Genomic DNA, 105,454 nt, shown 5'->3' on the forward strand with positions numbered 1-105,454 from the left:
CGAAAATGCTGTAAAGATACAATTGTATAGTGCAATCATTGCATATTGCTTGGTTGCGATTGTTGAACGAAAAATGAAATTGAATATGGAAATGTATGATTTGTTAAGAATTTTATCTGTCTCATTGTTGGACAGAACCCCTCTCGTAGATTTGCTCGGCAAAAGCGAACCTGCCGAGAAGTTACAAACTGTAAGAGAATTAAGTCTTAAATTTATTTAGTGGACACTAGTGATTACAATTATGAAAAGAACTCATTTTTATTTTATCACAAGTATTCTACTTGCCCTCTTTACCTTTGCCATATCGTCATGTAGTGATGACGACAAGATAGAGGTCGTTAATATGATAGTAGAAATAGACTCAGAACCTGTTATTTTTTACGACATCGTTACAAAAGAGGAACCTGGCATGTGGGTAAGAGAGGAAGGCAAAAAGAATTGGAACAAGTGGCCTCAAGATCGTATTAAAGGTTTTTCGTTTGAGGAAGGTTATTACACTAAATTACAAATAATCAAGAAGATTGACCATAACTACGATGGCTATGACGGTGGATCTTCAACCAGCTATCAGCTGCAAAAGATACTCGAAAAGATACCATCGGAATCGATAAGAAACAAATAGTCACTCATAAAAGAACAGCACCATGGTCTGTGATACACTGGCAACCTTTATCATTTCTGCCTATATGGGAGCCGCTGGCGATTGCGCGGCTCTCTATCAGGGGCAGGTTGAAACTTCGATTTCACATGCGACCTGGACTACCCATCCTTACTGGAATAGTGACTCATTTCAACTAGGAAACATCTGCTATGATGGTAATGTCTATACCTTTGTACCTATGCGCTACAATATCATGGACAACCAACTTGCTGTTGTTGCACCAGACAGCAAACTCTCTATAGTTCCTAATCAGGACAAAATCAAATGGTTTGAACTTGATGGCAACCACTTTGAAAGAGAGCATGAATGGTTCATGCAGGTTGTGTATCAGGGCAGTCATGCTTCGCTATTGCTCAACAAAACCAAGCAAAACTATGGTGATGTAGAAATCGATCGGCGTTCCTATCATCAGATAAAGACCATTGACAGATATTACCTGCGATTGGCAGACGGATCCTTACACGAGGTAAAAGGGTATAAATCGCTGCGCCGGGCAGTACCGGCATACCGCAATGAGTTGCGACAGTATAAGCGCAAACACAATATAGGATTCTGGCAGAGCGTCAGACTGGAAAGTCTGAAGAGCTGTACGGAGTTTTTGGATGGCCTGATGGCAAGCCGTGAACCCAAGGCGCACCCCGAAGATACGACCTATACCGTCTCGGTAAATCCTACAGCGCCATGGGACAGCATGTCCATCAGTATGGCTGATGCAGCAGCGGTGCCAGTCTTTCAGGCATACGCTTCGGGCAGCACCCACCGTTTGAATTACAGCGATGAGAAACAGATAAAGCCGGGAACCGCAGGCATCACACCTCTTAATACCCAGCGAGAATACGAAATGCTCAAAGAGGTAGAGGTGTTAGGCATGCGCAAGAAGCAGTCGCAACAGTATAGCGGTGTAGAGTCGTTCCACCCCTCGCTACTTCGCAATGTCCCATTAGTCATGGGAGAAACTGACGTCTTGAAACTAGCATTGAAGTTGCCGGGAGTTGCCTCAACAGGCGAGGCTGGCAGCGGAATCAATGTGCGCGGCGGTGCTACGGAGCACACCCAGATACTCTACAACGGCAACACCATATTCAACCCGATGCACATGTTCGGACTCTTCTCGGTCATAGATCCCGATTTGGTGGGTGAGACCGATCTGTACAAGGGAGGCATCCCCAGTCAGTATGGCGGTCGTCTGTCGTCGGTCATGAATATAAAAGGGAAGACTCCCGATCGCAACAGCTTCCATGGATCAGCCAGTATCGGTCTTGTGACATCAAGAGCAGCAGTTGAAATACCTATCGTGAAAGACCGCATGTCGCTACTGTTAGGCGGTCGTGCCACCTATTCTGACTGGATGCTCAAACTAATCAACAAGAAGAACCACGATTCAGATTCGTGGAACGAAGGAGGCAACACCTACGGATACCGCGATGGCAAAGCCGGCTATTGGGATGTGGGTGGCACACTGAACACCCTCTTGTCGAGCAACCATACACTACTCATCAATGGTTATTACAGCCGCGATCGCTTCTCGCTCACCAAAGAGAAGAAATATAACTATAGCAACACGAACCTATCGGCAGAGCTGCGCAGTCGCTATGGCGACCGACTCTCTACGACGCTCATCGCAGGTTATGACCATTATGACTATGCCAACAGAGACTCCGAATATCCCACATCTGCCGCAACGCTCTCGTTCAACCTGAACAACTATTTTGTAAAGGGCAACGCCAACTATGCACTCCATAAAGACCACCAGTTGAATATGGGCATACAGGGACAGTACTATCGGATTATGCCCGGCAGTTATCAGCCTTGGGGAGAGAACTCGTACATTGTGGGACGGAAACTCAATACCGACCATGCCGTAGAGAGCGCCTTGTGGATGGAAGACACCTGGACTTTGTCGCCAGCGCTGAATATCGTTGGAGGCGTCCGGCTGAACCTGTTCAAATCTTTCAAAGAAGGATTAGAGACCTTCTATCTGCGTCCCGACATCCGCCTTTCTGCCAACTATAAACTCAACGACAACGCATCTGTCAAAGCAGGATTCAACACCCTGCACCAGTTTATCCATAAGGTTTCCAATACCGTCATCATGTCGCCAACAGACATCTGGATGCTCAGCAACGCTAAGGTAAAGCCACAGTCGGGCTGGCAAGCAACAACCGGCTACTACCTGCAGTTTGGCAAAGGCTGCTATGAATTTTCGGCTGAAGCCTACTACAAAGGGATGAAAGACTATCTGACCTACCGCAATGCTGCCATCCTCGTCATGAATGATCATCTATACGAAGATGTGGTGGGAACAAGCGGACGTGCCTACGGCATCGAACTACAGATTCGCAAGTTCTATGGCAAGCTGAACGGATGGTTGAACTATACCTATTCACGCACTGAACTGAAGCAAAAGAACGCTATGGGGCAAACGCCGATCAACCAAGGCCGATGGTTTGCGGCAGACTATGACAGTCCCCATAATCTGAAGTTGGTCTGCAACTATAAATTCACACGCAGATATAGCACATCGCTCAATGCAGAATACAGCACCGGCAGACCCTATACAGCTCCCATCGGCATCATGCCCTCGGAGACAACGGGCGATTACTCGGTGCCTGTCTATTCCGACCGTAACAAACTGCGCATGCCAGACTATTTCCGACTTGACTGGTCTTTCAATATCGAGCCAAGCCATCACCTGACCGCATCCACACACAGTTGGTTTACCATTGGTGTTTACAACCTGCTTGGACGTCGTAATGCCTACTCCATCTACTTTGAGGGTGACGGGAATAATGTTCGAGGTTACAAGTTGTCCGTATTCGGTGCACCTATTCCATATATTAACTACAACATCAAGTTCTAACCATGCTACATGATATCCATCACATAAAACGCGCCTTCATCTTTTGCATGACACTGCTGACAACCGTGGCATGCACCTACGACTACGAGATACCCGACTCCGAGACAGAACCCATGGTCGTCATCTTTGGGCAGATTGTGAGCGAGAGCGAGTGTGTGTTCTCACTGCATAGCACAGCAAGACCTACTGGCGAACTGGAGGAGATTTATTCCAATATAGACAATGCAACAGTTGTTGTAAAAGGTACAGACGGACAGGTCTTTGAAGGACACGGAGTCGGCAATTTCACTGGACGCTTCATCGTAAATGTCGGTAAGCTGTCGTCAGACCAGAAGTATTACGTTGAGGTATCAACCCCATACGGAAATTTCGCCAGCGAACCCATGCAACCGCTTGACGCTCCTGAGCTCACCGATATCTGTTACGAACAGTCAGAGGTCAATAAGTCGATCAATGTAATGGTCACAACCGAAGATCCCCATGCACTGGTATATCTCTTATGGCAGGTAGATGACTATTATGAGATTTACACACCGCTTACCACACAATGGAAATATTGTATGGGACAGAACGAAGGCGACTCGGATGGTCAAAACGGCACATTTGAGAAGATTTCTCCCGAAGCATATACCAACCACGGTTGGCGTCACGCCATAGCACTTGCCAATTTCGCCACCAATGAGGATTATGGCTGTGGAGCCATCACCAAGCGCAGTATCTACACACGCACTATTAGTGACCATCGGTTGCAAACACGCTGTTGCACACGCATCAAACAGATGGCTATCACCCGTCAGGAATATGAATACCGCCGGTTGATGCTCAATCAAACATACAATATGGGAGGTTTGTTCACTCCCATGCCCTCCGAACTCCCCACCAACATCAAGTCTGTCGGTGAGCGGAAAGCCATCGGATATATCGGAGTAAGAGGCCGCACGAGTATGAAGGAGATGTATATCAACGGTTCGGATGTCGGCTATAAGAGCCAAGTCAATCCTCAGACATTTCCACAGGATGGGCTATCGCCCTCTGCATTGGTGAACAGGGGGTATAGTGTCTATACCCACACTCCCAACACCGGCGACACCATGTGGACCTTTACCTGGTGTGTAGATTATCGTGATAAGTATTGGGGTGGAGACGCCATAGACCGCCCCGATTTCTGGCAAAACAAACAATAGTTTATGATTAGACATTTAGCTCTTATACTATCCTTACTGATAGGATGTTCTGCTTTCGCTCAGTCAAAGGTGGAAGTAGTATCTGCCTATACCGACAAAGACTGTTATCTGGTCGGAGAACGGCTTTGCGTGCGTGTTGATGCCAGCATTGACGGCAAACCCTCTGCCAGTCGTGTGGCTTACGTAGAGATTTCCGATACACTCAGCATGTATGCTCAATGTATGGTTGCCTTAAGAGATGGACATGGTTGGGCAGAGATTCCACTGCCTACCACGATGCACAGCGGTTGCTACCAACTGTCAGCTTACACACGCGTCTCGCAACGACTCGGCTCAGATGCCATCTGCCGTTCCATCATCGGTGTAATCAATGCAGATAGACTCTCACGGCTGGACGACATCACCATCATCCCGTCAGACAGTTGTCAGACTTCCCATGCTCTGTTCCGATACAAAGCAGGCGATACGGTATGTATCCCCTTGCCGGAAACCGATGCATCGGGCTGCTGCGTCTCTATCACGAAAGGAGGAATATCTGCCAACCTCTCTGTCTGCAAGCCATCGGTCCAACCTACGACCGAAGGAGGCATGACAGCGTATTGCCCCGAAGTAGAGGGACATATTGTCAGAGCCAGAGTGGCATCGGGCACTTCTGCCAAGGTCATGACAACCCGTCTGTCGCTGATAGGCAAGACCGCCCTGCTATATGACGGCAAGCGTCAGCCAGACGGTTCTTACCTCTACTTCACATCGGGCATCAGTGGCAACCAACCCGTATTGGTCACTGCCTACGACAGCTTAGGCCGATCCATCCCGATGGAATTGGCATCTCCCTATCAATCGATGCTACCCAAGCGTCTGCCGAAACTCACGGTCTATTGTCAGGAGAAAGCATTGCGAGAGCGTGCCGCTATCGCCCGTCAACAAGCATCAAGCGATGCGAACGCCCCTGACGCCTCGTTGGTTCACTCCATCAAGTTGATGTCTGCCACACCCGACTATTTCTATGATCTGGACGAATACACCCAGATGAAAGATGTGCGAGAAATGCTCCTTGAATTTATAAAAGGAATAAGAAAGGAGAAACAGCATGGTGTCAGTCTTCTATATACGTACAATCCAGAAACGAGAAGCTATGCCAAGATGCCGGCATTGATCTTACTCGACGGAATGCCTATCTACGATGCAGACGACCTGTTAAACTACGACGCACACCTCATCAAGTATGTTCAGATTTACTCCGGAACATTCCATTTCGGCAGCAGCAGCTGTTGCGGTGTCATCTCGTTTATCACCCGCAAAGGGCGATTGGCTAATTATAAGTTGAAAGATGGCGAACAACTCATGTCTTACGCCTTCCCTCAAGACCATCCAAACCCTGCGAACGGATTAGCATCAAAATACCATACGACGACGTGGTATCCTATGGTCAAAGCGAAAACCCTGACAATTACCATGCCATCTGCAGAAGGTCTATACCAGATGACCGTTCAGGGGAAAGACCCAACAGGCCATATCCTTCGCACAGCGTATGCTATCAAGGTGGTGAAATAGCTTCGACCAACGGTTTTGGCAGAAAATGTTTGGTAGTGTGGCAGAAATAAAGTACCTTTGCCCCACACTTCACTACTATGACATACAAGACAAAACAAATCATCGGATGCATTATCACGCTGATGTTTCCTGCACTCAACACCATGTGGCAGACTGCCGCAGCTCAGCAGTCAAAACAGCAAGCCCACATCCAACAGCGCGAAAACTATGAGTTCGATAACGACATACCACGCTATGTAGAACAACTGAAACAAGAACTTACCTACCCCATGGCATGGGGCAACAGTCCCATACGCAATTTCAAAAAGTGGAAGAAGGCAGCCCGACAAACTGTTTTCCAGTGCATGATGACTCCACCGCGCAGGGCAACGGCATGGAACATGGAGGTATTGGGTGAAGAGCAGCGCGATGGCTATCGTGCACAGAAGATTGCTTTCAATATCAACGCCTATTCACGCATCACCGCCTATCTGCTTATCCCAAATGGCAAAGGCCCGTTTCCTGCCATCAATGCACTCCACGACCATGGCGGCCACCTCTTTATCGGCAAGGAGAAGATGATACGTCCCTTCATGGTCACACGAGAGGTTACCGACGATGCCGATACCTGGGCAAAACAGCTCTACGATGGTCAATACATGGGCGACTATCTCGCTCGCCACGGCTATGTGGTATTCTCCATGGATGCACCGATGTGGGGCGAGCGCGGCAGACGAGAAGGTGTGGATCGCAACCGCTACGACATCATTGCCGGCAATATGATGATGCTCGGACGCGACCTGTCAGCCTTTATGACCTACGACGATTTGGCAACCACAGACTTCCTGGCGCAACTGCCCTGTGTCGATGCCGAGCGCATAGGCTGTGTCGGATGCTCCATGGGTGGCTACCGTGCCTGGATGCTCTCTGCCCTGAGCGACCATATCAAAGCGGGCGCCTCCATCTGTTGGATGATCAATACCGATGCCCAACTCACCAAGCGCTACGGCCGCCGCGAATATGGCGGCTTTGCCAACTGCATCCCCGCCCTGCGCCAATATCTCGACTATCCGCATATCGCATCGTTGGCATGTCCCAAAGCCATGCTGTTCATCAACGGCAGAAAGGATCATCTCTTTCCCCTACCGGGTGTAGAGCAGGCATTCGACGAGATGCACCGCGTTTGGAAAAGCCAACATGCTGACAGCAATCTCGTCACCGAGCTATGGGACATACCCCACTCCTGCGGCATACCGGTGCAAGAGCGCACCTTGACATTTTTCGACACCACCCTCAAGAAATAGCCCCGTAACAGGATAACCCAATCAATATACCACACACATATCACGATTATGAAACATAACACACCGCAATGGAATAGCAGCGAGATCTGCTACATCCTAATAGTAGGCATCATAGCCGCATCACTGCTGATAGGCTTCATCTGCGAAGCAACAGGATGGTCGTTGGCATCGATGCAATGGATCACCCGATGGGTATCGTCACCAGTAGCCTTGGCACTCGGCATCGCCTTTGCCCTGCTGTTCGGCAAGGCATTCCCCGAATTCAACAAAACCATGTCGAAGAAGCTTCTGCAGTATTCCGTCATAGGATTAGGTTTCGGCATGAACGTCAACCAAGCCTTAGCCTCAGGAGCAGAAGGCATGGCATTCACCATCGTCAGCGTCTTCGGCACCCTGGCATTGGGTTGGCTCTTTGGCAGACACCTGCTGAAAGTGGATGCACAGACAAGTTATCTGATCAGTTCGGGCACAGCCATTTGTGGCGGTTCAGCCATCGCAGCAGTAGGATCAGTGCTGAAAGCCAAAGCCGAGAGCATGTCGGTGGCGCTCGGCGTAGTATTCGTACTCAACGGCATAGCCCTCTTCATCTTCCCCTACTTCGGCGATGCCTTGGGCATGACGATGAAGCAGTTTGGCATGTGGGCAGCTATTGCCATCCACGACACATCGTCTGTGGTAGGTGCAGGTGCTGCCTACGACCAGATGCACCCCGACTGGCTGGCATCACAGGGCGTCAGCGCCCTCGAAGTGGCAACTACCGTAAAGCTGACCCGCGCCCTGTGGATCGTCATACTGACGCTGGTCACCCCCTTCTTCTTCCGCTCCACCATGGCGTCGGTAACCGCCAGCAAACCCTGGTATCGCAACATTCCCACCTTCATCATCTGGTTCATCGTAGCCATTGTGCTCAATACCTACGTGCTCGCCAACCCGTCGCTCCTGGGCGATGCTGCCTCGACCGTCGGCAGTCGTATAGGCACCACCATCAACCTGCTTGCCAAACATGCGATTACGCTGTCGCTCTTCTTCATCGGTGCCTCGCTCACCAGAGACACACTCCGTGCTGTCGGCCTACGTCCACTTCTGCAGGGTGTACTGCTATGGGTGAGTATCAGCCTCATCAGTCTGGCGTATATCTGCACAGTATAAAATCGGTGTCAGAGCACTCGCTTTGCCACACAGTTCAATACTTATAAAACAAAAATATCCCCAAAGGGAAAAGGCGACTTACATCGTGTCATCGCCCATCCCGTTGGGGATATTTGCTACAGTAGAATGATTATTCGCACACCACCAGACCACCATTACACGGAATGGTAACATCAAGCAGTTGCTTCTTCGACAGCTTCACCGTCTTCACCGCGCCTTCAAGAGCTGCATTGTCGGCATAGACCTTAAGCGCTGATCCTGCGGCAAACATCGGCACGGCAAGTTTGAGTTTCAGCGGTTCACGTTGCGCATTGATGCCAGCCACCATCCATCTGTCTCCACAGCGCCGAGCCACGACGATATATTTTCCAGGGTAGCCCGCTATGTATTTCACATCGTCCCATGTGGTAGGCACATTCTTCATAAACTCCACCGCCCATGCTGGAGCATCGGTCATATTGTTGGGAGCAAGGGCAAAATGTTGCACCGCACTCTGAAAGAGCACCGCTGTAGCAAGGGCAAATACATCAGATGTACGGCGTTTCGTACCATGTTTGTTGTCGGCGCCATAGAACTTATTGAGGGCGCTACCACCAAAATCCATAGAACCTACCGCGTTGCGGAGGAAGGGATGGAGGGTCGCATTGCGAGCCTCATTGTCACACATATACTGCGAGAAGTGGAGATTCTCACTTGCCAACACCGCTTCAGCAGCCACAAAGTTAGGATACATGCGTTCCCAACCACGGGGCAAGGTGCAGCCGTGGAAGATACACTCAATGCCAAAATCGTTGGCATCGGTCAAGATATCTTCATAGAGTTGCATCATCTCCTGCTTATCGCCACCGAAGAAATCGACTTTGATTCCACGAATGCCAATCTTCTGCATCCATGCCATCTCCTTGCGACGAATGGCTGATTTAGCCATTTTTCCATGAGGCCCTTGTGGTGCATCGTTCCAATAACCATTAGAGTTGTACCACAAGAAGAGGTCAACACCCTTTGTTTTGCCGTAGCGCGCCAGATCTTCAATCTTCTCATAACCGATCTGGCTGTCCCAATGGGCGTCTACCAATACCGTCTGCCATCCCATAGCAGCAGAGAAATCGATATATTCTTTCTGCTCATCGTAGTTGCAAGAATTGTCCATACGGATAATCCATGACCATGATCCCTTGCTGCCTTCATAGGTTTTTGATGCGGGATATTTCTCTTCAACAACATCGAAGGGGATAGTTGTCTCGACAATGGGAGCCAGTGTGCTACCCAAAGTGATGGTGCGCCAAGGTGTTTTGCCCGGCAAGGTGATACCAGCAAAGGTAGAGCCGAGACCGTTCATCTCGCCCTCCTGTGGAAATCCTATCTGATAGGAGCCATCGTCATGCCCCATCAAGCGACAAGCACAATAGTCGCCATCGGTGCCAGTCTCTGAGATAAGCAACCATCCGTCATTGCCATTGCGAAACAGACAAGGAAAGGTATATCCCGTTTTGCTCAGTCGAGTGCCTACAGGAACATCAAGATCATAGTTGGTTTCATAGCTGGGAGCAGTACGCGCAAAACCTGTCATTGGAGCCATCTGCGGACAGAGAAACGATGTAGCTCCTTGTGGCATGGCAAACGAAGTAGCTTCTTGTTTAATCACACAGCAACGAGTGTCGCCATGGCTTTGCAACAAGTAGCGAAAAGCTACATCGTTGTTTCCCACATGAAACTCTACATCAAATACGGCCTTTTCGTTTTTTGAGAAGGTAAAAACCTGGCGATGGGCATCAACATCGACTTTGCTTTTTTTGATGCGAGACAGCGAATAACTCTCCTTGATGGTTGTCACTTCAGAAGCATTAGTCATAGTCAGACCATGAGTATAATCACCAACATTGGTATTGAGACCAAGTGCCGATGGTTGTAAAAACGCCTTGCCATCATAGTTAATTTGATAACTGGGACAGCCTTGATTATCGGATACGGTAACAACCAAACGTCCATCAGGACTGGTCAACTGCTTTTCTTCTGCTTGTGCTGAAAGGGCAATGAGCGAAAATGCCATCATGCCCAAAATATACTGTTTCATTGTTGTTAATTAGTTTTAATGATATGAATTGTTATTTATCGAACTTCCACCAGTCAAAGTTAAAGAGATTTTTCTTCTGAATGGATGTGCTCTTAAATACGAAATAGACATCGCGTACACCATTACACTGAGTCACATCAGTGATAAACTCCCGATACTTAAACTTGGTATTGGGAATATCTATGGCTCCTGCCAATGAACCATCTACTGCATCGAGACGAATTTCCATTCTGCCACCATACAACTGCGACGAGCAAGAAGCATGAAACTTGAGGGCACCCTTCTTGCCGAAATCAATACCGCGCACGAGGATATACTCGCCATCATCGATATCGGTAACGAAAAGCGTCTCATTCCATGGTCCTGAAGGATTCTCACGTGTAGTTTTCAATCCATAGCCCCACGCCATGGTTTCAGCCTCAACACGACAATAAGGATTAAAGGTGCCTATCTGTTCCAACTTACAATCTTGGAAATAAGGCAGTTCCTTGATAGTACCGTCGGCATTATAGGTCATCTCGGCTGCCGATACAGAACGGCGCTCAGCATGTCGAGAACTCTCAAGGCGGAATAGGTCATACGTCAGACCAAAACAATACGACTTGCCTTTATAGTCGATAATACCTGGATGATTGCCACGTGTACGTGGAGTATGATCCATAATATGTCCCATATGTTTCCAAGGTCCAGTAGGCGATTTACTCATGGCATAGCCGATACCTTCAGGGCAACAGGTAGAAGCAAAAGCGAGATAATACCACTTCTCTCCCTTATCATTCTTTCTTGCCCAAAGCCACGGTCCTTCCTGGTAATCATCAATACGGTCCATAGTCATAATATCACCATCGATGGAAATCATGTCCTCTTTGAGTTTCACACAATAGGTATAGGGATTGCCCCAATACATATAAGCCTGTCCGTCATCGTCGATATAAACCGACGGATCAATGTCGTACCAATGTTCCTGACGCCAAACCAGAGGATGACCCAATGGATCTTTAAATGGTCCATAGGGTGAATCGGACACAAGTACACCGATACCATGTCCATGAATGGGACAGTACATATACCACTTGCCATTGCGTTCTACCACACATTCGGCCCATGCACCATTGTCCCCCTTATACCAAGGAAAATCTTTCAACGATGCTACAACACCATGATCTTGCCAATTAACCATATCGGTAGAGGTATAGAGCAACCAGTCTTTCATCATAAATCCCTCTGAATAATCTTCATCGTGGGTGGTGTATAGATAAACGGTATCACCATGAACATACGGTGCAGGGTCTGCCGTATATTTGGTCTGGATGATTGGCATATTGATGGATTGTGCCCACAAAGACACTCCAGACATACCAGACAGTAAGGCTGTCAACAAAAGATGTTTCATCATGTTCTTCAATTTATAGTTATTGTCTCGTATTATTTTAACAGTCGGACACCATAAATCTGTCCTATCTGACGGTCTTTATGCGCCACAAAGCGAATACGAATCTCATTCTTTCCTTGCAACATAGCAGAGGGGATGGCATAGTCAACCGTCTTAAACTGGCTAGTACGCCAACGATGGCTGTTGTTTACACTACAGAGAAGTTGGTCATCAACATAGATATCAAACTCGCTGGTACGCCATTCATCCTGTCCCCAGAAGGTGAGTTGCAAACTCAGAGACGACTCACCGCCAGTCTGCATCAGATAACTGAATGAGTGTCCGTTACGAGCATCACGGAAGAACACTCCTTCGGTATTGCCACGTTCACTGCCATCAGTTTCCATGCGATGATCAGTTTCTGGTTGCTGTTCTCCAGGACTCACCTTGTCAACAGTGCGTGTCTCAAGCGCCTGACGGGCTTGTTCCTTATCGGCAAGATCTTGCATATAAGCCTTATATTCGTGTTCTCCAAGCGCCAACCAATACATCATATAGCGTGAATCGTGAATTTCAAAGAATGGTTGTAATTCGCCATCAATGGCATTCTCCATACGGGTGGCCAATTTGAAATGTAGGGGTTTGCCTGCTACTGGACGCAAATCCGCAACAATATCCTCTACTTTTTTAGGCAAAAGGATAGGTGCTTTGTCAAGCGGAAGCTTACGTCCACCAGCATACTGACCGAAACGGCTATCGTCGGCAAGTAGTGAAGCAAGATCTTCTGTGCCAGTCTTCATTCCTAATAGAATAGGACCATACATGATTGCCACATACTGTGGCACATTTGGCATGGCCTTGATACTAGCATGCATGGGCATGGATATCTCAATACGGTCACCTTTTTTCCACTTGCGTTGGATACATACAAAACCATTTTCCTCCTTACTATTAATAGTAAATCCTACTCCTCTCACCTCAAAACGGTCGCACCATTCAGGTTTGCGAATCTTCATAGTGAATACACCTTTGCCTTTCTCTACTACAATTTGCGACGTTTCACTATAAGGGAAAGCGGTTTCCTGTCGGATAACGAAACTACGCTCACGCCAGTTCAACCGCGAATGAAGGAAAAGATTGACATAAAGGGCATCGTCGGCAGGCTTGGCTCCTTTGGTATGAGTCCATGCAAATTGTCCATACTTACCATGATTCTCCATACCTGTTCCCACACAACACCACATGGCCATATTAGCAACAGAATAGTTGCGATAATGACGAGGACGAGCCGATGTAAAATATACATAACCTCCATGTTCAGGATGCTGGGTGGAAAGAATATGATTGTACATGGCCAATTCATAGAAATCACCATAGGCAGCATTGGGGTTAGCACGGTTCAAGAACTCGGTCAACTTCAACATATTATATGTATTGCACGACTCAGGACCATCAATGTCGTTGACATAATCGATGCAAGTTTCTTTGGTGGGGAAATGTTCACGACGGCTATTACCACCCAATGCTAACGAGCGCTGCTTGGTAACAATATCCCAAAAATACTGGCTGGCATCATGATAAGACAAATTGCCATCCAGTTCGGCAATACGCTGAAAACCTACAACCTTTGGTATCTGAGTATTGGCATGCAGATTATCGAGACAGTCGTGATGTTGCGCCATAGGTGTCAACAACTGTTTATGGGCGAAACGACGAGCACAGTTCAAATACTTCTGTTGATGGGTTATTGCAAAAGCATCAGCCAGCACCTCATCCATTCCTCCATGCTCATTGCCCAACATACGCTCCATCTGTTCATCACTTAAACCTGACGTGATATCAACAGCCCAGTCACAAAACTTCAAAAATAGAGTCTTGGCCTGTTCGTTTCCACAATAAAGCCAGGCATCGCGGAGTCCGGCAAACATCTTATGAAGATTATAGAAAGGTGCCCACGAACCGAAATACACACTGAAGTCACCCTTGCGAAAAGTGGACCATAGTTTCGCACTATTGGGAAATCCACCCACATAGTTACGACTCCAATCCTCACCGCGACGATTGTTGGCATCTAAACACAACTGTAACTCGCCAATCATATACTCCATACGTTTCTTACATTCCTCACTACCTGTAGCGGCATTGATAGCAAGAGCAGAGAGATAATGTCCTCCCACATGTCCATCAAGACCATCCCAGTTAGGATAGGTTGGTTTACGAGGTGCCAGTCCTGCTTCTTTACGATAGGGAGCAAGCATTCTGTCACAGTCGTATTTCAGAAGATTCGCAATATTCAAATCACGTGCATGTTTCAGCGGTCCATCAAGCAAGACAATATCGCCTAATGGAAATTCATCTTGGTAGAGTTTGTCTTGCGCCATAGTTTCAAGAGACATGGCTAAACCTACCAAAGTAATAAAAGAAGTTAGTATTTTCATATTTTTCTTTTCAAGTTGTGTTATCAATTGTTTGCCGTTAGTGTTACTATCGCTTTCTTTCCATCATAAACCACCGTTTGCTGATAGCCATCAGGCATTACAAAAGTCAGCTGACGACGCTTTACCATTTTCTTGTAACTACCTTTCCGTGCAGATATTGATAGTTGGTGATGGCTGTCGTCCCAATGTAATGTATAGGTGCCATAGCCTTTGCGCTCACAGTCATAACCGTCACCAGCATCTTCATAGATGGTAAATGTAGCATCCGCACCAGGATACACCTTTATAATATAAGGAGCATCGGGGTGTTCATCGGCATATTGCTGTGGAGCGGAGGTCAGCGACAACGTCCGTTTCCGATGCGCCACACAGACGTCAGTACCATTGCCTGTCAACTGTCCATCGGGCTGATACTGCACACGAACAATATCTGCACGCACAAACTCTACACGCAGGCGTGACGGTCCGTTTGCCACTTCCAATCTGCGGCTGAGAGCAACTGGCAATGCTACCTTTGTCGGTTGAAAGGCTATGACCGTCAGTGGGGCGGCAAGCGCCATAAGCAACACGGCTATTGTTTTCTGAAATTCCATTTAGAATTATCGCTACTGAAATCAAAGGGTGCGAGAGCGGGGGTGCAGTCGCCAAGCGAGACGAGGGCAAGGGGCTCGGAAGTGCCCGGTACTGCTTTCGGCATGATGCGATAGGTGCCGTCGGTCAACTGGTCGATGCGCCAGAGTTGGGCGTCGTCGCCAGTATATGCCATCGTTGCCACTACATCGCCATCGGCGGTTGCCGTGAGGCAGCGAGTGGTACCCGCTATACATATCTTATAATAAGGAGTTCCCAGACTGCCGCCTTTGCCCTCGGCTACGCTGACGGTCCACTGCTGATGAGGACGGAACATATAATCGTTCATACGCACTGGCACTTCTGTTTGGGGCCAACTTGCTTCTACATCAGCAAGTGTCTGTGGTGAAAGTGGCTTCAATGGTTGCTGTGGTTTAATCCAGAAAGGCACTCGCTCGGCATCCATACGTATGAAATCTACAGCCATCTCAAGCGCATAGCCACGGCGTTCAGATTCAATCTCATAGGTTCCATCGAGCAAATCGTCACCTGCAACGGGCCAGCCGTTGCGCCACAATAATGGGCGAATGGCTAATACACTACGACCACCTTGACGGAAGTCGGCCTCGTAGTGGAACGACATTTTTTCTACACCATCGGCTATCACGAAACGACCGAAATGCCCTGGGCCAGTCTTGAGATTATTGGCAGCAATCACCATCTTACCGCCACCCTGCAACATGTCGCGTCCTACGTTGTCAAGATACGGACCGGTCACGCTGCGTGAACGTCCTACCACGATGTTGTAGGTGGAGTTGGGACCGTCGCAACAGGTGCCATGGGTGCCCAACAGGTAATACCATCCGTCGCGATAGATGAGGTCGGTAGCTTCACAGTCGATGGCGATATTGACGGGCTCGTTGCCTGACATGCGCTTGCCAGTCTGCGGATCGAGTTCTACCAAACGGATAAAACCGAAATAGGTGCCGTAGCTGAGCCAGAGGCGTCCCGTGGTGGGATCAAGTAGCAGTCCGGAATCAATGGCATCACAGTCTTCATCGTCGAGCGACGATGCCACGACGACGGGGTCGGTATATTGGAAGTCGGGAGAGGTAAAATCCAGCGTTTTGTTCCACATGGTCAGCACATCGCCACGATGACTGCCGCCAAGACCTCCGCCCGTAGCACTATATGCCACAAGATAGCGATCGCCAATTTTTACAACATCGGGGGCTGCACCGCGTCCAGGACGTATGGCACCGCCTTGCCACACCCAACCATCTGCCGACCACAGGCCGCCTTCGCCTGTTCCGAAAGTGTAATATTTGCCATCACACTCGGCTATGGTCGATGGATCGTGAATAAAAGGTTCGCCCACTTGTGCGCTCGCTTGCAGAGAAGCACATGACAACAGGGCACACAAAGCACCCACAGAAATGGTTTTATTGAATATTCTTGACTTCATCGTCATTTCACATTAAGTTTAATATTACGTATTGGATTGCCTTGCGCATCAAGGAAGCGTACGCAGAAATCGCTCATGCCAGGACCATTGATGACGGCACCTACCAGATAGTTGCGGCCTTTCTTCAGTGTCAGTTTCGGTGAGACGACATCGTCGCGCACCATGCGACGGTCGCCAGAGAGCATGACTGCCTCCTTGCCACCATTGAGCCACCATATGGAAGCGCCATTAGAACCGATGGCCAGGCGCACATCGGTCATCTCTTCAGGACTGTCAATGGCTGTCACTGCCCAAAACACTACACCGTATTTCTGCTTTTCAAAAGAGGTGGCGAAACGGAAGAGTTTTACATTGAAGAGTTTGCTGTCGAGTGCATGCCATCTGAGGGTTTCCTTTCCTACCTGCTGTGTACTGCCATCTTTAGGCAGACGGAGCATGACGGTGGGAAGATAGTCGTTGTAGAACTTCTCGCGTAGATAACTATCCGTAAAGACAGTGTTAGTGCGGACTGGAGCACTGATGGGCTCTAACAACATCCACCGCTGAAGGAATCCGTCTTCGGTAGGTGCTGAAGGTGTTGCCGTGGGTAGCGTGAAGTATGGGGTAGCTGCTTCTGGCAAGACTTTCTTTTTCTGTGCCGTTACAGTACTTACGGTGAGCACGAAAGCGCAAATGCAAATCGCCCACCTACGCATATAGCTTTTCTTCATACAAATCCGTTTTTTAGATATTAACAGTTACATTGACTTTCTTCAAGTCTTTATCTGCAGAGCTATTACCATAATATACTTCATACTTGCCACCCTTAGTCCGAACGGTATTGGTGGCTGCATCAAAAAGTTCGAAGCTCTTGCTGTCAAGTGTGATTACAGCATTGGTGGTTTGGCCAGCCTTCACTGTCACACGCTGATAGGCTTTGAGCGACTTCAACGGACCATCTGCATCTGTTGGATCCTTGATATAGACCTGAATGGTCTCGGTGCCGTCTTTCTTACCCACATTGTTCACAGGAATAGTCAGCGTGACTTTTCCGTCTTTTCCGAATGAGGTAGCAGAAAGTTGCGCACTGCCGATGGTGAAGGTGGTATAGCTCAGTCCGTAGCCGAAGGGGAAGAGGGCGTCGTTCATATAACGATAGGTGCGACCCTTCATAGAATAGTCTTTGAAGTCGGGCAACTGCTTGGTGTCGCGATAGAAGGTGACGGGGAGTTTGCCACCGGGATTGTATTCACCGAAAAGTACGCGTGCAACAGCTTCACCACCTTCTTGTCCCGGATACCATGCCTGTAGGATAGCATCACAACTCTGTGACTCTGGAGTGAGTGCAATAGCCGAACCTGAGCAGTTTACAAATACCACTTTCTTTCCAGCTGCCTTCAATGCTTTCAGAAAATTGCGTTGTACGGCAGGCAGTTCGATATCGGTACGGTCACCGCCCTTGAATCCTGGTACATGGATGGGCATTTCCTCGCCTTCAAGTTGTGAAGAGATACCTCCTACAAAGACTACCGTCTGGCAGTCGTTCAACTGATTGATGGCGTCTTGATAGTCGATAGGTGTCTCATGGCCGATATTGATTTTGAGGTCGGCATTATATGTTGGCATCTCATGATAACGGATTTCTATCTTGTAAGATTTGCCTTTCTCTCCGTCAAATTCAATGCGCGACTCGGTGGTGCGCCATGTAGATTGTTGGGCTTTGAGCTCTCCGTCGAGATATACCTCATAGTGTCCGCAACCATCCACATCGAGCAATACCTTGGCGTGCTGTTGCGGGCGGAATACGGTTTCATAGACTGCAGAAAAACCGGTCAGACTGACATTGGGAGCAAAGGTATGCTGGCCGTGGGTGGTGACCTGTATGGGATTCTTCTCGTAGGTGACAGTAACGGGTTTGCCCTCACGCTCACGATTGTTCCAGAAGGTAGCCTTGAAACCTGTTTTGCCATCCATACTACACTGATTGTAATAGGATTCAAGCGTCTGGTCGTTGACCAAGTCGCAGCCCTTGAATGTTATGATTTGGCTTTTCTTTAATCGGCTCTTGATACCGTCGAGGATGGTTATGGTCTGTCGGGGTGTGCCATTGTAGTTGCCCCACATCATGGGTTCGTTGTTGGCATTAGGACCGATGACGGCTATCTTCTTCTCGTGTCTGCTGAGAGGGAGCACATTGTTGTTGTTTTGCAACAAGGTCATGGTCTGGAGCGACATTTGGAGGGAGAGGTTGCGATGTTCCTTGCTACACAATACTGAAGCAGGAATATTTGACCACGACACGATGCTGTTGTCGTCCATCTCACCCAGGTCGAAGCGACCTTCCAACAGGCGCACAACGTGTTTATCAACTTCTGCTTCGGTCAGTGCGCCATATTTCACTGCTTCTGGCACTGACTTGTACATATACTGGAAGCCACACTCTACATCGGTACCTGCCAATACTCCCTTAGCGGCAGCATTCTTTGGATTGCTCGATACCTTATGGTTATTCCAGAAGTCAGTCACGGCACCACAGTCGGACACAACGAGGTATTTGAATCCCCACTCATCGCGCAGAATGGTTTGAAGCAAACGAGTGCTTCCACAACAGGGTTCGTCGTCCCAACGCTGATAAGCGCACATCACCTCGCGCACCTTAGCATCCTGCACGAGCGACTTAAAGGCAGGCATATATGTTTCCCATAGGTCGCGCGGTGTCACATCGGTGATATTATCGGTGTGGCGAGACCACTCTGGACCGCTATGGATGGCATAGTGCTTGGCACAAGCCCATAACTTTCGGTATTTAGTATCTTCAGGACCTTGCAAGCCACGCACCACGGCGCACCCCATCATACTGGTCAGATAGGGATCTTCACCATAGGTCTCCTGACCGCGCCCCCAACGTGGATCACGGAAGATATTAACATTGGGAGTCCATACCGACAGGGCGTGAAAGCGCGTGACCTCGCCTCCCTGTTGCTGGAGTTGATTCCATTTGGCACGCATCTCGGTAGAGGTGGCATCAAACACCTTATATACCAAACCATCGTTGAACGAAGCTGCCATACCAATAGGTTCTGGGAATACGGTGACATCGCCCATATTGGCAACGCCGTGGAGGGCTTCACTCCACCACTGGAAGCGCTTGATGCCCAAACGGGGTATGGCGGGAGAATCGTCCAGCATCAGTTGGGCTTTCTCTTCCAAAGTAAGGCGACTACACAAATCCACTGCACGCTCATGGGCAGAGAGTGACGGATTCTGATAAGGCAATTGCTGTGCCTGCAATGCTACCGGCATACTCAGTATTGCAAGGCTTAGGAGTAATGTTCTGTGGGTCATAATGTCATTTATTAGTTGTTATCTATTTTGGGGTTCTATAATTCTGTAGTTTCCGCTCAGATGCATAAAGGCGAAGAGGCGGAGCAAGCCATCATAGTAGGCATCGAAGAATCCATCGGAATATGGTTTGTTTTCCAGATTCCACAGCCGTTCTACAAATTCACGGCTTTTATTATGGGTACATACCAGCGACACGGCTGCTGCAGTTGCCACCAATCCTGTGGAATGGCGTAGTGCCTTATACTCGGTGCCTGCCTGAAGGGTGTCTTTCACCGCAGTACCATCGATGTTGTACTGATCGACATAATGGTCTATGCCTTGCGAATAGAGGAAGTTTTGGATACGATTGCCATATTGCTGTTGCCACTGGCGATCCTTGCATGCCCAACTATAATCCAAGGCTATATTCATCGGCACACGCCATGAGTCGAAACGGAAAGCATCGCCGATAATGCCACGACCGCCCATCAGTGTTCCATCGTAGTTACAATAGTCGGGATTCAGTCCGGTCACTGGATGGATGGCTTTATGGAGAAACTCGCGACTCTTCTGTGCACATTCGTTCCAGAACTGCGAACGACCATCGTTAGCCCACTTTGCCCATACCTCATAGAATGCTGGCAGATGATAGGATGGGTCAGTGAAGCGTCCGCCAAACTTATCGGGTGTGAATGTGATGAGTTGGTGTTCGAGGCTGATGAGCGGTGCACTCTGATCCATACCAGCCTTTTGCATCGAACAGTTGAGGATGTACTGAGCCTCCTTCAGATAGTTGATGCCTGTATCATTGCCCCATCTGTTAGAGGCAAAGATCAGTGCAGTGACATAATAGAGTTCGCCATCGGAAGCAGGACCTTGGGCATTGCGCGTACCATCGGTTTTACAGCTCCATGCAAAATATCCCTCCAACGGGCCATGCTGATGTTGCATATATGTCTTTCCCCAACGCCAAAGGCGGTCGAAGATGTCTTTTCTATCAAACTGCACGGCAATCATCAAGCCATACGACATGCCTTCGGTACGCACATCATGATTTTTGATATCGCTGATATATGCCATCGAGTCGCCTACTTCAAAATATACTTTATCGGGCCCTTCAAACACATCATGGAAGATGCTTTTGAGTTTGCGGTCTATCTCGCTCTGCGGATAACCAAGTTCAGCAAAGAGGTTACGATACTGGTGGGTGTCGAATGCGCCTTGGGTCCACGGCAGTGCGTCGAATCCTACCCAGTCAACTTCTACTGTTCCTGCGGTCTGCACAGTGAAGTGCAGGTCGTGGATGCCCAACGGAGGTGTCACTACTGGGGTAGAGACTTGTGTCCATTGATTGCTCTTGGGCAGTTTCATCTTGGCAATGACAGTGCCTTTGGCACCATCAGCCCTAACGGTCATGGTGCCACCTTTGGGTGAACGCACACGGACGGTAAAGCGTTCTACCTTCTCTTGAGCAAAATCCACCTTATTATATATAAGGGCATTCTGCTTTCCAGAGAAGAGTGTCTTCCATCCTTTGAAGCAGTCTGTGGTGTCAAGATAGTCGATGGACACCCCTTTACTGCTGACAGACGAGTAGCGGTCTATGTCTATTCGATTGCGGGCATTGGCGATTCCTACACCACGGAGTGTGGGAACAACCTTTCGGATAGTACCATCGGCATTGAAACAGAGCGAATCGATACGCACCGAGCGGTTTTTATCAAAGCGTGGAGAATAGTCGTTATGGTGATAGAACAGATACCATTGGTTCTGATATTGTACGATAGAATGGTGGTTGGTCCAGCATCCCGTGGGCGATTCATCCATGATAATGCCCTTAAATGTAAATGGTCCCATGGGATGATCAGCCATGGCATAGGCTAAAGTCTCTGTGCCGTTTTTCTTTCTCACCCAAGGGAAGGTGAGGTAATATTTGCCATTGCGTTCAAAGGCAAAGGGTCCTTCCTTGAATCCTTCAGGCAGTCCGTCTATCCGAACAGGGTCAGAAGCCAGTTCGGTCATATTGTCTTTGAGTCGTGCCATCCACAGAGCACCACCTGCATAATAGATGTAAGCCTGTCCGTCGTGGTCAATCAGCACACAGGGGTCTATGCCATGCACATCCTTGATAGGTTTCCACATCGGCATGAAAGGACCTGTGGGATGGTCTGCCACAGCCACACCGATACCGAAACCGCGTTCTTCTCCTTTGGGTGCTGCGGGAAAATAGAAGTAGTAGCGACCGTTTTTCTCTACACAGTCGGGCGCCCACATGGTATAAGAGCCATCCTGCACCCAGGGCACTTTATCTTGCGACACGATCACGCCATGGTCTTCCCAGTCGGTGAGATTAGAGGATGAGAATACGTGATAGTCTGCCATACAGAACCAATCCTTCAGTTTTTCTATTGGACTGGGAATGTCGTGCGAGGGGTAGAGATACACTCTACCATTGAAGACCCTGGCTGTGGGGTCTGCTGTGAATTGTCCTTTGACAACGGGATTTTGTGCACATACCACATAAGCGGTTGCAACAGCCATACCAAGCAGTAGTTTTCTACAGTTCATACAGAATAATTGTTTAGTTATTGCTGTTGCAAAATTAGGCATTTCATCGGACATTATATGTATTCTCGTGTTTCATATTGTTTTCAAATAGTATCAGATTCATGCGATATTGCGTCTTCGCGAGTTTTTCATCCTTATCGGTCAAGAATATCAAAATATTCGACCACACATCGACCAACAGTGCATATCGTGTCACCCCAAACTGCTATACATCATAGGAGAAACGGTGATGACAATCAGATACCGTCAAGCGTAACATTTACTTTACCACGCGTAAACTCCGGAATGTTATAGGATTTCATGGTTCGGAGATAATAGGCAGCATCGGATTGCGGCAAGAGAAACGGTTTGGAAACCTTGCCATCAGCATCTATATGCACGATATATGGTCGGGTATAGAGTCCGTCATCCTGTCGGCTTGCCATCACCATCCATCGTGAATTACTACTCCACGAATGGTATGACGCACGAAAATCGGGCAATATCGATACCATTTCTAATGCGGTAGTGGCATTGGCAGGTATCATCATGAGGCGTGCTTCTTTGTGCCAGATAGAGAAATTGCCATAATCGGAAAGTGTAAACACCAAGTGGCGACCATCGGGAGAGCATCGGGGAAATGATACACTCTTCTGTGTCTGACGGGCATCATAGATGACATGTACGCTATCAGCAAACTGTTTCTTCTCTGCATCAAACCCTATACTACAGAGCGAATAGTGCACCTGGTCGTAGTCATCAGGGATTTTCACGCTGTCAGCACTGCAAAAATACAAGGTTCTACCATCGGCACTCCATGACGGGAAAGTTTCAAACTTGGTTTTCGACATCAACAGCGGTGTAGTGATCAACGTATCGGCTTCAAGGTCATAGACCATGACATCGGAGGAGAAATCAAACACCTCTATTCTGTTTCGGTCAGTAGTATGAAACATCTGCTTGGTATCGTTCTGCGAAAAAGCAATAAAGCGACCGCTTTGATGCCATGAAGGATAGACCAACGACTTCGGCGTGACGAGTTTGCGCAATCGTGCCTTACCGTTTTTCATATAGGTTCCAGCATGGTTAAGGCGCAGATGAAACATGAGTTGTTCAGGATTGTAATTACAGAACGAGTGGCAGTTCATGCAACCTTTATCCGTTTGGCGGTTGGTTATGATAGCTTCCTCGTCATAGTTTTCCACACTACGCTGGTATATGCCCATCTCATTCCATACTTCATAACCGGGTTCGATGAGTCTATAAACCAATGTATTGTCGATGGAATCGGGCGAAATATTCATCTTAAAGGCATCATACTCCACCCATTTTCCATTTTTCTCTCCCTGAATGGTCACTGTTATCACATGTGAGGCTGCCACCAATTTATGCCAATCGGCTTCCGATATGCAGATGCCATCAGTGTCATCGCTGCCCACGATTATCGTTTCTGAACCTGAACTAAATACGGCTTGCACAGACTCCAAGGCATTGGCACTGTCGTTCAAAGCAAAGGTTGGAGCGGAGATATTCACCGGAAGCAGCACATCGGCGTAGTCAGGGAACAGTGGTGCAGACTGACGCAACGGTTCTGCCTCTTGTCTGTGGAGCGTACAAGCAGCCAGAACAAATGCCGACAGCATGACAAACAATATTTTCTTGATCATTTTCGGTTTCCTCCTTTCAGTTTTTTATAGGCATCGGCAAAGTATTTCTGTTGTGTCAACTGATATTCAGGAAATTCATCACAAAGGCTCACAAATTGTTGATTGTAGTGTGCAAGCAGATAGAGCGCACCCAAATACTGGAGCGTGGTGCGACATTGCACCGTTCCACGTGTCTGTCGAGCCACATGCAACAGATCGTCGTCAAGGCCTTTAATACCGGAAAAACGATTATCGGTAATCAGGCATCGGCGCTTCACGCCATATTCCGCATCCTTCGCTACGGCATCATCATGATAGAGGAATCGCCTTTGCGACATAGCCCATGTCTTATAATAAACAGTCTTTTCTAACCATCGGATGTATTTCTCTGCCACAGCATATTGCCCATAGATGATGTTGGTCTGTACCAGTCGCATCAGCAGGCGCGGTGAGAAATCATTCTTTTTCTCATTCAGTTCGAAGGCATAACGCTGCGATTGGGCGATATGTCCCATAGAGTAATAGATGTCGCTGAGCAATACTGCGAAGTCTTCGTTCTGTATGGCATCGATATAAACAGATCGGATATCAATACATGGTTCGTCGTAGAGACACTGACCGAGCAATCCTTTCTCGGCAAGTGCCATATTCAGAAAGTTCTGTGTCAACAGATTGGTCACTCTCCCACCCTCATCACAACGGGCAATGATGCCAGCCCAATCCTGCTTTCGCACCATATTACTCATTTCAAGATATTGGGTTTGCTGCTGGCCTGCTGGGGTAAAACGGGCTGTTAGTGCCGTCAAGCCATTGGGGCTTATCAACGCCAACAAGCCCATGCTCGCAAGCCATGAGGGTACAAGTGACAGGTACAGCCATCCAGTCTTTTTGCAGAATAGGCGGATAATGACCATTGCCAATACAGCCACCAACAATGCTACAATCATTGTCATAAGGATGCCGATGATAGAATGAGCAAAATATTGCAGGAAGAATTGGCGCACCACCTCTCCCACTCCATATTGATAGAGTGCATACGACAGATAGTGACTGTCCCAATAGAACGTAGTCCACCCCTCTGCATAGTTCAGTATCGGAACACACAGAGCAAAGAGCGACACATGAAGTGCCACGGTCAGCACCAATATCAACAGTACGGTTTTCTTCATTTATAGTTTCTAACCCACAAAGTTACATATTTTTCCACACATACCCAAACTATTACGGCAAAATATTCGCATCATCATTCTGACCGTTTCAATCCATATCTTTCGGCAGGACACGGGTGATGGATGTGATAGACAAAAGGCTCATAGCAGTCAGATAGATATTAAAGAAATCGCCACGCCCCATGATGGAGCGTGGCGAGATATGAGAAGAATGTTTTATTTATTCTTTGTCTTCCTTACCAGCGTAAGCAGGATTCTGCTTCAGAGCCGGGTTCTTCATGAGTTCTGTAGCAGGAATTGGCATATCCATCTTGTTGATATCAAAGTCGAATGTACGCTTTGTCCAAGGATAGTTAGCATAGTCTTTACCACCATCATCCTTTGGATAGTTGTAATTGACGTGATCCTCAATATAGCCAGACTTGATCATATCTGGGCAGAGGCTCCACTCTGAGTTGAACTCTTTACGACGCTCCTCATTGACAGCAACCTTCCATACTGGAGAAGTGTGCTTGTAGCCAACGCGGTTAGGCTTAGCCTGAAGTTCTGTATAGTAAGCCTTAGCATCAGGAACGGAAACTCTTGCTGTCAGCACGCCAACAGGATAGCTGGTCATAGTGAAGTTCTTTCCGTTGCCAGCATACACATTGTTATAGTGTCCATAGTATGCACTGTAGTCCTTACCGATAGTTTCGTTACCCCATGCACGGTCACGAATCTTATCGATTGCAGCCCATCCAGCAGGAGAATTTTCACCTTCTGTACGGAAGCAGCACTCTGCATAGTCGAGCAATACGTTAGCATAACGCTTACCATAGATAATCACAGGAGCCCACATCTGAGTACCCCATGAGTTACCATCAGCATAGGCAGAACGCCAGATCTTGGTCGTCCAGATAGCAGGAGCAAACTCACCATTGGTGAAGTGGAACTGACGAGTCTTGGTACCAGACTGTACACCTTCAGCATTAATGAATGGTGCAACGACATGACCACTGGCATCCTTAACACCCAGAGAGTCCTTCAGATAAGGGTTGTAGCCCCATACATTATTAGATTTTTGAATACCATATTCAGCCAATTTGGCTTCTGGAATAGCACCTGTAGCGCATGAAGCGTCACGACGTGTGTCACCTGGTTCATAGCATGCATACCATTCCCATGAGAGGTATTCAGCACCCCATCCACCATTCTCAGGACAAGCGCAGAACCACTTAAACATGTTTGGATTACAGAACGTGATAGTACGGTCACTACCCCAGCTACTCCATTCGTTACCTTCGTCTGAACACATCGCCCAGATACATTCCTTATTCCAGAATCCTGCAGGATCCCAGTTGGTAGCGAAGTTAGAAGACAGTTCGTAAGTATTGCTGTCGATAATATCTTTCAGCTCTTTCTTAGCTTTGGCATAGCAATCAGCAGCCTGATCGGGGCAACGGAATGCTTTCCACATGTATGCATCAGCGAGGTATGCCTTGGCCATACCCTTGGTGCAACGGCCATACTGATTGTTGTATGGAGTCCAATCCAGCAGTTCTGCAGCCTTAGAGAAGTCTTCGATGATGAAGTCCCACATTTCTTCGTAGGTCTCTGCAGCAGCCTTGACAGGAGTATTATTGAAGTCTTCACCGGTGGCGAGCATAGGAACACGACCGAATGTAGTAGCCAACCAAGTGTAGAAATATCCACGGAGTGCGCGAGCCTCACCTTCGCAAAGCTTCTTAGCTTCTGGGGTTACTTTCTCTGCATTCTCAAGTCCAGCCAGATAGAGGTTAGCACGTGCGATGGCAGTATAAGCGTGTGACCATCCTTGACCCAGTTCACCAACGTTGGCATCCCATGTCTGGTCGAGGAATTTTACGTCCCAACCGGTACACTGTGTATCCATTGTTGGGTGGCTTCCAGTAAACAAATTTGGTTTAAAGCCCCAGCTATCATCTTGTTTGCTGACGTTGTTATAGGCATAGATACCGTTCAATCCAAGGCGGGCATTATCATCATTCTCAAACTGAGATTCTATGTCCAGAATGTCATACTTTGGTACGTCAAGGAATTTATCGTTGTCGCATGAAGAGAAAGCGACGCATCCTAAACCTGCCAATGCAAAATATTTAATTATATTTTTCATAATTGTCTTTCTTTATAGTTAATTAGAAGGTAATGTTAAGACCGCACATGTAAGTACGTGGAGTTGCATAACGGCCAGTGTCAAGACCTGAGTAGATGACGCTACCCTGACCAACTTCAGGATCACCATACTTGCTGTATGGAGAGATTGTGCAGAGGTTCTGAACAGCTACGTAAGCACGTACTGCAGTGAGACCGAATGAGCTGAGGAACTTCTTAGGAACGTTGTAACCTACCTGAATATTGCTAATCTTGAGGAAATTACCGTTCTCTACCCATGCATCGCTAATGCGGCTGTTCTTGTTGTTGTCAAGGCGAGTCAGGCGTGGGAGTGTTCCGTTAGGATTGGTTTCAGCATTGTACATGTTATTGTAGCTATCCTTAAGCAGAGCAGGAGTCCAAGAGTCATCCGACGGGTTCATGATAGAAAGACGCATCTTTGAATAAGAAAGGATGTCCATACCCAGTACACCGTATGTGTAAAGACTGAAGTCCCAATCCTTATAAGTAGCGCTGAGGTTCAAACCGAAGTTAAACTTAGGCAGACCATTGCCGAGGATTACGCGGTCATTATCATCGAGTGTGCCGTTCTTATCAGTATCAACGAAGAGGAAGTCACCGATCTGTGCATCCTGTCCCTGAGCCTTAGCTTTGTCGAGTTGCTCCTGAGTTTTGATGATACCTGCAACTTTATATCCATAGTATGAACCTACGGCTTCGCCTTCGCGACAGATAGAGTGGTTGTTCCAGTTGAAACCTGTACCACTGACAGCACCAAGGTTTGAACCGTCGATTTCGTCGGCAGAATATGTGCTGTTGCCACCGGTACATGTTGCAGTGTAGTCCGCACCCATCTTCTTAATCTTATTCTTCAAGGTAGAACCGTTGAATGCCACGTTGATAGCCCAGTCCTTATTGAGTTTCTTGTTGTAGTTTACAGAGAATTCGAAACCGGTATTATCAATCTGACCGTAGTTGGTATAGATAGAAGTATTACCTGCTGATGGACGAATCTGACGCTCAAGGAGCAAGTCCTTAGTCTTACGAGTGAAGAAGTCCATGGTAACAGTCAAGTCATTGTTGAGGAATCCGAGGTCAAGACCGAAGTTAGTCTGTTCGTTGGTTTCCCATTTCAAGTTGGTATCAACCAGTGGTGCATAGAATCCAACAACACGATCGAACGAACCGGTAGTACCACCACCAAGACCAGGAGCGTAGAAGTTGTACTTGGTATCGGCAGAAGACAGGGCATAAGTAGAACGTCCTGCGATACCACCGGCATTACCAGTCTGACCCCAACCGATACGAACCTTAGCATTGCTGATAGCCTTCACGTCCTTCAGGAAAGACTCTTCCTTCACGCGCCAAGCGATGGCAGCTGATGGGAAAGTACCCCAACGGTTTCCTTCAGAGAAGTTAGAAGAACCGTCGCGACGTACGGTAGCAGTCACCACGTAGCGGTCGAAGAGACTGTAAATCAAACGTCCATAGTATGAGATAGTACGTACTTCAGCGTTGAAACCACCATTACCATTGATACTTTTAGCATCATTGGTGAGAGAGATCACACGGTTGTTGGGAGAGAGGAAGCCGTGCGCACTTGCGCTAACCCATGAACCTTCGTACTTGCTTACAGTGTTACCAGCCATCAAGGTCAGGTTATTGAAATCAGTCTTCCAGTTATAGGTCATGTAAGTTTCAATGCTCTTGCTCAGACCCTTGCTCAGGCTGAGTCCGAAGTCATAGTAAGCCTGGTTACGACCTTCGTACTTCACTTCAGTCATAGTACCGCCGATATTGTTGTAACGCTTGTACATACCAGAGAACTCGTCATTGTCAGAGTTGGTCTGTGTCCAAGAAGCGATAGCGTGGATGTTGAGCTTATGCTCCTTCAGGTTGAGAAGTGTAATGTCGATGTAGGGGTTGATAGAAATACGTGAGTTGCGAGTTACGCGACCGATTTCCATCTGTGAAGCATAGGGGTTCTGAGCCTGAGCGGTCATACCTTCCCATCCGTCAGGCGTAGGAGCCTTACCTGCTCCATAGGTACCATCGGGGTTCACCACATTAACATTAACCAACTGACCAGTTACGTCATCGATATAGTCGAGTGATGGAGCCATCTGCGCGATATCACGCTGTGATGACAGGTTACCATTGTTACCCAAACCGATGTTGTTACCTTTAACGGTAGAGTACATGTAGTTCATATCACCACCAAACTCAATGTAGTCATTGACCTTAGTCTTAACGCTGGCGCGTGAGGTGAGTCGGTCATACTTGGTGTTAACGATGATACCCTTGTTCTGCAAGTAACCAAGAGAGAAGTTGTACTGAGTCTTTTCAGTACCACCATTAGCAGAGATACCATACTGTTGACGGAGTGAAGTGCGATACATCTGATCCTGCCAGTCGATGAGGTTGCGCTTACCATCGTAAGCCTCAGCCCAGATCTGGTTGTTCAGCGTAGCGCCGTCATTAGCTTTAGACTCGCGGATAGAACGAGCATAATCGTTACCAGTGAGGGTTTTCAGTTTGTAAGGAAGAGTCTGAATACCAAGGTCAGCAGTGATCTTGATGTTCATCTTGCCTTTCTGACCGTGCTTAGTGGTAATCATGATAACACCATTCGCACCGGCAGAACCGTAAATTGCAGTAGCAGAAGCGTCCTTCAAGACTTCAATACTCTCGATATCAGCAGGGTTAACGAAGTCGGCATTGGTACCAACCTGCACACCATCTACTACATAGAGAGGCTGAGCATCACCGTTGATAGTACCGATACCACGGATACGGATGGCAGATTTAGAACCAGGAGCACCGTCCTGATTGGTAACCATCACACCAGCAGCTGCACCTTGGAGGGCCTGAGCGATGTTAACAGGCACCTTGCGCTCCATTTGCTCCTTATTAATAGTAGCCACAGAACCAGAGATGTCTGACTTCTTCATTGTACCATAACCTACTACAACGAGGTCGTTAAGTACTGTTTCATCGCCCTTGAGGACAACTTTAAGATTGGTTTTGCCGTTGACAGCCACCTTTTCAGTAGCATATCCCACGTAAGAGATACTCAACTGTGCGTTGGCTTTCACGTTCAACTGGAAGCGACCATCGAAATCAGTCACGGTACCGTCGTTTGTGCCCAGCACTTTAACGGTTGCACCGATAATCGGTTCGCCACTTTCATCACTTACTGTTCCTTTTACAAGGCTCTGTGCCGAAATCCCCAAGGGGAATAAACAGAGCAGCAACAGTAAAAACAACGGCTTTTCAATCTTTCTTAAGTTAGTTGAATTTGACATAAATAGAACAGATTAAAATTAGTTATTGATTGGTTAATATTGTTGTTGGTTTGTTTAGGTTGCCTCACGCATTTGTTGCGGTAAGGCGATGCAAATATAATTTATTATTCCTTAACATCTGTTCATAATCGGCAAAAAAAACTTTGTTTCTTGTTACATTTTGAATTTTGTTACACAGGATGAGGGTATATTTTACACCACACAAAGTTTTCTGTCGATCAAGAAAACGCGTCAGAGCAAAAAAGTAGAGATTCAACCCCTATAGTGTGCAATATAAATACTTTTTGAAACATGCAGAGCTGTTAAAACATGCTATAAAACACACCGTGACTGTTCGTATATACCTTATATATAATGCGCGCGTGCGCACGATCACACGCACGTGGTAACACGAAGGATGATAGTTTATATAGCAACTAAAAATAGTAAGAATATGCAAAACAGAGTTTTTTCAGTGATACTATTCTATCAGAATATATGCAAAAAAGATACAGAGCTTGATGGTTTGAAAAAAAATGTGTAACTTTGGCAACGGAAACAGAAAATGGATGCTCGCAAATACAAGAAAACAAGAAACGGCTGTCTTTCGAGCTGCTGGAGAGGAAGTAGCAACGGGAGCGAGAAGCAACCTAAGGCAGCTGGAGATGCAGCAGCAACGGGAGCGGGAACTGACCTAAAGCGCCAGGGAACGCCGCAGAAACAGGAGCAATAACCTAAACAAATATTTTAAAAAAACAATAATACAATGAAGAGAAATGTAATTCTGACCGTAATCGGTTGCCTCATGAGCGTTATGGCATGGGGCGAACAGGTGGTTGTGGAGACTAAAAACATGACCATGGTGCTCGATGTAGAGCAAGGCAAGCATCCACAATACGTGTATTTCGGCAGTAAACTCAATGCCGAAGAACTTGCCCATCTGCAAAAACCCGTGGAAGGACGCATGGATGCCTATCCTGCCTATGGTCTCAACACACCGGCAGAAGCAGCTTTTGCCATGCGCCATGCAGACGGTAACCTATCGTCAGCACTTTATGCCGATGGTGTAAGTCGCAATGGCGACGTGACCACCATCCGCCTGAAAGACCCTGTTTATCCCATCACCGTCAATCTGAAATATAAAGCATACCGCGATGTAGATATGATTGAAGCATGGAGCGAGGTGACCAACGGCGAGAAACAGACCGTCACCCTCACCACTTTTGCCTCTGCCATGCTACCCATTCGCCGTGGCGATGTATGGATGAGCCACCTCTATGGATCGTGGGCAAACGAGGGGCGCCTGGTGGAAGAACCACTCCATGCCGGTCAGCGTGTGATTGTCAACAAGGACGGCACGCGCAATTCGCATACCTCTCACGCCGAAGTGATGTTCTCCTTGGATGGCAAAGCCCGCGAGAATAGCGGTCAGGTGATAGGTGCAGCCCTGTGCTACAGTGGCAACTACCGTCTGAAAGTCAATACCGACGACACCGAATACCATTATTTCTTTGCAGGCATCAACGAAGACAATTCAGAGTATCACCTTAAGAAAGGAGAAACCTTTGTGACGCCAGCTCTTGCCCTAACCTTCAGCAACGAAGGTCTTTCAGGCGCCAGTCGCAATTTCCACAAATGGGGTCGCAATTACAAACTGATGCACGGCAATGTGGAGCGCAAAATCCTTTTGAACTCTTGGGAAGGTGTCTATTTCGACATCAACCAGCAGGGCATGGATCAGATGATGGCTGATATCGCCTCAATGGGAGGTGAATTGTTTGTAATGGACGATGGCTGGTTTGGCGACAAATATCCCCGCAAGACCGACAACTCATCACTTGGCGACTGGACCGTAGATAAAAACAAGTTGCCCGATGGCATCGAAGGTCTGTTGCGCGACGCAAAGAAGAACGGAGTAAAATTCGGCATTTGGTTGGAACCAGAGATGACCAATACCGTCAGCGAACTCTATGAAAAGCATCCCGACTGGATCATCAAGGCTCCTAAGCGCGACGCCGTGCTGGGTCGCGGCGGCACGCAGTTGGTGCTCGACCTGTCTAATCCCAAGGTGCAAGACTTCATTTTCAGCATTGTAGATAATCTCCTGACGAAATATCCAGAGATTGATTATATCAAATGGGACGCTAACATGGCGATTATGAACCACGGCTCACAATATCTCAACATGGCAGACCAGAGCCATCTGTATATAGCCTACCACCGTGGGTTCGATGCCGTATGCAAGCGCATCCGCGCCAAATATCCCGATATCACCATCCAGGCATGCGCTTCAGGAGGCGGTCGTGCCAACTGGGGCATACTCCCCTACTTCGATGAGTTCTGGGTTTCCGACAATACCGATGCGCTCCAGCGCATCTACATGCAGTGGGGGACCAGCTATTTCTTCCCCGCAATCGCCATGGCAAGCCATATTTCCGCAACTCCCAACCATACTGTGTTCCGCACCACATCGTTGAAATACCGTATCGACGTAGCCATGAGCGGTCGTTTGGGCATGGAGATTCAGCCGAAAAACATGACCGATGCCGAGAAAGAACTGTGTCGCAAAGCCATTGCCGAATACAAGCAGATACGTCCCATCGTACAGTTTGGCGACATCTACCGCCTTATTTCGCCCTACGACAAGAAGGGTCTTGCCTCGATGATGTATGTCACCGAAGCCAAAGATAAGGCAGTGTTCTACTGGTGGAAGACCGAATCGTTCCAAAACGAGCACTTGCCACGTGTCCACATGGCAGGTCTTGACGCCACTAAGATGTATCGCGTGAAGGAGTTGAACCGCATCGACGTAGAGCCACTCGCCATTGAGGGCAAGCTGTTCAGCGGTGCATACCTGATGAACCACGGTCTCGACGTGCCTTACCGCAACAATACGGAGTGGAACGCACGCACTGATTGGTCGAGCCGCGTATTGCTCCTTGAAGCCCAATAATCGTCAGCAGGCGCACATGGTGCGCACCTATTTATAATGAAAGACACACATCGTAACAGATGACAACAAGAAAGAAAGAAAAGACAGACCTGCTCGCTTACATCCGCGAGGGCCGTACGATGACACGGAGGGAAAAGCTCAATCTGATTATTCAGTTGAGTATTCCCTCCATGCTCGCACAGCTCTCCACCATCGTTATGTTTTTCATTGACGCCTCGATGGTGGCACATCTGGGTGCCAAGGCATCCGCATCTATCGGATTGATAGAGAGCACTTCATGGCTCTTTGGCGGACTTGCCTCCGCTTGTTCCATGGGTTTTTCCGTCCAAGTGGCACACGCCATCGGCGCCAACGACTTCGATCGTGCACGCCACATTCTTCGTCAAGGCATCACCTGCTGTCTCATTTTCAGCGCATGTTTAGCCACTACGGGCATTATCATCCATCGCGCCCTCCCCTATTGGTTGGGTGGAACAGCCGATATTGCCTCCGATTCATCGCTTTACTTTCTGATATTTTCCTGCGCTGCCCCTTTGTTCCAACTCGAACACCTGTTTGGTTCGATGCTCAAATGCTCAGGTAATATGAAGGTGCCCAGTATGCTCAACATCATGATGTGTTTTCTCGATGTAATTTTCAACAGCATTTTCATCTTCATCTTAGGCTTCGGCGTAGTCGGTGCAGCCATGGGCACCAGTTGTGCCTACCTTGTCATCACATCGCTGATGGGATATTTTCTCATCTTCCGTTCCGACATTCTGCATCTGAAAGGACGGCGCGGTTCGTTCCGTCCCACTATCTCCACAGTGAAGGCCGCCTTTGGCATCGGCGCCCCCATGGGTTTGCAACACCTATTGATGGGTGGCGCACAGATTGTGAGTACGATGATTGTAGCGCCTTTGGGCACTATCGCCATTGCCGCCCACTCGTTGGCCATCACGGTAGAGAGCCTGTGTTACATGCCGGGCTACGGCATTGCCGAGGCAGCCACAACGCTTGTTGGTCAAGGTATCGGCGCCGGACAGCGCCTGCTGACCCGTTCTTTTGCCTATCTGTCTGTAGGACTTGGAGTTTTGGTGATGACGTTTATGGGTGGTATGATGTATCTCTTTGCCCCCCAACTCATGGTGTTGATGACTCCCGTCGAGCTCATTCAGGAGGTCGGCACAGTATGTTTACGCATCGAAGCCTTTGCCGAACCCATGTTTGCAGCAGCCATTGTGTGTAACGGAGTATTTATCGGTGCAGGCGACACACTGCGCCCTGCCATGATGAGTCTGGCATCCATGTGGGGTGTGCGTCTCACGTTGGCAGCCTTGCTCGCTGTGAGCCACGGTCTGCCAGGCGTTTGGACCGCCATGGCCATCGAACTGACGTTCCGCGGTTTGATATTCCTTACCCGTCTGTGGCATGGCGGTTGGGCAAATCGCATGCGCACCTGATCCGCCACTGGGTATAAAGAATACAGCCTCGACTTGTATGAAGTCGGGGCTGTTTCTTTCTTTTCCTATTAATAACTAAAAAACCTACTTTCTCTTAAATTTGTGGATTGTCGTTGTTTCTCACCCACAAACCTGTTGCAGCTAATGCTGCACACAGGGTAATCCATGTCATGTTAATCATCTCTTTACCTTTTTAATACCTAAAATTAAACATTAACCTAACAATCAAACTACTACTGCCTTCTCTATTATCCTCATTCTTTCACCTATTTACCTATTGTGTTATCCTGTTTCCTGATGTGTTATCCTAATCTTTTCCTTTTGAGCTCTTTCTTTGTTATCCTATCTTCTTACCTATTCTACCTATTTACCTTTCTTACTAACAATCTTATGTTATCCTATTGAATGTGTTCTCTCTTGATCACGGTGCAAAGTTAAGCAGATTCTGCGAACCTGCCACAGAATCTGCTTACAAAACTTTGAAAATGGGTGTATAATTGACCTTAATCAATTTATTGTGTTCGCGCACACAACTCTTTTCCCACTAAATTAGTCAATTCGACAAACTGTGGAATGGTGAGTTGCTCAGGTCGTTTGGTCATCATTTCATGCTGTGTGAGTGGGCTGTCGATAGTCGAAAGGTTAGGCAGCAACTGGCGTAGCGACACGCGCAACATCTTGCGGCGCTGGTTGAAAACGGTTTTCACCACGCGCTTAAACAGCTGTTCGTCGCATCCGAGGTGTTCCACGGAGTTGCGTGTCATGCGTATGACCGCACTTTTCACCTTTGGCGGTGGGTTAAACACGGTTTCATCCACGGTGAAGAGATAGTCCACGTCATACCACGCCTGTGTCAGTACCGAGAGAATGCCGTATGCCTTGTTACCCGGTTCACTCGCCATTCTGAGTGCCACTTCACGTTGTATCATGCCCGTGCAACAAGGAATGAGGTTGCGGTTGTCGAGCATTTTGAAGAATATCTGCGATGAAATATCGTAGGGATAATTGCCCGTCAATACAAACTGCTTGCCATCGAACACCTTGGTGAGATCCATTCTGAGGAAATCCTCACCGAGTATATTCTCTCTGAGTTTAGGAAAATGTTCGTTCAGATACGCCACACTCTCGCGGTCTATCTCTACCACTTTCAGTGGGCGGGGTTTTTCCACGAGATATTGAGTCATCACTCCCATGCCGGGTCCCACTTCGAGGACGGGCAAATCTGGGCATGCATCAACAGTATCGGCTATGCGTTTGGCAATGCCGAGGTCGGTCAGAAAGTGCTGACCGAGGTTTTTCTTGGGTCTTACTTGTTTCATTCTTGCGCCTTAAAGGTACTTTGCAAAGGTAAAACAATTATTCAATATTCACAAATTTTGCGAACACTTATTATATATAGGTCTATTATTTTGCCTCATCATCCCACCCTCATGTCCATACGCCCTATCGCCTTGGGCGCCTCTGAGCAGATGTCATTGTGGATGATGGATTATCGGTCAGATGTCCAACGACCGTTGTGTAGCTTTCCGGTCGTGTACCGCCTTACACCCTTGCGTCAGCAGTCTTTTGATGTTGCCTTTCATGCCTTCCTGCTGCATGCGGTGTCCACAGGGGATGTATTTGCACTTAATTCCGGTGATGTGCTTATCTACGCGGAAGTCTTGCGGGCGTTCCACGGGTTTACTGGTCACTGAGAGATAGAGTTTTCCCAAGTCGCCAAGGTTGACCACTTGTCCTTCACTCAATGCCAATCGAATGGTGGAAAAGAGTTCTGCCATGACCATCCGCACATCGGAAACCTTTGCCGAACAGTTGGCTTGTATCCGTTCTTCTATCTGTTCGAGCGTCAATTCTGCACCACGTATGGTGTGGGCATAGTACATGCCATAATGATTGCGAGACTTAATTTCTCCCTTTACCAACATAAATTTTACTGCCATAATCTTCGTGTGTTTAAATGATATGAGTTAATTGTGACTGCAAAATTAGCAAAAAACGATAGCGAAAGCAAATCTATTCATACCCCATTACTACCCTATCAATATTGTTTGAGGCAGCAAATCAATTTGTTTTCCTCAGCAAATCAATTTATTTTGCCGAGCAAATCAATTTGATTTCCTCGGCAAATCAATTTGATTTGCTCACCCATACTCCGTCTAAAGCGCAACAACATGCTATATTTCTGCAAGTTACACGCGTTTCACGATCTATTGACAAATATCACTTATCATCGTCATGATACCACAACACACTAAAAAGGGGAAGTCGCCCTTAGGCAACTTCCCCATTATCATCATGTTTGTTGATTTTCGATTTGTACTGCGACAAAGCTGTCGCGCGTACGTTTTTAGATTTTGTTCTGCAACTTCATATCGATTACTATACCTGTTGCAACAGCTGCAGCGCAGAGAACAGTGGCAATTGCCATAATTTCAAATACTACCATAATAGTTATCCTTTCTTTGTGTTTTGTTATTACTTTGAGGTCTGCCCGAAGGCTCGCCTCGTTTTTTTCATCTCTTAAATGAGTTACTTACCAAGATTAACCTTGTTGTTCACTCTGACTGCCTCAGCAATCGTAATGGCTACAACAGCCACAATTAACAATACTAAAGTCATGTTCTTCCTTTCTTTTTAATTTGTGTTATCCTGTAATTGTTATCCTGTGCATTTCTCTTAATGCGATGCAAAGGTACGCACTAAATATCAACCTTGCAAGCATTGTGTGCGCAAACAACACAAAAATACCCTATTCTTTGACCCATATCAAAGATTTGACATGTATCAATACATCTTCACGGAAATGTAACTATATAGCTGGGGAATATCGGATTCATAGTGCTTCATACGGCAGTATATTGTATAATAAGGTGTAAGGAGGGAGGAGAAACAGACTTTGGCGCTACGCGCCCAAGGTACTCACGCTCAAGAATAAAAAAGAAAATTGCTTTTTTCTTTTTTATTCTGCTCGCTTATTCGTACCTTTGCCTACGGAAACATGAAGACAACAAACATCATCATCAAGATACTGATGCCTCTTGTGCTGGGCGGAGCGATACTCTATTGGATGTATCGTGGGGAAAACTGGCAAGAGATGCAACACGTTATGACCGACGAAATGGACTGGACGTGGATGCTTCTCTCCTTTCCTTTCGGCATACTCGCACAGATGTTCAGAGGGTGGAGATGGCGTCAAACGCTCGAACCAATGGGCGAGCACCCTCGCCACTCCGTCAGCATTCATGCCGTTTTCCTATCCTATGCCGCCTCACTCATCGTGCCGCGCGTGGGCGAGTTTACTCGCTGCGGCGTGTTGAAGCGCTACGACAACATCTCGTTTCCTAAGGCATTGGGGACGGTGGTCACCGAGCGCGCCATCGACTCACTACTCGTCATGGGCATAACCGCTGTGGTTTTGCTCTTCGAAATGAGCACTTTCGGCATGTTTTTCCATAAGACAGGCACCAACCTCAGCACCATTCTCCACAATTTCTCATGGACAGGCTACTTCGTGGTGGCTATCTGTCTGCTGGCACTGATGGTGTTGCTCCACTTTCTGCTGCGCAAACTCTCGTTCTACGATAAGGTGAAAGCCACGCTGAAAGGCATTTGGCAAGGAGTCATCTCGCTCAAAGACGTAGCCAATGTGCCACTGTTCATCGTCTTTACCGTTGCCATTTGGCTGAGCTACTTCCTACACTATTACCTCACATTCTTCTGTTTCGACTTCACAGCAAACCTCGGCATAGGATGTGCCATGGTCACTTTCATCGTAGGAAGCATTGCAGTTATCGTACCGACACCCAACGGAGCCGGGCCCTGGCACTTTGCCGTAAAGACCATGCTGATACTCTACGGCGTGGCAGACACGCAGGCACTCTGCTTCGTGTTTATCGTACACACCATACAGACACTACTCGTGGTGGCACTCGGCATCTATGCCTGCATCGCGCTTGCCTTTACCCATCGCCACAACAGCATCGGGAAAAAAACATCAGAAACAACATTGTTCAACAAATTATAAAATTTCAAAGACTATGAACGAAATCACAAAACTGGATCCACAGTGCATCTGGAAAAACTTCTACGCCCTGACACAAGTACCACGCCCAAGCGGACATCTGGAGAAAATTCAGCAGTTCTTACTCGACTTCGGCAAACAGGTTGGGGTCGAAGCATTCAAGGACCCAGCAGAAAATATCGTTTTCCGCAAACCTGCCACACCGGGCATGGAAAACAGAAAAGGCGTCATTCTACAGGCTCACATGGACATGGTGCCACAAAAAACACCAGACTCACCACACAATTTCGAGACCGATGCCATCCAACCATGGATTGACGGAGAATGGGTGAAAGCCACAAACACCACACTCGGAGCTGACAACGGACTCGGCGTAGCAGCTATCATGGCGGTAATGGAAGACAAATCACTCGTGCACGGACCTGTGGAAGCACTCATCACTGCCGATGAGGAGACCCACATGGTGGGTGTCAACAACCTGCCCAGTGGTGAACTCCATGGCGATATCCTGCTCAATCTCGATACCGAGCTATGGGGCGAATTTGTCATTGGTTCGGCTGGTGGAGTGGATGTTACTGCCACGCTCGACTATCAGGAAGTGGATACCGACCCCACAGATGTTGCCGTTAAGGTGACACTGCAGGGACTCCGCGGCGGACACAGCGGCCTGGAAATCCAAGAAGGACGCGGCAACGCCAACAAGATGATGGTGCGCTTTGTGCGCGAAGCCATCGAAGAGACCGAAGCACGGCTGGCTTCATGGCACGGCGGAAACATGCGCAATGCTATTCCATTCAAGGCTGAAGTGGTGCTCACCCTGCCGAAAGAGAATGTAGAGGCACTCAAAGAACTGGCTGCCGACTGGCTCGCCGACTTCCAAGAGGAGTATGCTCCCATTGAAAAGAACATCCAGTTGACCGTAGAAGAAGTGGCAACACCAGCCAAACAGGTGCCCGTAGAACTGCAAGACAATCTCATCAACGTCATCTACGCTTGCCACAATGGTGTGTTCCGCATGATTCCCCACTATCTCGACGTAGTAGAGACATCGAGCAACCTTGCCATCATCGACATTGCGGAGGGTAAGACTGCCATGAAGATTCTCGTACGCTCAAGCCGCGAAGACATGAAAGAGAATCTCGTGAAGACCCTCGAAAGCTGCTTCAACATGGCTGGCATGAAGGTAGAAGCTACAGGCGATTATGCCGGTTGGGACCCCAACCCCGACTCAGAAATCCTCGGTCTGCTGCTCAAAGAGTATAAGGAGCTGTTTGGAAAAGACGGTGTCGTACAGGTAGTACACGCCGGACTGGAGTGCTCCGTCATACTCGGCAAATACCCACACCTCGATGTGGTGAGCCTCGGCCCGACGCTCGAATCACCTCACACTACGACCGAACGCGCACTCATCAGCACCGTGGAACCCTTCTGGCAACTGCTCAAGAAAACACTGGCTGATATTCCTGAGAAATAACAACCAACGGTCGGTGCATGCAAACAAACAGCACCGAAAGACCGTATCATACCCGTCAATGGCAGACACCTGATGTGTCTGCCATTGACTTTTTTGTTGCCTAAAGAGAAAGAAAAAACGAAAAAACCTTTGCATTTTCAACTGATTATTGTAATTTTGCAAGCAATAAAACCAAAGTAACAACATAAAATGGACGACTACCCGGCGGATAATTACAATTCGTAAGGCGTGAGGAGCAGCATGGCAAGACAGCTAATCCTCTTGCCACAAAGTCATTTGCACCAAAAAGGATTAGCACAATGAAGACATTCTGGAACACTAACAACGGACTGACCCAAATCAAAGAGTGGCAGCCCAACTGTTGGATACAGGTTACATGCCCAACAGAGGAAGACAGTCAACTGCTCGAAGAACAGTATAACATTCCCGATTATTTCCTATCCGACATCAGCGATACCGATGAGCGGGCACGTTATGAGTACGACGATGGTTGGATGCTCATCATCCTGCGTATCCCCTACGTCAAAGAGGTACGCTCACGTACGCCATATACCACCGTGCCACTGGGTATCATCCATAAGCGCGATGTCACCATCACCGTATGCTACTACGAAACCAATATGATGATCGACTTCGTTTCGTTCCAGCAAAAAAGAGCTGAGGGATTCACCGACCATGTCGATATGATTTTCCGACTCTTCCTGTCGTCGGCTGTTTGGTATCTGAAACGACTCAAGCAAATCTCTATGCTCATCGACAAAGCCAAACGAAACCTCGACCGCGAAGTAAACAACGAGAGTCTTATCGGACTGTCAAGACTGCAAGACTCACTCACTTACTTCAACACATCTATCCGTGGCAACGAGGTGCTGCTCTCCAAACTGAAATTTAAACTGCAGATTGACGAACTCGACGCCGACCTCATCGAAGATGTAAACATCGAGATGACACAGGCACGGGAAACTACCAATATCTATTCCAACATTCTCGAATCAACAATGGATACCTATCAGAGCATTATCAACAACAACATGAACACCATCATGCGTACGCTCACATCGGTAACCATCATACTCATGCTACCCACACTCATATCAAGTTTCTTCGGTATGAACCTCATCAACGGCATGGAGACAAGTCCCATAGGCTTCGCCATCGCCATCATTCTGTCACTCATTATATCAGTGGCATCATGGGCAGTTTTCAGACATAAACGACTCATTTAAGGGAAAAAATATCAATTTTCTGACATAAAATTAGGCTGTTTCAGATATTTTGCGTACTTTTGAAGCCTATTATGTGTACTCTAACCCATTTTCATGAACTCAAACATTAAGATGATGGACTCTCAAGAACAAACGCTCGAACAAGAGCGCAACATCCAGCAGCCAACGGCTGAAACAGAGCAAAATGCACTGCAACAGCACGAGCGTAAGCAGTATCAGAACAAACAGGAAGTGCTCGAACGCGTGCGCGAAATAGCACAAAGCGATGAAGCACCACAGAAAGACGAAGTGGATTACCTCAAAACGGTATTCTACAAACTGCACACTGCCGAACGCGAAGCTAAGCTCAAAGATTATATTGCCAATGGAGGAAACCCCGACACCTACCAAATCGTACCCGACGAAACAGAGGAGGCCTTCAAAGCAGAGATGAGCATCATCAAGGAAAGAAGACAGAAACTATTCCTCGAGCAGGAGCAGGAAAAACAAGACAACCTGCAGAAGAAACTCGATATCATAGAGAAAATCAAAGCGATGATTACATCGCCTGAAGAGGCAAACAAGTCGTATAAAGACTTCAAAGCACTGCAAGAGGAATGGAAAGAAATAAAAAATGTGCCCGTAGAAAAAGCCAACGAACTGTGGCGAAACTACCAGCTCTATGTGGAACAGTTCTACGATCTGCTCAAACTCAACAGTGAAGCACGCGAATACGACTTCAAGAAGAACCTTGAAAAGAAAACACGTCTATGCGAAGCTGCGGAGAAACTCGCTGAAACACCCGATGCTATCAGTGCATTCCATCAACTACAACAGCTTCATCAAGAGTATCGCGAAACTGGCCCTGTGGCTAAAGAGCTACGCGAAGAAATATGGGCACGATTCAAAGCTGCATCTACCGTTATCAACAAGAAGCACCAGCAGTATTTCGATGAACGAAAGGCACAAGAGGAAGAAAACCTCACCCGCAAGACTGCACTCTGTGAAAAAATAGAGGCAGTCGTTAAGGAAGACAATAAAAACAGCAACGATTGGGATAAACATACCAAGGCTATTATGGAGTTGCAAGCCGAGTGGAAAACCATTGGCTTTGCACCACAGAAGATGAACGTCAAAATCTTCGAGCGCTTCCGTAAGGCCTGCGACGAATTCTTCAAAAACAAAGCTGAATATTTCAGAAACAGAAAGGAAGAATATAAGAACAATGCCGATAAGAAACGTGCACTGATAGAAAAAGCGAAAGCCTTGCAGGATTCTACCGATTGGAAATCGACAAGCGATAAGTTTATCAATCTGCAAAAAGAGTGGAAAACTATCGGTACTGTGCCCAAGAAAATGGGCGACCAAATGTGGCAGGAGTTCAACGGCATCTGCAACAAGTTCTTCGAAGCGGCTAATGCTGCTGGAGCGGGCACACGAAGCGCGGAGCACCAGAACCTCAACAAGAAGCGCGAAATTGTGGAGCAACTCAAAGCGCTCACCGAACAAGCTGGCGACGACCTTCAGGCTAAGGTGCAGAAACTCGTGGCAGAATATCAAGCCGTAGGTCATGTACCCTACAAAGAGAAGGACAAGATCTATGAAGAATATCATGCCATACTGGATAAACTCTACAAGACACTGAACATCAGTTCTGCCAAGCGCCGACTCAACAATTTCAAAGACAACCTCAAACAGGTGGCTGGACGTGGTGAAAACGCCCTCGACAACGAGCGGGCACGATTGATGAGACAGTATGAGCAGTTGAAAAACGAGGTGCAGACCTACGAAAACAATCTCGGTTTCCTCAATGCGTCATCTAAGAAAGGAAATTCACTCATCGACGAAATGAACAGAAAAGTACAGAAATTGAAAGACCAAGTGCAGTTGGTGCGCGAAAAGATCAAAGCCATCGATAGCAATAAACAACAGTAAACAGCATCGTCATACCAGATACAGACAAAGGGAAAGGTCAACAACCTTTCCCTTTGTTGTTATTCTCCATGCCCCAACTGCCGGTTGCTTAATTGTTCTAACGATGGTCGAACGGTGGTCAATCGGTGGTCAATTGCCCAACATCGACCACACCATATACTTTTGAATCTCTGCATATTAGAACAAAAGGTGGTCGATGGTCACAAAATGATGACGTCGCGTGCGCGTGTGTGTGCGCATACACACGCGAGAGATATAAGAGGAGAATATCGATAAAAGAAACAGAAAAGAATAGGCAGCATTGAGAAGTTTTAACGTCAAACAACCACATATTGATAGAACTTTGAACGCTATAAGACGGAGGTAGGCGCTGCACGACGAAGGTACTATCGTTCGGAAAAGCGAAAGAAAATTTCTGTTTTCTTTTGCTTTTCACTCACTTATTCGTACCTTTGACGCTATGCGACGAAGGTACTCTCGTTCGGAAAAGCGAAAGAAAATTTCCGTTTTCTTTTGCTTTTCACTCACTTATTCGTACCTTTGCAGTCGATTTTAAAATTAAGAGAATGCAGGATATCCGTAACATTGCGATTATCGCACACGTGGACCACGGCAAAACTACGCTCGTGGACAAGATGATGCTGGCAGGAAACTTATTCCGTGAGGGACAAGACCTAAGTAGCCAAGTATTGGACTCCAATGACTTGGAACGCGAAAGAGGCATCACAATCCTTTCCAAAAACGTAAGTATTAACTGGAAAGGTACAAAAATCAACATCATAGACACTCCAGGACACTCCGACTTCGGAGGCGAAGTGGAACGCGTACTCAACATGGCAGACGGTTGTCTGCTACTGGTCGATGCGTTTGAAGGACCTATGCCACAGACTCGCTTCGTGCTGCAAAAGGCATTGGAAATCGGTCTGAAACCTATCGTGGTGGTGAACAAAGTAGATAAACCCAACTGCCGACCAGAGGAAGTATATGAAATGGTGTTCGACTTGATGTTCTCTCTCGATGCTACAGAAGACCAACTCGACTTCCCTGTAGTATATGGTTCAGCTAAAAACGGATGGATGGGCGAAGACTATAACAAGCCTACCACCGATATCACTTATCTGCTCGACAAGATTGTTGAGGTGATTCCAGCACCAAAACAGATTGAGGGCACTCCACAGATGCTTATTACAAGTTTGGACTACAGCAGCTATACCGGACGTATCGCTGTGGGACGTGTACACCGTGGACATCTGAAAGACGGACAGCAAGTAACCATCTGCCACCGCGATGGTTCGCAGGAGAAAACAAAGATAAAAGAGTTGCACGTGTTCAATGGAATGGGCCACCAGCGCACAGAACAAGTAGATTGCGGCGACATCTGTGCCGTAATCGGATTGGAGAAATTTGAAATCGGTGATACCATCTGCGATGCAGAAAATCCCGAAGCAATGCCTCCTATCGCTATCGACGAACCTACCATGTCGATGCTCTTCACTATCAATGACTCACCATTCTTCGGTAAAGAGGGTAAGTTTGTGACTTCAAGACATATCAGCGAGCGACTGAACAAGGAACTGGAGAAGAACCTTGCGCTGCGCGTAAGGCAAGTGGAAGACGCTAACGACCGCTGGATAGTAAGCGGACGTGGTGTGCTGCACCTCTCGGTACTCATCGAGACCATGCGTCGTGAGGGCTATGAACTGCAGGTGGGACAGCCTCAGGTAATCTATAAAGAGATTGACGGAGTGAAATGCGAACCTATCGAAGAACTCACCATCAATGTGCCTGAGGAATTTGCCTCTAAGATGATTGACATGGTGACACGACGCAAAGGCGACATGACCTCGATGATCAATCTCGGAGAACGTGTGGATATCGAATTTAATATCCCTTCACGAGGCATTATCGGACTGCGTACCAATGTATTGACAGCATCGCAAGGTGAGGCTATCATGGCACACCGCTTCAAAGAATATCAACCTTACAAGGGCGATATAGAGCGCCGTTCCAACGGTTCGATGATTGCCATGGAAACTGGAACTGCTTTCGCCTACTCTATCGACAAGTTGCAAGACCGTGGTAAGTTCTTCATCGATCCAGGCGAAGATGTATATTACGGTGAGGTAGTCGGCGAACATGTTCACGACAACGACCTTGTGGTGAATGTGACAAAAGCCAAACAGCTGACCAACGTACGTGCTTCAGGTTCGGACGATAAGGCTCGCATCATACCGAAAACAGTGATGTCGCTCGAAGAGTGCTTGGAGTATATCAAGGAAGACGAACTCGTAGAGGTTACTCCTAAGTCAATGCGTATGCGTAAAATTATCCTCGACCACGACCAGCGCAAAAAGGCTAATAAGTCGTAACCGAGGATATATGAATCGGATATATCCCACATCGGCAAACAGACCGATGGAGGATAAATAATAAGTCTGGATTATTCCGGATAGTGGAGGTTCTCATCAGTAGCATGATCGAGAACCTCTTCTACATATCGGCGGGCTTCAAGACGTGCCATGGGAAGGTCGTGGAGCAACCAGTTGCCGCAATCGCGAGGTGCAGCACCGGGTATCTCGCCTTCATAATCTGCAACGAAACGGAAGGTGCGGCGCATGAGATCGAGGATGTCACGACTCTCGTAATCACCACGAATCAAAAGGTAATTACCAGTCAGACAGCCCATCGGTCCCCAATAGATGATGCGATCTTTCCATTCTGCATCGTTGCGCAGATAGGTAGCAGCAAGATGTTCGATAGTATGGATGGCACCGTTGTGGAGCACGGGTTCACGGTTGGGCTCCTTCATACGGATATCAAAAGTGGTAACGGTCTCACCACCTACTTGGTCTTTGCGACTCACATAGATGCCACGGAGCAAACGCTCATGGTCTATCGTAAAACTGGGTATCTTATTCATATAGCGATTCTACAAATGTCTTGGTTACTTGAAAAGAGTTTTCGGCAATGGTATTCCAAAAGTCATGATACATGGAAGCATCGGTATCGCGAAGGGGAATATCACTCACCACACGAAACGAGATGAAGGGTACTCCATACTTATAGCACGTTTGGGCAATGGCTGCCGACTCCATATCAACGGCTTTGGCTTCGGGGAAATGGCTGATGATGTCACGCATCTTGTCTTTGGAATCAACAAACCAATCGCCAGTGACAATCAATCCGGGATGGACAGAAAAGCCTTCACACTTCACTTGACAGGCTTTCGCCAATAATTGTCCATCGGCTTTATAACGGGAAGGCATTCCCTGCACCTGACCATAAACAGTGGTTTGATCGATTGAAGTACCGCAATACACATCATGGTAACTCACTTCTGCACCTACCACAACATCCTGAACATGGATATCATCGCCGTTGCCACCAGCACATCCACTCGACACAATGACATCGGGATGGTGCCTGCGAATCATTTCGGCAGCACCTAAAGCTGCATTGACCTTACCAATGCCACACTTCTCAACAACCACGTTGCCATCGGTGAAGAGGTGTTGTAATTGTTGCAATTCTTTGTCCATTGCAACGATAATTCCTATTTTCATGTTTTGTTTCTATTGATTTATGCATGCAAAGTTACGAAAATTTGTGTAAAATGGTTATCTTTGCACTCAGAAACAAAAACAAAACGGTTATGAAAAGTTTGAAACAGTGGCTACCAGACATCTTGGTAGTGATTTTGTTTGCGGCAATATCGTTTGCCTATTTCTTCCCTGCAGATATTGAAGGACGTATCCTATACCGGCACGACTCATCGGCAGGACGTGGCGCCGGACAGGAAGCATCAGAGTATTATCAACGTACAGGAGAACGCACAAGATGGACCAATTCGCTCTTCGGAGGTATGCCTACCTATCAGACGTCGCCATCATATCATAGTACCGACACCATTGCACAAGTGGGCAATGCCTACCATCTATGGCTGCCGGAAAACGTATGGTATGTGTTTGCCTATCTATTGGGATTTTATATCCTGTTGAGAGCATTCGATTTCAGATGGTATCTTGCTACACTGGGCGCTGTTGTATGGGCATTCTCCAGCTACTTCTTTATCATCATTGCCGCTGGACACATTTGGAAAGTCATTGCACTGGCTTATCTACCACCGATGATTGCCGGTGTAGTATTGGCTTATAGGCGAAAATATATGCTGGGACTCCTGGTCACTGCACTATTCTCTGCACTGGAGGTATTGGCAAATCATGTGCAGATGACCTACTATTTCCTGTTTGTTGTAGTAGCAATGGCTATTGCCTTCATCATAGAAGGTGCGATGAAGAAAGACTGGAAACATCTAGCAAAAGCTACTGGTGTATGTATAGCGGGTGCTACAATCGGTATTTGCATCAACATGTCGAACCTCTACCATACATGGCAGTATGGCAAGGAGACGATGCGTGGACAAAGCGAACTGGTGAAGAAGAATACCGCTAACCAAACATCAAGCGGACTGGATCGTGACTATATCACACAATGGAGCTACGGAATAGACGAGACTTGGACCCTGTTGGTGCCCAACACTAAAGGTGGTGCCAGCGTGAGCATTGCCTCTGATCCCACTGCCATGAAAAAAGCAGATGCAGAGGTGAGCGACTTCTTCCAGAATACATTCAACATGAATATCTACGGCAGTTTCTCGGAATACTGGGGTACACAGCCTATGACTGCAGGACCTGTATATGTCGGTGCCTTTGTATTGATGCTGTTTATCCTCGGACTGTTTATCGTCAAAGGCCCCATGAAGTGGGCATTACTGGCAGTCACTATTCTTTCTATCCTCCTATCATGGGGTAGAAACTTCATGCCGTTTACCGATTTCTTCCTCGATTATGTGCCGATGTATGCTAAGTTCCGAACGGTGGCATCTATTCTTGTCATTGCTGAATTTACCATTCCACTGCTTGCCATGTTGGCACTGAAAAAAATAGTGGATGAACCCGAAATACTGAAAACACAGAAGAAGTGGTTCTATCTTTCATTCGGACTTACCGGTGGACTGGCACTATTGTTTGCGATACTGCCAGACGTATTCTTTGACTTCAATTCCATACACGATGCAGATGCCATCAATGGACTCAACGCTCAATTGACAAATGTGTTGGGCAACTATCCCGATATGCTTGCCAACTATCAGCAGAATATATATCCGCGCATCTTGCCAAGTCTGGCCGCCATGCACAAAGCCGTATTCACTGCCGACTGCATTCGATCATTTGTCATCATTGCTATCGGTACTGCACTACTGCTTCTTTTCAGCATGAAGAAAATACGCAAGGAATGGCTCGTGGGAGCATTGGTTGTGCTCTGTCTGGTGGACATGTGGCAAGTGAACAAACGATACCTCAACGATGAAATGTTTGTTTCAAAGACGGTACGTGAAGAACCTGTACAGAAGTCGTCTGCCATTGACCATATCCTACAGGACAAGACACTCGACTTCCGTGTGCTCAATCTGGCAGGCGACACCTTCAACGAAAACGAGACAAGTTTCTACCTGAAGAGTATCGGTGGATACCATGCTGCTAAGTTGCGCCGTTATCAGGAGCTCATTGACGAACATATCAAAAAGGAGATTCAAGGTCTCGCAACTGCTTTCAACGAGGCACAGGGTGATATGACCAAAGTAAATGGCGACTCGATTTATCCAGTGCTCAACATGCTCAACACCAAATATTTCATTCTGCCACTGCAAGCCAACCAAACGGTACCGATAGAAAACCCATACCGCTATGGCAATGCTTGGTTTGTGGACCAAGTGGATTATGTGGAGAATGCCAATGCCGAGATTGACGCACTCGATAAGATTGACCTGCGTCATCATGCAGTTGCTGACAGCAAGTTCAAGGATATATTGGGCAACAGCACACAGCAAGATGCTGTTAGCCTTGTCACACTCAAGAACTATCAACCCAACGAACTGACCTACGAAGTGCAGTCGGGCAAAGGCGGAGTGGTGGTATTCTCTGAAATATACTATCCAGGATGGACTGCCACAGTAGACGGCGAGCAACAAGAGCTGGGACGTGTCAACTATGTGCTCCGTGCCTTGAACGTGAAGCCCGGACACCATCAGGTGGTGCTCACCTTTAAACCGAAGAGCATCACACATACTGAAACCATCGCCTATATTGCTATGGGCATCATGCTCTTGCTGATTGTGGTATTGATTGCTGAATATATTCGTCGCCAGCGACAAGCCAAGTCATAGAAACTAAGAACGTATTCATAAAATAATAGAAACTGATATATGGATTTCAGAACACCTGTCACTATCACGGAACCATCATTCCGCATAGAGCCCTTAGAACAGATACTGTTTGTAGGCTCTTGCTTTGCCGACAATATCGGTCAGCGGTTTGTGGAAAATAAGTTTCGTGCGACGGTCAATCCCTATGGTGTGATGTATAATCCAGTATCCATTCTCCATACGGTGATGCGAACCAGCGATACTTTCCCCGTGGCCTTCTTCACACTCGGCACCAACCATGTGTATCGGTTGAAGGAAACTGGCGAAATTGTAGATAACTGCGAGAAACGCCCACACCACCTCTTTCAAGAGGAAACATTGACGGTCAGTCAGTGTGCCGACTATCTGCGACAAGCCATAGCACTATTGCAAAGTCGCAGTGCCGATGTGGAAGTGGTGCTAACAGTCAGTCCTATCCGCTATAGGAAATACGGTTACCATGGCAGCCAACTGTCGAAAGCCACCCTATTACTGGCAGCCGACGAAGTGGCGAAAATGCCAAATGTGCACTATTTCCCTGCCTACGAGATTGTCAACGATGAGTTGCGCGACTACCGTTTCTATGCCGCAGACATGCTCCATCCCTCTGAGCAAGCAGTGGATTATATTTGGGAACGGCTCTGTGAAACATATCTCAGTGATCGTGCCCGACAGTTTCTAAGCGAATGGCAACCTGTGAGACAGGCACTAGGACATAAGCCTTTTGCGCCAGAATCAGAAGCTTATCGCACTTTTGTGAATAAAACTATGTTAAAAGTAGAAGAACTAAGAAAAAAATATGGTAATTTTGCGTTATGATTTACTCTATTGAAAAGATTACCACGCTTATTGGCGCGCGTCGTATCGGTAATACCGATGCTCAGATAGGATGGTTGCTTACCGACAGCCGTTCGTTGTGTTTCCCCGAAGAATCGCTGTTCTTTGCACTGCAATCACAGCGCAACGACGGACATCGCTATATCAAAGACCTCTACCGACGAGGTGTTCGTAACTTTGTTGTGGAAAAGTTGCAAGTGGAAGGTGAAGACCTTACAACATATACCGATGCAAACATTCTGATTGTACCCTCTACCCTTTCTGCCTTGCAGCGCTTGGCAGAACGCCATCGTGATGAGTTTAATATCCCCATTGTGGGCATCACCGGTTCGAACGGAAAGACCATGGTCAAGGAATGGCTGTACCAACTGCTTTCCCCACAAATGACAGTAACCCGTTCACCACGTAGCTATAATTCGCAGATTGGCGTGCCCCTGTCTGTATGGTTGCTGTCGGAACAAACAGACATTGGTGTGTTTGAGGCAGGCATCAGCCAACCAGGAGAGATGGAAAGTCTGCGCGATATCATCCAGCCCACCATTGGCATCTTGACATCCCTTGGTGATGCACATCAGGAGAATTTCCGCTCGATGGATGAGAAATGTACAGAGAAACTCCATCTTTTCCACGGAGCAAAGGTGATTTTCTATAATAGCGACGACAACACCGTGAGCCGTTGTATACGCCGTTCCGGCTATGACGGTGAGAAAATAGGATGGAGCCGTGAGAACGAATCGGCACCTTTCTATGTGGCAAGCGTTAAGCCTTCTAACGAAAAACCCGGTTTGACAGAAGTGGCTTATATATATAAAGGAGAACGCGGAATATATCATCTGCCATTTATCGATGAAGCATCGGTGGAATGTTCCATAGCCTGTGCTGCAGCAGCACGCTATCTCGGTGTGACAAACGAAGACCTTGACTTGCGTATGCAGGCAATCGAACCAGTAGCAATGCGCCTTGAAGTGAAGGAAGGTCGCCATGGCTGTACCCTCATCAACGATTCCTACAACTCAGATGTGAACTCGCTTGATATCGCACTCGACTTCATGAACCGGCGTCCAGACCATCAGGGCCGTAAGCGCACACTCATACTGAGCGACATACAACAGAGTGGAAAAAGTGATTTCGAGCTGTATAACGAAGTCAACAACCTCTGTCAGCAACGCGGTGTGGCACGCTTTATCGGCATTGGTCCGATGCTTATGAAATGTGCCGATTGTATCACCATTGCTGATAAGGCTTTCTTTACCGATGCCAATCAGTTTGTACAGAGTGAAACATTCCATTCGTTACACGATGAAGTGATACTGCTGAAAGGCGCACGAACCTTTGGTTTCGACCAATTGACCGAACTGCTGGAACAGAAAGTTCATGAGACCATACTCGAAGTGAATCTCAATGCGGTAGTTGAAAACTTGAACTACTATCGTTCGTTCCTCAAACCTAAGACAAAACTGGTATGTATGGTAAAAGCCGATGCCTACGGCGCAGGAGCTGTAGAAGTGGCAAAAACCCTACAAGACCATTGCGTGGATTATCTTGCTGTGGCAGTTGCCGATGAAGGTGTTACCCTACGTCGCAACGGAATCACACAGAATATCATCATCATGAACCCCGAAATGACTGCATTCAAGACCATGTTTGACTATGATCTTGAGCCTGAAGTATATTCATTCCGCTTGATGGATGCACTTATCCATGCCGCAGAAAAAGAAGGTATTACCGGCTGGCCTGTACATATCAAGCTCGATACAGGTATGCATCGACTTGGATTCGATCCAGAAAAAGATATCGATGAGTTGATAGCCCGACTGAAACAACAGAGTGCCATCATCCCCCGTTCGGTGTTCTCGCATTTCGTAGGTAGCGACAGCGATGACTTTGATGCTTTCTCAGCAGAGCAGTTTCGTAAATTTGATGCAGGAAGCAGTAAGTTGCAAGCAGCCTTCTCTCACAAGATACTGCGTCATATAGACAACTCTGCAGGTATCGAACACTTTCCAGAACGCCAACTCGACATGTGCCGACTGGGACTTGGGCTCTACGGCATCGATCCTCGCGACAATAGAATACTACATACCGTCAGCACGCTGAAGACCACCATACTACAAATGCACCATGTGCCGAAGGACGAAACCGTAGGCTACAGCCGCCGTGGTATATTGGAGCGTGACTCCATCATAGCCGCTATCCCCATCGGTTATGCCGACGGACTGAACCGACACTTAGGTCGTGGCGCCTGCTATTGTTTGGTGAATGGACAGAAAGCACCTTATGTTGGTAATATCTGCATGGACGTAGCTATGATTGATGTGACTGATATTGACTGTAAGGAAGGCGACAGCGTAGAGATATTCGGCGAACATTTGCCGGTAACAGTACTGAGCGATGTGCTCGACACCATACCTTATGAAGTACTGACTGGTGTGAGCAATCGCGTAAAGAAAGTCTATTTCCAAGACTAACATACAACACAATCGGGTGTGTGGACAATCTTCTAAACGTTATCGTTTACGTGAAAAAGGTCCACACACTCGTTTTTTTTTCATTTTTTATTAGTAACTTTGCATCCAAACTACGCTAAAACATCAATAAAAACAATAATATGAGTTCTGTACAGACCACAAAAATGACCAATTACCGTTGGGTAATTTGCTCGATGTTGTTCTTTGCAACAACCATCAACTACATGGACCGACAAGTGCTTTCCTTGACTTGGAAGGACTTTATCGCTCCTGAATTTCATTGGACCGACGACGATTATGGTACGATTACGGCAGTATTCTCCATCCTGTATGCCGTATTCTGTCTGTTTGCCGGTAAGTTTATCGACTGGATGGGCACTAAGAAAGGATACCTTTGGTCTATCTTCGTATGGTCGCTGGGTGCATGTCTCCATGCAGTATGCGGTTGGATAACGATGAAGTATGAAGGTCTTGACTCGGTAGAAGCACTTCGTGCCGTACAAGCTGGATCTGCCACAGCCTTGTCGATAGCCACCATCAGCGTATATCTCTTCCTGTTCTGCCGTTCGGTATTGGCGATGGGTGAATCAGGAAACTTCCCTGCCGCTATTAAGGTAACAGCCGAGTATTTCCCGAAAAAAGACCGTGCATTTTCCACATCTATCTTTAATGCCGGTGCATCAGTAGGTGCTCTTGTCGCCCCGCTGTCTATTCCCCCATTGGCAGAGTGGTTCGGTTGGGAGATGGCATTCATCATCATCGGTGTGCTCGGTTTTGTATGGATGGGCTTCTGGGTAGTATTCTATGAGAAACCCAACAAGAGCAACCATGTGAATGTTGCAGAGCTCACTTATATCAATCAGGATGCCGAAACCGATGCAGATCCTAAGGATGCAGACGACGAAGGTCCACAGATCAGCTTCCTCAACTGCTTCACTTATCGTCAGACATGGTCATTCATCGTGGGTAAATTCATGACCGACGGTGTATGGTGGTTCTTCCTGTTCTGGGCTCCTGCCTATTTCTCTGACCAGTTTGGCTACAAATCATCGTCAGGTATGGGTCAGTTGCTCATCTTCACCCTCTATTTCATAGTAACCGTATTGTCCATCTTTGGTGGATATCTGCCCAAATACTTTGTTGAGAAGAAGGGTATGGGAGCCTATGCAGGTCGCATGCGTGCTATGTTGCTCTTCACATTCTTCCCGATGACTGCTCTGCTTGCTCAGCCTCTGGCAGCATGGGAGGCTTCTCCTATCGACCCCGCATGGTGGCCTGCCATCATCATTGGCCTTGCAGGTGCAGGTCATCAGGCATGGTCAGCTAACCTGTTCTCAACCATTGGCGACATGTTCCCGAAATCTACTATTGCCACTATTACCGGTATCGGTGCTATGGCTGGAGGACTGGGGTCGATGCTTATCAACAAATGTTCGGGTAAACTCTTTACCTATGCAGAACAGCAGGGTGCAGACTTCACCTTCTTCGGTTTTGAAGGCAAACCTGCAGGCTACATGATTGTTTTCTGCATCTGTGCCATAGCTTACATCATTGGTTGGACTATTATGAAGGTGCTCGTTCCAAAATACAAGCCCATCGTGGTTGAATAATCACAAAGTCTGATTGTTTGAATAAGACCAAAAAAGAAAAGATATTATCATCATTCCATTTCGGTTGCCAAGACCGATTGGTACAATAATCATCTGAGAAAAGGGAAGAGCATAGCTCTTCCCTTTTCACTTATCTATCTTCAATCGGTCATTATATTACATGCATGACCGCGGATTAAACACACCTATAATGACCTATTTGTTTTTTATAGACCATAAAAACAGATTATCGCCAATTGGGTCATAAGGCTATTGGAACTGTCTGATTAATTATCTTCATACTTAACCACGACCTTGTCAAAGCCCATGGTTTGAAGCAAATGTCGGAACTGTGTGCGCCCGTTGTCACGTGCGGTATTCATATTCTGAGCGGTCAGACAGCGACGGCGCATCATGTCGCAAGCCTTAAGATAGAGTGCTTCGCGGTCGGCATTACTCCATTTCCCACTCTCATAAAAAGAACGTGTACGCGCTTCGTCTATGAAATTTTTATCGAGCAACTGCACAGGAGGTAACGTACAGACAATAGTATCGCCACGCATGGTGACCCATCCTTCCTGTACCCGACTCATATCAACCCCCAGGCGAAGTGTGCCATAATAGATTCGTGTCAACTGATCGTCGGAGAAGAAGCCTTTGCGAATAGTATCCACCAATTCTTCGTCGCTAACGGCAAGAAACTCCCATTGACCTATTGCCTCTATCGAGCGCACCTGTGTAGGCGATAGTTCCACTTGCTGTTGTGGTTCTACAGCCACCTCGTTATCCTTGTTCATCCAGAACACCCATCCTCCAAAAGCCAGAAAGGCTAATAGGATAAGACAGATGCCGATTCGTTTTATTGTTCGTATCATAATTCATCACTATTGTTGTTCGACGTCAGAGGACACTACTTTCAACTGTGGTTTGTCGACATTGAAATCTTTTCTAAAAGTCACCGTAACATGCTGTTCGGCAAAGCCCATATCCTTCAGCATCGGTATTAGGATATTGGCAGCACTAAGTCGCGCCGTTTCTATAAGTCCCAGCTGGGGAATATCCTTGATGATGGCATCGCGTCCTTGCTGTTCGAGTTGCGCCAGTTCTTTATCAGAGTAGTTGCTGCGAGCCAATGACACATGTTCTTTCATGTGTTCGTGATCTATACGGCTGCTGGTCATCACCATCTGCGGGTCTGGCAAGATTATCTCTATTCTGTCGCCATGTCGCACCACATTCTCTTTGCTGAAAGATCCAAAGTCAATGTAAGCCTTAACAGTAGCATCGATGGGGATTGCAACTTTTCGTTCAGAACCAGGTACATGAACGTCAAACTTATGACTGAAGATAGATCCCTGCAAGCGCATCTGATCGTCTTGCGTCACTATTTTACGCACCTGAGCCTCTGCAGTATAGAGTCTGCTACATTTCTGTATCTGCATGACCATCACTCCGAGTGTATCGTTGGCAACCTGTTGCGGCTTGTTATGAGATCCGCGACAGGTTGTCATGGCCAGAATGACGAGGCCCAATATAAGCATCAGAAAGGCAGATGCGGTCTTTACTTGTTTTTTCATGAGCTATTTTATTCCATGAAACCCTGTTTGCGGAGCACTTCCATGAGTCCGGCAGACATCGCCTCATTATCTTTCTTCGTATAGCGAATATCGGTAAATATTTGCGCCAAAGTCTCTTTATTGTTGATTTTGCAGAAGTTTTGGTTTTCTTCCAAACTCTCTTTCAATTGATAGTATCTGTTGATGTCATCAGCCGTATAGTCGTGGTAGGTCTCCCGATGGACAAAGCTATCCAAGGGCAGTCGGTCAGTCTGCTGTGGTTTTTCGGCAGGCCATCCAACGGTCAGAGTTGCCAAAGGTACTACTTGTTGCGGCAGATTGAGTGTATCGATAATCATCTGTGGCATATAGACGGTAGTTCCTAAGTAGCAGTAACCGAGTCCCTCTTCGTCCATAAGATTGCAGAGAGTCTGCGTATAGAGTAGTGCATCGATGGCTCCATTGACAAACGACAGGAAATTATTGTACCCAGGAACGGCTTTTCGCTGACGTGCCCAGACAGATGTGCGATGGAAATCGGCACAGATGGTGAGTACTACCGGCGCCTCAGTCACCATGGGTTGATTGAAATGTGCAGGTGCGAGTTTTCGTTTCATTTCGTCGGAACGAGTCACCACAACACTATAGAGTTGTAGATTTCCCATGGTTTGTGTTCGTGCCGCCTCATTCATCAAGCGGTCGAGCAAGGCTTCTTCAACTGGTTTATCACTATATTTGCGTATTGATGTACGGGTCAAAAGATTCTTCATATTGCATTATACATTATTAATATTATGGGAACAAAGGTACGAATAAGTGAGCGGAATACAAAAAGAAATACGCAAATTTCTTTTTTATTCCCGAACGAGAGTACCTTGGATGCGTAGCGTCAAAGGTACGAATAAGTGAGCGGAATACAAAAAGAAATACGCAAATTTATTTTTTATTCCCGAACGAGAGAACCTTGGATGCGTAGCGTCAAAGGTACGAATAAGTGAGCGGAATACAAAAAGAAATACGCAAATTTATTTTTTATTCCCGAACGAGAGTACTCTACAAACATAAAAAAACGATACCGTCTGTATGTATTACAGGCGATACCGTAACAGAATGATTGATGATATACTGTCCGTTGATCAGTTGCGGAACTGCAATCCTGCACCGTTGGCGTCGATTGTGATAGGCTGTTCGCGACTGACTTCCTCGGCCAATATCCTTTTCGACAGGTCGTTGAGCACCAGTCGTTGGATGGCACGCTTTACAGGTCGAGCACCAAATTCGGGGTCGTATCCCTGATCGGCAAGATAGTTGATTGCTGCATCGGTAACGCGGAGCGTAAAGCCCTGTGGTTCGAGCATCTTCTTGACCGCATTCATCTGGAGCCGAACCACGTTTGCTATTTCCGCTTTGGTAAGCGGCAAGAACATGATGGTCTCGTCGATACGGTTGAGGAACTCCGGTCTGATGGTCTTTTTCAACATATCCATCACCAGCATCTTCGTATTGGCGATGATGCTTTCTCGGTTGGTGGCGTTGAGTTTCTCAAACTCCTGCTGGATAAACTGGCTACCCAGATTTGACGTCATGATGATGATGGTGTTCTTAAAGTTTACCGTACGTCCTTTGTTGTCAGTAAGGCGACCGTCATCGAGCACCTGCAACAGGATGTTGAACACATCTGGGTGGGCCTTCTCTATCTCATCGAAGAGCACCACAGAATATGGTTTGCGACGCACGGCCTCTGTCAGTTGTCCGCCCTCATCATAGCCAACATATCCCGGAGGCGCACCAATCAAGCGTGAAACGCTGAATTTCTCTTGATATTCGCTCATATCAATACGCGTCATCATGGTTTCATCGTTGAACAGATAGTCTGCCAACGCTTTGGCGAGTTCGGTTTTACCAACACCGGTAGTACCGAGGAAGATAAACGATGCTATTGGCCGTTTAGGGTCTTGCAGACCAGCACGACTGCGGCGCACGGCATCACTCACAGCTTGAATGGCCTCATCCTGTCCGATAACCCGATGATGGAGTTCTTCCTCCAGATGGAGCAGTTTCTCACGTTCGCTCTGCATCATACGAGTTACAGGAATGCCGGTCCAACGGCTTACCACCTCTGCAATATCGTCGGCGGTCACTTCTTCGCGCACCATAGCTTCTCCGCCTTGTGTGCTCTTGAGTTGTTCCTGAATGTGCTTGATATCATCTTCGAGCATTTTGAGTTTGCTGTATCTGATTTCTGCCACACGTTCGTAGTTACCCTCACGTTCAGCACGTTCAGCCTCCAGTTTGAGGTTTTCTATCTGCTGTTTGTCCTCTTGTATCTTGTTGACCAACGCTTTTTCTCCCTCCCATTTTGCACGATATTGTTTTTCTTGATCGCGCAACTCGGCAATATCCTTGTCGAGTTGTTGTAGTTTGGGCTGATCGTTTTCGCGTTTGATGGCTTCACGTTCAATCTCCAGTTGTTTGAGGCGTCGAGTGATTTCATCGAGTTCTTCAGGTACAGAGTCGCGCTCCATACGTAGTTTGGCTGCAGCCTCATCCATCAAGTCGATGGCTTTATCAGGCAGGAAGCGGTCACTTATGTATCGTTCGGAGAGTTTCACGGCGGCAATACAGGCATCGTCTTGAATACGCACCTTATGGTGGTTTTCATAGCGTTCTTTTAGTCCACGCAGGATAGAAATGGCGCTGAGCTCATCTGGTTCATCTACCATGACGGTTTGGAAACGGCGTTCCAATGCCTTATCCTTCTCGAAATACTTCTGATACTCATTGAGCGTAGTAGCACCAATGGCACGCAGTTCGCCACGAGCCAATGCTGGTTTAAGGATGTTTGCTGCATCCATAGCGCCTTCGCCTCCACCTGCTCCCACGAGGGTATGTATTTCATCGATGAAAAGGATGATGCGTCCTTCGCTCTTGGTCACTTCGTTGATGACGCTTTTGAGTCGTTCTTCAAACTCACCTTTATATTTCGCACCAGCCACCAGCGCACCCATATCGAGTGAGTAGAGTTGTTTGTCTTTCAAATTCTCAGGTACATCTCCACGTACTATACGCTGAGCCAATCCCTCTACGATAGCGGTCTTACCAGTACCTGGTTCACCTATTAATATAGGGTTGTTCTTGGTACGGCGCGATAGAATCTGCAACACGCGACGTATTTCCTCATCACGTCCAATGACAGGATCAAGTTTGCCTGAGCGTGCTTGCTCTACCAGATTTTTGGCGTATTTATCAAGACTTTGGAAATTCTCGTCACCACTCTGACTCTGCACCTTCTGTCCTTGGCGTAGCTCTTGAATCGCAGCCCGCATGTCTTTCTCGTTGCAACCCGCATCGCGAAGAATACGGCTTGCAGTACTATTCACGGTCAACAGCGCCAACAAGATAGGTTCTACGCTGACAAATTCGTCGTCCATCTGCTTGGCAGTATCCATGGCTTTGGTGAGCACGCTATTAGCATCGTTAGACAAATAGGGCTGTCCGCCTTGTACTTTGGGCAGATGCTGAATCTCCTGATCTACGAGCATAGCTACTTGATTGGCATTGACTCCCAACTTCTGAAAGATGAAAGTCGATACGTCTTTGGCTTTCGTCAGAATACCTTTGAGCACATGGATTGGTTCAATGGTCTGCTGCCCATTCATCTGAGCAGTATTGACGGCCTCTTGCACCACCTCTTGTGCTTTGATTGTAAACTTGTCAAATGTCATATTCTTGTCCTCCTAATTATTTTTGTTTCTGTTGTTACTTGTTCACTTATCTATTATTCAACACTTGTGCCGAACTGTGTTTTGCGCCATTTAGGCAGATATTTGTGCCATTTTGTCTGTGTTCTAAACACTTATACGACTTCCCGATGGTTGTTATTGCGTAACATCCTCGCATAGGCAACAATTACACTCTTCTCCCCTCCACCCTCCCTTCGTCTTCCCATTCCCTCTGCAAAAAATGGGACTTACTTGGGACTTACATGGGAGGAACTTGGGACGTACCGCCTCTGTTTCTTTTAGCACCTTCATCCCGAACACATCCCGAATGCATCCCGAACACATCGAGAAGTCAAGAACTCCAATAGTTTCATTATAAACTTAGCGTAGATTTACCGCTTATATAAATTTGAACTTTCAGAATCTATCGAACAGCAAATGTAACTTTTCCGCAACCCACAATAAGTTTGTATTTGGACTTTAAGTCTATATAAATGCCTTATGAGGCTAAACGTCCAAGCTACTTACGCTCGGTAATAAAAGAAAAAACGAGTTTTTTCTTTGTATTACGCTCGCTTATTCTTTACCTCTGACGCTAAGCGTCCAAGCTACTTACGCTCGGTAATAAAAGAAAAAACGAGTTTTTTCTTTGTATTACGCTCGCTTATTCGTACCTTTGCAAAATGAGTATGCAAACAGAAAAGATAAACGAACAAACACCAGCCAAGACAGACGAAGTGCTGAATGTGGCAGGTAAATTGGCCGATATCAGTACGTCTATCGGACATATCATAAACGCTGACTCTATGAGCCAGATACTACACACATGTCTCAACGCACTAGAACCGGAACAGGCAAACTTCATGTTCCAACTGATTTCACACGTAGTCAACAAGGCGGCGAGACCAGAAGTGACAGAGGTCAGGCCTAAGGAACTGGAATGTGACGTGGTGCGCTTTCAAAACAATAAAGACAAATGGGTGGCACTCGTAGGACTGCTCGACGGATACCCTTACGAGATTTTTACTGGTCTGCAAGACGACGACGAAGGCATTATGTTGCCTAAATCGGTCACACACGGAAAAATCGTAAAACAGGTAAACGAAGATGGAACAAAGCGTTATGACTTCCAGTTCGTCAACAAACGAGGATACAAAACAACCGTTGAAGGACTATCTGAGAAGTTCAACCCAGAATACTGGAACTACGCAAAACTGATTTCTGGTGTGCTGCGCTACCGCATGCCCATCGCACATGTGGTAAAACTGGTAGGGTCGCTCCAGCTCCAAAACGAAAGCATCAATACATGGAAGATCGGTGTGGAACGTGCACTCAAGAAATACGTCAACGATGGAACCTTCACAGAAAAGGAGAATGAAGACACCATTTGATACGAGCATCATCATCAACAAAGCTCGCTTCCATGCCTACCACGGCGTCATGCCGCAGGAACAGACCGTCGGAAACGATTATGAGGTTAGCATCCAGATAGGATACGACTTCACTCATGCCATGCAAACTGATGATCTGAGCCATACCATCAGTTATGCAGACGTCTATCAAACAATAAGGCAGGAGATGCAGACTCCATCAAAGCTGATTGAACATCTGGCGGGAAGAATCTGCAAAAAACTCTTCGACACATACCCCAACATTACAAAAATCGACCTCAACATCATCAAGAAAAACCCACCGATGGGAGCTGATTGCGAGGGAGCCGGAGTAAGGGTAATTATGACAAATGAGCAAAAAACTATGCTTTAGCAGTTGGTTTTTGACTGAAAATGCGTACTTTTGCAAACGGTAAACAATTAATATGTGTAAAAAGAATACCTTATACCTATTATTATTAATGGTGGCGACGGCCTTACAGGCAGCCGCCAAAGATAGATTCACCCTTGTCATCGACCCAGGTCACGGCGGTCACGACGCTGGTGCAGTAGGCTCTTTTTCTAAGGAAAAAAACATCAACCTCAATGTTGCACTCGCCTTCGGAAAATACGTAGAAAACAACTGCCCAGACGTAAGAGTCATCTATACTCGCAAAACAGATATTTTCATACCGTTGCACACACGTGCTGACATAGCCAACAGAAACAAAGCAGACCTCTTTATCTCCATACACACCAACTCACTACCCGGTGGACGCATAGCACGAGGACTCGAAACCTATACCCTCGGTATGCATAGAGCCAACGACAACTTAGAGGTAGCTAAACGAGAAAACTCAGTTATTCTCGTGGAAAAAGACTATAAGCAACGCTATCAGGGATTCGACCCACGGTCAAGCGAGAGCTATATAATGTTTGAACTCATACAAGACAAAAACATGGAGAAGAGCGTCGAACTGGCCCGAGCAGTACAACGCCGCACATGCGCATCAGCCAACAGACCCAACAAAGGCGTTAAGCAAGCCGGATTTCTTGTACTCCGCGAAACATCGATGCCCAGTTGTCTGATCGAGTTAGGCTTCATCTCTACTGCAGACGAAGAGCGCTTTCTGAACTCTAAAGACGGTATTGACAAACTCGGTTTCGGCATCTATCAAGCATTTCTCGACTTTAAAAAAAAATCAGACGCGGCAACACAACCTTCATACCAAATACAGGAACCGGAAAAGGTAAACGTGCCGACAATAGCCACGCCAAGCCAAAAACAACAAGCGCCAAAGACCAAAAACGACAAAACGGACAACAAACCGCTGGCAAACAACATACCGCAGGCAAAGCCAAAAACAGACAACAAGACGCAAAAAAATCAGGTATTGCAGGAACTGGCCAACGCCAGAGCAGGAAGAACAACCGTTGACGTCAACAATAAAAAGCCATCAACCGATGTGGATTCTATCCTCATGGCAGATCCAACTCGCAACAACCAGACAGGGAAAGACAGTTCTCAACAAGGAGAACCAATAATGCCGGCTTCAAAACCAACACCAAAGGCGGAAATAAAACCAGTAGAAAAACCCGTTCAAAAGACAGAGGTACGTCACGGCAAAACCATTGTTACACCAACCCCAAAGGCGGAACAAAATGCCGAAACTGCGGCAAAACCAGTACAAAAGACTGAAGCAGAAACCGTAAAGCCTGCGGAGAAACCAACACCAAAGGCAGTTGAGAGATCTACGAGTACCATTGCCACACCTCAACAGACAAGCGGACAACCCATATTCAAGGTACAGATACTTGCCAGTTCAGCTCGTCAGAATCCAAACAGCCCCATGCTGAAAGATTTGGAAAACGTAGATTATTACGAAGAAAACGGCATGTTCAAATATACCGTAGGTGCATCAACCGACTATCAGGAGATTTACCAACTCCGCAAGTCATTATCAGAACGCTTCCCCGAAGCATTCATCATCGCCTTCAAAGACGGACGTAGGGCCAATGTGCAACAAGCAATACAAGAATACAGAAGAAACAAAAACAAGAAATAAAGAAAAAACTTAAATATGAAATTTTTCACAAAAGAAGTCAAAATCGCACTAACTGCCATCTTCGGCATACTCGTGCTTTTCTATGGATTGCAGTTTCTTAAAGGACTCAACATATTCTCAAACACCAACACCTACTATCTCGTGTTCAACGATGTAAGTGGACTGTCGGCTTCATCGCCTGTCTATGCCAACGGATATAAAGTAGGTGTCGTGGAACGCATAGACTATAACTACAACGACCCCAACAATATCGTGGCTGTTGTAGGACTTGATAAAGCCATGCGCATACCTGTCGGATCACGTGCCGAACTGGCAAGTGATCTGCTCGGCAATATCAAAATCAACCTGATTCTGTCGGGCAACCCCACACAACTCATGGCTGCCGGCGACTCTATCAAAGGCGGAATGGAACTGGGACTCATGAACCAAGTGGGACAAATGATGCCGACCGTAGAACGTATGCTCCCAAAACTCGACTCCATCATGGCAAGCCTCAACATCCTATTGGCAGACCCTGCACTACGCAACACCCTGCACAACGTGGAAGGAATGACCGACAATCTCAATAAAACAAGCGTAGAACTCAAATCACTATCTGCCAGTCTGAACAGAGATGTCCCATCGGTTATGAAAAAAGCAGATGGAGTTCTCGCCAATACAGAGCAACTCACAGCAAACCTCAGCGCCGTGGATATTGCCACTATGACGGCAAAAGTCAACCAAACGCTGGATAACGTAGAGCAAATGACCAACAGGCTCAACAGCAAAGAGGGCACACTCGGACTGCTCATGAGCGATCCACAACTCTACTACAGACTCAGTTCAACTGCTGCAAGTGCAGATTCTCTACTCATCGACTTGAAAGCACATCCTAAGCGTTACGTACACTTCTCTGTGTTCGGAAAGAAGGATAAATAAGAGAGATGCTTGTTTTTAATTAGTCTAAATAACAACCATCAGAAGCACATGACCCAAAAAGACAGGTCTTATGCTCGTTATCAGACGATTTCGTGACCATCTGAGAGATAGCAGAACAGACCTGCAATAGGTCTTGAGTCACGGCGTTAATAGACTATTATATAAGGAGTTACATTATTACAATAGTGTTTCACGACTACAGAAACAAGCCATATCCCGTAAATACCACAGGAATAGGAAGTTAGAGGAATATATATATAACAAACAAAAAATAAAGATTTGGTTAATTGAAAAAAAAGTGCGAACTTTGTATCCGCTTTACGAAAAGCAACCGTATCTTTTAACTATAAATACAAAAGAAATTCCATAATGGACAAAGCTCCTAGACTGCTTTGGAACGACTGCCTCTCGCTAATAAGAGATAACGTTTCTGAGCAACAGTACAAAACATGGTTTGAACCTATTGTCTTCGACTCTTACGACGAAGACAACAGGACACTTGTCGTGCAAATACCAAGCCGCTACGTCTATGAAGTATTGGAGCAGTATTATGTGGAATTGCTAAGCAAAGTACTGCATCGCTGTTTCGGCACTAATATTGCGCTGAAATATCGTGTTGTGGTTGACAAAGCACACGGTCTTACCGTTGACGAAGAAGGTAGCGAATCTGTTGCTATCGACAAGCCAAAGGTTTCAACACGTGCCAACCAATCCCCCACCACCCTCGATGCAGCAACCCCACAGGATTTAAATCCACAACTGGATCCCCATAAGAACTTCCAGCGATACATCGAAGGCGATAGCAACAAGTTGCCACGCACCATCGGTCTCTCCATTGCCGAGCACCCCGGACGCACCACTTTCAATCCATTCTTTATCTACGGTCCGTCAGGTAGCGGTAAAACACACCTTATAAATGCTATTGGTGTGCGCTGCAAAGAGATTTATCCACAGAAACGTGTACTCTACGTATCTGCCAGATTGTTCCAAGTGCAATATACCGATGCGGTACGTCAGAACACGGTCAACGACTTCATTCATTTCTATCAAACCATCGATGTGCTCATCGTTGACGACATTCAGGAATGGGCTGCAGCCACCAAGACCCTCGACACATTCTTCCACGTATTCGATCATCTGTTCCGTTGTGGAAAGCAGATTATATTGGCTGCCGACCGTCCACCAGTTGATTTGGTAGGTGTGAAGGATCGCTTGCTGACTCGCTTCTCATGTGGTATGATAGCCGAATTGCATAAACCCAACGTGCAATTGTGCATTGACATCCTCAATACCAAATGTCGCCGTGACGGTCTAAAATTCCCTGCCGACGTCATTCAGTTTATTGCCGAAACCGCCAATAGTTCTGTACGTGAATTGGAAGGAGTGGTCAACTCATTGATGGCATACTCTATTGTATATAATAGCGATATTGACATGCGCCTCGCTGAACGTGTCATCAAACGTGCCGTGAAGGTGGACAACCGTCCCCTGACCATCGACGATATCATCGAAAAGGTATGCGCACACTATAATGTCACCCAACCCAACGTAATGAGCCGTTCTCGCAAACGCGAATTTGTAATTGCCCGACAACTCTCCATGTACTTCGCACAGAAATACACCAAGATGCCTGCATCGAGAATTGGACAGTTGGTAGGTGGTCGCGACCACTCAACAGTCATTCACAGCTGCAATACGATAGACCAGCGCTTGAAAGTTGATAAGGCATTTGTAGAAGAAGTGACCAGCATCGAAAACTCTTTCAAACTGAAACAATAACACATCAACTCCAATCGTACACATTCCAATTCCTATATTGATTGGGGATGTACCATACAAACAAGAGGATAAAATACAAGCAGGATTATCATTTTCGATAATCCTGCTTGCGTTTATCTGTCCGTTTGTCTTCAGACGACGAAAGTCTGACAGCTATTCGCCTTTGACATTCATCGCAATTGTCTGATTACAACAGATTGTCTTTCTCTATATCCTTGAAATACTTGTAGGTGGCAACTTTCAGTTCGTCAGCAGCTGGTTCATCAGCCACGATAATACCATGTTGATGCATCTGAAGGGCAGAAATAGTCCACTCCTGAGTAACAGCACCCTCTACAGCCGCCTTCATGGCACGAGCCTTATGGTGGCCGTTGACGAGAATCATCACTTCGCGAGCATCCATCACAGTACCAACACCTACAGTAAGCGCCAACTTGGGCACCTTGTTTACATCATTGTCAAAGAAACGAGAGTTGGCAATAATCGTATCGGTTGTTAATGTCTTGACACGAGTGCGAGATGTCAACGAAGAATAAGGTTCGTTGAAAGCAATATGACCATCAGGACCTATACCCCCAATAAAAAGATCTATACCACCTGCTTCGGCTATCATCTGCTCATAACGAGCACACTCTTCTGCAAGATTTTCTGCATTACCATTAAGAATATGGATATTCTCTTTCGGACAATCAATATGGTCAAAAAGATTACGAGCCATAAACGAATGGTAGCTTTCAGGATGACTTTCAGGCAATCCTACATACTCATCCATATTAAATGTCAGCACATTCTTAAACGACACACGACCTTCCTTGTTGGCTTTTACCAGACAAGCATACATTCCCTCTGGTGAAGAACCAGTTGGCAAACCGAGTACAAAAGGATGTTCTTTGGTAGGTTTGGCAGCATTAATACGCTCAATAACGTGTTCAGCAGCCCATTGCGACAATTTCTGATAATCAGATTCAATAATAACTCTCATATTTAAAATGTATTTGGTGTTAACTTTTGTAACGCAAAGGTAGTATAAATTCATGAAAAATATACATGCTAAAGGCTATTTTTTTCAAAAGAACCCTATAAATCGGAATTTTATGTTTATCTTTGCACATTAAATAAAATAATATATATAAATACTGAATGAAAGAATTTGTTATTTCAGAAGTCAAGGCCGAAACCGCCGTACTCGTGGGACTTATCACTCAGGAGCAGGATGAGGCAAAGACCAAAGAATACCTTGACGAACTGGAATTCCTTGCCGATACAGCAGGAGCCGTCACCGTGAAACGCTTCACACAGAAGGTGCAAGGCCCCAGCCAGGTTACCTATGTGGGTAAGGGAAAACTGGAAGAAATCAAGCAATATATCAAAATGCAAGAGGATGCTGCCGACGACGACCCTACCGGCGAAACCCAACCTGTAGGTATGGTGATATTCGATGATGAGCTGTCTGCCAAACAGATGCGCAATATCGAGGCTGAACTGAAAGTAAAGATTCTCGACCGCACCTCGTTGATTCTTGATATATTCGCCATGCGCGCACAGACTGCCGAAGCTAAAACACAAGTAGAATTGGCACAGTATCGCTATATGTTGCCTCGTCTGCAACGCCTGTGGACCCACTTGGAACGCCAAGGCGGCGGCTCTGGTAGCGGTGGTGGTAAAGGTAGTGTTGGTCTTCGTGGTCCTGGTGAAACACAGTTGGAGATGGACCGCCGTATCATTTTGCACCGCATTACGCTATTGAAACAACGTTTAGTAGAAATCGACAAGCAGAAAACCACCCAACGTAAAAACCGCGGTCGCCTGATTCGTGTAGCCTTGGTGGGATATACGAACGTAGGAAAATCGACCATGATGAATCTGCTTTCTAAGAGCGATGTGTTTGCAGAAAACAAGCTATTCGCCACGCTCGATACCACAGTACGCAAGATGGTTATCGACAATCTCCCTTTCCTACTTGCCGATACAGTAGGTTTCATCCGTAAGTTGCCAACCGACTTGGTAGATTCCTTCAAATCCACTCTTGACGAAGTGCGCGAGGCCGATTTATTGGTACATGTGGTAGATATCTCGCATCCCGACTTTGAGGAACAGATAAAAGTTGTGGAGAAAACCTTATCCGATTTAGGCTGTGCCGACAAACCGTCAATGATTGTATTCAACAAGATTGATGCCTACACCTGGATAGAAAAAGAGGCAGACGACCTCACTCCCTCTACCAAAGAGAATGTGACACTCGACGAATTGAAGAAAACCTGGATGGCAAAAATGCAGGGAGACTGTCTTTTTATATCAGCCAAAGAAAAGCGAAACATCGACACGCTTCGTGAGATCCTCTATCAAAAGGTTCGCCAACTCCATGTACAGAAATATCCCTACAACGATTTTCTCTATCAAGTAGAGGAATAAGAAGCATTGTGAGCAAAAACGTCATATAGAACATACAACAACAAAGTAAAGCATGTACAATCAAACACAGATAGAAATGAGAGATTACAGACAATTGACCCAAGAGGAAATAGACATCCTCGAACGGAATAACTGCTGGGCAGAAAATTGGGAAAGCGTTAAAGTGGCAGATGATTTCTCACCATACGGATTCCACCGCGTGATGTTTTATGGCGACATTCGGCTTGGCGTATTCGACCTTCAAGTAGAAGTCACAAAGGGATTTACCAAACATGCAGGCATTAACGATGCCACACTTCGCAACGTAACCATTGGTGACAACTGTCTGATAGAGAAGATTGGCAATTTCATCAACAACTATACCATCGGCGACAACTGTTATATCTCTAACGTATCAACAATGGAGACGACAGAGGGAGCCACCTATGGTGAAGACCACATGATATCGGTGCTAAACGAAATGGGCGATGGCAACTTGGTGCTTTTCCATGACCTCAACTCCCAGTTAGCCGCTTTCATGGTGAAACACTTCAACGATAAGGTATTAAAAGAGAAGATTACTCGTCTCATCCGCGAAGAAGTGCGTTTCTCCCTTCCCGATCGTGGTACCATCGGCAACAACGTAAAGATTATCAATACCAAGGAGATTACCAATACGGTTGTGAAAGATGACTGTGAGATCAATGGCGCATCACGATTGAGCGATTGCACGATCCTCAGTTCGAAAGATGCCTCTGTATATATTGGCACAGGTGTAATCTGCGAAAACTCCATCATTTCCAATGGTTGCAGTATCACCAATTCTGTCAAGATGCAAGACTGTTTTGTAGGCGAAGCCTGTCAGGTGGCCAACGGATTCACAGCCCAAGCCAGCGTCTTCTTTGCCAATTCCTATATGGCCAACGGTGAGGCATGTGCTGCCTTTTGCGGACCATTCTCAGCCTCCCACCACAAATCAAGTTTGCTCATCGGCGGCGAGTTTTCGTTCTATAATGCCGGTTCAAACACCAATTTCTCCAACCATGCTTACAAAATGGGACCATTACATTACGGCACTCTGGAGCGCGGCACCAAGACGGCCAGTGGTGCCTATGTCCTTATGCCAGCAAAGATTGGAGCCTTCTCCGTATGTTTCGGCAAACTGATGAACCACCCCGACATGCGTTGTCTGCCTTTCGCCTATCTGCTGGCTTACGGCGACACCATGTATATCGTACCTGGACGCAACATCACCACGGTAGGTCTCTACCGCGACATCAAGAAGTGGCCCAAGCGTGACAAACGTGCCACCTCCTGTCGTAAGAGCATCATCAACTTCGACTGGCTATCACCCTTTACCGTGGGCGAAATCGTGCAAGGCAAGAAAATCCTTGAAGCACTTCGCCAAGCCGGAGGTGACAACGTATCTTCATACAACTACCATGAATACATCATCAATGCCACATCGCTACGCAAAGGCATTAAGTATTACGATATTGCACTTCGCATCTATATGGGTGCCGTTCTAAAGCGCGCCATCAAAGGCGGATTCCTCGGCAAACCAACATCAGATATCGGTTTGGGCCACTGGACAGATCTCTCAGGCCTTCTCTTGCCCATCAGCGAAGAGGAACGACTTATTGATGATATCAAGAATGGCAACATTGAAAGCATCAAAGAGATTCTCGACCGCTTTATCGATATCGACAACCACTATCGCCAATACCAGTGGACCTGGACCTATCGTCTCATTCTCGACTACTATGGACTCGACGAACTGAGCGATAGCGACCTGCCCCGCATCCGCGAAGACTATATCCGCGCACGTCGTGCATGGGTGGCAGAGATTCGTAAGGATGCCGAGAAAGAGTTTGCCATGGGCGATGTAGAACAGTCTGTATTCGATGATTTCATCACAAAACTCGATCACGAAATAGACTTTGAAGACTAAGCCGATACGATAGCTAAGTGTTGCAGCGACGCAGAACAACAAAAAGACAACTCACACGCTTCTCAATCCGCAAACATCGGAAGTAGGCAAAACATCTGGAAGAATAACAGAACAAAGTATAAAACATCCGCATATGAAATTAAAGAGTATCCTCTCCCTGTTGGCACTTGCTGTTGCCACCACAGCGGCAGCCAAGGACTACAAGTTTGAGACCGTCAGCGGCGACATGACGAAAACCCGCATCTACACGCTTGACAACGGTCTGAAGGTTTATCTTAGCGTCAACAAAGATAAGCCACGTATTGAGGCACACATCGCCGTTCGCACCGGTTCGAAGAACGATCCTGCCGAAACCACGGGTCTCGCCCACTATCTGGAGCATCTGATGTTTAAAGGCACCAACCATTTCGGTACCAATAATGCCGAAGCCGAAGCACCATTGCTTGCCGACATCGAGGCTCGTTATGAGCGTTACCGCCAACTGACCGATGCCATGGCACGCAAGCAGGCCTACCACGAGATAGACAGCGTGAGCCAAATAGCAGCCCGCTACTTCATCCCCAACGAGTATGACAAACTCATGTCAACCATCGGCGCACAGGGTACCAATGCTTATACCAGCAACGATGTGACCTGCTATACAGAAGATATTCCCTCCAACGAGATTGACAACTGGGCCAAGATTCAGTCTGATCGTTTTCAGAATATGGTAATTCGCGGTTTCCATACCGAACTTGAGGCCGTTTATGAGGAGTACAATATCTATCTCACCGACGATAACGACAAACTTTGGAGCGCCATTGGCAAGAAACTTACCCCAACCCATCCCTATGGCACACAGACTACCATCGGTACCCAGAATCACCTGAAGAACCCTTCCATCACCAATATCAAGAACTATTTCCGGAAGTGGTATGTGCCCAACAATATGGCGATCTGTATGGCTGGTGATTTCGATCCCGATCAGGTAGTAGCCATCATCGACAAGTATTTCGGCACTATGCAACCCGGTCAGGATGTCAGCCAACCAATATTCCCTGCCCAACCAGTATTGACCACTCCGTCCGATACAACTATCGTTGGTCAGCAGGCAGCCTTTGTCTGTGTGGCATGGCGTGGCGAAAAGGCAGCATCTCTGCAGTCCGACACCCTTGACGTCATTTCTTCTATGCTGAGCAACGGTCGTGCCGGACTCTTCGACACAAACCTCAATCAGCCTATGAAGGTTATGGCAGCACAGGCTTTCTGTCAAACTCAACAAGACTACTCCAGCTTTGTACTCTATGGCGTTCCCCGTCAGGGCCAGACACTGGAAGAGGTAAAGGATCTGATGGTAGCCCAATTGGATAATCTGAAGAAAGGAAACATCGACGATGACCTGTTGCCTTCTATCGTCAACAATCTCAAGCGTAAATATATGCAAGCACTCGACAACAACAGATGGCGCGTCTCAGAGATGGTCAACTCGTTTGTCAATGGTGACAGTTGGCAACAGCATGCCAATAGCATTGCACGCATTGAGAAGATGACAAAGCAGGATATTGTGGCTTTTGCCAATCGTTTCTTCACCAACGGTTATGCTGTAATCTACAAAACACAGGGCACCGACAGTCTTGCCAAGAAGATTGACAAGCCTGCCATCACTCCTATTCCTGCCAACCGCGACATGGTGAGCCAGTTTGTGAAAGACATTCAGAACACAGAGGTGACGCCCATCCAACCCGTCTTTGTGAATTTCAAGAAAGACTTGACCCTTGCCACCACCAAGAAAGGCATACCCGTTGTCTATAAGAAGAACACCGATAATGGTCTCTTCTATCTCGGTTTCGCCTACGATTTCGGTAATCAAGACGACAACCGTTACGATATGGCAAGCAACTATCTGAACTATGTTGGAACCGACAAATACTCGGTGGCAGAACTTAAACGCAAGTTCTACAAGCTGGGTTGTGACTATGGAATTAGTGTATCTGGCAACCGTATCACCATCCGTCTGAACGGCTTGAGTGAGAACATGGCAGAAGCACTGTCACTGATGGAGAATGTGCTCCAAAATGCTCAAGCCGACCAAGCATCCTACGACCAGTTCGTATCGCTCATCTTGAAAGAGCGCGATGATGACAAGAAAGACCAACGTAACTGCGCCGAACATCTATACGCTTATGGTGTATATGGTAGCCGTAATATCTATACCGACATGATGAGTGCCGACCAGTTGCGCAATACCAATCCACAGGAGTTGCTCGATCTCATCAAAGGTCTCCGCAACATGAAGCATGAGCTCTACTACTATGGTCCGATGGAGTTGAAAGACATGACAGCCGTTATCACAAAGTTGCACGCCACTCCCAAAAAACTTCAGGACGTGCCCCATGCCACTCCCTATCAAGCCACTCAGACTCCAACAAACGAAGTGTTGATGGCACCGTTTGATGCCAAAAACATCTATTTCCGCATGTACCACAATGAAGGCCGTCCCTTCAATCTTGCCGATGCAGGAAAGATTTCCGTATTCAACGAATACTTCGGTGGCGGTATGAACAGCATCGTATTCCAGGAGATGCGCGAAGCACGCGGTCTTGCCTATAGCGCCGGAGCCGTATATACCCGCCCTTCAAAGAAGAGCGACAAGGAGAGTTTCTTTGCAAATATCATCACTCAAAACGATAAGATGGGCGATTGCATCAGCGAGTTCCACAACATTCTCGATACCATCCCACAGAGCGAAGCAGCCTTCAATATTGCCAAGGATGCCGTCATCAAGCGTCTTGCCAGCCAGCGCGTCACCAAGTCATCGGTTATCGACCGTTACTTCAGCATGCGCAAATTGGGATTCGACTACGATATCAACGAGACCATCTACAAGGATGTACAGCGAGTAACGCTACAGGACATTGTGAATTTCGAGAAATCACAAGCAGCCGGTAAACCCTATCGCTACATGATCCTTGGCAATGACAAAGAGCTCGATATGAAGGTTCTGGAGCGCATAGCACCAGTAAAGAAACTCACTCTTGAGGATATCTTCGGTTATTGATAAACCAATCAACAGGTATTAATTATTCATTATAAAAAACTAAACGAATATGAATCCAGAATTCAAGTATGCCCCTATGTTCCAGTTGGGCAAGGACGACACTGAGTACAGACTGCTCTCGAAAGAAGGCGTCAGCACAGCTGAATTTGAGGGTAAAGAAATCGTAAAAGTATCGAAAGAAGCCCTGACGCTGTTGGCTCAGCAGGCATTCCACGATGTAGAGTTTATGCTGCGTCGCGCCCACAACGAGCAGGTAGCCCAGATTCTTACCGATCCTGAATCGTCTGAAAACGACAAGTATGTAGCCTTGCAGTTCCTGCGCAATGCCGAAACAGCTGTCAAAGGTGTTCTTCCTTTCTGTCAGGACACCGGCACAGCCATTATCCATGGTGAGAAAGGTCAGCAGGTATGGACCGGATTTGAGGATGAGGAAGCCCTCAGCCTTGGTGTATATAACACTTTCACACAGGACAATCTGCGTTATTCTCAAAACGCCCCGCTCAACATGTACGACGAAGTCAACACCCGTTGCAACCTTCCCGCACAGATTGACATCGAGGCTACAGAGGGTGCCGAATATCGCTTTGTGATGGTTGCCAAGGGTGGTGGTTCTGCCAACAAGACCTACTTCTACCCCATGACCAAGGCCACCATTCAGAATGAAGGCACGCTGTTACCCTTCCTCGTAGAGAAGATGAAGAGCCTCGGAACTGCTGCATGTCCTCCTTACCACATCGCATTTGTTATCGGTGGAACTTCAGCAGAGAAAAACTTGCTGACAGTGAAACTGGCAAGTATCAAGTACTACGACAACCTGCCTACCACTGGTGATGAGACAGGACGCGCTTTCCGCGATATCGACCTTGAGGCAAAACTCCTCGACGAAGCCCACAAGATTGGACTGGGTGCACAGTTTGGCGGTAAGGCTCTGGCTCACGATATCCGCGTGATCCGTCTGCCTCGCCACGGCGCATCATGCCCCATCGGTATGGGTGTCAGCTGTTCGGCAGACCGCAATATCAAGGCTAAGATCAACCGCGACGGTATCTGGTTGGAGAAGATGGATGAGAACCCCACAGAGCTTATCCCTGAGGAACTGCGCAATCCGGGCGAAGGCACCAAGGGTATCGAGATTGACCTCGACAAGGGTATTGATGCTGTTCGTGCCGAACTGTCTAAATATCCCGTATCTACTCGCGTCAACCTGAAAGGTACCATCATCGTGGCACGCGACATCGCCCATGCCAAGCTCAAGGCACGCCTCGATGCAGGTGAAGACCTACCACAGTATTTCAAAGACTATCCCGTGCTCTACGCTGGTCCTGCTAAGACTCCAGAGGGTTATCCTTGCGGTTCAATGGGACCAACCACAGCCAACCGCATGGACCCATACGTTGATGAGTTCCAGGATCACGGTGGTTCACTGGTGATGATAGCCAAGGGCAACCGTTCACAGATGGTTACCGATGCTTGTCAGAAGCATGGTGGATTCTATCTCGGCACTATCGGTGGTGTGGCTGCTGTACTGTCTCAGTCGAGCATCAAGAGCATCGAATGTGTGGAATATCCCGAACTGGGTATGGAAGCCATTTGGAAAATCACTGTTGAAGACTTCCCCGCATTCATCCTTGTTGACGACAAGGGCAACGATTTCTTCAAGCAGTTGAAGCCTTGGACACCTTGCAAAGCCTAATGGCAATATGGGGTTCTAAGCTATAACCCAACTCCTTACAAAAGAGGAAAAAATGTTGATTTACTCGGCAATTCCACGTGAATTGCCGGGTAAATCAATTTTTTATTCCTAAATGCCTGTTCCTCTTTCAGACAATAGCGCAACACACAAAGACACCATGTGTGCATACATTTTTCAGTTTTTCAAAAATATTCGACCACAAGGCCACACCAAAAGTTCAAAACACTACTATTCAATATCTTAAGCTGTGGTCGATGGCGGTTTATACGGTATTTTCGACCATGCTTCGACCACACTATAAAAATTGTTAGCAACATGACCATCTTCAAAGCGAACGATATTTTCTGAGTTTTTCAAACCGCTGATAAAAGTATTATCAAACGTTGGATAAATGTATTATCAAACGTTGGATAAATGTATTATCAAACGTTGGATAAAAGTATTATCAAACGTTAGAAAGAAGTCTTTTCAAACATTGGAAAGAAGTCTTTTAAACGTTAGACAAAAGTATTGCCAAATATAGGGCAAAGGTATTGCCAAACATTTGTCAAAAACATTTTCAGCATCATGATTTACTCTGGCAAAATACAAACATCGTCTTTATGGCAACCTCACGCTTACAACAAACAACACTTGTGGTGGTCGAAAGGTGGTCGAAAACACCCCTCAAAAACGATTCGACCACCAGCATAAGGCAATATTGCTCAACCTGTTACAACACGCTGGTGGTCGAGTGGTCGATTTCTTGCGACATCGCGTGCGCGTGCGCGTATAGAAATAAAAGAGGTTCGTCCGACAGCATCGGACGAACCATCTTATATGTTTAGATGTTATCTTGCAGGTTACAGTCTATCAGTCACGCTGATAGTCGAAGCTATCCACATCGACCCATCCACCTGTCTGACGTGTGGCAAAGTTATAGATAGCGAAACGTGTGCCCATAAACAATCGGCGATAATCATAAATCATACGGAAATCTTTGATGGCATCTGTCCATTGTTTACCATCTGCGCTGTACGACAGTGTGGCAAGGTCTTTGCCCAATCGGAAGTCGCACGCCATGCGCAACCAAACCTCTTTGCCCTTGAGTTCGCGACGGAACACTTCCTCTCGTTTTACACCCACAACAGCTTTATCCTTATCGGTCAACTCCACCGACTCTTTCGTTGCTACAATATATAGGCGTTTGCCTTTCTTCACAACCGACAGTAAGGCTGCATCGCCTTGGAAGGCAGAGAGTCCAGCCACGTCGCCATCCTTCATATTGCTCAGATCCAGATGTATTGTTCCTTGGCATGCAGGACCCTCGGTACGGTTTGTCAGCGTATTGGGAGCAAGGAAGATGTGTGGTGCGATGCGTGATGTCTTCAGTCGGAGCCAACCTTTGCGATCGGTCAGCGACCATGCCTCATCCACTGGATTGTGGTTCCACTGCCATTGCAGCGCCAACTTATCGCTGTCAAAATGGTCGCTATAGACTATGGATTTCTTCTCAAATCCCTTCACAGGAACAGGCATTAAATAGGGAATCTTACCATCCCAATCGGTCAAGATAGGCCATCCGTCGAGCCAGCGAACGGGTTCGAGCGTTGGTGTGCGCCCCACCCCGTCACGGTCTTGGAAGATGATAGCATACCAACGTCCGTCGGGTGTATCGACAATGGTGCCTTGTCCCACACCGCCTTTACCTCCAAATTCGGTTTCAAGAATAACCTTTTTCTCGTATGGACCGTAGATATGGTCTGCACGATAGCACACTTCACGACGCGGATGCCCATTGGTCAAAGATATCATCAGCAGGTAGTATTTACCATTGTGCTTAATCATGCGAGAGCCTTCAAGTAGGTTGGTTTCGGTTTTATCGCGTTTGAAAAGTATATGATGACTGCCTTCTACCACATCGGTCAAATCGTCATTGAGTTGCATGATTTCTCCTGTACCATACACGATATAGCCCTTTCCGTCATCGTCGAACATCAACGTAGCGTCGTGGAAGTGTCGCATACGGCTATGAATGGTCCATTCTCCCTCTGCACGGTCAGCCACACAGAGATAGGTTTCACCGTCAGAATTATCGTTTGGTGCAAAGAGTGCATAGAATTTGCCATTGTGATATTTCAGCGAAGTGGCCCACTGACCACGCCCATAGACAGTACCTTCGCGCATATCGTAACGTGGCGAGCCGGTCAGTCGGGGGAAGATATAGTTGACAATCTCCCAGTTGACCAGATCTTTCGAAGCCATGATAGGAGCTCCGGGCATGAGATGCATGGTGGTGCTGACCATATAATAGGTGTCACCCACACGAATCACATCGGGATCGGGCACGTCGCTCCACAGCACAGGATTGTGCATCATACCTTCTGCTGCCACTTGATTCTGATCGAAACGCCACCAGTCGAAGGTGAAGAGTTTGTGACCTTTCAGGCCTTTGAATACGAAATAGAGATCGTGTTTGCCCACAAGAGGACGCTCTACAAGTGTCTCTACAGTCTGCCACTTCTCCCATCCACCGGTATAGGGCACTTTCACTTGTGCCACAAGTGGACCTGCCACGCTGTCGGTACGCACTTCAAGCCATCCGCCTTGTAGGGCGCTTGCCACACGAGCTTCGAAACGCAACGGTTGTTGCTGACCGAAATCCACTTCACGCACTTTGATATAATCGCCATTATGAATATCTGAAAGATACACACCGGTATCTTCATTCCACTCTGACTTAACGCCCTTCGACCATGCCATAGTCTCTGCTTCCACACGATTGTATGGGCAAAGGGTACCTATAGGACGCACTCCTTCGGCTGTAGCATTGATGATAGGGAATGTTCCATCTGGTTGATAGGTAAACTCTTCAACTGCTACGCTGCGACCAAAGCCACCTCCCAACTTGCCGGTATGATAGAAGAAATAGGAATGTCCCTTGAAATCAGCTACACCACAATGGTTGGTAAACGAACCTGTGTCCTGCAGTGGCATGATGTTGCCCATGTATTTCCAAGGTCCTGTAGGCGTCTTGCTCATAGAATAAGCAATATGTTCGGGCACTCCACCTGCGGCATAGAGCATGTAATAGTTGTTGCCACGCTTACTAATCCATGGACCTTCAGTATAGCAATCTTTGTATTTTACATTTTTGTCGCGCTTTTCCATATCGGGAGCGCCGAAGCCTTCAACACGCTGTTCGATGCGTTCCACTTCGCCACGGATAGATATCATATCATCGTTAAGACGGGCACAGTAGAGATGCGGATTGCCCCAATAGAGGTATGCCTGACCATCGGTATCTATCAAAACCGTGGGGTCTATATTGTCCCACGAACCGTTATCGAATAATGGTTTGCCTAAGGCATCACGGAAAGGACCTGTCGGTGTGTCGCCTACAGCCACACCGATAGCCATGCCACCGGTTATTTTGGAGTGGGCACAGACATACCAATAATACTTTCCATTGCGCTCGATTGCCTGTGCTGCCCATGCCCTGTCGTCAGCCCAAGCAAATGACGATTGATTGAGTGGTGAACCATGGTCAGTCCAGTTGACCATATCGGTTGAAGAATACACACGCCATTCATTCATCCAGAAGAAATCGGCATGGTCTTCATCGTGGCCGGTATATACATAGATGCGGTCACCACACACCAAAGGAGCTGGATCGGTAGTCAGCTGGGTTTGAATAATAGGATTCTGTGCCAAGGCTACAGTAGAGGATGCCAAAGCTGTGGCGAGAAAAAGAATGTTGTTGTTTGATTTCATCGTTTTATTTCTTAAAAAGGTGTGGAACAAACTGGCGAAGACAACGACGCCAGGTGAGCCATTCGTGGGCAGTACCCTTCGACTCATAATAAGTAACATTGATGCCAAGGGCCTTCAGGTCGTTGACCATCTTGCCTGTACCGAAGTTTTCCTCCGTACCGCAACCCATGAACATATACTTCATCTGCTTGTTGAAGCGGTCAGCATCGGCAAACACACCGTTGTGACAGGTCTTTACATCAACACCGAATATGGCACCACTAAAGGTTCCAAGATATGCAAACCGGTCGAGATGGGTCAATACGGTATTGAAACTTTGGAAACCGCCCCAAGACAGTCCTGCCATTGCACGACTTTCGCGATCGGTTTTAGTACGGAAGGTCTTGTCTATCATCGGGATGAGGTCGTCGTTGAGAACCTGATAGAACGATGCACCATAACCGTTGCGCGATGCATCAGGAGTCGCTCCACGATTAGGTACGAAGGGCGCTTTCACATCACCACTCTCCATCACAACTATCATGGACACACACTCGCCAGTGGCTATCAGATTGTCGAGAATATGGTTCATGTGGCCTTGATGACTCCATCCGGTTTCATCTTCACCCATGCCATGCTGCAGATAGAGCACAGGATAGCGCTTGCTCTTATTACGTTCGTATTCGGCTGGCGTATATACCATGGCGCGACGGAACTTGCCTTGCGAAGCTGAAAAATAAGTGCAAGAGCGTACTTGTCCCTGTGCCACGCCCTGTTGGGGATGGTAATAGTTACCCTCGTCACCTTCAGGAACATCCAAACCGCTCATCAGACGGTGGCATCCGAAATAAGTATCACAAGCAGGATCAGTAACCGAGACACCATCTACATTGAAGACATAATAGTGGAAACCAACAACCAACGGATCGGTCACTCCATACCATTCGCCGTTGGAATCGCGCAACATGGGATATTTCTTGCCACAGATATCTACCTTCACATCACGTGCTTCGGGAGCATGCAGACGGAAATAAGCACGATGCTGGGCATCAATGCGAGGAAATTCGTTGCCTTCAATAGCATTTTCTGCCAAACTACCTTTTTTGGCAGAAGCATGCATCTGCTTGGGGGCACCCAATAGTTGAAGCATTACATCGGCATAGCGTTTGCCAAGGATTCGATAGCCTTCCGCGGTGAAATGCAGTCCATCGCCACGCTGAGGGCAATCCTTCGACGATATCACATGAGCGGTTGGTATGGTCTTGGCAATATCATCTATGATAGCATTGTGTGAACCACAGTGTCCTCCCTGATCGGTCTGAACCACCTCGCCCATCAGCAATGGGACGTCGACTGCTTGCAGGCCGAGGTCGGCAAGAATATCATCATAGACCGTTTTTACACGTGCTGGCCATGTTGGATCGGCAGTATTGGTCTCACCCTGATGGAAGAGTATTCCCTTAATGACACCTTGCTTCATGGCCTCACGAGCGGCTGCTATCAAGCAAGCATAAGGGTTGCCATCATAGCGGCGAGCAAAGTTTTTCATCCAATCGGGCTGTTTCTTGAGGTAATCGCTATAGAGGCGCTTGTCAAACAGGTCGATGCTGGCGCCGCCAACAGCTGCCATTACCACACCCACCCTGACTTCTTCGGGCAGAAAATCCACCATGCGACGACCGAAGTAATCGGCAGGAGTAAGACCTGTCTGAGGTGCTACCAATGGCGGAACAGCTGTGCGCCATTGGAATTTGTGCCATCCAGCCTTTTCATCGTCAAATACATTCATCGACACAAAGCGGGGATTTACACCTACACGGTCACATGGCTCAGGAGTGGCATTGCCTTCCATGTTTGACTGTCCCAAGCAGAGATAGATTTGGAAATTAGGATCTACTCCAACCGATAAGACCGTCTGGTCTGCTGACGATGCACTGACATGCAATATCATCAACAGCAACATACTGATAATAAGTTTGAGTCTTTTCATCATTATTGGTATTTTAGGTTTGAATTAGTATCACTACCTGCCGTCCCATGACAAACGCACTGTGGATTTCTTCATACAGTCAGCAGTCAGCGCAACGGCTTTCGTTTGCAAATATAGCAATTATTCCACGTGCGGTCTTTGTCTTATGTTACACCTTTTATCCAAAATTGTTCATGAGGTCAAAAAATAGTTTTCAAATACCCAAAAGCAACAGATGATGGTAGGGATAATAATATCCCTTCCACACCATAGGTGCAACTGGGAATAAATGAATATATCAGTCGTGCGACACTATGAGAAGGCCGCTTCTGTTGACAGTTACTGATCAGGATCACCCAAATAATGGTATTCCTGCACATTGGGATTCTCACCCAAGTCATCATCGGTAATAACCGGTGGAGTGATAATATGTGTCTTGTTGTAGTTCTTGATTGGACTGACAAATAGTATCAAATCCTTATAACTCACCGTAGGAATGACAACACCAAACACACCGATACCGACACGGACGCCACTGGGATGAATATTATTAATAATGTGTGCGGTAGAATAGAATGGATGCTGGTATACTTCCAAACGGTTAAACTTCTTGTAAGCAGCAACGACATCACTGTCGGAGGCTAACTCACCGGCAGTTGTGAAGATGTTGCAGAAGTTGTTGACAACATCATCAACGCCATCTGCCTTGATGCTATCGTTTTCCTGGAGGCATTCGCGAATGTTGTCTTCCATCTCATCGAGCATCTGCTGCTTTGTAGGACGGGTAATCAATGCCACAAACAGCAACAGTGCCATCATCAGCAACAGGATTATAATCTTGCCGAAACAACTGTGATAGAACTCTTGCAGAAGGTTCTGATTGGTCTTGTATGATTCTTTCTGATTGGCTGCCATGGGTATATGTTTATTAGTTTTATGAATGATTAGGAGTTACTTATTATGGATGAGGTTCATGAATTCTTGGCGAGTTTTGGCCTGGTTGAAGGCACCACTGAAGTCGCTCGTGGTAGTGATAGAGTTTATTTTCTCTACACCACGCATCTGCATACACATGTGCTGAGCCTCGACCACAACCATCACACCTAGCGGATGCAAGGTCTGTTCGATACATTCCTTAATTTGCAGGGTCATACGCTCTTGCACTTGAAGGCGATGACTAAAGATATCTACTACACGGGCAATCTTTGAAAGGCCAGTAATATATCCATTTGGAATATACGCCACATGCACTTTACCATAGAAAGGCAACATATGGTGTTCACACAATGAAAAGAAATCGATGTCCTTGACAATGACCATCTGACTATAATCTTCCTTGAAAAGTGCATCAGTCAGCACTTTATGAGCGTCCATTTTGTAGCCACGTGTCAATATCTGCATGGCCTTTGCCACACGCATGGGGGTCTTAAGCAATCCCTCTCGTTCGGGATCTTCACCCAGTAGCGACAACACTTCATGGTAGTGCTCGGCCAACTGGTCAAGTCCTTCTCTATATTCTGTTTCTGGATTCATTTAATACTGTACGGTTATTTTTCCTTTCACAATGGATGCCTGCTTATAGCCAAGCCGTTGCAGGTTAACCAACATATGGTGCGCTTCCTCGTATGTACGGTAGTTGCCGACACGACAAATCCATCTAGGAGAATAGAAATGCACATAGACAGGTACATGAGGATAGTGAGCTTTGATAGCGTTGCGGGTGCGTTCGGCATTCTGACGATCTTGACGCGAGTTGCCACCGGCAAAGGCCTGTACACGATAGCCCATGACTTTTTGGGCATTACGCATCACCTTTTTAGACATATCGACCTCTGCTTCACTGCTACTCTCCGGCGCATTAACTTTCGCTATTGGGGAATTAGCAGCAGAAGGGTTGCCGCTGTTTTTGTCTGCACCTGATGGTGTCGGAGTATTGGATTTGCCACTTGACACAGCCTTATCCGCAGAAGGTTTAGTTGCTGTAGTACTGCTGGGCGATGTGGGTTGCACATTGACCAGTCGGTCTATCTCCTGACTATGATGAATAGTAACAGTACCCTGACCATCCACTTTCTTCTGGATGCGTTGTGTAAAAGACTGTGCACCGGCATGGATTGCCATGCCGATACACAGAATCATGGTGACTATCCAACGGTCACGACGAAGAGTCTGATGCTTCATCTTGAGTCCGGTTGGTTTGAGCCTTATTTCTTCCAAGCGTCGATAATGCCCTTGAAGTCTGCACATTTTAGTGAAGCACCTCCGATAAGACCACCGTCGATGTCGGGCTTTGCAAAGAGTTCAGGAGCGTTGCTGGCTTTGCAGCTACCACCGTAAAGGATAGTTGTGTCATCAGCCACAGTTGCACCATACTTCTCTGCTACGATAGAGCGGATATAGGCATGGATTTCTTCTGCCTGCTCTGCGGTAGCGGTTTTACCGGTACCAATAGCCCAAATTGGCTCGTAAGCGATAACGATATTGCGGAATTCTTCCTCGCTGAGGTTGAATACGCTTCCTTCGAGTTCAGCCTTCACTACTTCGTTCTGCTTGTTAGCCTCACGCTCTTCGAGAGTTTCACCGATACAGAAGATAACCTTAAGACCGTTCTTCAGTGCGAGTTGCACCTTCTCTTTCAGGATCTCTGGAGTCTCGCTGTAATACTGGCGACGCTCTGAGTGGCCCAGAATAACATACTGTGCACCAGTGCTCTTAACCATTTCAGCGCTAACCTCACCGGTATAAGCACCCTTTTCCTTGTCAGCGCAGTTTTCTGCACCGAGGCCAATAACATTGGCATCAAGCACCTGAGCTACAGAAGCCAGATGGATGAATGGTGTGCAGATTATAACATCGCAATTGGGTTTGTCGGCAGCAAGTGCCTCGTTAAGTTCTTTGGCCAAAGCCACACCGTCTTGCAGGTTCAGGTTCATTTTCCAGTTTCCTGCTACAATTTTCTTTCTCATTTTCTTTTTTCTTAAGAGTTTAAATATCTTGTTTGTTTCTTCTTTGCGTTTCATCCATTTCGACCAAGCCCAGAGTCGGTCTGCTATGGTCAGTAGGAAGAGGGGCAACATATACCACAATACGATATCAAGTATCTTTCTTGGAGTGGTATCTTTTGGCAGATGTCCAATATCCAACTGCTCCAAAGACTTGTTTGCCTGTTCTTCATCGAGTTGTGGCAGATTGTTATGACTCCATTTGCGCACAATTGTTCCGTCTTTCAGCAACAATAGTCCTGGGTTACTACGTATGATGGTCTTCAACACCGTTTCGTCTGATTGACAGAAAGTGTATTCAGCCCCTGTCATGTCGCGCCATTGTCCTATGGCTTTTTCATCGCTTGCGGTGAGTCCATAGAAGCGGTAACCATGATCGCGCGAATATTCATAGAGTTCGTTGATGCGGTCAAACTGGCTATCGTCTGCACTCCCAAGATGTGGTGTCACCAGCAGGAATAGGTATCCCTTCTGTTCCAACAGTTGCATGGTGATATCTTCTCCTGTTTCTATGTCATTGATATAGAAATCGTGGATGGGCGGTTCATATCCCTTGGTCAGTTGTCGAGTATTGGCCTCAATAAGAGTCCAGGTAGAATCAGGATAGTGGTCTATATCGAATGTCTGCCTCTTACCGTCCTTCTCCATCAGGTATGTCGTTTCGAAGGTTGGCATTTCTGCACCTTCTGGAATCTCCATTCCCTTCAAGATATTGGTTCCTACATGATAAGGACGAAAGTCAAATTGTGGCAAATCATATAGCGACCATGCCGATACAGCAAAGATGAAGAGCATCGAATAGTTGGTCACAATCCATTGATTGGTCTTCGATACAAAGCGCATCATATCAAGCGGCCTGTATCTCACGATAGCGACACAACCCAGAAGCACCACATTTTTTGTAAATGTCTGCCAATTGGTGAGGGTGACAGCATCGCCGAAACACCCACAATCGGTGACAGGGTTGGCCACTGCCAACCATAGTGTTAATGCCGTCATGGGAATCATCATGCAAAGTGCAAGTAGTGACACCAACCGACGGCGTATAGCAAAGAGCATACAGATGCCCAATCCAAATTCCACTGCCGACAAAAGTACAGATGCAGTAAGTGTGAGGAAATCGGGTACAAATGTCCCCAGCTGCATTGCCTTGAGATAGTCGACAATCTTATATTGTGTGCCCAGCGGATCTACAGCTTTGACAAATCCTGATAGGATAAATGTCATTGCGATGACCAAACGGGCAACGTTTACTGCTATTTTTCTAACCATCATTCACTCAACTTGATTGCTCCAAAGACGGCATAGTTGATGATGTCCATGTAATTGGCATCAATGCCTTCACTGACAAGGGTGTCTCCACCGATGTTCTCTATCTCTTTGATGCGTTCTATTTTGGTGAGGATGAAATCGGTATAACTGCTGACGCGCATGGATCTCCATGCCTCATCATAATCGTGATTCTTACGTATCATCAGTTGCAAGGCATCATCGGCATACTTGTCATAGAGTGCAAGGGCTTCATCGGGTTGCATATCGACAGTATCAGAAAATCCGTGGCTGAGCTGTATCAATCCAATAATGCCATAGTTGATGAGGGCTATAAATTCTGGTAGTATGCCTTCGCCCACAAGCGATTCCTTCTTAATTTCCAAGGAGCGTATGCGCTTGGCCTTGATAAACAATTGGTCGGTAAGCGACTGTGGGCGCAGTATTCGCCATGAAGCTCCATAATCATGCAACTTCTTGGTGAACAAGGTGCGACATTCACTCATCACCTGTTCAAACTGGGCCTCTGTCGTGTGGTTATCTTTTGTCATAATCGATTGCAAAATTAAAAAATTCCTACCATATCACCAAGGATTAGCGTCAGGAAAATACCTATTTATTATATTTCTTTCTGCTTTTTATGAATATACTTGATTTTGGCACATGCCACATCGAAGCGATTCTGAAGCGAGTCTTTACGCGCTTTCAACTGATTCGCTGTGCGGTTGTGGCGCTTCCATGCCTCTTGATCACCTGATTTATCGGCCTGATTTTGCAGTTGACGGACTTCATTGTATGCACTTTCCACCACCGCCAACAGGGAATCAACTACTGCCAGTTCGTCTTGAGTGCGCAAAAGTTCTGCTTTTTGCCATAGCGGTAAAGCCTGTTTTCGCTCTTCAATGGCACGTGGATATTTATTGCGCAAGGTGTCAATCTTGGCAAGCACATCATCGTAACGCCGTTCGTCTAGTGCCAAACGCGCTTCATCGAGCAATGCTTTCGCTTTGTTGTTAGTATTGCCACAAGCCACTATAAATAGCACTGCGGATAGTATGATAATCAGTTTCTTCGTCATTCTAAGGTGCAAAGTTACAAAAAAATGCGCAATGAACAGCCGAAATAGATGAAATTTGCGTACCTTTGCACACGACAAAGTAGAAAAACATACCATCATGAAGCTATATTCAGACGCTGCACTGGCTAAAATACTCGATAAGCCGATATTCCGCCAAATCAGTGCTTCCGCCGACGAACTGGGGTTAGAATGTTATGTTGTGGGCGGATTTGTTCGTGATATATTCCTCGAACGCCCCAGCAACGACATTGACGTAGTTGTCGTAGGCAGTGGCATTGAAGTGGCCCGACAACTGCAAAAGAATTTGGGAAAAAACCCAAAGACTGGCAGATGGCGTGCACACCTCTCGGTATTTCGTAATTTTGGCACAGCACAAGTAAAGATGGGAAACATGGAAGTGGAATTTGTGGGAGCTCGCAAAGAGAGCTATAGCCACGATTCACGCAAGCCTATTGTGGAAGACGGTACGCTGGAAGATGACCAAAACCGTCGAGATTTCACCATCAATGCTATGGCAATCTGCCTCAACAACGCTCGATTCGGCGAATTGGTAGATCCATTTGACGGTATTGCCGATATGGAAGACCGCATTATTGCTACTCCACTCGACCCTGAAATCACATTCTCCGACGATCCTTTGCGTATGATGCGCTGCATTCGTTTCGCCACTCAGCTCAATTTTCAAATTGAGGACGATACGTTTGAAGCTTTGGAACGCATGGTAGACCGCATCAAGATTGTTAGCGGAGAGCGTATCGAGGTGGAGCTCAATAAAATCATGATGGCACCACACCCAAGCATTGGCTTCGAATACCTACAACGTAGCGGCTTATTACAGCGCATGCTTCCTGAACTTTCCGCACTCGACATTGTAGAAAAGAAAGAAGGCCGGGCTCATAAAAACAATTTCCACCACACCATGGAAGTGCTGGAAAACGTCTGCCAGCATAGCGATAACCTATGGTTGCGATGGGGGGCGTTACTCCACGATATCGGAAAAACGCGTGCCAAGCGTTGGGAGCCTAAGGCTGGATGGACTTTCCACAACCATGACTATCTTGGTGGAAAAATGGTGCCGGAGATATTCCGCCGGCTGAAATTGCCTATGGGCAGCGAGATGCGTTTCGTACAGAAAATGGTAGAACTGCACATGCGCCCCATAGCCATTGCCGATGAGATTGTAACCGATTCTGCCGTTCGACGCCTGCTCAACGATGCCGGTGACGACATCAACGATCTAATGACCCTATGCGAAGCCGACATCACCTCAAAGAATGAGGTGCGCAAACAAATGTTTTTGGAGAATTTCCGCATGGTGCGTGAAAAACTCACCGATTTACAAGAAAAGGATTATAAACGGTTGTTACAACCTGTAATTGACGGCAACGAAATCATGGAGATGTTCCATCTGAAACCCTCTCGCGAGGTGGGAACACTCAAACAATACCTAAAAGATGCCGTACTCGACAATCGGGTGGAAAATGAACGTGAACCATTGATGCGTCTGCTCATGGAGCGCGCCAATGCCATGGGGCTCTCCACCGAACATCAGGAGCAACAATGACCATAGAAAAATAGAAACTATCACAACACTACAATCTATTGATCGTGACAGTCTGCCAAATGGTACCATACCACCATCGGCATTATCTTCTACGACGAGGCTTTGTGCAGTTTGCGCAAAGCCTTGTCGCGTATTTGGCGCACACGCTCACGCTTCAACCCAAGTTCACCACCAATTTCCGCCATGGTCATACGATCAAAACCTAATCCGAAATACCTTTTAATGACTGCTGCCTCGCGCTGGTCGAGCAGATAGATACAACGCTCCAAGTCTGACTTCAACAGTTCCCGTTCCATCTCGGCATCAGCCCGTTGCGAGTTTTTATCCTCCAACACATTTAGTAGCGTATAATTATTACGTGACCCTGCAGGGATACTCTCGTCCGTCGATTTCACTGTCACTTCACCAGTCACTCGACGTATAGCAGCTTCAATGGCGGTACGAATATAAGGTGCGGCAAAAGTAACAAAAGGCTTACCCCGATTCGGATCAAACTTTTCCGCCGCCTTGATAATACCGATAGTTCCTTCACTCACCAAGTCATCTGTATCAAGAAGTTCGCAGGAATATTGGCGCGCCAATGTGACCACATACCCCATATTATCTGTTATCAGTTTTTCTTTATCTGTCATATTCGCTATTTTTAGTCATTATTCTACCTTGCAAAGATACGAATAATTCCGCAAACCACCAAACTTCATCAATCATGCAAGCAAAACCCTTATCATATATTCAACAAAACTAAAAAAAAACAGTTTATATAAACAAGGAGATACAGACATAACAAAATAGCGGACTGCAAAACGAATTTTGCAGCCCGCTACATACGTTTATGTTAAAGTGACTATACTTTCAGCTACGTTATGCAATCTCAATTGCACGTGCCACTTTACTCTCTTCCTTCTTCATTTTAGGCATCACCACAGTAAGAATACCGTTGTCAACCTTAGCAGAAATTCTATCCTTAGCTACATCGTCAGGCAAAGTGTAAGTCTGCTGATAGTTTGTATAACTGAACTCACGACGCAGATAATGCTGTTTCTTATCCTCATCCTTATGTTCCATCTTGTTTTCAATGGCTACATGAAGGTTGCCGTCATCGGTCAACTGTACACGACAATACTCTTTTTTGATACCAGGCACAGCCATCTCCATGGTATATTCATTAAGATCTTCTCTGACGTTGACTGCCGGAGCGGTCGTTGTGGCAGTTGCCATTGCATCACTGTTGAAGAAATCATCGAACACTGTTGGGAACCAACTGTTTTTAAACATTACTGGTAACATAATCATACCTCCTAATTTTATTTGTTTAATTGTTCTGTTTTATATGTTGTTTACCGAGCGCCTCTGCCTTCGCTTCCGCGTTCACTAACAATTAATGCAAGTCTCATGCCACACCAACAAAACGCGCCACATTGTCACCTTTGTGTGTCATATTGTCGTTTTGTATATAAAATAGCATGCTATTCACTCGTTTATATTCCTCACGAACAACAATTACCGACCAACACTATGGACCACATATGTTTTCCGTCTTTTATAGGCAAATATCTGGCATTTATTGGTTGCGTAGCATAAATATTGTTAAATGTATTATATATATTATATAATTATATATAAGAGTATTTTTTTTTATGTATCTTTGCACTCTGAAAACCAAACTTAAATATTCGGTTTTCCAGTACACAAACAAATAGTATTGAATTTAAGAATAGTTTAAATAAATAGGTATGAAAAGTAAAAACGTTATTACCATTGCGGTTTTTGCTGCAATCGCGATTTTAACCTCATGTGGAGGAAGCAAGAAGGATGGTCTGCCCAACTTCAGTGACGACGAGTTTGCCGTAAGCACCATCAGCACATCAAGTGCTGCTTTACAAACCACGTACCCCGCCACCATTAAAGGTATTCAGGATGTTGAGGTTCGCCCAAAGGTTTCAGGATTCATCACAAAAGTATTTGTCCATGAAGGCCAAACGGTATCAGCCGGTCAACCATTGTTCTCTATCGACAGCGAGACCTATCAGGCTGCTGTCCGTCAATGTCAGGCCGCAGTCAATACGGCAAAGGCACAGGCTAACACCGCCAAGCTGACTTACAAAAACAACAAGAATCTTTTCGATAGTCACATTATCGGTGAGTACGAACTTTCAACCGCAGCCAATACTCTTGCTACCGCAGAAGCACAGGTTGCACAGGCAGAAGCTGCATTGGCATCAGCTCGCGAACAATTGGCATGGTGTGTAGTAAAGAGTCCTTCGGCTGGTGTTGTGGGAAGTCTCCCCTTCAAAGAAGGTGCTTTGGTTAGCGCTTCTGGCCAGGCATTGACCACCGTTTCAAACATCAGTACCATGGAAGTTTTCTTCTCTATATCTGAGTCTGAACTCTTGAATATGGGCAAAAACAACGGCAATATGCAGGCTGCCATCGCAGCCTTCCCTCCCGTCAAACTGCAACTTGCAGATGGTTCATTCTACGAACAACCGGGTAAGGTTGTAAAAATGAGTGGCGTCATCGATGCTTCTACAGGTGCCGTATCGCTGATTGCACACTTTGCCAATCCCGACAAACTGCTGAAGAGCGGTGGTTCTGGCTCTATCGTTATTTCTAACGACAACAGCAACGCCATCGTTGTTCCACAGGAAGCATGTTCTCAAGTACAGGATAAAATTTTTGTTTATGCCGTAGGCAAAGACAACAAAGTGAAATATACAGAAATCAAAGTAAATCCACAAGATGACGGCAAGAACTACATTGTGACCTCTGGACTCCGTACCGGTGACCGCATCGTTGTAAAAGGCATTACCAAATTGACTGATGGCCAACAGATTAAGCCTATCACACTAGAGCGCTACAATCAGAAGATAGCCGAAGCAGCCAAGCTCGCAGAGTCGCAAGACAATGCCCATGAGTTTGCCAAAGCCATGAGCGGCAAGAAGTAATTGCATCATCACTATCAAGCAAGAAGCAATTCTTCAGCAAATAACCATTTATAATATAAGGTATAAAGAAAATAGTAAATTATGACATTTACAAACTTTATAAAACGCCCAGTACTATCGACGGTGGTTTCCATCTTCTTCGTCTTGCTGGGTACCATCGGCTTGATATCGCTACCTATTGAGCAGTATCCAAATATCGCGCCGCCTACTATCTCGGTATCTACCACCTATCAAGGTGCCGATGCCCAGACGGTATTGAATTCAGTCATCGCCCCGCTGGAGGAGAGTATCAACGGTGTGGAAAACATGACCTACATGACCTCTTCTGCGTCAAACTCAGGTTATGCCAGCATCACCGTTTACTTCAAACAGGGTTCAGACCCTGATATGGCTGCCGTCAACGTGCAGAACCGTGTATCACAGGCACTGTCTTTGTTGCCTGCCGAGGTTACACGTGTAGGTGTTACGGTTACCAAACGTCAGAGTTCTAACGTGATTCTGTTCTCGCTAACCACAGACGACGGACGCTACGATGACCAGTTTGTGACCAACTATGCTTTGATCAACGTGGTTCCACAGTTGAAGCGTATCAATGGTGTGGGTGATGTGCAGAGCCCTTCTACCCGTAACTACTCTATGCGTATATGGCTGAAGCCTGAGAAAATGAAGGAGTTTGGTCTCGTACCATCTGACATCTCCAATGCTTTAGCGGAACAGAACATCGAGGCTGCCCCTGGTAGCTTTGGTGAAAGTTCTGATATGCAGTACGAATACACCCTGCGTTACAAGGGTCGCTTGAAGACTCCTATTGAGTATGAGAACATCCTCATCAAGAGCAATACTTCTGGTCAGACACTCCGCCTCGGCGAGGTTGCCAAGGTAGAACTGGGCGGTCTGGTATATAGCGTAAACCTGCTCAACAACGGCCAACCTGCCGTAATGGGTATGGTACAGCAAATTGCTGGTTCTAACGCCACACAGATTGCAACCGATGTTAAGAAGGAACTGGAAGAACTGAGCAAGAACTTCCCTCCTGGCCTAAAATACACCATCGAGCAGGACATCACCGAATTCCTCTTTGCTTCTATTGAGGAAGTAGTATTTACGCTGATTATCACCCTTTTGTTGGTATTCGTCGTGGTATATGTCTTCCTGCAAGACTTCCGATCTACTCTAATACCTATGATTGCCGTACCTGTGGCATTGATTGGTACATTCTTCTTCCTATGGATATTCGGTTTCTCCATCAACCTATTGACGCTGTCAGCCTTGTTGTTGGCTATCGCCATTGTGGTCGATGACGCCATCGTGGTGGTTGAAGCGGTCCATGCCAAACTCGACCAGGGTTATAAGAGTGCACTTACAGCATCTATCGATGCCATGAACGAAATTTCGAGCGCCATCATCTCTATCACATTGGTAATGTCAGCCGTGTTCGTTCCTGTATCATTCATCGGTGGAACCTCAGGATATTTCTACCGTGAGTTTGGTGTGACCATGGCTGTATCTATCGTAATTTCTGCCGTCAATGCGTTGACACTATCTCCTGCACTCTGTGCCATCTTCCTGAAACCACACGAAGAAGGACATGAGAAGAAAATGTCGATCATCGACCGTTTCCATACAGGATTCAACTATCAGTTTGAGAAGATTACCAATAAATATAAGAAAGGTGTACAGTGGGTCATTGGGCATGGCGTCATCGCCGGAGGTGTTGTTGCAACAGGTATTATAGCTCTTGTAGCACTAATGGGTGTCACCAAAACAGGTTTGGTACCTAACGAAGATACTGGAACACTGTTTGTTTGTATCTCTACAGCCCCAGGTACTACACAGCAGCGCACAACCGAAGTAGTGAAGCAAATCGACAAAATGCTGGAAGCCAACCCAGCCATCCAGCGCCGTGAAGCTATCATGGGTTATAGCTTTATCGCTGGTGCCGGTTCCAACCAAGGTACTATCATCATCAAACTCAAACCTTTTGAGGAGCGTCCAGGTGGATTCTTCCATCGCATCAAGAGTGCGCTGACAGGTGGTGGCATCGAAGCATTGTTCGTCAACCCCATGGAATATACTTCAGTTTTGGGTATGATTTACAAACAGACCGCAACCATCAAGGATGCTCAGATCCTTGCATTCTCACCGCCAATGATTTCAGGATTCTCTGCCCAGAGTGGTATTACAATGACCATGCAGGACAAGACCGGTGGTGATCTGAACCGTTTCTTTGATATTGTAAAGAATTTCTTAAAGGAGCTCAACGACCGTCCGGAAATCCAGACTGCACAGACCCAGTATAACCCTAACTATCCCCAGTATATGGTGGATGTGGATGTGGCAAAGACCAAACAGGCAGGCATCTCGCCATCATCCGTACTTGCTGTCATGCAGGGCTACCTCGGCGGACTCTACGCCTCCAACTTCAACTCATACGGTAAACTCTATCGTGTAATGATACAAGCAGGTCCCGAAAGCCGCATGCGTCCTGACGATATGAGCAAAATCTATGTGCGTTGCGCCAACGGCACGATGTCTCCCGTGAGCGAGTTTGTTAATCTGAAGAAGGTTTATGGTCCTTCAAACATCACCCGTTTCAACCTGTTTACGTCTATGGACGTATCAGTAACGCCTAACACGGGATATTCTTCAGGTGATGGTATGAAGGCAATTGCCGAAGTGGCTAAGACCACTTTGCCCGAAGGTTATAGCTACGAGTATTCTGGCTTGACCCGTTCAGAGGCTGAATCTAGCAACTCTACTGGTCTGATTTTCGCACTCTGTATTGTATTCGTTTACTTGATTCTGAGTGCCCAGTACGAGAGTTACATCTTGCCATTGTCGGTAGTACTCTCTATTCCATTCGGTCTGGCAGGTGCATTCACCTTCACCAACATCTTCGGCCACGCTAACGATATCTATATGCAGATATCACTCATTATGTTGATTGGTCTGTTGGCGAAGAATGCCATCCTTATCGTACAGTTCGCCCTTGAGCGTCGCCGTACGGGTATGGCCATTAAATACTCTGCCATTCTGGGTGCAGGAGCTCGTCTGCGTCCTATTTTGATGACTTCATTAGCTATGATTATCGGTCTATTGCCACTGATGTTCGCATCAGGTGTAGGTAAGAATGGTAACCAGACTCTAGGTGCTTCTGCTGTAGGCGGTATGCTGATTGGCACCCTACTCCAGATATTCATCGTACCTGCGCTATTCGCCGTATTCCAATGGTTGCAAGAGAAGATTTCTCCGCTCCGTTTCGACGATGAAGACAACGAAGAGGCTGCTGCAGAACTGGCTCAGTATGCAGAGGCTTCTGCCCGCAAAGATTCAAAGAAATAAGGTAGAACACGCAAGTGTAGAATAATAAATGCAAAGCAAAAGATGAAAAAGAATATCACATGCATCATACTGTGTCTCGCAGCGCTCTCTCTGAGCAGCTGCAAGACTCTCTACGGAAAATATGAGCGTCCGGATGTGAAGACCAGCGGTATCGTTCGCGATGTAGCTTCTGATACAGATACTTTGGCTGTAAAGGATACTACTACCTTCGCCAACATCCCTTGGCGCAGCGTCTTCACCGACCCTCAGCTCCAGTCGATCATTGAGAAGGGATTGAACAATAATGTCAACCTCCTCAATGCGGCTTTGAACGTGAAGATGGCAGAGGAACAGTTGAAATGTGCCAAGTTGGCATTCGTGCCTTCTTTGTCTTTCACTCCTCAGGGAACTATCGCTTCCTGGGATGGTAACGCTGCTACCAAGACTTACAGCTTACCTGTTACAGCCAGTTGGACGGTTGACCTCTTCGGCAACCTGCTCTCTCAGAAGCGCAGTGCCCAGATGGCTCTGCTCCAGTTGAAGGACTATCAGGTGTCTGTACAGACCAACCTCATCGCCAACATCGCCAACATGTATTATACCTTGTTGATGCTCGACAAGCAGGTGGAGCTGGTTAACAATATGGAAGGATTGACCAAGGATACCTGGGAGACCATGAAGGTGCTGAAGGATACCAAGATTGGTTATCGCGGAACTTCCGTGCAGGCTGCCGAGAGCAACTACTATGCAGTGTTGACTCAGAAGACCGACCTGATGCGCCAGATTCGTGAGACAGAGAACTCCCTGAGTCTTCTCATCGGCGACCAGGCTCATTCCATTGCCCGTGGCAAGCTGGAGAATCAGAGTCTTCCTGCAACCTTCTCTACCGGTGTAGGCATCCAGTTGCTCAACAACCGTGCTGATGTTCACGCAGCCGAGATGAATCTGGCTCAGTGCTTCTATGGCATAGAGACTGCCCGCAGCAAGTTCTATCCATCTATCACCATCTCTGGTACAGGTGCATTCACCAATTCTGCTGGTGCAGGTATTGTGAATCCAGGCAAGTGGTTGCTTTCTGCTGTTGGTTCATTGGTTCAGCCAATCTTCCAGAATGGTAGAATCATTGCCGGCTTGAAGGTGGCTAAGATGCAGTACGAGCAGGCTTACAATACTTGGCAGAACACCGTACTGAAGGCTGGTAGCGAGGTGAGCAATGCCCTTGTGCTCTACAACTATTCTGACGAAAAGGGTAAGGTGGAGGCTAAACGCATCGCCGTACTCGAGAAGAATGTGGAGGATACACGTAAGTTGATGTCAGAGGCTGGCGGTTCTTATCTGGAGGTAATCCAGGCGCAGTCTTCACTGCTCAACGTACAACTCTCAAAGGTAGCTGATGACTTCTACAAGATGCAGGCAGTGGTAAATCTCTACTATGCATTAGGAGGTGGCGCAAAATAATCATCGGATGATACATCCAGGAAGCATATCAACCATCATTGTCATGGCGATTTAGCTGCTGGATCTATATAAATATATAAATCAGAAATTATGGCAAGTATTATCAGTCCCAAAGCAGACGTTTCGCCCAAAGCAAAGATTGGCGACAACTGCAAAATATACCCCTTTGTCTATATCGAAGACGATGTAGTGATTGGCGACAACTGCGTACTCTACCCCTTCGTAAGTATCCTCAACGGCACACGCTTGGGCAATAACAACAAAGTGTTCCAAGGCGCAGTTATTGCTGCCTTACCTCAGGATTTCAATTTCGAAGGTGCTGAGAGCTTTGTGGAAATTGGCAACAACAATACCATCCGCGAGAATGTTGTCATCAACCGTGGCACATACGCAGGAAGCAAAACCGTATTGGGCAATAAGAACTTCCTGATGGAAGGTGCACATATCTCCCACGATACTGTAGTGGGTGATGGCTGTGTATTCGGCTATGGTACGAAGATTGCCGGTGACTGCGTCATTGGCAATGGTGTCATCTACAGCACTTCGGTGGTGGAGAATGCCAAGACTCGTGTGGGCGACCTCGCCATGATCCAGGCAGGTACTACCTTTTCGAAAGACATTCCTCCCTACATCATCGCAAGTGGCAAACCTGTGAAATACAGCTGTCCTAACAATGTCATCATGGAAGCAGCAGGTTTCGACCCACGTGTTCGCAAGCATATTGCCAACGCCTACCGCTTGGTATTCCACGGTCAAACATCAGTTTTCGATGCCGTCAACCAGATCAAGGATCAGGTGCCCGATGGTCCAGAGGTGCGCAACATCATTTCGTTTATCGAAGGTACCAAACTTGGCATCATCTCTAAGATGTAGTCCAACCGCTTGGTAATTCCACCGAGCACAACAAACAGTAACCATCCACTACAGTTTGTTTGTAGCCGGAACATCATAATACTTTCATCCGCAATACCGAGACATTTGGTATTGTGGATGATTTTGTTTTTGTTAGGATCTCAAAGGAAAATCAGCAAATATCGATAAATTGTTTTTGCATTCCATCTAACAACCAATTATGGGCTTGTTATCCACAAAAGATACAGCATCTATTGATTGACTACTCATCTCTATCAAAGGCGTTTAGTTATTTTTTTACGCAGAGTCTATAAAAGAGTCTATAACTAAGTTAAATAAAATAAAAAACAAGCATAGAGAGTGACAAAGGCGGACATCTGGGTTTTGTGATATTGTATCTTTGCAAACCAACCTGAGAATAAATTCTCAAACAAGAAGGCACCTTGGTAACAAACTATTGATCGTACAATTAAAAAAGGTGTTTATGTTTACAGAAACGACATTCAACAACCCAAACTGGTTACAACAGAAGGACCATGAGTCTTCAATTAACACCCGACTGGTTCTCGTTAATTTCTCGTTCGCTTCTCGTTCGTCTCTCGTTCGTTATTCGTTAGTCTATCGAAGACCGATCGAGAACCGAACGAGGATCTATCTAAGAACGAAAGACGAACGAGAAGTTATCGAAGACACGACGAAAAAATGTCAAACCTGACGAGAATGGCAGACTTCAATTTCCGGACTCTTTCTGGTTATGCCAAACAAATACAAAACGCCCCCGTAATGCATTTAATAACTTGCTGAGCAAGGGATGCCAACTGCAACAACCCGATCCCGAATGGCATCAAGCTGTTCATGGGTAGCTTTGAGAAGTCCATGGGCAGGTGTTTCTCGGTCTATCGTATAGACCATTACTTGTTGAGGTGCAATCGTCTTGACCGCTTCAAGCCAAGGAACCACATATTCCTCAGCAGTATTATCCACACTTTCACCATTACAATCCCCACGCATAAACATCGTCTGAATGATGACATGTCCGTTGAAAGCCTTCATACGTTCAATAATCTGGTTGACGTCATAGTTGCCAGCCGGACGATCCACCCGATGGATGTAAGCGCTATCCACGGTATCGAGTTTGAGAATATTGTCATCCACCTTCATCAGCGCATCATGTACCGATTGACGATGAATCTGCGTAGAGTTGCTCAACACACAGACTTTGGCATCCGGACAATATGCATTACGCAAACGAATGGTATCATCTATAATTTCCGGAAAATGGGGATGACATGTCGGTTCACCATTACCAGCAAACGTCAGCACATCGGGCAACTGTCCCTCGCTTTTCATACGCTGTAGTGTCAGTTGGAGTTTTTCTGCAACATCCTGCCTTGTAGGCATCGTTTGTTTAGGTCGATGATCCTCGTTGAACCCACATTCACAATAGATACAGTCAAACGAGCAAACCTTGCCATCGGCAGGAAGCAGGTTGATGCCAAGCGAAATTCCCAAGCGTCGGCTATGAATGGGACCGAAGATGGGAGATGGATAGATAATTGTACTCATAAATCCAAATGTTTTGTTATCGACTGCAAAATTAGCAAATAAAACGTAATTTGTTTTGCAATCTGAGTGAATTATTGTAATTTTGCAAGAAATTAGGTATATTACGGACATTTAGGAGCAATGGCAAAAAAAAGAAAAGCTATCAGTTGTCGTAGAGGTATGCAGGGAGTCACCTTATGCATCAGTACCGCCATGGTGCTTATCTTGCTTGGAATGGTGGTATTCTCCGTACTATTGGCACGCAACTTATCCAACCACATGAAAGAAAATCTGACCATGAGCGTCATGTTGAAAGACTATGTCACGGTCAATCAGGGCCACCTGCTCTGCCGCGATCTCTATCATAAGCCATGGTCACACCATATCGACTATATCAGTAAAGAACAGGCACAGCGCGAACAGATTAAGGAGTTGGGCAGCGACCCATCAGAGTTTCTCGGCTTCAACCCGTTTCCTGCCACACTGGAGATATGGCTCAATGCCAACTACGCCAACCGCGACTCCTTGCGCATCATATCCAAAGAGTTACGCAAGGATGCCCGCATTAGCGACGTAGCATATATGGAAGACCTTGTGGATCAAGTCAACTACAATCTGAGCCGTATCAGCATCATCCTCCTTGTGCTTGCCATCCTGCTGACATGCGTTTCCTTCTCGCTCATCAGCAATACTGTCCGACTTAGCGTCTATGCACGACGTTTTCTCATCCACACCATGAAACTTGTGGGTGCCTCTTGGGGATTCATCCGTCGTCCGTTCCTTTACCATGCCATGGGAGTGGGTATCATCGCTGCACTCATAGCCATTGCCGTATTGGGCGGATGCTTCTACGGACTCTACGTGATGCAGCCTGGCATACTAACCGTCATCAATTGGGTGGAACTTACTATCACCGGCGTAGCAGTATTTCTCTTCGGTTTGCTCATCACAGCCCTCTGTGCATGGCTTGCCGTCAACCGTTTCTTGAGAATGACAGCTGGCGAACTCTACAAAATCTGACAACACATCAATTTGCGAACAATACATTATGAACAAAAGAAATCTCGCTTTTGACCGCACCAACTATCTGCTTTTGGCATTAGGCATGGCTATCGTCATCATCGGATTCATTCTGATGAGTGGCAGCGGTTCCGACTTAGAGGCATACAATGCCGACATCTTCAGCACACGCCGCATCACCATAGCTCCTATCACCTGCTTGTTCGGGTTTGTATTCATGATCTATGGTGTGATGCGCAAGCCCAAAAACACCGAGACAACAGCTAACGAAACAGAGGAGGGTTGCGCACAATGAATTGGTTTGAAGCACTTATACTCGGACTCATCCAGGGACTGACAGAGTATCTCCCCGTCAGCAGTAGCGGTCACCTCGCCATTGGCGCCTATCTCGTCGACATCAACGGTGAAGACAACCTCACTTTCACCATCATGGTACATGTTGCCACGGTATTGAGCACCTTAGTTATTCTGTGGAAAGAAATCGACTGGATACTGAAAGGACTCTTCAAATTCCAGATGAACGATGAAACCAAATACGCCCTCAACATCATCATCTCTATGATACCTGTGGGCATCGTGGGTGTGTTCTTCAAAGACCAAGTAGAGGAAATATTCGGTTCGGGCCTGCTCATAGTAGGTTGCATGCTTCTCGTAACAGCACTACTTCTGTCGTTCTCCTACTTTGCCAAGCCCCGTCAGCGTGAAAACATCAGTCCACTGCATGCGTTCATCATCGGTTTAGGTCAGGCTCTTGCCGTACTGCCCGGACTCTCCCGTTCTGGCACTACCATTGCCACAGGTCTCCTATTAGGCAATAAGAAAGAAAAGATGGCACAGTTCTCGTTCCTCATGGTCATCCCTCCCATCCTTGGTGAGGCATTACTCGACCTATTGAAAGGACTGAAAGGAGAAGAAACCCTTGGCGGCATCGACACCTTCCCCATGGTAATAGGATTCGTTGCAGCCTTCTTGTCTGGATGCCTTGCCTGCAAGTGGATGATCAACATCGTGAAGAAAGGCAAGCTCATCTATTTCGGCATCTATTGTGCCATAGCAGGTGCTATCACCATCATCTGCTCACTCATTTAATACTCACATTTACCTTATGCCCCTGACCTGGTTAGGACATATTCTAAATAAAATATATGAATTTTACAAAAGGAGAAGTCATCTATATCGATAAGCCCTATCGCATGTCGAGTTTCGGCGCGTTGGCACACATCCGCTATCTCGTATCCCGTAAGATTGGCGTAAAACGAGTGAAGATGGGACATGCAGGAACACTCGATCCCCTTGCCACTGGTGTACTCATACTATGTACCGGCAAAATGACCAAGGAGATTGAGCGCATGCAGTACCACACCAAGGAATATACAGCCACGCTGCAACTCGGTGCTACCACAGCCAGCTACGACAAAGAGCATACCGTCAATATGACCTACCCCACCCAGCATATCACACGCCAGCTCATCGACGACACGCTGCCACAATTTCTCGGTGATATCCAGCAAGTGCCACCACAGTATTCGGCAGTCAAGGTAGCCGGTGAACGTGCCTACCGCATGAAGCGCAACGGCGAAGAGGTGAAGCTTGCAGCCAAAACCGTACATATCGACGAGATTGAGGTAACGTCATTCGACCAACAGCTCATGCAGCTCTCCATCCGAGTGGTATGTGGAAAAGGCACTTACATCCGGTCGCTTGCACGCGACATCGGTCGCGCATTAGGAAGCGGTGCCTACCTCACCGCACTACGCCGCACCCGTTTGGGCGAAGTCAGCATCGAACATTGCATCCAGATGGACGATTTCCCTGCATGGCTTGCCCAACAAGATATAGAAGACATCAAGAAGAAAAAAAACAACTTTAAAAAACTATAAGCAATGAAACTGTCACAATTTAAATTCAAGTTGCCCGAGTCACAGGTAGCCCTTGAGCCACCACACAAAGCATTCGAAAATGAAGACGGAACCATTGATAAAGTATATCGGCGCGATGAATGTCGCCTGATGGTTGTACACCGCAAAAGCGAAACATTCGACATCTTCAAGAAAGATGATGAAGGAAACGACACCAATCAACCGCTGTTATTCCGCGACATCATCAACTATTTCGATGAAGGTGACGTAATGATTCTCAACGATACAAAGGTGTTCCCTGCACGCCTCTATGGCACCAAAGAAAAGACCGACGCAAAGATTGAAGTATTCCTGCTTCGCGAACTCAATGAGGAACTGCGTCTTTGGGACGTACTCGTAGAACCAGCACGTAAGATACGTATTGGCAACAAACTCTTCTTCGATGAAGACGGGCCTATGGTAGCAGAAGTCATCGACAATACCACCAGCCGTGGACGCACATTGCGTTTTCTCTACGACTGTCCCCACGATGAGTTTAAGCGCGAGCTCTTTGCCTTGGGCTCTGCCCCACTACCACGCTATATCGTTGACAAACGTGATGTAACTCCCGAAGACGAAGAAAACTTCCAGACCATCTATGCCCGCCATGAAGGAGCTGTTACCGCTCCAGCCTCAGGTCTCCATTTCAGCCGCGAAGTGATGAAACGTTTGGAAATCCGTGGTATCGACTTCTCCTACATCACCGTACACTGTGGTCTTGGCAGTTTCGACGCCATTGAGGTAGAAGACCTCACCAAGCACAAAATGAATTCCGAGCAGATGATTATCGACAGTAAAGCCTGCTCTACAGTCAATAATGCCAAGAAGGAAGGCCGTAAAATCTGCGCCGTCGGCATTTCTACCCTACGTGCTACAGAGAGCGCCGTCGGCACCGACTGCATGTTGAAAGAGTTTTCTGGTTGGACCAATAAGTTCATCTTCCCACCCTACAACTTCAATCTGGCAGATTCGCTGATAGCCAATTTCTATCATCCCGAATCAACCATGATGATGGCAACCGCCGCTTTCGGTGGTTACGATCTCATCTACAACGCCTACGAAGCTGCCGTCAAAAATGGTTTCATGTTCGGTTGCTATGGCGATGCAATGCTCATCCTTAATGACTAACACTTCTCAGCAACAGACAGAGACAACAAGCGACGATCACCTCCATGAGGTGTATCTCGCTTTAGGTTCCAATCTGGGCAACCGTCAGGAAATGCTCGACGAGGCAGTTAGACAGATAGGTCGCCGCATCGGCAAGGTCATTCGTCGATCATCATGGATAGAGACCGAACCTTGGGGGTTTGAATCTTCCAACCGTTTCCTCAACGGCGCAGTATGTTGTCACACCAATCATACGCCCCACGAAGTGCTTCTGCTGACGCAAGCCATTGAACGCGATATGGGTCGTAAGCGCAAAACCGATAGCCATCATGGCTATTCTGACCGCACAATCGATATCGACATACTGCTCTATGACGATCTGCGAATAGACAGTGCCGAGCTAGTCATTCCCCACCCGTTAATGGAAGAACGCGATTTCGTAATGATTCCCCTTCACGAAATTCTGCGAAAAGTTCTGTAGCGAATAATTGATACTACAATGTAATCAAGCATCATGCTTACGGTAGATAAACATCACGTCAATATGCTATAACAAAAATTATCCCGCTTTCTCTTACGAGTCAGCGGGATAATTTTTGTTATGTACCTTTCGTTATTACTTACGCAGTCCAAGGGCTTTGATCAGTTCACGATAACGGTTGATGTCCTTGTTGTAGAGATACTTCAAGAGTTTACGACGACGACCTACCATTTTGGTCAAGCTACGAGCTGTACCGAAATCCTTGCGGTTCTGCTTCAGATGCTCGGTGAGGTGACTGATGCGATAGGTGAACAGAGCTACCTGGCTTTCGATAGAACCGGTGTCAGTAGCCGACTGTCCGTGCTTCTCGAAGATTTCTTTCTTCTTAGCTGAATCTAAATACATAATTGTTGATGATTTAATTAAATTGTTAATAATATGACATCTTTCAGATGCTCCCCGTCTTCATCACGGCGGTTCACATTTTCAAATGCGGGTGCAAAGGTACGAATAAGTGAGCGAAAAACCAAATAAAACCTTATATAATTATTTATTTTCATAATGCGAGTAGCTAAAATTGGACGTTTTCGTTAAACCATGAGCAGAATAAAGCTCGCTTTAATTATGCCATGGCGAGAAAAAGTGCCATGACTATGGAAGATTAGAGGTACGAATTTCTCCCTTCTGCTACCTTTATTTTCCCATTCGTTTCCCAATTTTTAATAGGAACTAGAAAAAGAGCACATCAATCACCATAACGCAGCCTGTTAGCAGGAAATCCCCTATAACGTATGCATTTATGCATTATTCCTCAAAAAAACGTTAAAAAGCAAGCAAAAAGGCCGTGTTAGTTCCAAAAAAATGTTACTTTTGTGCAAACAAATCATACACTTCAATAATTATAAAACAAAAACTATGGAACAGCAGCAAACAGGAAGCAGATCCTATTTGATTTCTATTGTGATGGTTGCCGTATTAGGCGGCCTTCTTTTTGGTTATGACACCGCAGTAATCTCTGGCGCAGAGAAAGGACTTCAAGCCTTCTTTATGGGAGCTAAAGACTTCCAATATACCGATTTCTGGCATGGCTTCACCAGTTCAAGTGCCCTCATCGGTTGTATCATCGGTTCAGCCATCTCTGGTTTGCTTGCTACAAAATTTGGAAGAAAACGTTCATTGATATTCGCCGGCATCATGTTCTTCATATCGGCATGGGGTTCTATGTGTCCTGAGAGCATGTTGTTGCCCGAAGGCAAACCCACCCTCACCCTGCTCATCGTGTTCAATCTCTATCGTGTGATAGGTGGTATCGGCGTAGGCCTTGCCTCTGCTGTTTGCCCCATGTATATTGGTGAGATTGCGCCAAGTGGTATTCGTGGCATGTTGGTATCATGGAACCAGTTTGCTATCATCTTCGGACAGTTGGTGGTTTATTTCGTCAACTTCTTCATCCTTGGCGACCATATTGCCCCAGCCATTGCAAGTGTTGGTGGCGGTTTGAACGAAATACTCAACGGCACAGAAGCCAAATGGGCTATCGAGACCGGCTGGCGCTATATGTTTGGATCGGAAATGATTCCAGCCGGACTGTTTGCCATCCTCATCTGCTTTGTACCTGAGACACCACGCTATCTTGCTATGATTGGCGAAGATGCCAAAGCAGAGCGCATCCTTGCAAAGATCAATGGTGCAGCAGCAGCCAAACAGATTCTGTTTGACATTAAGAACACCGTTACAGAGAAGACCGAGAAACTCATGACCTACGGATTTCTTTGCATCTTTGTTGGTGTGATGTTGTCGGTATTCCAACAGGCAGTAGGTATCAATGCTGTGCTCTATTATGCCCCACGCATCTATGAAGCCATGGGTTTCGACAATCCTATGATGCTTACCGTATTCAACGGAATCGTCAATCTGAGCTTCACCTGTGTAGCAATCTTCACTGTAGAGAAGCTCGGTCGTAAGCCCTTGCTCATCGTTGGTTCTCTCGGCATGGCAATAGGTGCTATCGGTGTAGCATGCACCTTCGGCAATCCCGAACTGCAGCTCGTCTGCATGGTATCTATCATGATCTATTCAGCATCATTCATGTTCTCATGGGGTCCCATCTGCTGGGTACTCATCGCCGAAGTATTCCCCAATACCATCCGCGGTGCAGCAGTAGCCATTGCCGTAGCCTTCCAGTGGATATTCAACTGGATCGTATCAACATCGTTTGTCCCCTTGGCCAACAGTCTGGGTTATTGGTTCACCTATAGCCTCTATGGTGTTATCTGTGTGTTGGCAGCTCTCTTCGTATGGAAGTTGGTACCTGAGACCAAAGGCAAGACCTTGGAGGATATGACCAAACTCTGGAAAGACAGAAAATAAGAATAAAACAAAAGAAATGAATATGAAACGTATCTTAGTAGCAGAAGACAACGAAAGCAACTACGTGCTGATGACTTACGTATTGAGAAATCGATATGAAGTGGTACGCGCCAGCAACGGCAAAGAAGCTGTTGAACTGTCTGACCAACAACAATTCGACTTAATCATGATGGACATGAAGATGCCCGTGATGGATGGTCTTGAGGCAACACGCCTCATCAAGGAGAAACATCCAGACCTCCCCATCATCGCATTGACTGCAAACGCTTTTGAAACCGACCGCCAAGCCACATTTGAAGCAGGCTGCTGCGATTTCATGTCGAAGCCATTTAGCAGAGAAAAGTGTTTGGAAACCATCGCAAAGTATATCGGTGAACACTAGTGTCCACTAAAAACGATTAACAATCGTTGTAAGTGGTTGATATGCGACAAAATACGAGCAAAAAATGACTCTATGGGTTAGAAATGACTATCTTTGCAGAAAATTACAATCTGTAAGTTAG

Annotated in this window: 71 protein-coding genes and 3 pseudogenes; 41 read left to right on the top strand and 33 right to left on the bottom strand. The window is 46.8% G+C overall.

Annotation, left to right across the window (positions count from 1 at the left end):
* From CIK96_RS13350 to CIK96_RS02300, 7 genes and pseudogenes are all read left to right on the top strand, one after another.
* Nucleotides 1-220 (top strand): annotated as a pseudogene (locus CIK96_RS13350) (IS4 family transposase); the annotation flags it as partial.
* A gap of 21 nt (nt 221-241) precedes the next feature.
* Complete coding sequence (locus tag CIK96_RS02275; protein ID WP_094390147.1) at nt 242-622, top strand: DUF4377 domain-containing protein; 381 nt, start codon at nt 242-244, stop codon at nt 620-622.
* A 22-nt stretch (nt 623-644) separates the two neighbouring features.
* On the top strand, nt 645-3,521 hold the full coding sequence (locus tag CIK96_RS02280; RefSeq protein ID WP_094390148.1) for a TonB-dependent siderophore receptor: 2,877 nt from the start codon (nt 645-647) through the stop codon (nt 3,519-3,521).
* Nucleotides 3,522-3,523: 2 nt separating this feature from the next.
* Entirely contained in the window at nt 3,524-4,705 is a 1,182-nt protein-coding gene (locus CIK96_RS02285) for a DUF4249 family protein (RefSeq protein ID WP_094436515.1), read from the top strand.
* 3 nt (nt 4,706-4,708) lie between these two features.
* Complete coding sequence (locus CIK96_RS02290) at nt 4,709-6,259, top strand: hypothetical protein (protein WP_144007466.1); 1,551 nt, start codon at nt 4,709-4,711, stop codon at nt 6,257-6,259.
* A gap of 143 nt (nt 6,260-6,402) precedes the next feature.
* Entirely contained in the window at nt 6,403-7,542 is a 1,140-nt protein-coding gene (locus tag CIK96_RS02295; protein ID WP_094439474.1) for a S9 family peptidase, read from the top strand.
* Between the two features lie 48 nt (nt 7,543-7,590).
* Nucleotides 7,591-8,691 carry a YeiH family protein gene (locus CIK96_RS02300; RefSeq protein WP_094390151.1) on the top strand — a complete coding sequence of 367 codons (1,101 nt, stop codon included), beginning with the start codon at nt 7,591-7,593 and terminating at the stop codon, nt 8,689-8,691.
* Between the two features lie 130 nt (nt 8,692-8,821).
* Here the strand turns inward: CIK96_RS02300 and CIK96_RS02305 are convergent, their stop codons facing one another.
* The 12 genes from CIK96_RS02305 to CIK96_RS02360 all read right to left on the bottom strand — a co-directional run bounded on the left by CIK96_RS02305 (nt 8,822) and on the right by CIK96_RS02360 (nt 30,710).
* Nucleotides 8,822-10,765, bottom strand: coding sequence for a glycoside hydrolase family 97 protein (locus CIK96_RS02305; protein WP_094439405.1), 1,944 nt, complete (start codon nt 10,763-10,765; stop codon nt 8,822-8,824).
* A 31-nt stretch (nt 10,766-10,796) separates the two neighbouring features.
* On the bottom strand, nt 10,797-12,158 hold the full coding sequence (locus CIK96_RS02310; RefSeq protein ID WP_094439476.1) for a glycoside hydrolase family 43 protein: 1,362 nt from the start codon (nt 12,156-12,158) through the stop codon (nt 10,797-10,799).
* Nucleotides 12,159-12,190: 32 nt separating this feature from the next.
* Nucleotides 12,191-14,575 (bottom strand): beta-L-arabinofuranosidase domain-containing protein, encoded by a 2,385-nt coding sequence (locus tag CIK96_RS02315; RefSeq protein WP_254046894.1) that lies wholly within the window; start codon nt 14,573-14,575, stop codon nt 12,191-12,193.
* Between the two features lie 23 nt (nt 14,576-14,598).
* Nucleotides 14,599-15,168, bottom strand: coding sequence for a DUF5110 domain-containing protein (locus CIK96_RS02320; protein ID WP_094436521.1), 570 nt, complete (start codon nt 15,166-15,168; stop codon nt 14,599-14,601).
* Complete coding sequence (locus tag CIK96_RS02325) at nt 15,147-16,616, bottom strand: family 43 glycosylhydrolase (protein WP_371592328.1); 1,470 nt, start codon at nt 16,614-16,616, stop codon at nt 15,147-15,149. The genes CIK96_RS02320 and CIK96_RS02325 overlap by 22 nt, the downstream gene beginning before the upstream one ends.
* Entirely contained in the window at nt 16,613-17,320 is a 708-nt protein-coding gene (locus CIK96_RS02330; RefSeq protein WP_094436525.1) for an acetylxylan esterase, read from the bottom strand. The genes CIK96_RS02325 and CIK96_RS02330 overlap by 4 nt, the downstream gene beginning before the upstream one ends.
* A gap of 13 nt (nt 17,321-17,333) precedes the next feature.
* Nucleotides 17,334-19,892, bottom strand: coding sequence for a xylan 1,4-beta-xylosidase (gene xyl3A, locus CIK96_RS02335; RefSeq protein ID WP_254047060.1), 2,559 nt, complete (start codon nt 19,890-19,892; stop codon nt 17,334-17,336).
* 60 nt (nt 19,893-19,952) lie between these two features.
* Complete coding sequence (locus CIK96_RS02340; protein WP_094439412.1) at nt 19,953-22,481, bottom strand: glycosyl hydrolase family 8; 2,529 nt, start codon at nt 22,479-22,481, stop codon at nt 19,953-19,955.
* A 236-nt stretch (nt 22,482-22,717) separates the two neighbouring features.
* Nucleotides 22,718-24,127, bottom strand: a complete 1,410-nt coding sequence (locus tag CIK96_RS02345; protein ID WP_094439414.1) for a PD40 domain-containing protein — start codon at nt 24,125-24,127, stop codon at nt 22,718-22,720.
* Nucleotides 24,124-25,275, bottom strand: a complete 1,152-nt coding sequence (locus tag CIK96_RS02350) for a DUF6057 family protein (protein ID WP_094439416.1) — start codon at nt 25,273-25,275, stop codon at nt 24,124-24,126. The genes CIK96_RS02345 and CIK96_RS02350 overlap by 4 nt, the downstream gene beginning before the upstream one ends.
* A 220-nt stretch (nt 25,276-25,495) precedes the next feature.
* Complete coding sequence (locus CIK96_RS02355; protein ID WP_094439418.1) at nt 25,496-27,406, bottom strand: RagB/SusD family nutrient uptake outer membrane protein; 1,911 nt, start codon at nt 27,404-27,406, stop codon at nt 25,496-25,498.
* A gap of 22 nt (nt 27,407-27,428) precedes the next feature.
* Nucleotides 27,429-30,710 carry a TonB-dependent receptor gene (locus CIK96_RS02360; RefSeq protein WP_094439420.1) on the bottom strand — a complete coding sequence of 1,094 codons (3,282 nt, stop codon included), beginning with the start codon at nt 30,708-30,710 and terminating at the stop codon, nt 27,429-27,431.
* 544 nt (nt 30,711-31,254) lie between these two features.
* On the opposite strand from CIK96_RS02360, the gene CIK96_RS13160 reads away from it, so the two are divergent.
* The 3 genes from CIK96_RS13160 to CIK96_RS02370 all read left to right on the top strand — a co-directional run bounded on the left by CIK96_RS13160 (nt 31,255) and on the right by CIK96_RS02370 (nt 35,084).
* Entirely contained in the window at nt 31,255-31,422 is a 168-nt protein-coding gene (locus CIK96_RS13160) for a hypothetical protein (protein WP_158214819.1), read from the top strand.
* Between the two features lie 81 nt (nt 31,423-31,503).
* On the top strand, nt 31,504-33,642 hold the full coding sequence (locus CIK96_RS02365) for an alpha-galactosidase (RefSeq protein WP_371592342.1): 2,139 nt from the start codon (nt 31,504-31,506) through the stop codon (nt 33,640-33,642).
* 59 nt (nt 33,643-33,701) lie between these two features.
* The gene (locus CIK96_RS02370; RefSeq protein ID WP_094439424.1) at nt 33,702-35,084 is read left to right on the top strand and encodes an MATE family efflux transporter; all 1,383 of its coding nucleotides are present in this window, start codon (nt 33,702-33,704) and stop codon (nt 35,082-35,084) included.
* A 512-nt stretch (nt 35,085-35,596) separates the two neighbouring features.
* Here the strand turns inward: CIK96_RS02370 and rsmA are convergent.
* Together rsmA and CIK96_RS02380 are read right to left on the bottom strand one after the other, a co-directional pair.
* Nucleotides 35,597-36,403: a 16S rRNA (adenine(1518)-N(6)/adenine(1519)-N(6))-dimethyltransferase RsmA gene (rsmA, locus tag CIK96_RS02375; protein WP_094390165.1), complete on the bottom strand. Its 807-nt coding sequence runs from the start codon at nt 36,401-36,403 to the stop codon at nt 35,597-35,599.
* Between the two features lie 177 nt (nt 36,404-36,580).
* Nucleotides 36,581-37,024, bottom strand: a complete 444-nt coding sequence (locus CIK96_RS02380; protein WP_144007340.1) for a hypothetical protein — start codon at nt 37,022-37,024, stop codon at nt 36,581-36,583.
* Nucleotides 37,025-38,082: 1,058 nt separating this feature from the next.
* Here CIK96_RS02380 and CIK96_RS02385 point away from each other — a divergent pair.
* The 5 genes from CIK96_RS02385 to typA all read left to right on the top strand — a co-directional run bounded on the left by CIK96_RS02385 (nt 38,083) and on the right by typA (nt 46,088).
* Nucleotides 38,083-39,108, top strand: coding sequence for a lysylphosphatidylglycerol synthase transmembrane domain-containing protein (locus tag CIK96_RS02385; protein WP_094439426.1), 1,026 nt, complete (start codon nt 38,083-38,085; stop codon nt 39,106-39,108).
* A 13-nt stretch (nt 39,109-39,121) separates the two neighbouring features.
* Nucleotides 39,122-40,579, top strand: coding sequence for an aminoacyl-histidine dipeptidase (locus CIK96_RS02390; protein WP_094439428.1), 1,458 nt, complete (start codon nt 39,122-39,124; stop codon nt 40,577-40,579).
* 299 nt (nt 40,580-40,878) lie between these two features.
* Nucleotides 40,879-41,805, top strand: a complete 927-nt coding sequence (locus CIK96_RS02395; RefSeq protein ID WP_094390169.1) for a magnesium transporter CorA family protein — start codon at nt 40,879-40,881, stop codon at nt 41,803-41,805.
* A 111-nt stretch (nt 41,806-41,916) separates the two neighbouring features.
* Nucleotides 41,917-43,719 carry a DUF349 domain-containing protein gene (locus tag CIK96_RS02400; protein WP_094439478.1) on the top strand — a complete coding sequence of 601 codons (1,803 nt, stop codon included), beginning with the start codon at nt 41,917-41,919 and terminating at the stop codon, nt 43,717-43,719.
* 566 nt (nt 43,720-44,285) lie between these two features.
* Nucleotides 44,286-46,088 (top strand): translational GTPase TypA, encoded by a 1,803-nt coding sequence (typA, locus tag CIK96_RS02405; protein ID WP_094436545.1) that lies wholly within the window; start codon nt 44,286-44,288, stop codon nt 46,086-46,088.
* A gap of 71 nt (nt 46,089-46,159) precedes the next feature.
* Here the strand turns inward: typA and CIK96_RS02410 are convergent, their stop codons facing one another.
* The gene (locus CIK96_RS02410) at nt 46,160-46,639 is read right to left on the bottom strand and encodes an S-ribosylhomocysteine lyase (RefSeq protein WP_094390171.1); all 480 of its coding nucleotides are present in this window, start codon (nt 46,637-46,639) and stop codon (nt 46,160-46,162) included.
* Nucleotides 46,632-47,282, bottom strand: a complete 651-nt coding sequence (mtnN, locus tag CIK96_RS02415) for a 5'-methylthioadenosine/S-adenosylhomocysteine nucleosidase (RefSeq protein WP_094439430.1) — start codon at nt 47,280-47,282, stop codon at nt 46,632-46,634. Before mtnN ends, CIK96_RS02410 begins: the two co-directional genes overlap by 8 nt.
* A gap of 89 nt (nt 47,283-47,371) precedes the next feature.
* On the opposite strand from mtnN, the gene CIK96_RS02420 reads away from it, so the two are divergent.
* The 4 genes from CIK96_RS02420 to CIK96_RS02435 all read left to right on the top strand — a co-directional run bounded on the left by CIK96_RS02420 (nt 47,372) and on the right by CIK96_RS02435 (nt 54,878).
* Nucleotides 47,372-49,945, top strand: coding sequence for a YfhO family protein (locus CIK96_RS02420; RefSeq protein ID WP_094439480.1), 2,574 nt, complete (start codon nt 47,372-47,374; stop codon nt 49,943-49,945).
* 39 nt (nt 49,946-49,984) lie between these two features.
* Nucleotides 49,985-50,782 (top strand): GSCFA domain-containing protein, encoded by a 798-nt coding sequence (locus CIK96_RS02425; RefSeq protein WP_094439432.1) that lies wholly within the window; start codon nt 49,985-49,987, stop codon nt 50,780-50,782.
* Complete coding sequence (locus tag CIK96_RS02430; protein ID WP_094439434.1) at nt 50,779-53,268, top strand: bifunctional UDP-N-acetylmuramoyl-tripeptide:D-alanyl-D-alanine ligase/alanine racemase; 2,490 nt, start codon at nt 50,779-50,781, stop codon at nt 53,266-53,268. The genes CIK96_RS02425 and CIK96_RS02430 overlap by 4 nt, the downstream gene beginning before the upstream one ends.
* Nucleotides 53,269-53,408: 140 nt before the next feature.
* A complete protein-coding gene (locus CIK96_RS02435) occupies nt 53,409-54,878 on the top strand; it encodes an MFS transporter (RefSeq protein ID WP_094390175.1) in 1,470 nt (489 codons plus the stop codon).
* Nucleotides 54,879-55,144: 266 nt separating this feature from the next.
* Here the strand turns inward: CIK96_RS02435 and CIK96_RS02440 are convergent, their stop codons facing one another.
* The 4 genes from CIK96_RS02440 to clpB all read right to left on the bottom strand — a co-directional run bounded on the left by CIK96_RS02440 (nt 55,145) and on the right by clpB (nt 60,138).
* The gene (locus CIK96_RS02440) at nt 55,145-55,732 is read right to left on the bottom strand and encodes a DUF4230 domain-containing protein (RefSeq protein WP_173815127.1); all 588 of its coding nucleotides are present in this window, start codon (nt 55,730-55,732) and stop codon (nt 55,145-55,147) included.
* A 9-nt stretch (nt 55,733-55,741) separates the two neighbouring features.
* Complete coding sequence (locus CIK96_RS02445) at nt 55,742-56,434, bottom strand: DUF4230 domain-containing protein (RefSeq protein ID WP_094439436.1); 693 nt, start codon at nt 56,432-56,434, stop codon at nt 55,742-55,744.
* Nucleotides 56,435-56,442: 8 nt separating this feature from the next.
* Nucleotides 56,443-57,183 (bottom strand): nitroreductase family protein, encoded by a 741-nt coding sequence (locus tag CIK96_RS02450; RefSeq protein WP_094439438.1) that lies wholly within the window; start codon nt 57,181-57,183, stop codon nt 56,443-56,445.
* Nucleotides 57,184-57,549: 366 nt separating this feature from the next.
* A complete protein-coding gene (gene clpB / locus CIK96_RS02455; protein WP_094439441.1) occupies nt 57,550-60,138 on the bottom strand; it encodes an ATP-dependent chaperone ClpB in 2,589 nt (862 codons plus the stop codon).
* A gap of 899 nt (nt 60,139-61,037) precedes the next feature.
* On the opposite strand from clpB, the pseudogene CIK96_RS02460 reads away from it, so the two are divergent.
* From CIK96_RS02460 to dnaA, 5 genes and pseudogenes are all read left to right on the top strand, one after another.
* Nucleotides 61,038-61,493: pseudogene (locus tag CIK96_RS02460) on the top strand (ribonucleoside-diphosphate reductase, adenosylcobalamin-dependent); the annotation flags it as partial.
* A 16-nt stretch (nt 61,494-61,509) separates the two neighbouring features.
* Nucleotides 61,510-61,899: a dihydroneopterin aldolase gene (gene folB / locus CIK96_RS02465; RefSeq protein WP_094439443.1), complete on the top strand. Its 390-nt coding sequence runs from the start codon at nt 61,510-61,512 to the stop codon at nt 61,897-61,899.
* 52 nt (nt 61,900-61,951) lie between these two features.
* Nucleotides 61,952-62,702, top strand: a pseudogene (locus tag CIK96_RS02470) (N-acetylmuramoyl-L-alanine amidase); the annotation flags it as partial.
* A gap of 884 nt (nt 62,703-63,586) precedes the next feature.
* Nucleotides 63,587-64,489, top strand: coding sequence for an MlaD family protein (locus CIK96_RS02475; protein ID WP_094439445.1), 903 nt, complete (start codon nt 63,587-63,589; stop codon nt 64,487-64,489).
* A gap of 369 nt (nt 64,490-64,858) precedes the next feature.
* The gene (gene dnaA / locus CIK96_RS02480) at nt 64,859-66,268 is read left to right on the top strand and encodes a chromosomal replication initiator protein DnaA (RefSeq protein WP_094439447.1); all 1,410 of its coding nucleotides are present in this window, start codon (nt 64,859-64,861) and stop codon (nt 66,266-66,268) included.
* Between the two features lie 187 nt (nt 66,269-66,455).
* Here dnaA and nagB read toward each other — a convergent pair whose 3' ends face one another.
* Nucleotides 66,456-67,250 (bottom strand): glucosamine-6-phosphate deaminase, encoded by a 795-nt coding sequence (gene nagB, locus CIK96_RS02485; RefSeq protein ID WP_094436585.1) that lies wholly within the window; start codon nt 67,248-67,250, stop codon nt 66,456-66,458.
* 158 nt (nt 67,251-67,408) lie between these two features.
* Between nagB and hflX the strand changes: the two genes are divergently transcribed.
* The 4 genes from hflX to CIK96_RS02505 all read left to right on the top strand — a co-directional run bounded on the left by hflX (nt 67,409) and on the right by CIK96_RS02505 (nt 75,340).
* Entirely contained in the window at nt 67,409-68,680 is a 1,272-nt protein-coding gene (gene hflX, locus CIK96_RS02490) for a GTPase HflX (RefSeq protein ID WP_094436587.1), read from the top strand.
* Between the two features lie 76 nt (nt 68,681-68,756).
* Entirely contained in the window at nt 68,757-70,610 is a 1,854-nt protein-coding gene (locus CIK96_RS02495; protein ID WP_094439484.1) for a DUF4954 family protein, read from the top strand.
* 133 nt (nt 70,611-70,743) lie between these two features.
* A complete protein-coding gene (locus CIK96_RS02500; protein WP_094439449.1) occupies nt 70,744-73,647 on the top strand; it encodes a pitrilysin family protein in 2,904 nt (967 codons plus the stop codon).
* A 49-nt stretch (nt 73,648-73,696) separates the two neighbouring features.
* Nucleotides 73,697-75,340 (top strand): fumarate hydratase, encoded by a 1,644-nt coding sequence (locus CIK96_RS02505; protein WP_094436591.1) that lies wholly within the window; start codon nt 73,697-73,699, stop codon nt 75,338-75,340.
* 852 nt (nt 75,341-76,192) lie between these two features.
* Here the strand turns inward: CIK96_RS02505 and CIK96_RS13445 are convergent.
* The 8 genes from CIK96_RS13445 to CIK96_RS02550 all read right to left on the bottom strand — a co-directional run bounded on the left by CIK96_RS13445 (nt 76,193) and on the right by CIK96_RS02550 (nt 86,390).
* Nucleotides 76,193-79,093 carry a family 43 glycosylhydrolase gene (locus tag CIK96_RS13445; RefSeq protein WP_254047061.1) on the bottom strand — a complete coding sequence of 967 codons (2,901 nt, stop codon included), beginning with the start codon at nt 79,091-79,093 and terminating at the stop codon, nt 76,193-76,195.
* Nucleotides 79,094-79,097: 4 nt separating this feature from the next.
* Nucleotides 79,098-81,023, bottom strand: coding sequence for a sialate O-acetylesterase (locus tag CIK96_RS02520; protein WP_371592344.1), 1,926 nt, complete (start codon nt 81,021-81,023; stop codon nt 79,098-79,100).
* 357 nt (nt 81,024-81,380) lie between these two features.
* Nucleotides 81,381-81,956, bottom strand: coding sequence for a hypothetical protein (locus CIK96_RS02525; protein ID WP_094391290.1), 576 nt, complete (start codon nt 81,954-81,956; stop codon nt 81,381-81,383).
* Between the two features lie 36 nt (nt 81,957-81,992).
* Nucleotides 81,993-82,574: a GTP cyclohydrolase I FolE gene (gene folE, locus CIK96_RS02530; protein ID WP_094439451.1), complete on the bottom strand. Its 582-nt coding sequence runs from the start codon at nt 82,572-82,574 to the stop codon at nt 81,993-81,995.
* Nucleotides 82,575-83,288 (bottom strand): SPOR domain-containing protein, encoded by a 714-nt coding sequence (locus tag CIK96_RS02535; protein ID WP_254046319.1) that lies wholly within the window; start codon nt 83,286-83,288, stop codon nt 82,575-82,577. It lies immediately after the preceding gene.
* Complete coding sequence (locus CIK96_RS02540; RefSeq protein WP_254046666.1) at nt 83,246-85,318, bottom strand: BT_3928 family protein; 2,073 nt, start codon at nt 85,316-85,318, stop codon at nt 83,246-83,248. The genes CIK96_RS02535 and CIK96_RS02540 overlap by 43 nt, the downstream gene beginning before the upstream one ends.
* Nucleotides 85,315-85,863 (bottom strand): DUF1599 domain-containing protein, encoded by a 549-nt coding sequence (locus CIK96_RS02545; RefSeq protein WP_094439453.1) that lies wholly within the window; start codon nt 85,861-85,863, stop codon nt 85,315-85,317. The genes CIK96_RS02540 and CIK96_RS02545 overlap by 4 nt, the downstream gene beginning before the upstream one ends.
* 68 nt (nt 85,864-85,931) lie before the next feature.
* The gene (locus tag CIK96_RS02550) at nt 85,932-86,390 is read right to left on the bottom strand and encodes a hypothetical protein (RefSeq protein ID WP_094439455.1); all 459 of its coding nucleotides are present in this window, start codon (nt 86,388-86,390) and stop codon (nt 85,932-85,934) included.
* 97 nt (nt 86,391-86,487) lie between these two features.
* Between CIK96_RS02550 and CIK96_RS02555 the strand changes: the two genes are divergently transcribed.
* The gene (locus CIK96_RS02555) at nt 86,488-87,954 is read left to right on the top strand and encodes a CCA tRNA nucleotidyltransferase (RefSeq protein WP_094391285.1); all 1,467 of its coding nucleotides are present in this window, start codon (nt 86,488-86,490) and stop codon (nt 87,952-87,954) included.
* A gap of 89 nt (nt 87,955-88,043) precedes the next feature.
* Here CIK96_RS02555 and CIK96_RS02560 read toward each other — a convergent pair whose 3' ends face one another.
* Together CIK96_RS02560 and CIK96_RS02565 are read right to left on the bottom strand one after the other, a co-directional pair.
* Nucleotides 88,044-88,586, bottom strand: coding sequence for a sigma-70 family RNA polymerase sigma factor (locus CIK96_RS02560; protein ID WP_094391284.1), 543 nt, complete (start codon nt 88,584-88,586; stop codon nt 88,044-88,046).
* 229 nt (nt 88,587-88,815) lie between these two features.
* Entirely contained in the window at nt 88,816-89,247 is a 432-nt protein-coding gene (locus CIK96_RS02565; protein ID WP_254047062.1) for an Hsp20/alpha crystallin family protein, read from the bottom strand.
* A gap of 440 nt (nt 89,248-89,687) precedes the next feature.
* Between CIK96_RS02565 and CIK96_RS02570 the strand changes: the two genes are divergently transcribed.
* The 4 genes from CIK96_RS02570 to lpxA all read left to right on the top strand — a co-directional run bounded on the left by CIK96_RS02570 (nt 89,688) and on the right by lpxA (nt 96,551).
* The gene (locus CIK96_RS02570) at nt 89,688-90,899 is read left to right on the top strand and encodes an efflux RND transporter periplasmic adaptor subunit (RefSeq protein ID WP_094439457.1); all 1,212 of its coding nucleotides are present in this window, start codon (nt 89,688-89,690) and stop codon (nt 90,897-90,899) included.
* A gap of 81 nt (nt 90,900-90,980) precedes the next feature.
* Nucleotides 90,981-94,241: an efflux RND transporter permease subunit gene (locus tag CIK96_RS02575; protein ID WP_094439459.1), complete on the top strand. Its 3,261-nt coding sequence runs from the start codon at nt 90,981-90,983 to the stop codon at nt 94,239-94,241.
* A 42-nt stretch (nt 94,242-94,283) separates the two neighbouring features.
* Entirely contained in the window at nt 94,284-95,678 is a 1,395-nt protein-coding gene (locus tag CIK96_RS02580; RefSeq protein WP_094391281.1) for an efflux transporter outer membrane subunit, read from the top strand.
* A gap of 90 nt (nt 95,679-95,768) precedes the next feature.
* A complete protein-coding gene (lpxA, locus tag CIK96_RS02585; protein ID WP_094391280.1) occupies nt 95,769-96,551 on the top strand; it encodes an acyl-ACP--UDP-N-acetylglucosamine O-acyltransferase in 783 nt (260 codons plus the stop codon).
* Nucleotides 96,552-97,319: 768 nt separating this feature from the next.
* Here the strand turns inward: lpxA and CIK96_RS02590 are convergent.
* The gene (locus CIK96_RS02590; RefSeq protein ID WP_094439461.1) at nt 97,320-98,096 is read right to left on the bottom strand and encodes a radical SAM protein; all 777 of its coding nucleotides are present in this window, start codon (nt 98,094-98,096) and stop codon (nt 97,320-97,322) included.
* Between the two features lie 120 nt (nt 98,097-98,216).
* Between CIK96_RS02590 and CIK96_RS02595 the strand changes: the two genes are divergently transcribed.
* Genes CIK96_RS02595 through folK form a run of 6 tightly spaced genes read left to right on the top strand, consistent with a single transcriptional unit; the run spans nt 98,217 to nt 102,581 of the window.
* Nucleotides 98,217-99,095: an ABC transporter permease gene (locus CIK96_RS02595; protein WP_094439463.1), complete on the top strand. Its 879-nt coding sequence runs from the start codon at nt 98,217-98,219 to the stop codon at nt 99,093-99,095.
* Between the two features lie 28 nt (nt 99,096-99,123).
* Complete coding sequence (locus CIK96_RS02600) at nt 99,124-99,390, top strand: DUF3098 domain-containing protein (RefSeq protein WP_094391277.1); 267 nt, start codon at nt 99,124-99,126, stop codon at nt 99,388-99,390.
* On the top strand, nt 99,387-100,184 hold the full coding sequence (locus CIK96_RS02605; protein WP_094439465.1) for an undecaprenyl-diphosphate phosphatase: 798 nt from the start codon (nt 99,387-99,389) through the stop codon (nt 100,182-100,184). The genes CIK96_RS02600 and CIK96_RS02605 overlap by 4 nt, the downstream gene beginning before the upstream one ends.
* Nucleotides 100,185-100,240: 56 nt before the next feature.
* Complete coding sequence (gene truB, locus CIK96_RS02610) at nt 100,241-100,975, top strand: tRNA pseudouridine(55) synthase TruB (RefSeq protein WP_094439467.1); 735 nt, start codon at nt 100,241-100,243, stop codon at nt 100,973-100,975.
* Nucleotides 100,976-100,978: 3 nt separating this feature from the next.
* Nucleotides 100,979-102,121 (top strand): tRNA preQ1(34) S-adenosylmethionine ribosyltransferase-isomerase QueA, encoded by a 1,143-nt coding sequence (gene queA, locus CIK96_RS02615; RefSeq protein ID WP_094391274.1) that lies wholly within the window; start codon nt 100,979-100,981, stop codon nt 102,119-102,121.
* A complete protein-coding gene (gene folK, locus CIK96_RS02620) occupies nt 102,114-102,581 on the top strand; it encodes a 2-amino-4-hydroxy-6-hydroxymethyldihydropteridine diphosphokinase (RefSeq protein WP_094439469.1) in 468 nt (155 codons plus the stop codon). The genes queA and folK overlap by 8 nt, the downstream gene beginning before the upstream one ends.
* Before the next feature lie 135 nt (nt 102,582-102,716).
* On the opposite strand, the gene rpsO is transcribed toward folK, so the two are convergent.
* Entirely contained in the window at nt 102,717-102,986 is a 270-nt protein-coding gene (gene rpsO / locus CIK96_RS02625; protein ID WP_094391272.1) for a 30S ribosomal protein S15, read from the bottom strand.
* Between the two features lie 510 nt (nt 102,987-103,496).
* Between rpsO and xylE the strand changes: the two genes are divergently transcribed.
* Together xylE and CIK96_RS02635 are read left to right on the top strand one after the other, a co-directional pair.
* The gene (gene xylE, locus CIK96_RS02630) at nt 103,497-104,951 is read left to right on the top strand and encodes a D-xylose transporter XylE (RefSeq protein WP_094439472.1); all 1,455 of its coding nucleotides are present in this window, start codon (nt 103,497-103,499) and stop codon (nt 104,949-104,951) included.
* A gap of 22 nt (nt 104,952-104,973) precedes the next feature.
* Nucleotides 104,974-105,333, top strand: coding sequence for a response regulator (locus CIK96_RS02635; RefSeq protein ID WP_094439490.1), 360 nt, complete (start codon nt 104,974-104,976; stop codon nt 105,331-105,333).
* Nucleotides 105,334-105,454: the final 121 nt, after the last annotated feature.

This window comes from Prevotella sp. P4-98 (genome assembly GCF_002251405.1).
In the GTDB taxonomy this organism is placed as follows: domain Bacteria; phylum Bacteroidota; class Bacteroidia; order Bacteroidales; family Bacteroidaceae; genus Prevotella.

Bases quoted from the DNA above. Each gene is read 5' to 3' on its own strand.
- CIK96_RS02560 (WP_094391284.1), bottom strand. From the start codon at position 88,586: ATGACAGATAAAGAAAAACTGATAACAGATAATATGGGGTATGTGGTC.
- CIK96_RS02330 (WP_094436525.1), bottom strand. From the start codon at position 17,320: ATGAAGAAAAGCTATATGCGTAGGTGGGCGATTTGCATTTGCGCTTTC.
- CIK96_RS02395 (WP_094390169.1), top strand. From the start codon at position 40,879: ATGAAGACATTCTGGAACACTAACAACGGACTGACCCAAATCAAAGAG.
- xyl3A (WP_254047060.1), bottom strand. From the start codon at position 19,892: ATGCCGGTAGCATTGCAGGCACAGCAATTGCCTTATCAGAATCCGTCA.
- typA (WP_094436545.1), top strand. From the start codon at position 44,286: ATGCAGGATATCCGTAACATTGCGATTATCGCACACGTGGACCACGGC.
- CIK96_RS02280 (WP_094390148.1), top strand. From the start codon at position 645: ATGGTCTGTGATACACTGGCAACCTTTATCATTTCTGCCTATATGGGA.
- CIK96_RS02310 (WP_094439476.1), bottom strand. From the start codon at position 12,158: ATGAAACATCTTTTGTTGACAGCCTTACTGTCTGGTATGTCTGGAGTG.
- folE (WP_094439451.1), bottom strand. From the start codon at position 82,574: ATGAATCCAGAAACAGAATATAGAGAAGGACTTGACCAGTTGGCCGAG.
- mtnN (WP_094439430.1), bottom strand. From the start codon at position 47,282: ATGAAAATAGGAATTATCGTTGCAATGGACAAAGAATTGCAACAATTA.
- CIK96_RS02305 (WP_094439405.1), bottom strand. From the start codon at position 10,765: ATGAAACAGTATATTTTGGGCATGATGGCATTTTCGCTCATTGCCCTT.
- rsmA (WP_094390165.1), bottom strand. From the start codon at position 36,403: ATGAAACAAGTAAGACCCAAGAAAAACCTCGGTCAGCACTTTCTGACC.
- CIK96_RS02500 (WP_094439449.1), top strand. From the start codon at position 70,744: ATGAAATTAAAGAGTATCCTCTCCCTGTTGGCACTTGCTGTTGCCACC.
- CIK96_RS13160 (WP_158214819.1), top strand. From the start codon at position 31,255: ATGGATGCTCGCAAATACAAGAAAACAAGAAACGGCTGTCTTTCGAGC.
- CIK96_RS02360 (WP_094439420.1), bottom strand. From the start codon at position 30,710: ATGTCAAATTCAACTAACTTAAGAAAGATTGAAAAGCCGTTGTTTTTA.
- CIK96_RS13445 (WP_254047061.1), bottom strand. From the start codon at position 79,093: ATGAAATCAAACAACAACATTCTTTTTCTCGCCACAGCTTTGGCATCC.
- CIK96_RS02385 (WP_094439426.1), top strand. From the start codon at position 38,083: ATGAAGACAACAAACATCATCATCAAGATACTGATGCCTCTTGTGCTG.
- CIK96_RS02605 (WP_094439465.1), top strand. From the start codon at position 99,387: ATGAATTGGTTTGAAGCACTTATACTCGGACTCATCCAGGGACTGACA.
- CIK96_RS02300 (WP_094390151.1), top strand. From the start codon at position 7,591: ATGAAACATAACACACCGCAATGGAATAGCAGCGAGATCTGCTACATC.
- CIK96_RS02435 (WP_094390175.1), top strand. From the start codon at position 53,409: ATGAGTTCTGTACAGACCACAAAAATGACCAATTACCGTTGGGTAATT.
- CIK96_RS02635 (WP_094439490.1), top strand. From the start codon at position 104,974: ATGAAACGTATCTTAGTAGCAGAAGACAACGAAAGCAACTACGTGCTG.
- CIK96_RS02380 (WP_144007340.1), bottom strand. From the start codon at position 37,024: ATGGCAGTAAAATTTATGTTGGTAAAGGGAGAAATTAAGTCTCGCAAT.
- CIK96_RS02570 (WP_094439457.1), top strand. From the start codon at position 89,688: ATGAAAAGTAAAAACGTTATTACCATTGCGGTTTTTGCTGCAATCGCG.
- truB (WP_094439467.1), top strand. From the start codon at position 100,241: ATGAATTTTACAAAAGGAGAAGTCATCTATATCGATAAGCCCTATCGC.
- CIK96_RS02440 (WP_173815127.1), bottom strand. From the start codon at position 55,732: ATGATACGAACAATAAAACGAATCGGCATCTGTCTTATCCTATTAGCC.
- CIK96_RS02555 (WP_094391285.1), top strand. From the start codon at position 86,488: ATGAAGCTATATTCAGACGCTGCACTGGCTAAAATACTCGATAAGCCG.
- lpxA (WP_094391280.1), top strand. From the start codon at position 95,769: ATGGCAAGTATTATCAGTCCCAAAGCAGACGTTTCGCCCAAAGCAAAG.
- CIK96_RS02430 (WP_094439434.1), top strand. From the start codon at position 50,779: ATGATTTACTCTATTGAAAAGATTACCACGCTTATTGGCGCGCGTCGT.
- CIK96_RS02295 (WP_094439474.1), top strand. From the start codon at position 6,403: ATGTGGCAGACTGCCGCAGCTCAGCAGTCAAAACAGCAAGCCCACATC.
- CIK96_RS02370 (WP_094439424.1), top strand. From the start codon at position 33,702: ATGACAACAAGAAAGAAAGAAAAGACAGACCTGCTCGCTTACATCCGC.
- CIK96_RS02275 (WP_094390147.1), top strand. From the start codon at position 242: ATGAAAAGAACTCATTTTTATTTTATCACAAGTATTCTACTTGCCCTC.
- queA (WP_094391274.1), top strand. From the start codon at position 100,979: ATGAAACTGTCACAATTTAAATTCAAGTTGCCCGAGTCACAGGTAGCC.
- dnaA (WP_094439447.1), top strand. From the start codon at position 64,859: ATGGACAAAGCTCCTAGACTGCTTTGGAACGACTGCCTCTCGCTAATA.
- CIK96_RS02445 (WP_094439436.1), bottom strand. From the start codon at position 56,434: ATGAAAAAACAAGTAAAGACCGCATCTGCCTTTCTGATGCTTATATTG.
- CIK96_RS02350 (WP_094439416.1), bottom strand. From the start codon at position 25,275: ATGAAGAAAACCGTACTGTTGATATTGGTGCTGACCGTGGCACTTCAT.
- CIK96_RS02420 (WP_094439480.1), top strand. From the start codon at position 47,372: ATGAAAAGTTTGAAACAGTGGCTACCAGACATCTTGGTAGTGATTTTG.
- xylE (WP_094439472.1), top strand. From the start codon at position 103,497: ATGGAACAGCAGCAAACAGGAAGCAGATCCTATTTGATTTCTATTGTG.
- CIK96_RS02505 (WP_094436591.1), top strand. From the start codon at position 73,697: ATGAATCCAGAATTCAAGTATGCCCCTATGTTCCAGTTGGGCAAGGAC.
- CIK96_RS02550 (WP_094439455.1), bottom strand. From the start codon at position 86,390: ATGACGAAGAAACTGATTATCATACTATCCGCAGTGCTATTTATAGTG.
- CIK96_RS02340 (WP_094439412.1), bottom strand. From the start codon at position 22,481: ATGAACTGTAGAAAACTACTGCTTGGTATGGCTGTTGCAACCGCTTAT.
- CIK96_RS02315 (WP_254046894.1), bottom strand. From the start codon at position 14,575: ATGAAAATACTAACTTCTTTTATTACTTTGGTAGGTTTAGCCATGTCT.
- CIK96_RS02580 (WP_094391281.1), top strand. From the start codon at position 94,284: ATGAAAAAGAATATCACATGCATCATACTGTGTCTCGCAGCGCTCTCT.
- CIK96_RS02495 (WP_094439484.1), top strand. From the start codon at position 68,757: ATGAGAGATTACAGACAATTGACCCAAGAGGAAATAGACATCCTCGAA.
- CIK96_RS02535 (WP_254046319.1), bottom strand. From the start codon at position 83,288: ATGTGCAGACTTCAAGGGCATTATCGACGCTTGGAAGAAATAAGGCTC.
- CIK96_RS02390 (WP_094439428.1), top strand. From the start codon at position 39,122: ATGAACGAAATCACAAAACTGGATCCACAGTGCATCTGGAAAAACTTC.
- CIK96_RS02325 (WP_371592328.1), bottom strand. From the start codon at position 16,616: ATGACGATGAAGTCAAGAATATTCAATAAAACCATTTCTGTGGGTGCT.
- CIK96_RS02565 (WP_254047062.1), bottom strand. From the start codon at position 89,247: ATGATTATGTTACCAGTAATGTTTAAAAACAGTTGGTTCCCAACAGTG.
- CIK96_RS02540 (WP_254046666.1), bottom strand. From the start codon at position 85,318: ATGATGGTTAGAAAAATAGCAGTAAACGTTGCCCGTTTGGTCATCGCA.
- rpsO (WP_094391272.1), bottom strand. From the start codon at position 102,986: ATGTATTTAGATTCAGCTAAGAAGAAAGAAATCTTCGAGAAGCACGGA.
- CIK96_RS02345 (WP_094439414.1), bottom strand. From the start codon at position 24,127: ATGATCAAGAAAATATTGTTTGTCATGCTGTCGGCATTTGTTCTGGCT.
- CIK96_RS02290 (WP_144007466.1), top strand. From the start codon at position 4,709: ATGATTAGACATTTAGCTCTTATACTATCCTTACTGATAGGATGTTCT.
- CIK96_RS02425 (WP_094439432.1), top strand. From the start codon at position 49,985: ATGGATTTCAGAACACCTGTCACTATCACGGAACCATCATTCCGCATA.
- CIK96_RS02355 (WP_094439418.1), bottom strand. From the start codon at position 27,406: ATGAAAAATATAATTAAATATTTTGCATTGGCAGGTTTAGGATGCGTC.
- CIK96_RS02600 (WP_094391277.1), top strand. From the start codon at position 99,124: ATGAACAAAAGAAATCTCGCTTTTGACCGCACCAACTATCTGCTTTTG.
- nagB (WP_094436585.1), bottom strand. From the start codon at position 67,250: ATGAGAGTTATTATTGAATCTGATTATCAGAAATTGTCGCAATGGGCT.
- CIK96_RS02520 (WP_371592344.1), bottom strand. From the start codon at position 81,023: ATGATATTGCATGTCAGTGCATCGTCAGCAGACCAGACGGTCTTATCG.
- CIK96_RS02365 (WP_371592342.1), top strand. From the start codon at position 31,504: ATGGCATGGGGCGAACAGGTGGTTGTGGAGACTAAAAACATGACCATG.
- CIK96_RS02575 (WP_094439459.1), top strand. From the start codon at position 90,981: ATGACATTTACAAACTTTATAAAACGCCCAGTACTATCGACGGTGGTT.
- folB (WP_094439443.1), top strand. From the start codon at position 61,510: ATGAAGACACCATTTGATACGAGCATCATCATCAACAAAGCTCGCTTC.
- CIK96_RS02285 (WP_094436515.1), top strand. From the start codon at position 3,524: ATGCTACATGATATCCATCACATAAAACGCGCCTTCATCTTTTGCATG.
- CIK96_RS02320 (WP_094436521.1), bottom strand. From the start codon at position 15,168: ATGGAATTTCAGAAAACAATAGCCGTGTTGCTTATGGCGCTTGCCGCC.
- CIK96_RS02590 (WP_094439461.1), bottom strand. From the start codon at position 98,096: ATGAGTACAATTATCTATCCATCTCCCATCTTCGGTCCCATTCATAGC.
- CIK96_RS02450 (WP_094439438.1), bottom strand. From the start codon at position 57,183: ATGAAGAATCTTTTGACCCGTACATCAATACGCAAATATAGTGATAAA.
- CIK96_RS02595 (WP_094439463.1), top strand. From the start codon at position 98,217: ATGGCAAAAAAAAGAAAAGCTATCAGTTGTCGTAGAGGTATGCAGGGA.
- clpB (WP_094439441.1), bottom strand. From the start codon at position 60,138: ATGACATTTGACAAGTTTACAATCAAAGCACAAGAGGTGGTGCAAGAG.
- hflX (WP_094436587.1), top strand. From the start codon at position 67,409: ATGAAAGAATTTGTTATTTCAGAAGTCAAGGCCGAAACCGCCGTACTC.
- CIK96_RS02410 (WP_094390171.1), bottom strand. From the start codon at position 46,639: ATGAATAAGATACCCAGTTTTACGATAGACCATGAGCGTTTGCTCCGT.
- CIK96_RS02545 (WP_094439453.1), bottom strand. From the start codon at position 85,863: ATGACAAAAGATAACCACACGACAGAGGCCCAGTTTGAACAGGTGATG.
- CIK96_RS02525 (WP_094391290.1), bottom strand. From the start codon at position 81,956: ATGGCAGCCAATCAGAAAGAATCATACAAGACCAATCAGAACCTTCTG.
- CIK96_RS02475 (WP_094439445.1), top strand. From the start codon at position 63,587: ATGAAATTTTTCACAAAAGAAGTCAAAATCGCACTAACTGCCATCTTC.
- folK (WP_094439469.1), top strand. From the start codon at position 102,114: ATGACTAACACTTCTCAGCAACAGACAGAGACAACAAGCGACGATCAC.
- CIK96_RS02400 (WP_094439478.1), top strand. From the start codon at position 41,917: ATGATGGACTCTCAAGAACAAACGCTCGAACAAGAGCGCAACATCCAG.